Source organism: Sporosarcina sp. P7 (assembly GCF_002743425.1).
GTDB lineage: Bacteria > Bacillota > Bacilli > Bacillales_A > Planococcaceae > Sporosarcina.
In genome coordinates this window covers 1-115343 of the sequence record NZ_PDZF01000010.1, presented here as the reverse complement: position 1 = coordinate 115343, position 115343 = coordinate 1, and the positions used below count along the sequence as shown (strand labels likewise).

Sequence of the window (115343 nt, the reverse complement as noted above, 5' to 3'; positions counted from 1 at the left end):
CCTGTGAATCCAGCCCCACCTACGATGATAGTCAAACGGCTATCATCTTTAACTTCTTCAGTAGACCATGTAGCGAATTGATATTCCATGTGATCACGAATGTGACGAGCTGCATTCACATTGGCAATGGATAATGCGTACTTGTCCAAACCTGGGATTCCGAAAGTTTCTCCTTCGAAACCAAGACCAATTACTAAATAATCATATGTGTGAGAACCGAGGTTCGTTTTGACGTTTTTCGTTGCGACATCGATGCCCGTAACTTCAGCTTCGATGAACTTTACTTTATTGCTATTGATTACACTGGATATATCGTAGCGAACTTGTTCTGGAGTTAACGTTCCAGCTGCCGCTTCATGCAACCATGTAGATTCATAGTGATAGTCATTTTTGTTGATTAGAACGATATCTGCTTCATCTGCACCTAATGACTTTTGTAAATTCACAACAGTCATCAAACCGCCATAACCTGCACCCAATACTAAGATTGTTGGTCTTTTCACGTAAATCGAACCACCTTTTAGTTTCTTAAACGCCGAGTACGTGTAAAATCAATCTTACTTATTTTGCAGTGCCGGCATTTAGTTTGATATGAATAGAATCTTACTTTCATTTCCTATAGTAGACCTTTTGCGAACGTATTTCAACAGAATTATAATTGTGCAAATAATCAATTTAGACTAGTAATGTAGCGTCCTTATAATTCCCTCACATTCCGCTCGACTAATCACTTCTTCATTTACTCGCAATCTGCCGGAGCGCCAGCTTTGTTAGCTGTTCTAAATGAAGTACCACAACCACAATTTGCAATGGCATTCGGATTGTCGATGGTGAAGCCGCCACCCATTAAAGATTCTTTATAATCCACTTTTGTCCCTACAAGAATCGCTGCATCCTCTTCTTTAATAACTACAGGAATTCCATGTGCAGTATACGAAATATCATCCTCTTCTTTTTCCTGGGCAAAACCAAGACCGTATGTCAACCCGCTACAACCTCCGCCATTAACGGAAACGCGCAAGAAAGATCCTTCTTCTTCATTATGTGTCATCATTTTTTTTACGTGAAATGCCGCTGCTTCTGTTATCTCTACTGTGTTCGTCATGAATACCACTCACTTTCCACGTTTTCTTTTTATCATATCAATCTTTTTCCTCACAATGCAAACAAATAGCCCCCCACTAGGTCTATTATAATGTACAATAAGACTTAGGACAGAAAGGGATGATACTAGTGGAAATTAGCCCGTTTTATGAGAAAAAAATGCAGTGCTTACTGTGTAAAGAGCATTTCCCTACTACTAAAGTTCGTTCTCGCCAAGTACGAGTAGTTAATCATGATAGCGATTTTAGGCCTATTTACTTGGACAAGGAAGTTAATCCTATTTTTTATAATGTTGCCGTATGTCCGAATTGCGGTTTTGCATTTACTGATGATTTCGCTCCCTACTTTGCGCCCGGCACAAAAGAAATGATCGCTAAAAACATAACAGCTAAATGGCATAGCCGCTCTTTTGGTGGCGTACGGACGAAAGAGCAAGCAATTGAAGCCTATAAATTAGCATATTTAAATGCCAATTTTAAAAAAGAAAAGTATTTAACGATAGCAGGAATCATGTTACGTATCGCTTGGATTTATCGTAATGAGGGAAACCGTCAGAAAGAAATGCGTTATCTTGAAATATCTCGCGACCTCTACATAAAGGCATTTTCTGAAGGTGATTATATCGGAACACAAATGTCTGAAACCCGTGTGCAATATATCATTGCGGAATTATCTTGGCGCATTCATGATCGCGCAGAAGCCATACGAAACTTCTCACGTGTAATTGAAACGCAAAACAGATCAACCGAACCTACAATCATCAAAATGGCCAAAGATCGATGGCAAGAAATCCGTGATGAGGAAACCGCTCATAAAACCAGTTGAATAAGGAAAACCGTGCAAAGAAGGTTATACTTCATTTGCACGGCTTTTTTATTTAGTGAAATTAAAATACTTGTTCTACTTCTACTACACCTGGTACTTCTTCAAGTAATGCACGTTCAATGCCAGCTTTTAATGTAATCGTTGAACTAGGGCAAGTACCGCATGCTCCTAATAGGCGCAGCTTCACTATTCCTTCGTCAATATCCACTAGTTCGCAGTCCCCTCCGTCTCGCAAGAGGAATGGGCGCAATTTATCTAGCACTTCTTTTACCGGCTCATATAATTTAATATCTGTTGTCATTGTAAACACACTCTCCTTTCCTTATACTTATTATAAACTGCCCAGCAGAAAAAATCCAATAATGAATCGGAGGTTTGATTAATATGTCGCAATCCCCTGTAACAATTGAAGTATATGGAGCAGAAGTCATCTGTGCCAGTTGTGTAAATGCACCTTCTTCCAAAGATACGTATGAATGGCTTCAAGCAGCAATATCGAGAAAGTACCCTGAACAACCGTTTTCTATTACGTATATTGATATCGATCAAGAATTAACCGAATCACGACAGCGGGAAATCGTCGAAAAAATTCGTGATGATGAGTATTTTTATCCACTCGTCATGATTAATGATGAAATGATCGGAGAAGGCCATATTCAACTAAAGCCTGTTTTTAACGCATTAGAAGCACAAGGTTTTCAAGCCGAATAAATTGAGAAATTGATGGATTAATTGAGAACAATATATTCATTGAAGCGGTCGTTCTATGTGGAACTGACCGCTTCTTTGTATGCAATGAACGATAGGCAATATCATAACTAAAAAAAGCCACTTCATGGAAGTGACTTGCAGATTGTTGAATTTACCCGTTATGCCATTTGTACATCCATAGCAAGCCAGATTTCATTAAACGGGCGATTCTTCCTGTAACGGTACGATCCGCTAAGTACGCAAATCCTTGCTTCTTCCCTAACGAACCCATGAAACCTTTTAGTTTCAGCTCCGGCATTTCAAGCATTAGCGGCTCACCTTTCCAAGTGGAGCGTAATACTTGAACGATTTGCTCGCCTTGAACTTCTGCCAACTGAGCGCTTGGTGCATGTGGAAGCGCAGCGATGTCCCCGACAACGTAAATGTTTCGGTAACTTGGAACTTGGTGGTATTGATTGAGTACGATACGGCCTGAACGGTCTTTCTGAATGACTAAATCGTCCACAACCTTGCCTGGCTTAATACCAGCTGTCCAAACGACTGCATCTACATCGATTGTATCTTCATGATTATAGAGAGTATGTTCGCCTACTTTGGTAATGTTCGAATTCGCTACGACTTCTACATCGTTTTGATCAAACCAACCTTTTACGAAGTTACTCAATCGTTCAGGGAAGTCACGTAAAATACGCGGGCTCCGATCGAATAATTTAATCTTCAAATCCGGACGACTCTCACGTAACTCACTCGCTAATTCGATACCGCTAAGTCCCGCACCTACGATTCCCACTGTTGCGCCATCGCCTAGTCCGAGTAACGTCTGATACGTCCGGCGGGATTTCCCAATCGTTTGGATACTCAGCGTATGTTCAGCTGCTCCAGGTACGTTGTGGTAATTATCTTCACTACCTAGTCCGATGACCAATTCGTCGTATGCAAGTGCTTGTCCGTCTGCCAACAACACTTCTTTTTCTTCTGGCTTGATTTCTTGAATCTCGCCTTCTACCACTTTCAATTGGTCATGAACAGGGATCGCGACGCGCACATCGGCATCCGACACAGTTCCCGCTGCCAATGCATAAAATTCTGTTTTCAAACTATGAAATAAGGTTCTGTCGACAAGTGTAATTTCAATATCGCTTGGTAAATCTTTATTTAGTAAACGCAATAAAATTCTCATGTTACCATAGCCGGCACCTAGTAAAAGTAATTTTCTCATAATGTCCTCCTTCTATGTCCATTTTCTCGTGCATCTCATTTGCTAGTATAACAGTATGTGACAACTTTCACAATATGTCATGTTCATTGACGCTTTTGTAAAAAAAGAGTACCATTTCTAGTAGGCGAGGTGAGAAAGATGAATCCCATCGTGGAGTTTTGTATGAGTAATTTGGCTAACGGTGCCTACCCTGTATTCGAAACGTTGGAACGGGACCCAAACATTGACGTACTCGAATACGGCTGTTTGAGCTATTGTACGAAATGTAGCGACACATTGTACGCGATTGTTAATGGTGAACTTGTCGAAGCGGATACAGCGGATGAATTGACGAAGCAAATTTATCAGTTCATTGAAGAAAATCCACTTTTTTAATAAAATACCGTCAACAGGATGTCTTCTAGCGATTATGCTTCTAGAGACATCCTTTTTTGCTATAGTCCACTATCATTGTCCACTATTCCCTAATAGCTCCCCTGTTAAACAAAAAAGCTATCGCAAGAAGCCTGTGTGTAACGACTTCTTCGATAGCTTCTTATTACTTCAGCCATTCCGCAAGCGAATTCAGCATATAAGTAGGTTGTTGCGCTTTCTTTAGCACATCTTCTCTACGCGTGACTCCTGTCGCGACATACGCTGTATCTATACCATAGCGAATACCCGCCATGATATCCGTATCGTAATTATCGCCGATCAGGATCATGTCTTCCTTCTCGTACATTCCTTGCTGCCGGATGAACTCCAGCATATGCGGCTCTGGTTTTCCAACAATGAGTGGCTTTGTATCAGTCGCCGCCTCCATCAACTTAAGGAAAGAACCGTTAGCTGGTACTAGTCCTTTTTCAGTCGGGAATTTAATATCTTGATTGGTGCCTAAGAAATGAGCACCGTTACGTATCGCCAGACAAGCATTCGCGAGTTTGTCGTATGTAACCTGACGATCGAGTCCCATTACCACCACATCTGGATTCGTTGTGGTGATCGTAATATTTTCGAGTTCCAATGCCTCACGCAATCCTTCTTCACCAATCATCATGACATTTGCACCGTCATAATGCTGTTTGCAATAACGAGCCAGTGTGGTGGCTGAATTCATGATGAAATCAGTTTCTGTACTCACACCAAAACTTGCTAGTTTCTTCTGTTGCGCAGTACGTGTCAAGGCAGCGTTATTCGTAATGAAATATGTTCCCCTACCCTCAGCTTGGCACGCCGCAACGAAATCTACCGCTTCTTGGATAGGTTCACTACCACGATACATCGTGCCATCCAAATCGAAACAATACGCTTTATATTGCCTCATCATTCTGTCGGAAGAAACGCCGAGACTGGACCTAATTCATTCGTTAAGTAGTCTCGAACTTGTCCTGGGAATTGTTGTAGTTCTTTAAGCGTCTCGCAAATGGATTGTACTACTTTATCCGCATCGACTTCCACGAATTGGCGGACAATCATTGGGCGTAATGAAATGAATGCCTTTAATGGAGTGGCTTGCTCGGATAGGATCACTTTTTCATCTTCAAGAATATCGATTATATCGTCGTAACTTCCAGGGTCACGCATGATGAATCCGTCGATCATAGAATTACCTACGTCAATGATTCCTTCAATCAAACCGTGTGCAATTCGCTCTAAAGCCAGCTTATTTACATCGCTTTGTAGCCAGTTCGTTTCCTTTTTGAAAATATCGATCAACTGCTCCATATACACTAATGTTTTATTGATTTGGTTTTGATCTACAAAATACATACTGTTCTTCCTCCTCATATATCTCATACTTCTATCTTACCATATTTATTGCGAAACGAATGAAGGCTCCGAGCTAATTTGCCCGAAGCTTTCATTTTTATTAGTCTATTTTTGAAGTAGATGGCGTTTCAGAAAGTACTTCGTCCACCGCTTCCACTTCCGTTAGTTCCGCTTTTATTTTTCCAATCTTTTTCAAGATAAAATAAGCACAACCGAAATTACAGTATTCATAAATATAATCTTGGACAGTACTAATTTTCGTTTCATATGTGGATTTGGAATTACGGTCATCAAAAAAGCCTTTTAATCGTAATTGACCATATCCCCAGTCACCCAAGATAAAGTCATACTTTAACAGTACTTCGCTAAAGCGTTCGTTCAAGGCTTCTTCATCGAACCCATCGCGAAACTCTTCTGCAATTTCATATTGCATATTCTCTACAATAACCATTCTCTGCTTCACTTCCATTTAACTGCTCGCTTGTCCTTCAAGTTTCAGCAGTTCGTCACCTTGGCGCTGTTTTTCTCTGGCCGAAGCATTAACTTGCTCGTCTGCGTGGTAACTTGAACGCACAAGCGGCCCCGCCTCACAATGAGAAAATCCTTTAGTCATTGCGATTTTCCGCAACTCACCAAACTCGTCAGGCGAATAGTATTTTACGACTTTAGCGTGTTTTTTTGTTGGTTGCAAGTATTGACCAATTGTCATGATATCTACGTTGTGTGCACGCAGATCATCCATTGTCTCAATAATTTCTTCCATTGTTTCTCCGAGTCCTACCATTAGTGAAGACTTTGTCGGGATCTCGGGATACATGTTTTTGGCACGTTGAAGTAATTCAAGTGAACGATCATATGTTGCACGCGCACGAATTCTCGGTGTTAAACGACGTACTGTTTCAATATTATGATTGAGGATATCTGGTTTTGCATCCATCAAACGTTGCAAGTTCTCTATGTCTCCACCCATATCCGATGGCAATACTTCAATAGACGTAAATGGGTTCTTCCTGCGTATCGCACGAATGGTTTCCGCGAAAATCGCAGAGCCTCCATCTTTTAGATCATCGCGTGCTACGGCAGTGACAACGGCATGTTTTAAATTCATCAATTCAACTGATTCCGCTACGCGTTCCGGTTCAGCGGTGTCAAGTTCATTAGGTAAACCTGTTTTAACTGCACAGAAACGACATGCCCGTGTACACACAGCCCCTAAGATCATAAAGGTAGCTGTACGTCGCTCTCCCCAACACTCATGAATGTTCGGACAACGCGCTTCTTCACATACGGTATTCAAGTTTTTTTCGCGCATTAATTTCTTTAAACCTGTATAGTTCTCATTGGTGTTCAGCTTAATTTTCAGCCAATCCGGCTTTCTAACATGCTCAGATTTTCTTCCTGTTTCAGGTTTGCATGACAACGCTACCGACTCCATTCTGTTGATAGATTCTTCTCATGTCAATGTAACATAAATTCAGATAACCTTCAATTATAGATGACACACATTGCAAGCAATAAGGTAAGCGAGTAGAAATTTGGAATAGGATGACTGATTTTGGATTTCCGCTGTTGTGGTGGATGATTTCTAATACGCGTGGCTTTGACCCCTTACATTACTTAAGCATCCTCCTGCAGCGTCGATCAACGGTGCACCCGCCAACTTACAACAAAAAACACCTGCAACCATATTTCCGGTTACAGGTGTCCATCGTTTACTATTCGATTTTGAATTTCTTTCGAAACTTACTGAGGATCGTAGCGTAAAAGATGCTAATAAATAGACCGCCCCAGATGATTGTCACACCAAGTAGCATCATGAGAATTGCAGAGCCGCTCATTCCTGTATCCATTTATAGCCCCCCTTTATCTTCTTCATAATCTGTTGTAATTCGTGTGTTGTCTTTCCACTTTAATGACGTGAAAACGATCGACATCACAAATGCGCCAATTGCTACCGGCCAGCCAATCGTCCATAAGAACGATGTAGGGTATCCTTCATAGTTTTCTGCGATGTTATCTTTGATGAGGAAGAATAACATCGTACCCAATACTACTGGTGTGATGAATGATAATGATACTTTCCACCACCAGCCAAGACGAATATCTGATACTGCGTTAGCATGCTGTTCGAACAGACCAAGTTTTCTGAACACCCAAGCCAGTAAGACCACTTCAATTAGACCGATGACTGCGATACCAAATTGGTTGATAAAGTAATCCGCTACGTCTAAGAAGTATAAACCACCGTTCGTTGCATACAGCAGGGAGATGACGGCTGATAATCCGACACCGATCGTCACCGAACGACGTCTTGAAATATTGAATTTATCTGCCATACCTGCGATGTACGTTTCACAAATCGAGATGAGTGAGGTGATCCCGGCAAGTGTCAGCGACAGGAAGAAGAATGCACCGAACAGGCCATTTAATCCTGGCATTTGATTAATAATTTCAGGGAATACGACGAACGCAAGCCCTACACCTGCCGTGGCTACGTCTGCTACGTCTACTCCTTGATTCGTTGCCATGAATCCTAGTACCGCGAATACTCCGATACCTGCCAGTAACTCGACAGAAGAGTTTGCAAAACCTGTAATAAAGGCGTTATTTGTAATATCGGATTTCTTTGGTAAATAACTAGAATACGTGATCATAATGGCAAATGCGATCGATAAACTGAAGAAGATATGTCCATACGCTGCAACCCATACACGAGGGTTCAGTAACTTATCGACATCTGGTTTAAAGAACGCATCCAGTCCAACCATAGCTCCATCAAGTGTGATGGCACGGATGACGACAAATAAGAAGAGTAAGAAAAGAACAGGAATAAATATCCGATTCGCCAATTCAATCCCTTTCTTGACACCACCCATTAGGATGATGTAACAAATCACCCAGACAAGTAGTAAGGGTAATACTACACCTCCAACGAGTCCTCCGACTTCTCCAGGTTTATCCGCTAAACTCAGAACATCTCCGAAGAAGAATGCTTCTGGATCCTTCCCCCACGATAAACTAAATGAGTAGACGGTATATTTCATAGCCCATGCAATGATTACGGCATAATAGGTAGAAATAACGAAGGATACAAAGATCCCCCACCAGCCTAGAAACTCGGCTTTTTTTCCATTCAATCGGAAGAATGAAAGGGGGGCTGATCCACGATATTTATGTCCAATCGTGAATTCCAAAATCAGGATCGGAATACCTGCTGTTAAAAGGGCAAATAAGTACGGGATAAAAAATGCGCCGCCGCCATTTTCATAGGCGACATAAGGAAAGCGCCAAATGTTTCCGAGTCCTACAGCCGAACCCACTGCAGCCAGTATAAAACCAGCTCTCGTTCCCCACTGTGAACGATTTTCCATACAACTTCACCTCTTTTTTGTTATTTTACAAAACTTTTACCATTTGATTTATTCTGACAACTCTAGTTCTGTATATTTAGTATAAACAGCCTAATTAGAGATGTCAAAACAAATTTAGACTAAGAATGAAGTAATTATCACTCTTAGTCTAAATGGTAAACTATGCTATTTGTTCTGGGTGTTTCTTACCTTTGGCACTCAAATACGCGAATAATACTATTAGAGTAATAATAACAGCTGCTAAACCGATCCACACAGAACCCGTCAGCCCGAGCACAACATACCCGATTGCTGCTACAGCAGCTGCGACAAGCGCGTAAGGTAATTGTGTGGACACGTGATCCATATGGTTACAACCTGCTCCAGTAGAAGAAAGAATAGTCGTATCGGAAATCGGTGAACAGTGATCTCCAAATACTGCGCCAGCAAGTACTGCCGCCAATGCCGGTAATAATAATTCAGGTGCTGCATTGACCATAATGGTACCCGCAATTGGCATTAAGATACCGAAAGAACCCCATGAGGTACCTGTCGAGAATGCCATTAATCCCGCTAATATAAAGATCAAAACCGGAAGGAACGTGACTGGAATATTTAATTGCTCTACCATGGTAGATAGGAATAGACCTGTATCTAAGGAAGCGATTAGCTCAGTCAATCCCCAAGCGAAAATTAAGATGAGAATGGCAGGCATCATCGCTTTCACTCCGCTAATCAATGCACGCCACATCCATGATACACTTGCTGTTTCGTTCTTTTTCATTTGCAGAATATATAACAACATAGCTAGCAAAGTAGCCGTAACACCACCAATTACCAAAGAGAACGGTACATCAGTGTTTTCAAATATTGCCCAGATATCGAAAACGCCCGCTTCTTTATAGCCAGTAACAATCATCATGCCGAGCGTTACCACAATCAACGTCACGATCGGTGCAACCAAATCGCGAACTTTGCCGTGCGTATGCTCAGGGAATTCTTCCTTTAGCTGACCTGGAATTTCTTTACCTTGATCATAAAGTTCGCCTTCATTCATGGCACGGTCTTCATGTTTCTTCATTTCAAAGAAGTCATTATTCGTCCAAGCAAAGAAGAAGACCATGGACAATGTCGCAATGACATAGAAGTTCATCGGCGCCATCAAAATAAATGCCGTTAATGGCGAATAGCTCACCGCTGCTGTCGTACCTAAAATAAGTGCAAGTTGTCCAATCAAGAATGCGCCCCAACTCGAGATGGGTGACACGACACAAATAGGTGCTGACGTTGAGTCAATGAAGTATGCCAATTTCGCACGAGAGATTTTGTGCTGATCTGTAATGGGTCTTGCAATCTGTCCAACTGCCAAGGCATTGAAGTAGTCATCTACAAAAATTGCAATCCCTAGCCCCATCGTCAACAGCTTCGCGCCACGTTTTGTACGGATGCGTTTAACTGCCCAGCGTGCAAATGCGGCGCTCCCTCCGGATAAACTGACGAATGCCGTAATGACACCTAGTAATAATAGAAATAACATAATAAATATATTATATGTATTGAGCCCGCCATCCCAAAACGAAACTGTCATGGCCCTCCATACACCTTTTAATGTCTCAAACGGAGCAAAGTTCGCTAAAAGTAAAGCCGCTGTAACAATTCCCGCTCCTAATGATAATAATACTCTCCTCGTCGCCAACACCATCACGATGGCGATAATAGGAGGCAAAATAGAGACCCATGTTCCGATCATTGTAATTCCCCTCTTTCTAGTTGCTAGATGATATCGAAATGCAGAAGATCTATCGAAGAGTGGAAAGCAAATACTATCCTGTAATTCCTTAATTTACCGATAAAAAAGCCAACCCCACAGGCAATAGCATACGTGTAGGAGTCGGCCAGTCAATTGATCAAGCAATACATTCATAAATCGCAGTACAATTGGCAACTGTAGCTCTCCATACATTTATCGCTGTATGACAGTGTCATTCCTCTTTGAAATGACCCCAACTTGAGAAGTTGACCCTTCTCAAACTTCGGCATTGTCTCCTTTCGCTCGCGGTCATAGATGTCACTCTCTCGCCAGGTACTTATAAACAATGCAGCCTCTACGTAAGTCTCGATATTCTTCTGTTCTTAGTGTAGCAATAATTGACTTTGTTCACAATAGCCTTTTACTCCGTCTTCTCTAGCGGAACTTCGATTTGTGCTGGCGTTTGCTCTCCTTTTGAATAAATTTGTGGTACCTTTCCTCTGATCAAGCCAATTGCAATCGGTATTTTCTGCTCCACTACACTTCTGCTAGTTGCTAGCGGAACGATAATCTGCACATTGACTTGCAACATCAGATACACTTCCACATAGGCATTATTAATACCAAATTCACGAATATCGGTTTCTACTGTTGCATGTACATCTCCAATGACGTGGAAGCGGATTGGGATTTTCGGCCCCAAGTTACCGAGCAACGGGATATTCGCTGCTTGCCCAATCGGAACGAAAAATACAATACCTTGTTCTTTTTCCATACGATCAGGATTGTACTCGAGATCTCCGAGTGGCGGTAGCATATCGAGATCTCCGCCTTCTGCACGCTCCAGATGATTTTCAACAAGCTGATGAATTTCTGACATGACCTGGCTGATAATTTCAGCGTTAAACTTCGTTGTCACCGTATCTGTTGTATCATCGGGAACATTTTCTATAATTTCATTGACATCGTAAACACTGGTGGATCGATTGTTTATCGCTTGACTGATCACGTAACTGGCTATTTTCTGCGTTTGCACTTCGGCATATTGTGTATAGATTGGCGTTAGCTGTTTATTGACCGTATAGAAAAATATCGCCACTCCCACCATGATGGTTGGGATGACAAAGCGCAGAATAGTTTTTCCATAGTTAAACTTCTTTGGTCGTTTTTGATTCGTATAAAACCGCATGAAAACGCCTCCTACTTCACATTATGCGAAATAGGAGGCGGACATAACTAACGCTCATTGAAATATTTCCTTCCATACCAACCGAGGATATCGCGAAGCATTTCCGGCATGATATATTCTTTCTTCGCTTCTTTTAATATCGGATAGAAAAAGCCAAACGTGAACATATCAAGTGTTGCCAACGTGTACATTTTACCGGGTTCTACCAAACGGTTGCCTGCAAATAATTGTCCGTCCGTGTTACGGTATAAGTGTTCATGTATCATACTACCCATCAGCGTCCCACGAAATCCTAAACCTTTTATCGGAAGTTCCGTCCACTTCGGATCAAGTGATTGCTCATAGACTGTCAGCAAATCCATGCCATCTAAATGAATTAGGCAAGGATTGATAGGGTGTGGCAATAAAGAGTGCAAATCCCCTTTTGTCACCCAGCCTTTATCTAAACTACCAAGGAAAATACCCGCGTTGAAAAGCGCACAGTCGGCATCAAGATACGTAAGTAACGCGCGACCAAACAGCGAGGATAATGGACTGTCTCCTGTAAGACGCTGTGATAATGGAGATGGATTATAAAACACGGGCACTTCTAGTGTCTCTTCCCCTTTAGCAAATAAGCTATTCACCTGTTCCATATCCTCTTCTGACATTTCCATCATCTGTGTTGGAAAAACCTCTGCTTTCATATGAACGACTTGACCTGTCATACGGTCTATATCGATCTGGACGTGACCGACATACTGACCGAATTTTTCCGCAGCCGCAAGTAGCGTGTCGTCAATCCATTCACCATTTTGTAATAAATGGTGTGTGTGCGCTCCTAAAATCACATCGATCTCCGGGCATTGCACAGCTAAAATACGATCTTCATTGATTCCTAAATGTGAGAGACACACGATGACATCGCATTGAGGACGCAAGTTGCGGGCCATTTCCCGCAACGCCGCGTGCGGTTCGCTTACGCACCAGCCTAGTTGTTCATAAAAATCATAGTATGGCGCTGTGGCACCGATGACACCGACGCGCACACCTTCCGTGGTCTCCAATATTGTGGACGTCTTCGCCCAGTATGGTAGCTTACCACCCTGTTCAGTCAAGTTGCAGAGCACTACATCAAAGTGCGCATCTTCATATAATCTATTTAACGCTTCCTTTGACATGGTGATTCCTTCATTATTGCCAATCGTTACCGCGTCGTATCCTGCTTTGTTTAATAATTCAATATTCCCTTTCCCTTCTGTTCCTTCGGTAAACGGATGAGACCGATCAATATGGTCTCCAATATCAAATAGAAAACAATGCTCCCCATTCTCTTCAGCTTGTTGCTTCCGCTTAGTAAGAAAGTGATGAATTTGCGGCCAATTCTCGAAATGACTATGGACGTCATTCGTATGATAAATATGGATCGTTGCTACCGTCTCCTTCATATGTGTCAACCCCAAATCCCCTCATAGATGGAACGAAGTCCAAAGACGAGTAAAATGATGCGTATGACTAAAACCAATGTATCTGATTTCATTTTGCTGTTTAAATAGGCGCCGAGCATGCCACCAAAATAGGCGCCCGGCACGACAGGTATCGTATACAGCCATGGCACATGACCGAGTGAAATATGAGATACCGAGTTAACGATTGCTGATAAAAACACCATAAGCATAGATGTCGCAACAGCGACGTGTGGCGGGAACAAGAATAGTAAAATCATTGCCGGCACAATCATCGTACCGCCACCTATTCCGAATAAGCCCGACGTAAATCCAATGAACAATGCCAATAAGATGGCAAACCAAATTGGGTAGCCATAGATATGTGTTTTACCTTGCGGATCAGTAAACTTAATCTTTTTTCCATTGTCTACAAACCATCTAATCGGTTTCAAATATTTTCTCGTTAATAACAGTGTAGATAAAATGATGAGCAATATGCCAAAATATAAATTAAATGAGGACAAACTTACGCTTTTATTGACTAGCGCTCCAAGAATGATACCCGGTATACTCGCGGCGAAAAATAACCATGCACTGCGATAATCAATCGTCTTTACTTTCATATAAGACAGTGTCGATCCAAGTCCATTCGCAATCATCATGATGACCGATAAGCCCACTACACTTTGCGGTGTAATATCAGGAATCATTCCTAAATTTAATCCGACAAACAATGTGACAGGAACCAAGATGGTTCCTCCACCGAGGCCCGCAATCGAACCGATAATACCGGATGCTAAACCTATTAACGCGAGTACTACAAATTCCATCAGTGATCCCCCTCAAATAAATTCAGTTGCTTGGTGAGAGGCTGACCGTATTCTATGTTAAGTAATCGTGCAAATTGTTTGGCGTTCTTCGCTGCATGCTGGCCGGAGTTATTATTAAAGATGACAAATACGTCTTCAGTCTGCTTCTGAAGATGTTTCACGATGTCACGCATACTCTCTAACTCTTTTTCATTATAATCATAAAGATAGCGGACTTTACGCCATGCTTTACTATCTCCCGTAGTATTTACCCACCCTTTATCATTGCGACCGTGAAGACGTAACAAAACTTTCGGATCCGTTGCAACTGGGACTAGCGGCACACTTCCGTCCCCTACTTGCGGCTCATCACAAACGACATGGATGATGTTCAAGTCTTTCAGAAAGTCGAGTGTTTTCTCTCGATAAGCTGGAGAATACCACGTTTGATTGCGAAACTCTACAGCGATTGGCAACGGCTGTAATTGTTCATGCACATAGCGAATGCGATCCACATTTTCCTTCTTACAATCGAACCAAGGTGGAAACTGTACCAGTACCATCGCAAGCTTCCCCGCTTCAACAAATGACGTCAGGGACAGCTTAAACAGCGAGAACATCTCCTCTTCAGATTCATATGGTAACTTTCCACGCTGATGACCTGTAATACCCTGATACGCCTTCACGACAAATTGAAAATTAGCGGGCGTTTCCTCTGTCCATTTATCCATAACTTTTTTCGATTGTATAGCATAAAACGTCGAATCCAGCTCAACGATTGGAAAGTGTTTACTATAATCTAGTAGTTTTTTATTCGCGACTGTATTCTCATTGTATAGACTTGGATGGTCTCCCCACCCTGTCAGACCAACATGTATCATGGAAAGCCCTCCTCTTATGATCTTTAGCTTAGTGTATCATATCTCATGTATTTTCGGAAAAATCATACTTCCTGATTTGGTAGTATGATTTTCTATAATTCGCCTAGTCAACCGATTTTATTTTCACGCAAAAAAGCGTCCCGAGATAGGATCTCCGAGACACTTCTTTAATAATTAATCTTGCCACGCGCTCATTCCCCCGCGTACATTCGTTACATTCACGAATCCCGCTTTTTTCAGTTGGCTTGCTGCATTGGCACTGCGCATGCCGCTTTGACAGATGACGATGACTTCTTGATCTTTCTTCAATGTTCCCATCTGTTTTGAAAGCAAATTCAAAGGAATATTTTTAAATTTCTTTATATGGCGTCCTGAATATTCAGCTGGTGTCCGCACATCGATACATTGGACGTTTTGATCGTTCACTCTATCTTTTAATTGTGCAGTCGAGATTGAACGCACACCTTTTGCAGGCTTCATACGCCAAACTACGAAGCCGACGAGGAGTGCTATGATGATCCATTCCATAATTAATGCCTCCTATTAGTGAGTCCATTCGATGATGACGAGAATGACTCCCATCACCGCAAATGCTATATGGCCAATACAAAAGCGCGGAAATACGTTCTTTTCCATTTCTTGGGCCGATTGGATTGTGCAGTTTCGATTGAACAAAAAACGTTTATATTTATTCATGCGTCTAGTGCAGCGTGAATACTTGCTGGATCAAAGCCGATAATCCATTTTCCATTCAACTGTGTTTGTGGAACGCCCATCTGTCCGGTTAGTTCCACCAGACGCTCTCCTTCTGCAGGATTTGTAGAGACATTGATTGTCTCATAAGGCACATGGATTTCATCCAGATAATTCGTCATCATCGTACAATAAGGACAAGTAGATGATACATATACGGTTGCTTTTTCAGACATGTAAAAAACTCCTTTTCATTTGTATGTACATCCATTGTATACCCCATTAGGTATGTAATCAATCTATTGATTCGTATATATGATGGGATCTTTCTTTAGTGCAAAGCATGCTAGTATATAGAGGTAACCAAATGAATAAGAAAGGATGGAGGAACATGAGCGACGTACTTTTACAACAAATTTTAAGTGAAATGAAAGGCATTAAAACTGACATCTCTGGGATTAAGTCAGATGTTAGTACACTTAAATCAGACGTTAGTGCACTAAAATTACATGTCGAAGTTCTAAATACAGACATGTCAGAAGTGAAAAAAGAACAGCAATTGACAAATAAACGGTTGTCTTCTATTGAAACTAAACAGGATACAATTTACATCAACTATGTTTCTTTAACTGAAATACAATCTAAAACCCTCTCCTTACTCGAACAACTCCAAACAGATGTAGAATTCACCTATCAAAAGACCGCAATGAATGATTTAAAAATTAACCGTATTGAAACAAACTCCACTCACAAACACTAAGCAGGCAAATAAAAAACAAGCGTGTCTGGATGGACATACTTGTTTTTATCATGATTCTTTTCTTTATTATGTGCTCGCCGTGTTCACTTTATCTCCTACCAACTTATCCTTTGCCTCTTGGTACTGCTGTGCTAATTGTGCGACGTACTCTTTCGTAGGTTGAACTTTATCGATGATGCCAATTCCTTGACCACAGCCCCAAATATCTTTCCAAGCTTTTTGACCTGCATCACCACCGAAATTCATTTTACTTGGATCACTTTCCGGTAAGTTATCAGGATCTAAACCCGAAGCTCTGATGGACGTAGCTAAATAATTCCCGTGTACTCCTGTGAAGTAATTACTGTATACGATATCATCCGAAGTGGCGTCTATGATGGCTTGTTTATACTCTTCAATGGCTCTCGCTTCTTCAGTAGCGATGAATGGCGATCCGATATAGGCAAAGTCGGCCCCCATGGCTTCGGCTGCCAATACGCTTCTGCCGGTTGCGATAGATCCACCAAGTGCCAGTGGTCCATCAAACCATTCCCGGATTTCTTGAATGAGTGCGAACGGGCTTTTCGGACCCGCGTGCCCTCCCGCTCCTGCAGCCACCGCAATTAAACCATCTGCACCTTTTTCAATTGCTTTCTTCGCGAACGTATTATTGATCACATCATGCAATACAATTCCGCCGTAACTGTGTGCAGCCTCATAGACATCTTCTCTGGCGCCTAGCGATGTAATAATGATCGGAACTTTATACTTTACACACAGCTCCATATCTTCTTGCAATCTTTCATTGGATCGGTGGACGATTTGGTTGATCGCAAATGGCGCGGCTGGTTTATTGGGATTTTTCGCATTATAGTCGGCTAATTCTTCTGTAATCTCGATCAACCACTCTTCCAATTGTGCAACGGGCCTTGCATTTAGAGAAGGCATAGAACCGATTACTCCTGCTTTGCATTGCTCAATCACAGTCTTAGGATTACTAATAATGAACATCGGGGCTGCGATCACTGGAAGACTCATACTCTTTTTCCATTCTACTAAACTCATTAGAAACACTCTCCTTTTATCGTAAGCGCTTTCAAAACGTATAAATGTATTCCTGTAACGAACATACACTAAGACGTTTCAAAAACTTTACATTTTCGATACATGTATATACATGTATTTTACTGGATTTTTTCGAGTTGTCAATCAATTTATGAATGGAGATTCATTTTTATGTTACTTAACTTTTGAATTCATCAATCACTTTCTGTAATGCCTTCAACTTCTTCAGTAAGTCCATGTATTCTGCTTTGCCAATAGATCCTTCAATTTGTTCCTGTACTTGTGTCCAAAGCGGTGTAGCCTCATTTAATTTGTCGTACCCTAATTCTGTGATCGTGACCACTTTGGTTCGCGTGTCCTGTTTCGCTCTCTTGATCTGTACATATCCGGAATCATTTAGAATGTTCAAGTTACGCGTAACGGTCGTTTGATCCAGCAACATCATCTCACCTAATTTACTAATCGAAATATCCGGCGATGTATAAATATTGCCGAGCATATAATATTGGGTGATTTTTAATCCAGTACGTTTCAAGAGATGATTGTATAGTTGTGTAAGTGATCCGGATACCGTACGGAGATTCGCACTGGCACACACGTCAATAATATAATTTGCTTGCTCTTGATCCAATTTTTTTCTCATGATGTCCACTCTTTCCTTAAAATGATAATCGTACTGTTACAGCCGCTTCGACAATTCATTCTATTGTACATGTACGGGCACAAATTTTAAAGCTGGATTTCCCGCTACACTTAGTAGTATGCTTCTATTACATGTATATACATGTAATAGAAGCATATCAGTGAAATGGAGGTAGAGAAAAGGATGAAAGAACTTAATTTATTGGATAGTATTGATCTGGAACAGACATTGATAGGTGCTTTAGGAATTACCTTTACACAACTCGATCCTGACAAAGTCGTCTGTGAAATGCCGGTTGGACCGAAAACTGTTCAGCCTATGGGGTTGTTACATGGAGGCGCTTCAGTAGCACTCGCTGAAACTGCGGCTAGCATTGCAGCCGCTTTAAACCTAAATCCCGAGACGCATTATCCAGTAGGACTAGAAATCAATGCGAATCATATACGAGGTAAAAAAGATGGAGTAGTCACCGCTACTGCCGTTCCATTCCATAAAGGGCGCACATCGATGGTCTGGGATATCCAAATCACGGATGAGGTAGGTAAATTAATAAGTGTTTCGAGATGCACGATTGCGGTTGTGGAGAAAAAAGTTCGCTAAATACAAAAAACGTGCCGACCATCCGAATTGAATCGGCATGAAATCGGCACGTTGCTTTATTCAACTGTTAGGAATATCGCATAAACGCTGGTATTTCAACGCTTATCCAATACTACCTTCCATCTCGAACTTGATCAAACGGTTCATCTCTACCGCATATTCCATCGGTAGTTCTTTTGTAAATGGTTCGATGAAGCCCATAACGATCATTTCTGTTGCTTCCAATTCAGGAATACCGCGGCTCATCAAATAGAAGAGCTGCTCTTCAGAAACTTTTGAAACTTTTGCTTCGTGTTCCAATGAAATATTGTTATTCAAGATTTCATTGTATGGAATCGTATCTGAAGTAGATAGTTTATCCATGATCAACGTATCACACTCAATGTTGGCACGAGCTCCGTCCGCATTGCGTCCGAAGTGGACAACTCCGCGATACGTTACTTTTCCGCCGTGTTGAGAGATAGATTTTGAAACAATAGTAGAAGACGTGTTAGGTGCCAAGTGCATCATTTTCGCGCCGGCATCCTGGTGCTGTCCTTTACCTGCTAATGCGATAGATAGTGTCAAACCGCGTGAGCCTTCACCTTTTAGGATGACTGCAGGGTATTTCATCGTCAATTTAGAACCAATGTTGCCATCAATCCATTCCATTGTCGCATTCTCTTCACATACTGCACGCTTCGTTACCAAGTTGTAGACGTTGTTCGCCCAGTTTTGGATCGTTGTGTAACGGCAATATGCATCTTTTTTGATGATGATTTCAACAACCGCACTGTGTAGTGAGTTTGTTGTATAAACAGGTGCTGTACAACCTTCTACGTAGTGAACGCTTGCGCCTTCGTCTACGATGATCATCGTACGCTCGAACTGTCCCATGTTTTCCGAGTTAATACGGAAATAAGCTTGTAGCGGTGTTTCTACTTTCACGCCAGGTGGTACATAGATGAATGATCCACCAGACCATACAGCAGAGTTTAACGCTGAGAATTTATTGTCTGAGTTCGGAATAACCGTACCCCAATATTGTTTGAACAACTCTTCATTTTCACGAAGTGCAGAATCCGTGTCTTTAAAGACAATTCCTAGATCTGTTAGTTCTTCTTTCATATTGTGGTAAACAACTTCAGACTCATACTGTGCAGAGACACCTGCCAAGTATTTTTGTTCTGCTTCAGGAATACCTAGTTTATCAAACGTACGCTTGATTTCCTCAGGTACTTCATCCCAAGAAGTTTCCGCACCTTCAGATGGTTTTACGTAGTACGTGATTTCATCGAACTTCAATGAATTCAAGTCTCCGCCCCATTGTGGCATTGGCTTATTGTAGAAAATCTCAAGAGATTTCAAACGGTAATCCAACATCCACTGTGGTTCTTCTTTCATTGACGAAATTTCTTCCACTATCTCACGTGTCAATCCACGCTCTGAACGGAACACAGAAACGTCTTTGTCATGGAAACCGTATTTGTAATCGCCGATTTCCGGCATTTGTTTTGCCATTATTATTCCTCCGTTCCATAATTGCTCGTACTATGGCCAAGGTCATTGCGACTCGCCAGAGACTCCCTCTTCCATCGCCTTCCAGCTCAATGTTGCACATTTAATGCGGGCAGGGAATTGCGCGACACCCGATAATGCTTCTAGGTCGTCGAGATCAATCGACTCGTCCAACTCTTTGCCTAACATCATATCTGAAAAAGTATGTGCTAACTTAACTGCTTCTTCAGTCGTTTTACCTTTGATCATCTGTGTCATCATAGAAGCGGATGCCATCGAAATGGAACATCCTTCTCCTTCAAACTTGACGTCTTTGACGATATCGTCTTCCACGTTCATTGTTAAACGGATGACGTCACCACAAGTCGGATTATTCATGTCAATTGTGACATTGCCGTTCTCTAGAACGCCTTTGTTTTTCGGGTGTTTATAATGCTCCATGATTACAGATCGATAAAGTTGATCTAGTTTATTAGTAGACATCGTTAAAATACTCCTTTGTTGTGCGAAGTCCTTCCACGAGGCGATCTACGTCATCAGTGGTGTTATAAAGATAGAAGCTGGCACGCGCTGTTGAAGAAACATCCAACCATTTCATCAATGGTTGTGCACAGTGATGACCTGCACGAACAGCTATACCATTCATATCGAGTACAGTTGCGACATCATGAGGATGGACGTCATCCAAGTTGAATGTGACCAATCCTGCACGCTGATCGGGATCTCTTGGTCCATAAATAGTCAAGCCGTCGATTTCAGACATTTTATCCATAGCATAACCAGCTAGTTCGTGTTCATGCTGTTCGATAGCGTCCAAACCGATTTCTTCCAAGAAGTCGATAGCTGCACCGAGTCCAATAGCTCCTGCAATAATAGGCGTACCACCTTCAAACTTCCAAGGTAATTCTTTCCACGTAGATTCGTATAGTCCGACAAAATCAATCATCTCGCCGCCGAATTCGATGGGTTCCATATTATTGAGTAAATCCTTTTTACCGTAGAGGACACCGATGCCGGTAGGTCCACACATTTTGTGTCCGGAAAATGCAAGGAAGTCGCAATCTAGTTTCTGTACATCAATTTTAACATGTGGAGCTGCTTGCGCAGCATCCACACACATCACCGCACCGTGTTGATGGGCAATTTTCGTGATTTCTTCAATCGGATTCATCGTGCCGAGAACGTTGGAAACATACATGATGGAAACAATTTTCGTTTTATCTGTAATGGTTTCCCGTACTTTATCAAGTGATAACGTACCGTCTTCTTCTAAATCAATATATTTTAACACTGCGCCAGTTTCTTTGGCGAGCTGCTGCCACGGAATGATATTGGAGTGGTGCTCCATATGTGTAATGACGATTTCGTCACCTTCCGAGACATTGGCACGGCCATAGCTTTGCGCAACTGTGTTAATCGCTGTTGTTGTACCGCGCATAAAGATGACTTCTTGCGTGGATTTAGCATTAATGAATTTACGGACTTTCTCACGAGCGCCTTCATAACCATCTGTCGCGCGATTTCCAAGTGTATGCACTCCACGGTGAACATTGGAGTTATCGAAGCGATAATAGCGATCCAGTGCCTCAATTACTTGCACAGGCTTTTGTGAAGTCGCAGCGCTATCCAAGTAAACAAGTGGATGTCCATTGATTTCTTGGTCTAATATAGGGAAATGATTGCGGATGTCTTTGCTGAGCATTAGCGCACTTTCCTTTCAATAACCTCCGTCAATTGTTTTCTAACTCCCGCGATCGGCAATTTGCTAACAACTGGAGCTAAGAAACCATGAATGATGAGGCGTTCTGCTTCTTCTTGTGTAATACCACGGCTCATTAGATAGAACATTTGCAGTGGGTCCACGCGTCCTACTGAAGCGGCGTGACCTGCTGTTACATCATTTTCATCGATAAGCAAAATCGGGTTCGCGTCTCCACGTCCTCTTTCACCTAACATAAGAATACGGGACTCTTGCACCGCGTTCGAGCGAGTTGCGCCTTTAGCGATACGTCCAATTCCGTTAAAGATAGCGGATGAGTTTTCTTTCATTACACCGTGCTTCAAGATGAAAGCATCTGTATCAAGTCCCCAGTGTACGATTTCAGATGTGAAGTTTTGTTTCTGGCTACCGCGTCCAACTACAACGGATTTCATATCACTAGATGAGCCGTCACCGACTAGATGCGTGATGTTTTCAGAAATCGTATTGCCGTCGTTCATTAATCCAAGTGCCCACTCAATGCGTGCACGTGGTCCAGTAACACCGCGACGGTTGACATACGTTGTCATACCTTCCGCTAATACGTCGACTGATCCGTAGACAATTTTCGCATTAGCCATAGCAAATACTTCCGCTACAATGTTCGCTTGTGTTGCCGCATGCTCCATAGTAGAAAGATAGCTTTCTACATAGGTTACTTGACTGTTTTCTTCTGCAACGATGACTACGTGGTTGAACAGTGAGGCTTCTTCGTTATCGTGAATGAAGAGTACTTGCAGTGGATCTTCGATTACTACGTTTTTAGGTACGTAGACAAATACTCCACCGTTGATCAATGCCGCGTGAAGAGCCGTTAACTTATGCTCATCCACTTTGACACCGTCAGTCATCAAGTATTTCTGTAACAACTCACTGTGTTCGCGTGAAGCCGTAAAGATATCCGTCATAATAACGCCTTGTGATTTCAAATCTTCAGACAGTGAAAGATATGCAGGTGTGTTATTGTGTTGCACGTAAATATTTTGTTGTTGTTCGTCATCGATCAATGCTTTCGCTTCAGTTGGTAATTCTTCCAACCCCGCGAAGATCGAGCTCTCAACTGTATGTGAAGGGAATTCCGTGAAATTCCAATTGGTAATTTTAGTTTTATCTGGTTTTGGCATTTCGAGCACTTCAGCTTTCGCTAGAGCGTTCGAACGAAAATCTGCCATCCAAGCAGCTTCCTCCACTTTTGCGGAATAAGAGCGGACGTCTTGTTCGGTCAATGCCAATGTTGTTTCAACCGTCATTTTGAGTCGTCCCCTTTCTTATGCTTCTTGTCCAACAGTTTCGTCTTCGATACCTAGTTCTTCTTTGATCCAGTCGTATCCTTCAACTTCAAGTTTCTTAGCTAGTTCTGAACCACCCGTTTTAACGATTTTACCTTGCATAATGATATGCACTTTATCTGGCTCGATGTAATCCAACAAACGTTGGTAGTGAGTGATAATTAAGCAACCGAAACCTTCGCCGCGCATTTGGTTGATTCCGTTAGAAACAATTTTCAATGCGTCGATATCCAGACCTGAGTCAATCTCGTCAAGTACTGCGAACTTTGGCTTCAACATCATAAGTTGGAGAATTTCATTACGCTTTTTCTCTCCACCTGAGAAACCTTCATTCAAATAACGAGTGGCCATATCTTCTTCCATTTCAAGAACTTCCATCTTGCTATCCATTTCACGAATAAATTTCATCAAAGAAACCTCATCGCCTTCTTCACGACGTGCGTTCACTCCAGAACGGAGGAAATCTGCGTTCGTTACGCCAGTGATTTCACTTGGATATTGCATAGCTAGGAATAGACCGGCTCTCGCACGCTCATCTACTTCCATTGCTAATACGTCTTCTCCATCGAGCATAATGGATCCGGAAGTAACTTCATATTTCGGGTGACCCATGATTGCTGATGCAAGCGTGGATTTCCCCGTACCATTTGGACCCATGATTGCATGGATCTCATTTGTATTTATTGTTAAGGTAACACCTTTTAAGATTTCTTTGTCCTCAATTCGGACATGAAGATCTTTAATTTCCAAAATTGCCATTCCAATACCTCCAGTATGATCGCGTTGAATGGTTATGATCCATTCTCTATTTAGTATCATTCTAATCTTAACCCATATTCGAGTGGGTTGCAAATCTTTAAGAAACATTACACATATTGGCTAATTTCATTGCAACTACGCGGATGGCTATATTTTTCACGATATGTATTTTTCATTTGACAACTAGTGAATGAGAATCAACCAGTCCTTAGTACATAAGAATTAGATAGAAAAAAAGCCGGTCAAGTAACCGACTTTTCTACTACTCTATACTTTTTTAGTGAAACGGTCGACGATCATCGCAAGCGCACCGTCACCTGTAACATTCGTTGCTGTTCCGAAACTATCTTGCGCTAAATAGAGCGCAATCATCAATGCTACCATGCCATCACTGAAACCAAGCATAGTCGTTAAAAGTCCAGTTGCCGCGACAACTGCGCCACCCGGTACTCCTGGAGCGGCGATCATCGTAACACCTAACATAAAGATAAATTGTAAATACGAACCAAAACTTACATCAAAACCGTTCATCAGCATAACACCAATCGAACATGAAACAATCGTAATCGTACTACCTGACAAGTGGATAGTTGCGAATAATGGAACCGCGAAGTCCGTTACACGCTCCGAAGCACCCGTCTTTTTTGCCTGACGCAGCGTAACCGGAATCGTTGCAGCAGAAGACTGCGTTCCGATCGCTGTCAAATACGCTGGTAGCATCGTTTTCATTAACACGAACGGATTCCGTTTGTTTAACGTACCCGCCACTGTGTACTGGAATGTCAGCATGGTCAAATGAAGAATAATAATCATAACGAAAACAAATACAAAGACTGAAAGTACATTTGCCACTTCACCTGTATACGTCATATTCAGGAAAATCCCGAAAATATGGAAAGGTAATAATGGAATGATGACGACAGATATGACTTTATCGATAATCAAATTAAATTCATCGAAGAACGACATCATCGTCTTCCCTTTAATCGCCGCCATTCCAATGCCAAGCACGAATGCCAATAGCAAAGCAGTCATGATCCCCATCATCGGATCCATTTCCATTTCGAAGAACGCTACTCCGGCTTCACGTGCGCCTTCTGCAACGTCCGTCTTCGTCGCCGGCTGAATAAAGTTCGGCAAAATATTTATTGCTACAACATACGCAAGCAATCCCGCAATTACCGTAGATCCATACGCAAATGCAGCAGACATGCCAAGTAATTTTCCCGAACCTGCGCCAAGCTTTGCAATACTTGGTGCGATAAACGCAATGATAATCAGCGGAACGATAAAGTTCAAGAATCCACCGAATAACATATTAAAAGTAGCTGCTAAACGAACGAACCAATGCGCAAATCCTTCATGGATCAACGGCAATACTAAACCCAGTCCGATCGCCAGCCCAATGGCGATGAGAATTCGCCAAATGAGCCCTAATTTAAACTTCACAATACGTCCTCCTCAAATACACATATGTATTACTCAAACAAAATCAACTTTATCACAAGTCGATTGAATAAAGAAGATTTTATTTAGATTTATGTGATGTTTTTCTTGTGGGTTGTTAGGAAGTGGATTTGGTGGTGTAGTTTGGAAGTTTAGTCAGGCGGATTGTGAGAACACGAAAGCACATTGAGCGGGTCACGCGCCACATAGAGCGGATAGACCAATACATTGAGCGAGTCTCCGCCAACATGTAACCACCACTCCAACACACCCACCAAGCATACAATTAAAAAAGCCGGCAGCTGCGATAGCTACCGGCGTTCATTGTATTATTTTACAGGAACAACTGATCCAGACCACTCATTCAAAATGAAATCTTGAATTTGCTCTGAAGTCAATACTTCTACCAATGCTTTGATAGCATCGCTGTCTTCGTTGCCGCTCTTCACAGCAATTACGTTAACATATGGAGACTCTTTGTCTTCCAATGCGATCGCATCTTCCATTGGATTCAACCCCGCATCGATAGCGAAGTTGGAGTTGATTAATAATGCGTCGCCTTCATCGTTATTATACAACTGAGGCATTAACGCTGCTTCGTAGTTCGCATCAAACTCCAAGTTCTTTGGATTTTCTACGATATCGCCTACTTCAGCTTTTACTTTTTCCACGTCATCCGCTAGCTTGATCAATCCTTTTTCTTCAAGCATAGAAAGTACTCGACCGTGATCCGCAACAGAGTTACTGATTAAGATCGTCGCTCCGTCGGGAAGTTCTTCCAACGACTTATATTTCTTAGAATATACACCGATCGGCTCGATGTGAATAGCGCCTGCATTGACGAAGTCATAACCGAAATCGGCAATTTGGCTCTCAAGATAAGGGATGTGTTGGAAATAGTTCGCATCTAGTGTACCTTCGTCCAAATCTTTGTTTGGCAGTACATAATCTGTGTAAGTCTCAATTGTTAAATCATAGCCTTTTTCAGCTAATAACGGCTTAGCTTCTTCCAAAATTATTGCGTGTGGTGTGTTAGATGCACCGACTACCAAAGACGTTTTCTCGCCTTTCCCTGCTTCATCTACATCTGGTGCTGCATTATCTTTGTTACCTTCGTCTTTCGATCCGCAAGCTGCCAATGCAAGCACTAGTACTGCTGCGAATAGACCGAATAAAAATTTCTTCATATCCACATTTCTCCCTTTCTACTATAGAATATTTCTATGGTTAACAGGTTTCCCTGAAAATCCTATTATCGCTTGTCCAAACGTTTTGTAATGAAATCACCAATAAATTGAATGATAAATACGATAATCAATACTAGAATTGTTGCCATTAACGTGACATCTTCGCGACTCCGCTGGAACCCTTCCAAATACGCGAGCGTACCTAGACCGCCTGCACCGATCACACCTGCCATCGCGGTATATCCGACGAGCGCAATCGAAGTTACCGTAATTCCGGAGACTAGTGCTGGCATGGATTCTGGTAACAAAACTTTGAAAATGATTGTGGACGTTTTAGCCCCCATGGAACGCGCTGCTTCGATAACCCCTTTATCGATTTCCTGCAATGCAATCAACACCATTCGGCCATAAAAGGGAGCGGCACCGATAATTAATGCGGGTAATGCGGCATTCGGTCCACGCATACTGTCGAATAATAATTTTGTAAAAGGAATCAATAAAATAATCAAAATGATAAACGGAATCGATCGGAAAATATTCACGAAGGCGCCTGTAAAGACATTGGTGATTTTATTCGCCCATAACTGCCCTGGACTTGTTAAAAACAACAACAAACCAAGTGCGATACCCAAGACAAATGTAAAGAACGTGGAGTAAGCCGACATATAAAGTGTCTCACCCGTTGCTTCCCACATTTTATCCCAATTCACGTTTGGGAACCATTGCTCAATCATGGATCAGCACCTCCGTCTTCACTTCATTGGCATCCAGGAAAGCAATCGCTTCCTCTATAACCGCCACGTCCCCTACTAGTTGCAAGACGAGTGTTCCGTATGCGCCGTCACGTGTTGTCGAAATATTTCCTTGCACGATGTTGACATCGATTGGGAATTTACGGATCAATTCAGCAAGTAGCGGCTGCTCTGTACGGTCGCCAATGAAAGCTAGCTTGATCAATTTGCCGTGCGGCGATTCCTGCTGTAAATGTGCCATCGCTGCGTCCGTATCTGCACTATCAGTCACTTGCGAAATAAAGCGCTTTGTAATATCCGCTTGTGGGGATTGGAAGACATCTAGTACATTGCCCATTTCCACGACTTTCCCCGCTTCCATGACCGCCACGCGATGACAGATCTTCCGGATGACGTGCATTTCATGCGTAATCAACACAATCGTTAGTCCAAGACGCTCATTAATATCTGTTAGTAAATCAAGAATCGCATTCGTCGTCTCTGGATCTAGTGCGGACGTCGCTTCATCACAGAGTAGGACTTCAGGATCATTCGCAAGCGCGCGCGCAATGCCGACACGTTGCTTCTGACCACCTGATAATTGCGATGGATACGCCTGTTCTCGACCTGTCAATCCAACGAGATCGATCAATTCCTTCACTTTTTGCTTACGTGCCGATTTCTTTACGCCAGCAATTTCGAGAGGAAACATGATATTCTCTTCTACTGTTCTAGACCACAGTAAGTTAAAATGCTGGAAGATCATGCTAATTTTCTGACGTGCATTCCGAAGGCCAGCACCTTGTAATGAAGTCATTTCTTGTCCGTGAATCATGATACTGCCGGACGTAGGCGTTTCAAGACCGTTCAATAGTCGAATTAATGTACTTTTTCCTGCCCCACTGTACCCGATGACGCCGAAAATTTCTCCCTCTTTGATGGCCAGTGTCACGTCATCTACCGCGGCAATTTCTGAACGGTTCAATTGGAACTTTTTATGAACGTTTGTTAGTTGAATCATTTTCCGCACCACCTTATTAAGTCTTTTAAATCTGTTTTTTAGAATACTACAAGCACTAGGCTCTCGAGACGTTTCAGACGTACCAAAAAGCCAAAAAGCGCCTTTGTGTTACGTCCTCCAACGCCTGTCGAGCCTACACGGCGCTTTCCGCATTAGTTTAAAAAAAGCCTTCCTGCAGATAAGCAGAAAGGCCGAACGTATGTAGTTATGTACGTTACCATTTCTCTCATCTACCAAAGCATTACGCATTGAGTGATTTGGCACCATTTCACATATGTGACGGTTGCCGGGCTTCATAGGGCACTTCCCTCCACCGCTCTTTATAAGAGTTACGTATTCAATTGATTAACTACTTATACCATACTTTTATTTCGATTGTCAACTGAGCTTCTCTAGTAGATACGGGACGGATTGAAAGGCGTAAATCTTTTCTACAGGCTGTCCTTTGCGCTGAATGAGTAAACAAGGAACACTTTCCACCTCATATTCAGTTGCGATTTCCTGGACATAATTCAAGTCTGCCTTTCCAATTGGAAGTTGCGGGCGCATTGTCTCGATCACCGTCAGCATTTTTGAAGCGACTGCACACGTTCCACACATTGGTGTATATAAATAAAAAGCGGCTACCTGCTCTGCCGCCTGTGTGCGTTGCCAGTCTTCAATTGTCCAATGATTCATGTGGTCCACCTGCCAAATACTTGGAATGTACTTTAAAATTAGCAGCAGCTAAAATGCTTGCCAATAGCTTAACGGGAGTCGTTTCCACTTGACGGTAGAGACGATCCGTGTATAAATGTCTCGCTTCTGGATACAGTTGTTTGAACAGCTTACGAATGGACTCACCGGAGGCGTCCGCATCCATAAAGACGAACAGATCTTGCTGCTCGTACGGTTCAAGCAGTTCTTCAATGTGATACGCACTAATCGTGCCATTCGTACAAAGAATCTCTACAGGCTCTGCAAGGATCGGTACTAGCCGCTTACGATCCGAACCGCCTTCTACAATGAGAACTTTCGGGTCCATCCTGTTTCCTCCTAGCGTGTAAAAAAGCGCTGAGACGTTCCAGCGCTTGTTCTTTTGGAATATTATTCAGCTGTCATTTCTTCGTACTGCTCAGCTGTCATTAACTCATCCAGTTCAGCTTTGTTATCGATTTCAACTACTACCATCCATGCGTCTTCATATGGAGATTCGTTAACCAATTCAGGGCTATCTTCGAGGTTTTCGTTCACTTCTACAACCTTACCAGTTAATGGAGCGTACAATTCAGAAACCGTCTTCACTGATTCAACGCTTCCGAAAGGCTCGTCCGATTTCAATTGATCGCCAACCTGTGGCAATTCAACAAATACGATATCCCCTAGTTCAGACTGTGCGAAATGTGTGATGCCGATACGGTATTTACCGTCTTCTTCTTTTACCCACTCATGCTCTTCTGAATAACGCAAATCTTTTGGTGTGCTCATGTCGTTACCTCCAAAAATATAATAGTTTAACTTCCTTTAGTTTGCCATAGTTCCCCTGTAAAGACAAGAACCTAGATCACTTCTTCCATGTTTCCGTGAACGTGGTTTCATTAAATCCAACGGTCACTTTTTGGTCGTCGGAAACGATTGGGCGTTTGATAAGCATTCCGTCTGAAGCGAGGAGCGCGATCTTTTCATCATCCGTCATAGTTGGCAGTTTGTCTTTCAAATTGAGCTCACGATATTTCATGCCGCTCGTGTTGAAGAACTTTTTCATTTCAAGTCCGGAATTCGCGATCATGTTGCGCAGTTCGTCTTCGCTTGGAGGTTGTTCGGCGATGTTCTTTTCTTCGAATGAAATCCCCACGTCCGTAAGCCATTTCTTCGCTTTGCGGCACGTGGTACATTTTGGATAGCCGTAGTATGTCATAGTCATAATAATCAATCCCTCCTTTTTTTCAGTATAGCAAATAAAGGGGAATGGATGCGAACTTAGCGGCGTTTGATTGCTGATGTGTTCGTGCGTAAAAAGACTGGCAATGTGTTGGGGTTAGGGATTGGCACTTCGGAGGGGACGCGTGTCTTATGGGGCCGCGGTGAGCCAACCAGTCGCAAGCTCCCTTGGTTGTCTCACCTGATCGGCCTGATCCTCCCAGAGTCGCCCCTCCTACGCGCCAATCCCTTGCAATGTGAGCAGGTGATACTTTTTGTTGTGCATTGAAGTCAGTGTTGTAATTGATGTTGAATTTCTGCACTTGAACTTAAATAAGTCAAGACACAATAATTCACATACTAGCTCCCGTAAGTGATCTAAGTACCTCACCTACCCACGTAGGATGGAAGCGGAAGTTGGGGCGACTCCTGGAGGATCAGCGAGAGCCGTAGCAAAGGACGGCTTTTGCGAGTAAATGCGAAGCGTTAGGAGCATGTGCTTTCATAGACTGCCTTGAGTAAATCACGCCCACAGGAAAGCATCCCCAACTGGAGCTTCCATCCCCTCACAGTTCAACTATGCCATTTGTGAAAGGGATAATTATCAGGACTATCAATTGCTTAAGTATGTTCATGACAAATAAAGGTAAATTGAGTATTCTGGTCTTTATAAGGTTCTAAAAGAAGTATTGGGAACGCCGATGAATCATAAGAAAATTTTTCGCGGAGGATTTAAAAAGATGACTCCGGAAAAATACCGAAATCATCTAATTACAGCGTAAGGCTAATCCCGTCTTTTTTAAACTAACCTTTAAATAGTGTACAGTTTATATACAAGATTAGCACGAATTCTTTATTTAAAAAAGTTCACTAGCAAACTTATTGATCGTTTGCAGCGTTATCCATATCATCAATACGTGTAATAACTTCAACGATGGCTTTAGAAAGATTCATCACTGTAAATAGTCTTGTATCGTTTAAAAACTGTCCCTTTGGTAACGGATCGATATAATTGACAATACCTTTAAAATTATAATCACCGACCTCAGGTAAAATCGTTTTAAGCGCTTTTCCAGGAATTAGTGGCCCCTCTTCAAAAATCACATATCCAACTTGCTCTCTAGTTCCCAAACTAGCGTCAATACTGAATATGAGAGGATTCTTAAATCGTCTATTTATTTTTTTTAGCGTTTCTTTTAAATTAAACGCATGCACTGGTTCTTCTAATGTTCCGTAAACTAGATAAGTAATATTACTTTCATTGAGCATGGATCCAACCAAGGGGCCTAACGAATCACCGATATATCGATCTGAACCGATACATAAAAAAATGACATCTCTTCCCGCATTTCCTGGATGTTTAATAATATTTCTCAACTCGGATGTAAGTAATTCAATTTCTAGAATTCTATTTTTTCCTCTTGAATTAAATTTATAAGGTTGAAGATTTCGAACTTCATTTTCTTTAAAACTGTAATAACTACCCATTTCGACACTCCTTTTTCGAAAATAATGAATAGCAGTGCCGTTATTTAATAAAATAAAGCACTAAATCCATAATGAATCCAAGCATCCGCTTATGCAGACGCTTGAGAATGCCTCCTCTTTTTGATATTCCAGTAATTTAAAAGCTTGAAGAAAGGCGGGAGAATTACACAAACTGAAATGACACGGAGTACTTGTACCGCGACGACAAGTGTAGAGTCTGCTCCCAGAACAACGGCGGTAGTGGTCATTTCAGCGATACCACCTGGTGCAAAAGCCAAAACAGAAGTTGTAAATGACAATTCAGTGATTCTTGCCGTGATAACGGAACAGAAGAACATGGAAACAATAAGGAATATAGTACTTAAAAATGAAATGGCTAATGTTTTCTTTAATCCTTTAAACATTTCTTTTTGAAAACGAGATCCGATACTCGCGCCAATTACTACTTGGGATAGGATAATTAGTTCAGGAGGCCACCAAGCAACTAGCTGATAACCAATCACCACTGAACTGGAAGACTTGACGATGGCGATAGCGACCATACTCCCAAGCAACCAGGGTGCCGGAAATTTTAATAATACACCTAAAAAGTAGCCAAGACATGCAATTCCAAGAAAAAGGGCGGTTGTCAATAGATGTTCTCCTTGAAATGTATTAGAAGCTAAATCAGTATGACCAGTTGCCTCTATAGGATGGATCACCCAAAATGATAAACATAATGGAATGAACAGAACGACTAAAAAGATCCGAATCGTTTGTGCAATACTAACAACACCTGTATTAGCACCGAGCTCTTCTGCAATTCCTGGAATTGTGGAAAGTCCTCCCGGAGCCGTGGAAAAAAAGCTTGTCAACATATCCAAATCGCTAAATTTCCATACGATCAGTCCCGATACTAAAGAGAATATAATAGAAAGTAATAGCATGATCGTAATAGTCAACCAGTTCTCCAGAAAAATGTAATAAACAGAGTCATTCACTTTTTGCCCAAGTTCAATACCTAATATACATTGACCAATGGCCATCCAATATTTTGGAATACCTTTTTGATTGAATGACACTTTCAGGATCTTGGGTTTGAATATAAACAGTAAAGTAGCAGTTAGGAGGGTCCCAATCATCCAACCGACAGGTAAACCTGTGAAAGAAAGGAGAAATCCTCCCGTTCCACTAATGACAACGCATAGAGCTGTTTCCGTGAATTCATTTCTCTTGGACATCAAAACTCCCTCTTTCGCTGCCGATCAATAGATAGTTCAATGTTCAAACAATTCGCTCCTTAAACCATTATACTACAATAAAAGAAGTAAAAAATATTGAATTTTTCTATGTAAGCATAAGTATAATTGATTACCTTTTAATGTATATATTTAAAGCCGTATTTTGCTATATAAAACCAATGACATTGTTCCGGAGTCATCTCTTTTAATCCTACTGTCTACGTATGTAGTTATGAATGTCCGTTACCAAAACCTTCTCTGGCTCCTATTATTTAAATTGTCCATTCAATACATTACATAACGTAGAATCTCTTGAATAGTCTTAGCCCTGTGTCTATACGGATTCTATCTTTGAATTTTACCAATGAAATTGTATGTACCTACTAATCTACGTTGGCATTCATTAAAGATTTTTTACTTATTTACTACATTCCTTTCCAGATAATTATTTTCAAGATATATAGACCGAACTAGATAAAAACCCCAAATGGAGTCACTTTTTAAAGTGCCTATCATTTGGGGGTCAGTTCAATCCTAGGTTAGAAAGGCTTCTCTTTAATGTAAGTCAAATTACATTTGTTACAAACGCAACAATGATAATAACAGAGGAGCAGAGAAGAACCCACTTAAACGCAAAACGCTGGAAAGTCCCAATATCTGTTTTAACCATTCCTACTAGTAAAAGAGTGGAGGCAACGAGTGGACTTAAGAAGTGTATAGGCTGTCCTAATACCGATGCTCTCGCAATTTCTAAGGCGCTTACGCCATACGCTGCTCCCGCTTCAGCCAAGATAGGCAATACACCAAAATAATACGCATCATTCGATAATACAAACGTAAACGGCATACTGGTGATAGCCACGACTAATGGATAAAACGAGCCTAAAGATTCTGGAATGATGGAAATCAATGAGGTAGCAATCGCATCCACCATATTTGTGCCAGAAAAAATCCCCGCAAATATACCAGCTGCAAACACTAACGAGACTACTGTTATTGCATTACCTGCATGCGAACTAATGCGTTCCTTTTGCTGTTCTAAATTCGGATAATTAATCATGGAAGCGATTACAAATCCGATTAAAAACAGAACCGGGACAGGCATGATACCCGTAACTAAAATTCCCATGATTACAACGACTAAAATCAGGTTAAACATTCTAAGTTTCGGTCGTTTGATATCTTCTTCCAATGCGACACTCGCAGCTACACCACTCATCGCTAGTGCATCATCTGGAATTTCTTTAAGAACAATAACGCCTAATCTTACACGTTCCTTCATTCCAAGTATGTATGCAATAGAAAGTATAGAAGCCATTCCTGCTAACATAGTTGGGATGAGAGGAAGAAAGAATTCATTTGCATCAAGACCCAGTGCTGCGATTGCTCTAGTGGCGGGTCCACCCCAAGGGGTCATTCCACTCATAATACTTACGGCTAGCATTGAAATTGTCGCCAAAATGAGGGGATTCATTCCAATTCTTAGATAGAGTGCTAACATAGCCGAAATGGTAATCATGTGCGTCGTAGTTCCATCTCCATCTAATGCCACAATCATCGCAATGATAGCAGTCCCCAATGCGATTTTAACTGGATCCCCTTTTACAATTTTCATCATTTTGTTAATAAGAGGATCAAATAAACCTGCGTCAATCAAGATACCAAAAAACAGAATGGCAAACAGCAGTAACGCCGCAGAAGGTGCAACAACTTTCATACCATCTAGCATCATGTCTCCAAGTTCTAAACCGAATCCACCAATTAGTGCGAACACAATTGGAACGACAACAAGCGCTGTAACCGGTGATAGACGTCTCGACATGATTAAATATGTGAATACGACTACCATAGATATACCTAAGAATGTAAGAATAATAAAAACCCCCTTTTGAGAATCCGCTTACAAAAAAGAAATAGCAAAACATATTTTTCATTTCTACTTTCTTTTTTCTAAGTGGAAACTCTATTTTTTATACACTCTCAGAATATTATACGTATTCAAATAAGTAAAATAGATTTTTTTGCATTCACTCACAAAAGAATACTTATAATCCTTTGAATAAAAGAAAACATCAAAAAGAACGAGGACATACTACTTCCTCGTTCTTCCATTGGTTTTTCTATAGATTGTGATTCTCATTTAAAAAGTCCACAAATCTTTTAACAGTGGCAAGTTGGAGGGAATCCTCGTTGTACATTAACCACGTTTTTCTAAAAACAGGTTCTCCATTTTTATAGGACAATCCTTGAGTAAATAGATTATCTGATGGCTGGAGGCAAATCTCTGGTAAAATGGCAACCCCTAAATCATTCTTAACCATTTCCTTACTCGTTTCTTGTCGATCTGTATCCATTATAACCAATGGCGGTTCTGTAAACCGGTCATGCCACCAATCATTGATTAAATTTTTTAAAGAGCTATCCGTTTTATAATTGATAAAAGGTAAATCCGGTAAATCATCCATATCAATTTCCTTTTTAGAGATTATACATAGTCTTTCTTTATGTAATAATGTCTTCATTCCATGCCAATCATAGTTCCCACGCAATATCCCTAGTTGCACACTAGACGAATCCAAGAGCTTCATAATATCAGTGCTCCAGCCTGTATTTATACTAAATTGCACATTAGGATACTTTGTTGAGAACTTTTTCAATATTTTCGGTAACCGGTATTGAGCAAAGTTACTCGAGACACCTAACCTCAAAGTCCCTCTTACTTCATCTTGCATATTGAGCATATAATCTTTCGTATTCTGTAACTTAACAATCATTTCTTCAGCATATTTCGCTAAATGTATCCCTTCTGTTGTAAACTCAATACCGCCCTTTATTTTAAAATATAAACTGGTTCCAAAACTCTTTTCCAAGTTTTTCAACCGATAGGTCAACGCTGGTTGCGAAATATATAACCTTTCTGCGGCCCTCGTAATATTTTTCTCCTCATATAATATACGGATTGCATCCCAGTCTTTTTCATCCATTTACAGCACTCCAATCAATTGATTATAATTTTTTTTTTGGTTTTGAGTCAAAAAATATCTATTTTACTTATCTCCATCTCTATCTTAAGCTATTTTTAGAAGCTTCGAAACAATAAGTTATTGAGAGGTGGTTATTTTGATGAGAGTGCCTGTTGTTATTATGCGCGGTGGAACAAGTAAAGGTGTTTTTTTGGATTATAAGGACATGCCGAACGAATTTCGTCTTTGGGATGACTTTTTATTAGATATTATGGGTAGTCCCGATCAAAGACAAATTGACGGAATAGGCGGCGCAAATTCATTGACGAGTAAAGCTGCAATCATTAAAAAGTCAGATTTAAAAGAAATTGATGTCGAATATACATTTGCCCAAATCAGCATTGAAAATCAGATGGTAGACTTTAAAGGTAACTGTGGAAATATATCTTCTGCTGTAGGGCCTTATGCTATCCAGCAGGGGCTAGTACCCGCTGTAGAGCCAATTACCACTGTAAAAATATTGAATACAAACACGCAAAAGGTAATTATTGCTGAAGTTGAAGTTGAAAATGGTCGGGTCAAAACGGATGGTTTGTGTTCAATTCCTGGTGTTCCTGGGACCGGTTCTCCCATTTATCTTTCCTTTACAAATGGCGAAGGTGCAGTGACAGGAAAATTATTTCCGACTGGGAATCCTACTGACCGGATTCAAACATCTAAAGGTGGCATGAATATCTCCATTATAGATGTTGCTAATCCATTAGTATTTGTGAATGCCCATGATGTCGGATTAAATGGAACTGAATTACCACATAAGTTTACAACGGAAAAGATGGATGAGTTAGAGGAAATTAGATCAATTGCAGCTGAAATGTGTGGATTTTGTACAAAAGAGGAAGCCACGGTGAAATCCCCTGCCGTTCCAAAAATGACCGTCATTTCTTCACCAATGACATATACAGATGTAAATGGAATAGAAAGAAAGGCCGCCAATATGAATTGTACAATTCGGATGATGTCTATGCAAAAACCCCATCAAGCGCTTGCTATTACCGGGGCTATTTGTACAACTGCTGGGGCCTTTTTAAATGATACAATCTTGGCAGATGTGATTACCGTCGAAAATGATATCATTCGATTAGGACATCCAGCAGGAATTATGGAAACAAAAGTCGAGCTAATTGCCGGACATATAAATGCAATAAAGGTAGTCCGTACTGCACGGATGATTTTCGAAGGGTATGTCTATACAAAGAAAGAATATGATTTTTCAATTGCATAATATATAAAGTCCATTTGAAGAATAACATTTCATAAAGATTACTGTTCTAAGTGAATCAGATGCAAGACGTTATTAACAGATGTTTGCTCGCCCCTAAATAGAATGTCGAAAAAAGTGTAGGAGGTGATGAACTACGCACAATAACAATGACAGAGGTTTACAATGATGTTGAGGCTTTTATTGACACGACAGAATGAAAATGCATTGGTGAATGAAGTACAAGAAGAAATTAAGCTTGCATATCGTCTTGCTTAAATAAACAGGAGGCAGCATATATGTGGAATATTACCCTATATGGAGATGTTGATATTAAAATGTTTGAATTCAAAACGGAAAAAGAAGCAAAAGATGTTTATAAAAACTTGAGTGGTAACAAATATCTTTCATATATTGTTTAAATATATTTAATGCTTACCATAGATGGAAATGAGTTTCAGTAGATTTATCGTTTAGGGCAAACGCTATCAGAGTGGATGAACTGTTGTGATGCAAAATCGGCAATTTTTCTCTCGGCCGGAAAATAGATCCTTCTGTAATGTTTTTGCATATGAAAATCTCCTAGACAAATGGATTTATTACGAATGTTTCTCAGTACATCACGGTTCCAAGTGATGTACTTTTTCGTTTAATAAATGGGATTTCAATTGAAGCTATTTAACTAGTTGCCGTTCACTCCGCTCCCCTAAACTTTACCTACCAAACCAAAAAACGCCCCACATAGGAGGCGTTCCGTCTAAACTATACTCAAACGATATACTTCTCTGCTTCGATCAACTTCTCTGCCGCTTCACGCTTCTTCGCAATCAAATTATACGGAGTATTACGAGTCAACTTGCGCAAAGCCGAAATCATCATACGCTGGTTGTCGCCGTCGACCGCTGCTAGCAACGTCTCTTTTGCTGCCGCTTCGATACGTCCGAACGCTTCCTGACAGAAAATCTGTGTATATAGAAGCTTTTGGTTCTCTTTCTCTTCACCATTCTTATTGATAGCCTTCTCCGTACGAAGCACTGCAGACTCCATACCGAATAAATCATTTGCAATATCTGCGATGTTCACAAGAATCTCTTGCTCCTGATCGAGCTTCGCCCCGTAGCGCTGTGCTGCAAGTCCCGCAACCAAGATACCGATCTTCTTCGCGTTCTTCACAAGCACCTTCTCTTGAGCCAATGCTTCGTCGCCCACTTCCTCCGGCATCAGCATTAACAACTCTTCTTGCAATGCTTGTGCTTGTTGAAGCAACGGCAATTCGCCTTTCATTGCTTTCTTCAAGAACGTGCCTGGAACGATCATACGGTTGATTTCATTCGTTCCTTCAAAGATACGGTTAATGCGGGAGTCACGGTAGATCCGCTCTACTTCATACTCCGCCATGAAACCGTAACCGCCGTGAATTTGAACGGCTTCGTCAGAGATATAGTCCAAAACTTCTGAACCTACCACTTTATTGATAGAACATTCAATTGCGTATTCAGCAATGGAAGCCGCCACTTTTGCGCCATCTTTTTGCTCTTCAGGAGTCATCGCCGCGTTCCGCTCTTCGAAGTAGCCAACCGTACGATAGATCAAACTTTCTGTCGCGTACAACTTAGAAGCCATTGTACCGAACTTTTCTTTCGTTAAGTTGAATGAAGAAATCGGTGTGTCAAACTGTTTACGCTGATTCGCATATTTGATAGCCAATTCCAGTGCACGTTTGGATCCGCCGATTGTACCTACTCCAAGCTTGTAACGGCCGATGTTCAAAATGTTGAACGCGATCACGTGGCCGCGACCAATTTCACCTAATAAGTTTTCAACAGGTACTTCCGCGTCTTCTAAGATCAATGTACGTGTAGAAGAGGATTTGATCCCCATTTTCTTCTCTTCTGGTCCTACGGAAACGCCTGGGTACTCTTTTTCCACAATAAATGCTGTGAATTTGTCGCCATCTACTTTTGCGTATACTACGAAGACATCGGCAAATGCAGAGTTCGTGATCCACTGCTTTTCACCGTTTAGTACATAGTGTGTACCCGCAGCGTTTAATTTAGCAGTAGTCTTCGCGCCTAGTGCGTCCGACCCTGAGCTCGGCTCTGTCAATGCATAAGCCGAAATTTTTGCTCCACTTGCAGAGTTCGGCAAGTACTTCATTTTTTGCTCATGGTTACCGAATAACACGATCGGCAATGTACCGATTCCTACGTGTGCACCGTGGGTAATCGAAAAGCCGCCTGCTACGGATAGTCTCTCCGCGATCAATGCCGATGAAATCTTGTCCAGCGCGAGACCTTCATACTCTTCCGGAATATCCGCTGCTAGAAGTCCTAGATCTCCAGCTTTCTTCAGCAACGTTACGGAGTTTTCAAACTCGTGGTTCTCTAGCTTTTCAATTAACGGCATTACGTCGTTTTTTACGTACTCTTCCGTTGTTTTGGCAATCATCTTTTGCTCATCTGTAAAATCCTCCGGTGTGAAAACGCGACTAGCGTCCATGTCCTCAGTTAAAAATGCTCCACCTTTTACGAATTCTGTCATAGTAGTTCCCTCCATAGCTTTAGTCATATAATTTCCCCCAATTTGTCTGTCAGTTTATTTTTATAAAACTTCGTACACTCCAGCTGCTCCCATTCCGCCACCGATACACATCGTGACGACACCGTACTTTTTGCCTTGGCGTTTCAATTCATTAATTAATTTCAAAGTCAAAATCGTTCCTGTTGCACCTAGTGGGTGACCTGACGAAATCGCTCCACCATTGACGTTCACTTTATCCGTATCCAATCCAAGTTCGCGAATCACAGCGAGTGACTGAGATGCGAATGCTTCATTGAGCTCAAAAAGGTCGATGTCTTCAATAGATAGACCGGCTAGTTTCAACGCTTTCGGCACAGCTACTATCGGTCCAATCCCCATCACTTCTGGTGGAACGCCGCCTACTGCGAATGAAAGAAATTTTGCTAACGGCTGTAGTCCACGCTCTTCAGCCACTTCTCTATCCATTAATAAAACCATTCCCGCCCCGTCAGAAGTTTGTGAAGCGTTACCTGCCGTTACGGAACCTTGCGCTGCGAATGCCGGACGTAATTTTCCGAGTATTTCAGTCGTTGTCCCTTGACGTACACCTTCATCCATTTCGAATAAAATGGTTTTTTCCTGATACTTGCCGTCCGCGTCGACAAAACGTTTCGTTACTTCAACGGGTACAATCTCATCGACAAATTTGTCTTCTTTGATTGCGGCTTCCGTACGTTTATGTGATTCAACTGCGAACGCATCCTGATCTTCACGGGAAATCCCGTATTTCTGCGCCACTTGCTCCGCTGTATGCCCCATTCCCATATAGTATTCCGGTGCGTCTTCCGCCAGTTTATAGTTCGGACGAATCGTATTGCCCATCATCGGGACCATGCTCATCGATTCTACGCCACCTGCTAACACTGCTTCGGAGTGACCCAGCATGATGCGTTCTGCCGCATACGCGATTGACTGCAAACCGGATGAACAAAAACGGTTGACTGTTACAGCTGGTGTCGTGTCGGGTAAACCTGCCAACGCACCGATATTACGCGCGACATTCATTCCTTGCTCTGCTTCTGGCATCGCACAACCGATGATTAAATCGTCGATTGGTCCATCATAATTCCCTGCACGCTTCAATGTTTCCTTTATAGTCAACGCCCCAAGATCATCCGGACGGACAGTTGCCAACGAACCTTTTCCTGCTTTTCCAATCGGTGTTCGAGCACCGGCTACAATTACTGCTTCGCGCATTCTGTTTCCTCCTTTAGCTATCCTCATCAGTTACGTAACGGTTTCCCCTTGACCAGCATATGCTGCATACGCTGCTGTGATTTCGGTTCTGCCACTAAACTTAAAAATGCTTCGCGTTCCAAATCAAGTAAGTACTGCTCATCGACACGTGTACCATACGGAATTTTTCCGCCTGACAGTACGTAAGCGAGTTTCTTCGCAATCTTTAAATCATGTTCGCTAATGAATCCAGAAATGAACATCCCTTCAGCTGCTAGCAATAATGTCGCATAGCCTGAGTCACCTGTTACAGGAACTTTCGCTCTCTTCGGCGCTACATAGCCCGCTTCATATAATGACAAAGCGGCCTGCTTCGCGTCGTAGATCAGATGATCCGGATTGACACTTATGCCGTCTGCAAAGTCGAGGAAGTTGTTCTCTCTTGCCTCTTCAGCAGAGGTCGACGTTTTCGCCATCGCAATGGATTCAAATACTTTATTCGCAATATATTGATAATCAATAGGTACACCGTTCGGTAAACCTTTTAAGTGCTTCTGATACAAGTTGACGTTTCCGCCACCACCTGGAATCAAGCCTACCCCTACTTCAACCAGTCCCATATACGTTTCCATTGACGCCTGAATATGTGCAGCTGGAAGACAAACTTCTGCCCCGCCACCTAGCGTCATTTGAAATGGTGCCGCGACAACCGGTTTCCCGCTATATTTGATCTTCAACATGGCATTTTGGAATGAACGGATAATAAAGTCGAGTTCAAAGATATTATCATCTTGTGCTTCCATTAAAATCATGCCAAGGTTTGCACCGACACAGAAGTTTTTCCCTTGATTGCCGATTACAAGCCCTTTGAAATTCCGCTCCACTTCGTCTACAGCGAAGTGGATCATCTGAATAATGTCCAAGCCAATCGCATTCGATGGTGAATGGAATTCAAGTAATGCGATGCCGTCTCCAAGGTCGATCAAGCTTGCGCCAGAATTTTTCTTGATGACACCGTGTTTTTTCTTATACTGCTTCAAGTTAATCGCTTTCTCATTCACTTGTACCATCTGATAGTCCGTGCCATCGAAGTAGTACGTATCGCCATTCTCTTCTTTATAAAAAGTTTCATAGCCTTTATCGAGCAATGACTGTACGAGTGTAGGAATTTCCTTTCCTTCTTCTTTCAGCATGTCTACAGACTTCTTCACGCCGATCGCGTCCCAAATTTCAAATGGCCCTTGCGTCCAGCCGAAGCCCCATTTCATTGCGTTGTCGATCGAAACGATATCGTCTGCAATTTCGCCATGAAGTTGTGCAGCATATAGCATCGTCGGTGTTAACGTATTCCACAAAATCTCGCCTGCACGATCTTTTGCATACAGTAACGTCTTGACTTTATTAGCTAGTCCTTTTTGCTGTTTCGCCATTTCTATTGAAGGCGCTTTCATTTTCTGTGTAGGAACATATTCAAATGTCTTCATATCCAATTCCATAATGTCTCGGCCTTTTTTTACATAGAAGCCTTGTTTTGCTTTCGCACCGATCCAACCATTATCGATCATTTTCGTTACGACATCAGGTAGTTCAAATATTTTTTGCTCTTCACCCGTCGTTTGATCGTAGACGTTTTTCGCAACGTGCATATACGTATCCAGTCCCACAACATCTAATGTGCGGAATGTGGCGGATGTCGGACGGCCGATCAATGTACCTGTAATCGAATCGATTTCTCCGATTGTATAACCGCGTTCTAGCATTTCATGCACTGTCACTTGTAAACCATACGTACCAATTCGGTTAGCAATAAAATTTGGAGTATCTTTTGCGATCACGACTCCCTTACCTAAACGATCCTCACCGAACACTGTCATGAACTCTACAACTTCAGGCGATGTTGCTTGTGTAGGAATAATCTCAAGTAATTTTAAGTATCTTGGAGGATTGAAGAAGTGCGTTCCTAGAAAGTGCTTCTGAAAATCTTCCGAACGTCCTTCTGTCATCGCTTCAATACTGATACCTGATGTATTGGATGAAATGATGGTGCCTGGTTTTCGCACATTTTCAATCTTTTCATATAAATTCTTTTTAATATCCAAGTTTTCTACAACGACTTCAATGATCCAATCTACGTCTTTTAATTGATCCAAATGGTCCTCGAAGTTTCCGGGTGTAAGTAATGACAAGCTCTTTTTCGTTGTGAGAGGAGCCGGTTTTTGTTTTTGTAACTTCTCCAACGCTGTAGCCGCGAATTTATTGCGGAATTGCGGATTATCATATGTTAAGCCTTTTGCCTCGTCATCTGCACCTAATTTCGGTGGTACGATATCTAGTAATAGTACGGGAATGCCTATATTCGCCAAGTGTGCTGCGATACCAGAACCCATAACTCCAGATCCTAAAACTGCCGCTTTTCTAATTTGATAAGTCACGTGCAATCCTCCCCTTATGTTTCTTGAATGAACGCTCATTCATTTATTGTGTAAAAAAAATACGCGTTGCCTATAATTGCTAGTATAAATCATTTGAAATTATTTCGCAATATTTATTTTGTATTTTATCAGACTTTTTAAAATAAGCAATTTAATACCAAACCTTCTCTATTCATTGTACACTATTTACTGAATGGAGGCGATTTTGATGAAAGAAATTAAAACAGCTACGGAGTTTGAAGAAATCATTGCGAGTGACCAACCAGTACTCGTGAAGTTTGAAGCAGACTGGTGCCCAGACTGTAAGCGTATGGATATGTTCATTGATCCAATCGTTGAAAAATACGATACATACACATGGTATGAAGCGGATCGCGACGTTATTCCTGAAATTGCTGAAAAGTATGAAGTAATGGGAATCCCAAGTTTGTTAGTCTTCCAAAATGGCGAGAAGCATGCACATCTACATAGTGCGTTTGCGAAGTCACCTGAACAAGTTACGGAGTTTTTAGACGAAGTGAAGATTTGAAGATGATAGGTGAAAATGCTGAGAGCCAATAGGTTCTCAGCATTTGCTTTATAGAGCGGTTGTGGTCTTCTTGTATGAGCGAGTACGCAACAACTATGAGCGCCACACATCCCCCCCTTCACAAACAACAACTTTCCGTAGAAAGAAGGAGTTCTTCATGTCCAAATACATAGAAGTAAAAGGCAAATCCCAATATGACAACGACATTGGACCAAGCTACCGTCCGTCGGCTTGTGGACCTGTTACAGCGTATGTTTTGTTGCGTCATTTCTTTCCCTCTGGACCAATTCCTTCTATTAATGAGCTATATCGAACATTAGGTAGTACGAAGATTGGTTTGCCTACTTGGCGCTTTGTTCGTCAGCTGAACCGATTGCTCGGCTCGCAATGGCATGTGAAAGTTTGTCATGTGCAGCAGGCGATTGAACAGATCGATGAAGACCGTCCCGTTGCGGTAAAATTTGATAAGTGGTTCAAGTTCAAATGGTGTAGTCGTTTTTCATTTGATTATCATTGGGTCGTGATGGTCGGGTATGAATATGTAGAGAATCAACTGCATGTACTCGTTCATGACCACGGTGGCAGAAAGCGCGCGAGTCGTGTACGCTCCATTCCCTATGAACCGAATAAAAAGATTTTGACGTTTGTTAAGATCGAACCGTTAAAACGGTGAATCAGGTAATCCTTGTTTAGCAATCATGGAATATCCTAGTTCGTCCATCACGTTAGCTGTTTCTGCAGTGAACTCGGGAATGATCAATTCTTCTAAAGGATCATCGAGTTTGATTTCACAATGAATGGTTGCAAGCTCCTTCGAAATCATGAGCATTTCCTCTTCTGCATTTAGCTTCTTCTGGACACCGGCTGTTAATCTTTCTCTTGCCGCGAGCACACCATCGACCGAACCATACTCCTGTATGAGCTTCAATGCCGTCTTTGGCCCAATCCCCTTCACTCCAGGGTAGCCGTCACTAGAATCCCCAGTAAATGCTTTCATGTCAATGAATTGCTTAGGAGTAATTCCATACTCTTCTATAAAACGAGCTTCCGTGTATTCATCATACTGCGTGAAGCCTTTTTTCGTCAGCGCAATCGACACATTCGGCTGGAGTAACTGTAGTAAATCTTTGTCTCCCGACACTACTGTCAATTTCGCTTCTTCTTTCCACGTTTCAATCAGCGAACCAATCAGATCATCCGCTTCCATATTCTTGATTCCATAACTCTTCCACCCTAGTGTTTCCGACACTTCCCTTGCCATATCGAACTGGGGAATTAATTCCGGTGCAGGTGCGGGGCGATGCGCTTTATAGTCTGCGAATAATTCATTACGGAATGTTTTGGATCCCATATCCCAACACACCGCCAAATGTGTCGGCTGGAAAATCGAAATGGCACTCATCGTATGTCGTGCAAATCCTTGCACGCCATTCGTTGGTACATCCGATGCATTGCGGAAAAACTGTCCGCTATGTGCCGTCGCAAAAAATGAACGGAATAACAATGCCATTCCATCCACTACTAAAATATGCGATTTATTTTCATTCATTCTATTCCACTTCCTTTGTCTTTAGTTTAGCACAGCTGTCGAACGAAGAGATAATAAGGTCAAATAACCAACAGACTGCATATGATAAAACGAATAGAAAAGGAGGCGTAAAAAGTTGAATCCACAAGATGAATTTATGAGGTATCCGCAATATACAGATCCATATTGGCAAGGTGCTGATCCGCAAGGCTTCTCCACAGCACAATCGTTTTCTTCATGGCAACCTTGGTTCCCAGGTATGCAATGGTTTCCGAGTATGCCCGGCTTCCCTGGATCACCGAGCTTTCCACAGCAACCGAATTTCCCTGGACAGCAACCAGGTCGGCCAGGGAATCCGGGATCGCCAAATCAAGGTGGTCAGGCGGTAGCCCCTACTTCCCCGCCACCAAATCAAATACCGAGCTATCCAGAATTTCAGATGTTCGCGGTAGACCCAGGTGCCATCGCAGGTTGTTTGTATCGCTTTACGTATGTATGGACTTCACGACGTAATGGATTCTGGTTTTATCCGACATTTGTCGGTCGACAATCTGTCGCAGGGTTTCAGTGGAATTCACGCAGATTCCGCTGGGAGTATATAGGCATTGATTTGCAACGTATTGATCAGTTTCGTTGTGTGTGAAATTAGTCTAAATGAAGGAGTGATCGTTTGAATCAGCAGGATGAAGGCATGTGGTATCCGAAGCTACCTGACGGATACCCAGGTCAGCAGAATGAAGCACACCATCAACAGTATCACCCACAATATGGCCAACAACAACAACAACAACAGGGGTGGCCAAGTGGATATCCAGGATACCCGCCACCCAATCAACAAAATCCGCAATGGCCGCCTGGTTATCCAGGGTATCCACAGCAACATCAGCCCGGTTATCCAAATTATCCTCATCAACCCGCCTATCCGGGGCACTCGGGGTACCCTGGCCAGCATGGATATCCAGGACATCATCAACAGCATGACAACCACGGTCATCACCAAGACCCCCATCACCATGGACAGCCAGGAGGTCATCCACAGCAAAGTGCACCGACTTCCGCTCCTCCAAATCAAATACCGAGCTATCCCGACGCTCAACTACGCGCAGTTGATCCGGGCGGCATAGCAGGCTGCTTGTACCGTTATACGTATGTATGGACTTCGCGAAACAAAGGGTTCTGGTACTACCCGACATTCGTTGGCAGAACTTCAATTGCTGGGTATCGATGGGATCCACGACGGTACCGCTGGGAATATTATGGGTTAGACTTGCAAAAAATCGATTCATTCAGATGTATGTGAATTGAAATGTAGCGATTAGAAATTGTTCTAAGAGAAGCCTGACGATTTGTCAGGTTTCTCTTATTTTTTATCGAGCTCCATACTTTTCTTTATACTTTACGATCTGAATAACAGCTTTTTGTAAAGCCGTATTCACAACTAAAAACCTAGTCACAAGACTAGGTTTTTGTCAGCGCCTTTTCATACTGCGAAGTACCTTCTTCGTCTCTTGATCTACACGCGTCGACTCTATGATTTTCTGTAACGCTTTATTATACGTAAATACATCCAATGAATTTTTCCCAGCCAAATAATGTAGTGTGGGGTCAGGCAACTTTACAAAATAACTAGACAACGCCCAAGCAACTGCCATTTTGACATAATATCCTTCATGGTGCACACGATCTAGCAAGCCGAGTACTCTGTCGATATAGTCGGGGTCAATATAATAAACGAGCGACATGACAATACCGAAGCGAAGTTCATATTCTTTCTCCGAAACTACATATGGTTGGAGGAATGACCAAACACGTTCCTTATGTTGTTTGGTCATTTTCAACCCCGAACAAAAACTATCGCAAACGGACCAGTTATCTATTTTCGGAACAAATTTTGCTACGTACGTCAAAAGCTCTTCGACATCTGCTTTTACGTAACCAATAACTAAGCCTTGTAACATCACTTCTTCAAAATACTCATCATTGGCTGTCTGTAGATACGTCCGCCAATCATCTTTTGCAATCCCTTTTGCAAGTTTACGAAGTGCTGGCATTCGCACGCCAAGAATATTTTCATTCGTCGGTATGAGTGTGGATGAAAACTTCTGATAGTCAGTATCTATTTGTTCAAACAGTTGTTTTCTAATTATATTGTGCATATAAGTTCACCTGTTAGTTTGTATTTATTTTTTCGGTTCAATAGTAGGTAATTTTTTATCAACTAGCTTAGGAGAAAGTGGTGTGATGGTGCAAAAACAATTGATATTGACTATAATACAGCTTTTCGTCTTCCGAAGGGAGTAAAATTCTTCGCAAATGTCTACTGGGTTGCCTTCCATATCGACTGGCTCCAGTAAAGTTAAGGTTGCACAGCATGTGTCTATATCGAATTTTTCCAATCTGAAATAAGGGGTCTTTATACATTTATAATGGGCGCTAAATGGTGTGTGTAATTCGCAGTCGTGAAGTGTAAAGGGTATCGTATCGAAGACAGGAAACGAACAGACGTATTGAAATCCTTGACAGAATGTAGCCATCAACTCTTGTTCTTTTAGTAATCTTTTCATCGCAATACAAATTGCACTTGGGTTATTCATTTTTTCACCTACCCTTCCTATACGTTTCTACTATATATATGACAAAGCCCTAAGAAAGGTTAGGTGCGGACAGACATCAATGGATAATGCTTGGAATAAACATCAGGTCGATTTATGTTGATTGGCAACATACACGGCATAAGGAACAAGGTTTTTCGCTATAGTAAATGCGAGTTCCTCATTTCCTGGTCTCCAATTCACTTCGAATATCCAAAGCTTATTATTTTCGTCGACACCTATATCAATTCCGAGCTCATCAAATTCTATGTCGTAAGTACTTTCGAATTCATTGGTGAAACGGTCAGCAAACTTCTCTAAAGTCTGTCTCATATTCCTTCGTTCATCGCCAAATTCCCTTTCTAAAAACGATCGAAACGTCCCCATACTGCCTCCACGAGCAAGATTACTCGTCACTCTATCCATCGTACCGATCCGGGGGTAAATGATCGAAATCATCCATTTTCCTTCCCCATCTTTCTGAACATGTAGTCTGAAATCATAGGGATTCCCGTCTTTCGTTCGGCAGGATATATACGGCTGGACCAAGTAAGCTTGCTCACGGAGTAAGTCTTGAATACTGGAAAGTAGTTGTTCGCGATTTTGGGTCGTCTGTTCCGTATCAATTATCGTATGGAAACGCTCTCCATCTTGCTCGATGAACCAAATCCCCCTTCCTTGACTGCCGGATACTGGTTTCATAATCACTTTTTTATATTTCTTCATAGTGTCTAACACATCTTCAGGTTGATCAATCCGTATCGACGGGATTAAATAATCTACAAATTCGGGCATTTTACTGATCCTTCTATAGACACTCATTTTATTGCCGACAGAGTGTGAAGTGAAAGGAACAATCTTACTTAATTTAGTGTAGACATCAATGTCCTCATCGGTCTTCATGCCGCAAGCATTGTATATGACATCGGGAAACTTCATGTCTTGTTCTATCCACTGACCTTCTTCATATACATAACCCGAGATTACGTTCGCTTCAAAATTAACGCCTTGTGGCGAAAAGTAGTAAAAATCCACTCCTTCCATTTTAGCAACGGCTGCCCAGGCAAAGGCTTTATCTACTTTGCTCGGGTGTTTCCTTGAATGCAACATCCCCACTGTAACCATCTGCTCTCACTCCTCATTAGATTCTATATAAAACTTGATATTCTTTGCGGCATGCATGGCATTTCGTTTCGCTTTTGATGCGGTATCACCAGAAGCTATGACATAGCCATACCGACTGCCCATTGATATCGGCGGTGTCATGAATGTACCTTTACGTGGTTTCACGTAGACCTCCCGCACGCCTTCACGCTTCATTGCATAATTTTTCCCTGTCACTTTCAACAGCGTGCCATACGTGTTCACGGTAATATAATGCGTATAGATATGATGTTCGTGTCTTCTTTTCAAATTGATTTCTTCACCCATAAAGAGCTTTAACGTCTCTTCCATCAAATTAATACCAAAGGCCTCTTCGATCATGCGATTCATGGCGCCACCCGATATTCGTGGATTCAACTCAATCAACTTCCAGGTATCCCTGACATATCGTAACTCGAGATGACAGGCGACATTTTTTGCTCCGAGGTCGTTACAAATCGATTCCACTGCGCTAACAAGCTTGGCATATAGCTTGCTCTCTAGTGATAGCTGAATATCATAACCGGTAATGATGAACTTCAAGTCTTTTTGGATATCCTGTTTAATTACCGCAACTAGATGGAGCTCTCCTTCCACTACCACAAGTTCAACCAAATACTGTGGGCCGTCCAAATACTCTTCAATGACAATCTGCTGAGATGGATAGTTTTTCAACATACTTTTCATGACACGCGTCATTTCTCTTCGATCTTCTACGAGGTACACATCTCTTGACGCCTTTGACAGTGGCGATTTGATGATAAGGGGAAATGTCTCTTGCTCGCTGATGAACTGCTTCAAATCTGTCGTTGGCTCAAAAACCATAAATTTGGGTGTCACTTCGTTTTGAGCCAATGCTGTTCTAGTTAACACTTTATCCTCCATTTTCAAATAGGCATCAGCAGAAATTCCTGCTTGGCAAAATTCATTTGCGAGATGCGCGGTCATCGATACAAATGGATCTACAAAACTAAAAATCCCTTTCAGCTTTAATCCCAACTTCTGTATTGCATAAATATGTTCTCGGATTGCTTCTTCCGTTATGCGATCAATATGAATCATTTGCGTAACTTCCGGAAACTCCTCTCTTTGATCGATAAATCTCGCATTCTCGGTTAACAACACCGTGGCGTAGCCTAACCTTTCTGCCGCCTTTATAGCTTCTCTGCTCGAACCACTCTTCGTGGTTTCCACAAACAAAATCGTATTCATTTCACACACTCCTTAGCCAAAGCCTGTTCATCATTTGTATGTGTTAATAAGAATACAAACAAAACAGTCAGTTATTTTTGCGTTCCTTTATTCATATGAAAGGTTACTGCTAGTCAGATAGGCCTTCGAACATGCGTGAATATAGTTTTTATGCTTATGAAACATTGAATAAAAATAGCAAAATGAGTGAACTATCGTTGAATTATTCAGATTAATAAGTATAATAGTATAATGTCCGATACACTAGTTATAAAATTCCAATCAGTAGAACTACTTTCACCATCACTAATTCACCTTTAAGGAGAGAACAACTATGACAATGACTACTGAAAAAATCGTCCAGGCTTTACAAGACGTATTAACCGAACAACAAGTGACCATCAACGAAACCGTGCGTGAACTCCACGGAAAAGACGAATCCTACCATACGATGAAATTACCTGATATTGTCGTGTTCCCTTCTTGCACTGACGATGTAGTTAAAATTATGCGCGTATCGAAAGAGTGTAACGTAGCGGTCATACCATTCGGACTCGGCTCGAGCCTAGAAGGTAGTGTTATTCCCGATAATGGGGGCATCACAATAGATTTTTCAAACATGAACGCGATTCTAGACGTACGCGCGGAAGATTTCCTCGTTACGGTCCAACCAGGCGTCACACGTACTCAATTAAATAAAGAACTGAAGAAACATGGATTGTTTTTCTCTGTCGATCCAGGGGCAGACGCGACACTTGGCGGCATGGCGGCAACGAATGCTAGCGGCACGACTTCCGTCAAATACGGCGTCATGCGCGATCAAGTACGTGACCTCGAAGTGGTCTTAGCAGATGGCACGGTCATCCATACCGGTAATAAAGCGGCTAAATCTGCATCTGGACTTCATTTAAACGGATTATTTGTTGGCTCAGAAGGAACACTCGGTTGCTTCACTGAGCTGACACTACGCGTATATGGTATTCCTGAATTCATAACAGCCGCCCGTGCCTCGTTCCCTACCGTACATGACGCAGTTGAGGCAGTCGTTTCTATCTTGCAAGCAGGCATTCCGATTGCACGGGTAGAATTGGTGGATGAGCCTTCTATTAAACAAGCGAATATCTTCAGTGAAACGCATTATCAAGAAAAGCCCACATTGTTCCTGGAATTCCATGGCAATGAAGCGGGGTTACAACAAGATGTCGAATTTACAAAAGAAATTGTTGCAGATCATCAGTGCACAACTATCGAATTTGAAACCGACAATGCAGAACGCAATCGACTATGGGAAGCTCGTCACAATCTGGCCTATGCCTATATTCATGGAAATCCCGGCAAAAAACTCATGGTCACAGACGTCTGCCTACCGATTTCCGAACTGGCGGACGCGGTCAATCATGCACGTGAAGTAGTCGAGTCACTTGAAATGCCAGGGGGAATCGTTGGCCACGTAGGCGATGGCAACTTCCACGTATTGCTGATGATGGATATGAATGATCCAGCGGAACTAGCGAAAGCCGACGAACTAAACGAAAAAATCGTTCGCTATGCACTGGAACGTGGCGGTACATGTACCGGAGAGCACGGCGTCGGAATCGGCAAACAGAAATACCAGCAACAAGAACATGGCGCTGCACTTCTTGTCATGCAGAAAATCAAACGAGCTCTCGACCCGGATCACTTACTCAATCCAAATAAAATTTTTCACCTTGATTCCGAGGTGACGAAACGATGAAAGCACTCGAAACAATCGGCTCTATCGCCGGAAAGTACTTTGCATTTTGGGTCATCCTGGTCGCTGTGATCGCGTTCCTGTTTCCAAATCCTTTCCTCGGATTGGGTGCATATATCACGATTTTACTCGGTGTTGTCATGTTCGGAATGGGACTGACGTTACGTGCAGTGGACTTCAAAATCATTTTGACCAATCCACTACCTGTAATCATTGGCGTAGCCGCTCAATTTGTTGTGATGCCACTCGCTGCTTTCGGTCTTGCTTATTTATTGAAGCTACCTCCTGAACTAGCAGCTGGTCTTGTATTGCTAGGATCTGTTCCAGGGGGCACTGCTTCAAACGTCATGGTCTATCTAGCGAAAGGAAATCTTGCATTATCTGTTGCGATGACATCCCTTTCCACTCTATTGGCACCACTTGTCACGCCGCTATTATTACTAGTGTTAGCCGGTCAATGGCTACCCGTAGATGCGTTGTCGATGTTTAAGTCAATCGTCCAAGTCATCATCATTCCCATTGTGCTAGGACTACTCATTCAACGATTTTTCCCGCAAGCGGTTGCGAAAAGTGTATCGGTCGTACCGATCATTTCAGTTGTTGCGATCCTGATCATTGTCGCTGCAGTTACTTCCGCCAACACAGGCAATGTCGCAAGCTCAGGTCTAATCGTATTCATCGCCGTATTCTTGCATAACGGGATCGGATTACTTCTCGGTTATTTGATTGCACTTGGTCTCGGATTGAACGAAAACGACAGACGGGCAATTTCACTCGAAGTCGGCATGCAAAACTCGGGACTTGGCGTTGCACTCGCAACTGCGCACTTCGGTCCACTTGCCGCACTTCCAAGTGTTTGGGGTGCGATCTGGCATAATATCTCTGGTCCCATTCTTGCGACGATTTGGTCGAAGAAGCCGACGAAGGATAGTGAAGAACAGAAAGTCTTGCCTCAAACAAACGTACAGGTTTAAAGAAACTACGCCATGCCTCGATTCCCATGTCGATGTATGGCGTTTTTTATCTATAAAAGTAGAGAAAAATAATATATTATTACAATTTACAAATTTCATTGTTTACTATTCTACTAGTGTGCTATCGTTAGTTTTAGAGACTGACAAGAAATAGTCATTATAGATATGGAGAGATTTTTGTGAACAGAAAATGGCTTGTTGCATCACTAGGTTTTATTTGGATTATAGGTGGTCTAATTTTATGGAACGATTGGAATAATAGAGAATTTGCATTATCGACTAAAACGGATGTGCAAACACCACAGAATGCGGCCAAAGATACGTCTGAAAAATTGACTGAAGTAGAATCAGATCAAAAACTAGAAGAAACGATTATTCATACGGCGACAATCGGTATGGTTGGCGATGTATTATTACATAATCCAATTTATACATATCCTAACTTCGATTTTGCATTCGAAGCGGTAAAAGAGAAGATGGCTAGTATTGACTTTCTCTTGGCCAATCAGGAATCTATGCCTGGCGGTGTCGAACTTGGTTTATCTACCTATCCAAAATTCAACAGTCCAAAACATATACTCCCCGCTTTACAAGATGTTGGTGTTGATATGGTTTCATTCGCCAACAATCACACATTCGACAAAGGGGAAAATGGTGTGCGCAAGGCGATTGAACATGCGCAACAATATGGCATGCAGTATGTAGGGGCTTATGAATCTTTTAAAGACCGCAAAACAGAACGGATTGTCGAAGTTAACGGTATCAAAATCGGTGTACTCGCTTATACGTACGGTACAAATGTAAAGCTAGACTTGCAAGACAAAGAGTACTTGGTCAACTATATTGATCGTGAACGAATGGAAAATGAAATTCAGCAAATGAAGCCAAAGGTAGACGTGACGATCGTATCCTTACATTGGGGTCCCGAGTATCAACTCGAAACGTCCGAAGATCAAGCGGAACTTGCACAATTCGTTTCGGATGCGGGTGCTGATGTACTATTCGGACATCACCCACATGTTTTACAACGCTATGGAGAAGTAGGAAATACTAAAGTATTCTTCTCGCTCGGCAATTTCTATTCTGCCCAACCGTTCGATTATACAAACTTCGGTGGAATCGCGAGACTGTCTGTAACGAAAGAACAAACGGGTGATCAAAAGACTGTAACTATCGAAGATCCACGCTTCTTCCCGACTGGCGTCATTAAAGATCAAGAGAAGCGCTTTAAAGTCGTTCCTCTTAATAAAGCCAATACAACCATTCATTACACGGAAGAATGGGTAGAAAACCATGTCGGTGTACCGAAATGGTAAGTAGATAAAACAAATAACGCCTTTCTAATCAAGTGATTAGAAAGGCGTTATTTTTGACGTATTTCTTTATTTCCCTAACACGGTCTTTACATCCTCTATCAACAATTCATTCTCCGTCGCTGTTAGGCCATCATATCTTTTCACAATTTCACCGTCAGGATTAACTAAATAAAAATAATAGCTATGCGCACGTTGGTCTAAAGCTCCACTTTCCAATATAGAAAGGAAGGTATTTCTTGATAATTCCTGAATCGTTTCAAAATCATAACCTGTCAAAAAACTCATCGTACGGAGATCTGCTCCAAAATCTGCAGCATAGTTCCTTAATACTTCGGGTGTATCATTTTCAGGATCTATACCGAATGAGATAATACGAGGTTCCAAACCCTCTTCCTTTAATCTCTCTTGAACACCGACCATATTAGCGGTCGTTCTTGGGCATACGGTGATGCAGTTGGTATAGGAGAAATAAGCAATCCACCAGTCGCCTTTTAAATCCTTCAAGCCAAGCGGTTGGTCGTCCTGTGTAGTAAATTCAAAGTCTGGCATAGTTTCGGACATATTCGTTTCGATCTTCTTATTGCAGCCACTTAACATAAGAATGGTTGTACATAGAAGAATAGCCATTTTTACTTTCATTAAGATCCTCCTTCGTTTCGTATGACGCAATACATAAAGTGATTTTCCCACAACTAACTCCTGTATATTATTGCTCGTTTTTTAGTACATCATTTATTCCAACCTAACGTACTTGAATAGTTTTACTTGATAACATACAAAGCGACACTGTATTACAGTCTACTACTTCTTCACTTACAAAATCAAAAAACTCAATAAAAATATGTTAAATGATTATGATGTTGTCTAAATATGATAAATAAGGGAAGGATAAAACAGTAGAGTTTATGCAAAAATCCCGGTATTCAGTTTACTGATCAATGAAATTTTTATGTATAAGGAGGAGTTTGGATGGCCGATCAACAACCACCCAAAGACGTAAATGGCAAACCGCAACACGAACAAGATAGTAGCCGGAGAAATTTCCTGAAAAATACTGGACTCGTAGCTGGTGGACTCGTCGGTGGATCACTTTTCGGAGGTCTAATCTCAGGCGGTTTGGATAAGAAAAATGATCAACATAACAAAACAGCTGTAAACGAAAGCAATAAAGGTGTCGAAGTAACGCAAGCCCGTCAGTTTTTCACACGTCATCAAGATTTCAAAGTATTACATGCAGCAACAGAACAGATTTTACCTGAAGACGAACTCGGTCCAGGCGCCATTAAACTAGGTGTGCCTTATTATATCGACAAACAACTAGCAGGCCGCTGGGGTGTCAATGCATACGATTACCGACATGCTCCATACGCGATTGACTTGAAGGAAGCCGATCAAACTGCAGGGCCAGGCGGAGAACAGTCGATTTTGGATCGTGGCATGATCTTCTTGCTAGGATTACGTAAAATGGACGAAGAAAGTCAAAAGCGTTTCGGAGTCACATTTGATCAAGCAACTGAAGAGCAACAAATAGAAATCATGACGGACGTCGAAGCAAACAAAGTGAAGATGAAAGGTGTTAAAGCTTCTGAGTTTTTCATTCTGTTAAAACAAGCAACATTAGAAGGCGCTTACTGCGATCCATTATACGGTGGCAATCTCAATATGGAGGGCTGGAAAATGAAAGAGTTTCCGGGCGCAGTGGCTTCCTACTCCAACTATATTGAATCAGATGAATTTGTAAAGCTAGATCCCGTCAGTCTGAGAGATTACCAAGGTCACTAAAAATAGAAACCGTGAGGAGGATATGCAATGGTTAAAAAACTTGAAAAAGTAGATGCAGTCATCGTAGGTTCAGGTTGGGTCGGAGGAATCGCGGCTGCTGAACTTACGAAAGCTGGATATAATGTGGTCATATTGGAACGAGGTAAAAATAAAAAGCATGAAGACTATATTGGCACGAAAGACGAACTGCGCTATTCTAAACGGTATGATCTCATGCAAGAATTGAATAAGGACACGATTACTTCTCGTAACTCCATGAGCAAAGAAGCAATACCGGTTCGGAATAATATGAATGCACGTCTTGGAAACCATACGGGAGGCGCAGGTGTACATTGGAACGGGATAGCTTTCCGCTGGTTGCCATATGATTTCGAAATTTACAGTAAGACTGTAGAGCGCTATGGTAAAGATAAAATCCCTAAAGAATCGACAATTCAGGATTGGGGGATTACATATGATGAGCTCGAGCCATATTATGATCAATATGAAAAAACAGCTGCCATCTCAGGCGAAGAAAACCCAATTGGTCCTCCACGTTCCGATAAGTACCCCAATCCGCCAATGAAGGAAACGCCGAATATTCGTCTGTTCACCAAAGCAACGAAAGCGCTCGGTTACCACCCTTATCGTATTCCGTCTGCGAATGCTTCAAAAACGTACACCAATCCGGACGGTGAAACCATCAACGGGTGCGTATACTGTGCATTTTGTGAAGAGTATGGTTGTGACTTTGGAGCGAAAGCGGATCCGATCGGTACGGTACTCAAGACGGCACATAAAACAGGTAAGATGGAAATCCGTAATGACGCATTCGTGAATCGAGTAAGCCACGATGGAAAGAAAGCGAACGGATTAATCTATACCGATACAACGACTGGAGAAGAATTCGAACAACTAGCAGATATCGTAGTACTTGCAGGTTTCGTCTTTACGAACACGAAATTGTTGTTACACTCTAAAATTGGACAGCCATACGACCCGAAAACAGGACAAGGCATCATCGGCAAGAACTTCACAGGTCACTTCAACAACTTGTCAACGTATATTGGCGCTCGCGGATTCTTTGAAGACAAGAAGTTCAATAACTTCATGGGTGCTGGTGGTATGGGTGCGACGATCGATGACTTCAGTGGGGACAATGAAGATCACACGAACCTAGACTTCTTGCATGGCTATGAAGTGCACTACAGTCAACTTGGTTCACGTCCTATTGCCAATAACGCAGTTCCATATGATACACCTGGTTGGGGTAAAGAATTTAAAAAGAATTCAATAAAATATTATAATCGTAACCTATTCATCACACCACAAAGTGGCTTCTTGCCGAACAAGAATACGTATATGGATCTGGACCCAACATATAAAGATGCACTCGGCAATCCACTTCTTCGTGTCACCGTTGAATATGCAAAACAAGACATCGCACGTGCGAAAGCAGGCGTCGCACGTTGTGAAGAGATCATGAAAGAAATGGGTGCAGACAAAATGAACGTCGACGTGGTGAAAGACGATACGGTATTTGACCATAAATTCTATACGGATCACTTCTTCGGTGGTGCCATCATGGGAGCTTCTCCTGAAAACTCCGCAGTCAACACCTACTCACAAATGTGGGATATGGAAAACCTATTCGTCGTAGGCGGGTCCTCATTCCCACATAACAGTAATTACAACCCGACCGTTACGATTGGTGCATTCGCTTATCGCGCAGCGGAAGGCATGATTAAGTACTTAAAAGAAGGCGGCAATATCGCTGCTAAACCACTTGAAAAGAACGCTTGAGTTCTGAGTGAATAAAAACGCCATCACCTAATCTGAATTGACAAGGTGATGGCGTTTTTTGTATATACATATCTTATATCTCTATGAAATCATTTAATATGCAATATAACTTCTTCCTTCAAACTTGAAAGGATCGGTGAACGTTCAACCGCAATAGCCGCGATCTCTGCTAGTTGTCCTTTATTCGTAGTAGACTCAGCAGATAAAACGATCATCGGTTTCATAATACCGCTATTGCCGCTTTGAATTCCTAGAAATGGGGCTTTATCGCATACGCCAGTGAAAACGATCTCTGCTCTATCCACCGTCACACCCTGATTATAGGCTTCTAAATGAAATGTAACACCAAAACTAGTAGTTGCCGCGGCGATTAATAGTTCAATCGGCATGACTTGTTTTTCTCCTGGCTTCGCAATACCTTTCAGATCAATCTCTTGTAGATCTTTCGTTTCGAGCGACATCATTTCCCCTACTACATAATGGCACGTTCCTTTCCATTCACTAATCGCAAGTGACGGATCTGCCTCTATTAATTTCTTCATTTCATTCATAATTTTTGTTGTGCTCATATTGATTGCCTCCAAATTATACTTCTTGTATCCATTATACATCCACTACCTAAATTTGCTAATGGGGAGCATCCCCCCTTTTTTCAAATACTTTATCGAGCAACCTTTTTCTATTTCCAACGTTATCTATACTACTCACCTACTGAAGGGGTGCTCTATATGTGGAAGAAGAAAATTATTTGGGTTGTCTTTGCCACTTTGTTTTTACTAGTATGTAATACGTTTTTTCTTCATCGCGCAACTGAAGACCCTTTGCTTGCTAAAAGAATTGAAGAATTAGCAAGGAACGGTGTAACCGAAATCTCCTTAACGTCTCTAACCGATTTCGAGTGGAACAAGGCGATGGTTTACGGTCCCTATACTTCGAAAGAAATGATTGAAGGCTCACTGAATAGTAAATTAAAAGGGAGTACGCAAGGAATTGAATATAGAGATGATCTGTTTTTACTCGTATTCGCAAAAGATCACTACGTGGTCAAAACGGTAGAGCTATCTAGAAGAAGTGTTGATTACTCGAAAAATGATCAACTGCTCACCACTGCGGATGATGTTTTAATGATTCATTAATGCCGCTGCGTCTAATTCTGTTTGAACCATGAATCTAAGCGGATTATTAAGTGTCATAGGTAACGCCTCCTTTGCACACTATATAGAGTCAGAAAGAGAAAAGAATACAGGGTGTGGAAATATTTTTTCCACACGCACTTTATCTATTTTGTAGTTTGCTTAAGTGCTTAGGTTATTGCTGGTAACAAAACGCTCGATTGGAATGGAGCAAAACACTCGGCTGAGTAGACTATTTTTATCACCTCGTCGTACCTACATGAAAGACAATCAAAACTCCTACCCTTTGAAGCTATCTCAAGTGAAGGCAAGGCACTTGCCACATTCCATTTTTTCATCAATAAAAAACAACAGACAAGTTTTATTAAAAACCTGTCTGCCGTTTGAGATTTTCTTTATGTTTTCAGAACTTATTTCTGGAACATACTTTCAATCAAATCTTCCATATCTTCCGCGGCGTGCTGTTCCTTCGACTGTAGGACATCGAGCTCCCCGCTCTCCATCGCTTCCACGCTAAACTTCTCCGTCTTCTCTTCTACACAATCGACGAATACGGTATAGGCTTCTTTCAGTTCATTGCCTTCCGTTTCAAAGGCATTCGGAACTTCCAAAGCATTCATGTCAGCGAGGATCTGCTTGAACTCTTCTACTTTCACTAACCATTGTTCTTTCATCGCTGGTATATCCAACTCTTGTTTTAAAATGAATTGTTCGGAAATGCCTTCGTACTCTTCTGACGCTATGATTAAGCGTTCATGTAATCCAATGATTTTCTGTAAGTACTCTTTTCTACTGAGTGCCATAGTATCATCTCCTAATATGAGTTTATACGTTTAGTATTTCATCATACATCTCCTCATGCAAAGAGGAAAGTCTAGGCACTTCTTTGTTAACTTTTAAATTGAAATTCTTGCCTTTTTGATCAAACAGAACGAGTTCCGTATCCGTAACATCCAGTATGTATAAACACCAGACCGGCTCTATATAGCGAGCGGTTGGTTGACGGCTTATGCAAAACAGTTGCCGGTCTGATGTCTTTTCTATTTCTTACTCCCATAATGCTTCCCATTTTCTTAACTAGTAAAAACCAGGCTGGCTCTATAAGCGAGCGGTTGGTTGACGGCTTGTGCTAAACAAATGCCAACCTGGTTTGCGTGAAAGACGTATGCATCACCTCCTTTACAGAGTGCTGTACATTATTTTTCCACTATCCATTGACCGGAGCTTGTATCCCTTCCCATAGTGAACACTTGCTCCACGACGCCTTCACGACCATATTGATAACGAATTTCTACTTTATCATCGGCAATCGGAATCGCTCGACGATACGCCGCCTCAAGGAATAGCTCTCCAATTCGACTCGTTTGTGCGAAGAACTCGGATTCAGGCAGTTTATCCAATCCTGTTAGCTGGTCATATAAATATAAATCAAAGTACTGCTCAGCTGTATAGTCGCTCTTGAGTTGGTCAGTCAGATAATCTATATAGATAGATTCAGTTTTTTCTTCGGTTGCCACGCCAATTAGTTCACCATAAATTTTGTGTACAGGCGTGATCGTCGCTCCTTGCACAGTGTCTTTTGCCGGGAAATGGTTCAATAACAGGTATTCCCTAGCGTTTAACAGCTGATCATAACCGCCAGCAATGGTGATATTTTGTTTCTTATACCGATCCATCAATTCGGAGGATAACTCGTGACCGTTGACGTGCAGCTTGCCATTTTGCAGCACAACTCGGTCTCCAGGAACCGCTACGACTTCATAATAGACACCTGTATACGTAGGCAAGTGACTATTCGTATTCGTAAATGTGCGTACCACATCCCCGAGTTCATAGACCGAAGCATCATACAGATCTGCCTTACGTTCTATAACGGGATGATACGTATCCGGACTCCACTGTAATGAAAAGGATTCGTCATCGACATATAATAGACCGTCCACTTTCTTTACTACAGGTAATGAAGAAAATTCTTCGTAATCAATAGCAGATAGCTGATCTTTCTTTTGTAAAGCAGAAATGATAGCCATATCATCAAGTGGATCATACGGCGTTCCTGGACCTTGATCAGAAGAGAATTGATTATCTGAAACTAGGTTAAACACTAACAACAAAGCCACTACCGGTAGTGCCGCCGTGACCAGCAGCGCTTGCCAAGAAAATCGCCTGCTTTGCGAAGGTTGAAGCGTTTCATGTACCCGTTGTTTGATTCGTCGTTCCTGTTCCGTTGTATCTCCCATCATGTGGTCCAGTTTTTGTTTGAAATCATTCATTGGTTTCTACCTCCTCTTCCGCAAAAAAATCCTTGAGTTGCAACTTGGCTCTTCGTAACCGAGTCTTGACAGTATTTTCATTGAGTCCAAGAAATTCTGCGATCTCCGCAATCGATTGTTCGTCATAATAATATAAAAGTAATGGCTCGCGGTATTTCAAAGGCAGCTGGAATAAATGCTTTTCAAGTGAAGCTAGCTGCTCTTTCTCCAGTAATTGTTGTTCCGAGCTTTTGGAAGATACAAAAATTGTCTCGAACACTACCTCTTTCTTATGCTTCCAGGAGCGCAAATAATCCTTTGCACGATTAGCGGTCATTTTAGTTAAGTACGTTTTAATAGACGCTTCATTTCGGAACTGGTCACTCTTCTGGAAATACGTCACGAATACTTCTTGCACGACGTCTTCCGCAGTTGACCAGTTTTTCACGTATAAATAAGCGATACGTACTAAATAACGCGAATGTTCATTCATGATTTGATCCATTTCATTCATCTGGCTAGTCACTCTCTTCTATGGCCATCTCATGTCTCCGTCAACATATGTTGCAAAATCCTTAAATGACCTTTTTTCTGTCATGCCAAAGCGGTTCACTTCGTAATTGGATTGATCCCTGTTGGCATAACCTTCGACTGTTGTATAGCCGATCAGTAATCCTACATCTTTCGCCGCCGCGATGAACTCTTCATTGTATTGTCCATATGGGTAGGCGATGGAAACGGCTGAAGGCACGTGTTGTAAATTCTTCTGTAAGTCTTCCATGATTTCTTGTTCTGTATGTTCGAATACTAAGCCTACTCCACTTTCTCTACCTAGTTCATGCAATGCACATGTATGGGCTTCGAACTGAAATACATCTTTCATTTCGATAAGGTCTTCCACAGTCAAATACTTCAGAAGTCCCCCACCGTCAAATGGTGGACCGTCTTTATCTCGATCCATACGAGATGAAATAATATGCTGAGACGAAGTAAAGCCATATTGTTTCAAGATAGGATAGGCATATTCTTTGGATGACAATAAACCATCATCAAATGTAATAATTAATGCTTTCTCCGGCACAATGAGTCGGCCTTCCAAGTAATCATACAGCTGTTGTGAAGTCAATGTCGTAAATTGCTCATCTGCCAAATACGCCATCTGCTTTTTAAAGTTCTCGAGTGAAACGGTACTAATCTCCGTTTTCATCTGTTTACGGGGTAGCACTTGATGATACAGCAGTACTGGTAAACCTTCATCCATTTCTACTGAAGGCTTATGGATATACCCAGCCCGTTCACCTATTTTGATAACATACCAGTCCTTTTCTTCCTCTATGACAGGATAGCGATAGCCTTTTCTTAATTGAATGAGAACAGTGCTTTCAAGATTCGCTTCTGTATATACGGCTGTTTGTTGGGCTGTTTTTACAGCACCCAGTTGTTCTGTATGTAAAGGTGTTTTCATCACGTTCTTTTCTACTTTTGCCTGACCTTTACGAATGAAAGCCGGCATCTTGCCTACTCGAATTTCGTAATACTCTTCATCTTCTCCTATGAGTGCAACCGCTTGATTGGCTTGCAGTTCACCAATTCGGATAAGGTTCTCTTGCTTCATAAAAATCGGTTGATTGTTTGTCAGCGTCAATACTTGATCAAATTCTTTTTCGGTAATGAACGGTTTACTTTGTATCGTTTCCGCAAAAGCTGTCGCTGGTTGCTCATGGAACAATGGCACTTCATTCAAATTCCACTTGGCTTCATTTCCCATTATAAATAGGAGTAAGCTCGCAAGTAACAGCAGACAACTATATATTTTCTTCATGTGAATCCCCCTATTATCATTTGCGCACCCTATAGACGGAGGATTCCTTAAAAAGTTTCAAATTTTTTCAGAAAGATTTTTGCAGGTACTCTTTGTTGTTCAGAATCCGATGTGACTCTTCTAGTTCTTCATCATAAAAAGCACTCCTTCGCTCGTAGTAGAACGAAAGAATGCCGCCACTTGGTTCATTCACTTTACGACCTTTTCCCCTAGCTTATCCCAGTAATCATCCCGGAGCTGTACTTTCAAGATCTTTCCTGACGCCGTTTTTGGAAGCTCCTCCACAAACGTCACACCTGTCACCGCTTTAAAATGGGCTAGCTTCAATCTCGTGAAGTCTATAAGATCTTGCGCGGTCGCTTCGGAACCACGTCGCAATACGATATAAGCATGTGGTGTCTCTCCCCACTTCTCATGCTGCACAGCAATTACCGCAGCGTCTAAAACAGCAGGATGGTCATAGAGCACACCTTCGATTTCTATGGAAGAAATATTTTCACCGCCACTAATGACAATGTCTTTCTTTCGGTCCACGATATTGACATAGCCGTGTTCATCCATCGTCCCCATATCCCCCGTCATCATATAGCCGTTACGTAACACTTCATCAGTCGCCTCTTTATTCTTCCAATACCCTTTCATGACTCCATGACTACGGACCGCAATTTCACCTACTTGCTGACCGTCTTGCACCACGTCTTCTCCGTAGTCGTCAAGTAAACGAACGTCCACACCGATCATCGAATAGCCCGCTTTTGCTTTTAACTGAAGCTGCTCCTCATCCGACAAATGTTGAACCGTCGAGCGAATCGTAGAAAACAAACTTAACGGTGACGTTTCCGTCATGCCGTACACTTGAATAAACTCCCATCCAAGTTCTTTTTCGACTCGTGAGATGAACGACGGTGGCGGAGCAGAGCCCGCAACAATCACTCGAATCTTATGAGTGAACGTCGGCTTATGTTCTTCGCAATACTGGAAGATTAAATTCAATACAGCCGGTGCCATATGCAAGATCGTCACATTGTGTTTTTCAATCGCTTCGATAATAGTCTGTGGTGACGTTTTACGTAAGCATACTTGAGAAGCGCCGTTCGCTGTATAATAAAATGGTGACCCCCAGCCGTTCACATGGAACATCGGTAGCACGTGAAGGAGAACATCATGATCGGTCACACGCAAATGATGCATTGCACTCATGGCATGCAAATAATTATTCCGATGCGTTAGCATAACGCCTTTTGGATTACCTGTCGTGCCACTCGTATAAAGTAAACTACACACATCCCCTTCTTGCACATCTGCGCGGTCAAATGATTCTGGAGAGAATGATTCGAGCCACATATCGTAATCAACTGCTTGCAAATCATCAGCTTTATGGTGAATAATAATCTTTTCTATCGTATCGAGCGAGTGCTCAATCGGTTTAATGAGATGATATAAATCCTGGTCTACAAATAATAACTTCGATTCACTATGATTTAAGATGAATACATAATCCTCAGGCTTTAATCGTGTATTCAACGGCACCATGACGCCGCCTACTTGATAGAGTCCATAAAATCCTTCAAGCATTTCAATAGAATTGCCACATAAATACGCCACGTGATGTCCTTTTTCAATACCCACGTCACGTAACCCGCGTGATAACTGATTCACCCGGCCGTTTAACTGTGCGTATGTAAAAGAGCGTCCTTCTTCCCCAAAAATCGCTTCCTTATTTCCATACAACGTCACTGCCCGATCTAGAAATTGCGTCAAAACCAATGGAACATGCATCTGCATACCTCCTCATTCTGCTCTACCACAATTGTATAGTAAACGTTTCCATTTTACTATATTTTCTAACAGTTCAAAATAAAAGCTTAGTGGAAATAGACTTCTTCCTTCGCATTGACGTTTCTATTGAAGAAATGAACTGTTCTATGTATCGTGTAAATCCGTATTCTCGACTCCCCCAACTAGTAACCTTCACTCTACTATTTGAGATGACAGACTATCATCAGCTCATCGATCAACATGTTTTTTTCTTCAAAGCATTTCCCTCGATTTTTCTCCAAATGTAACATCATTTCCACTTGTTCTCATACACTATAATGAGGTGAAAACTATGGCGAGAGTCAAATACCGTGATTCAGATGTCGCATTAATGGCTAGAATGATGAGAGCCGAAGCCGAAGCGGAAGGAAATCAAGGAATGCTCTATGTCGGAAATGTCATTGTCAATCGTGCAGTAGCCGACTGCTTGGACTTCAATGATGTGCGGTCCATATACGATGTAATCTTCCAAATACAAGGTAATAATTATTCATTCGAAGCCGTACAAAAAGGAAACTTGTTTTATCAACGTGCAAGAGAATCTGAAAAAAGATTAGCTGAACGAACTTTAACTAACTGGCGACAACATCCCGCTCAATATGCGCTATGGTACTTTAATCCATATGCTCCCTGCCCCCCTACTTGGTACGGGCAACCGTTTACCGGCCAGTATAAAAATCATTGTTTCTATGAGCCGCAAGCTGGTACGTGCGAAAGTGTGTATATAGGATAAAGCAGGTACCAAATACTAGACCCAATTGAACATTTTGGCCGATGATGATAAACTAGTCCTATAAACGCAATCAAACGTAAAGAGTAACCACCTTCCACTGGGTCAGCGTAGAAGGTGGTTACTTTTCTATTTATACTTTTAAATAACTTTCAAACAGGGGGGACGATCCGTGCAAATTATTACTTCACACGTCAATACAGACTTCGACGCGCTCGCATCGATGATTGCAGCAAAAAAATTGTATCCCGACGCACAGCTAATTATTTCCGATAAGCTAGAAAGCCGCGTTCAACGTTTCTTAAATATGTACCGTGATGTCTTCGACTTGGTGCCGAGCGCTCGGGTAGACTGGGAACAAGTAACGGAAATGATTATCGTCGACGTCGCATCTTTGTCTAGAATAGGCAAACTTCCTGACGATTTCGATGCATCGAAACGGAAAATCATCGTCTACGACCATCACCAAAAAGGTGAAAACGACGTGCAGTATGATGAAGGCATCGTGGAATTAACTGGCGCTGCCGTCACTCTACTTATTGAAGAAATACGCAAACAAAATATAGCTATTTCTAGTTTTGAAGCTTCATTATTCGGACTAGGCCTGTATACAGATACAGGGAAATTTACATATGCAAACACTACCGTCCGGGACATGAAGGCAGCTACCTATTTACTCGAGCAAGGAATGAGCCTTGAAATGGTCAGTAGTTTTGCAGAAGAAACATTAACATCCGAACAGCAAGATTTATTGAATCAGCTACTTACACATACAGAAATTCATGAAGTCGACGGTCTGGAGATTGCCGTAAGCACGCATGAATTGGATAGTTTCGTTAACGGCCTAGCCTTAATTACAACGAAAGTATTAAGCGTTAAAGGAACGGATGCGGTGATTACGGTAGTTAAAATGAAAAACACCGTGTGCGTCGTGGGCCGTGCGAATTCAGAACGAATCACGTTACTACCCATTCTAAAAAAGCTTGGGGGCGGCGGACACGAACACGCAGGTTCCGCTACGGTGAAAAAAGGAAATAAGGAAGCAATTCTCGAAGACATCCTTAGCAGCATGGAAACGATACTACGCCCGGCGGTTACCGCAAAAGAGTTGATGACTTCTCCCGTTAAAACATTAACTCCCGATACGACGATTGAAGAAGCTGGCCGTCGTATGTATCGCTACGGACACTCCGGCTACCCTATCGTTGAAAATGGAAAACTAGTCGGTCTCATTACTAGACGCGATCTCGATAAAGCGAATCACCATGGACTTGGTCATGCGCCTGTCAAAGCGTATATGACGACTAAACTCTACACAATCGGACCGGATGCTTCACTCGAAGAAATTCAGGAACTCGTCATTACACACAACATTGGCCGGTTGCCCGTCATCGAGAATGGAGAAATCGTTGGGATTGTGACTCGATCTAATATTATCCAAGTGCTGTACAGTGATATGACGGCAGATAAAAAAGCAACCAGCACTCTCTCTTCTAATGAGCTGATTGAAAAAATGAAAAAGCAATTATCCGAAGAGGCTTTACAGCAGTTGAAAGAAATCGGAGAAACAGCCAGTCACATCGACATGCCTGTTTATTTAATCGGTGGGATTGTACGAGATATTTTATTGGACAAGCCAAATTACGACATCGATATCGTGGCGGAAGGTAATGGAATTGAACTGTCCAACAGATTGATGGAAACGTATGGCGGTGACGTCATGGAACATGAAAGCTTTGGCACGGCGACATGGAATACGCCATCCGGTTTATCGATTGATATCGTGTCGTCTCGACTCGAATATTACGAACAGCCTGCTGCTTTACCCGAGATTGAGACGTCTGTTCTTGGCGATGATTTGCAGCGACGTGATTTCACGATCAATGCCATGGCCATTCGCCTAAACGCTGAATCATTTGGTGAATTGATTGATCCATTTGGCGGACAGAACGATCTACGCGAGAAGAAAATCAAAATCCTGCATAATATGAGTTTTGTTGAAGACCCTACCCGCATTTTCCGAGCGGTTCGCTTTGAACAACGTTTCGAATTTTCGATGGACGAACAGACAGAAAAACTGGCACTCGAGTCGATCGACAAAGTAATCCACTTGTCACCACAACGCATTAACGAAGAGATGATCCGTTTATTTACGGAAGGTAAGCCGCAAGAAGTCATTCGACGCCTGTTCAACTTGAATGTTTGGCAACAATTCGGTGTAAACGAAAAACAGCTGGATGCTTCAGTCGTTACAGCTGAAAGTTTAGAACAACTTTACAACGAACAAGTACGAAAGATTTCCAATTTGAAGATCAGTGAAAAACCTAGTTGGTTCAATTACTTTTTACTACCATTCTATTGTAATAATAGTTTGTATGCCGCAGAGAAATTCACGTTGCGGAAAAACAGGAAAAAGCTATTGGAAGAAGTCATGGAATTACAACGACATGAACAATGGAAAGAATCCACACAAACTGGAGACTACCATCTGTTTTTGCATAACTTCTCCGATGAAGCCATCTTGTTTATTCTAGTAGCTGATCATGTGCCTTATCAGGAATCTGTCATTGCGTATTTATATAATCGCAACACACTTCAAATTTATTTGAACGGTGGCGATTTAGTAAAAGCGGGACTCAAGCCAGGTCCAACATTCTCTAAGATTTTACTACAGTTGGAAGTGAGTCAGCTAAATGGAGAAGTTTCATCGAAAGAAGAAGCCGATCAGTGGTTAGAAGAGTATTTGTGTACGTTGTAACGAATAAACGCAAAACACCTGGCATGCTAGAGTGACTCTCTAACTTGCCAGGTGTTTTCCTTTACTAAGGAATTCTCTTACTTCGAACCCGCTCTAAATCCAGATTTATCATAACCGTATTTATCATAACCACGTTTATCGTAGCCGAGTTTATTAAAGCCTTTTCGGTCATAGCGGTCCGCATCATAGCCCGACTTATCATACCCCTGATCATCCCGGTCCGTTCCATTTCGATGGAGTCCTTGAGGAGTGAAGCCATTGCAGTCGAATCCTTTTGTATCATATTTCGTACCATTGGCATGTTTGCCATCCCGATTGAAACCATATCGATCATAACCGAATCGGTTGTAGCCTTCTTTATTAAAACCGTTCTTATCATAACCTTGTAGATTAAAACCTTTTTTATCATACCCTTGTCGATTTCGACCATTCTTCCCGAAACCTTCTCGATCGACGCCTGCTTTATTAAAACCATCACGATTATAGCCTTCACGATCCATACCATGTTTATTGAAACCTTGGGCATCATAGCCTTCCGAATCATAGCCAAGCGAATTCAAGCCCGATGTATCGTATCCTGCCCGGTCAAAACCGTCACGATTGTAACCGTGCTGATCATAACCTTCTTCATCATACGTCTTTTCACTAATATGTGCGCCGTCGCGTGTAAAGCCTTCACGGTTGTATCCTCTTTTATTGAAACCTTGTGCATCAAAGCCTGCTTGATCAAAGCCGTGATCATCAAACGGACTGTTATTTAAATGAACGCCTTGAAAATCAAAGCCTTTGCCGTCATACATCGTACCGTTCATATGCTTGCGATCACGATTGAAACCTCTTTTGTCATAGCCGAATTTATTATAGCCTTGGCGATTAAAACCGTTCTTATCGTAGCCTAACTTATTAAATCCATCCGTTCCATACCCTTGGGCACTCACACCGTATTTATTGAAGCCGTATTTATCATACCCTTGCTTATTAAAACCCGCACGGTTGAAGCCATGGACGTCGTAACCGTCTCTGTTATAGCCATTCTTGTGAAAGCCCTGTCGATTGAAACCATCCACTTTATAGCCTTCTTTGTCATACCCTTGGACGTTATAACCGCTTTTATTATACCCGTCTGCGTCATAACCATAACGGTCATAACCCGTTCGATCAAAGCCCGCTTTATTATAACCCGTTGCCCTAAACCCTTCTTTGTCATACCCTTGATTATTATAGCCGTTTTTGTCAAAGCCCTGTGCATCAAAGCCATACTTATCAAAACCACTGGCATTAAATCCTTGTTCATTAAACCCATGACGATCAAAACCAAACTTATTAAAGCCGCGTCTGTCAAAACCTTCACTATTATAAATTGTCGTATCTCGTTCTATGTTTTTATCTCTTAACGGATCCCCATAATTCATGTCGTACCTCCGCACACTATGTTATCGAATTCACACTCTCTATGCATCATACTACAAAAAGAGGGTAAACTCACCAAGTTTTGCAAGGCGATCGGTGAAGTATGGTGATTTAACCGAAACTAGAGCGTTTAGATCTATTCCTTAAACATATGCTTCTTATGCCATTTTAAATACGGCTTGTTCTTCTCCGTTCGGTTCACTCTCATCTTGCTATGCAATCCATACGTCTCGTAATCCCCTTCAGGAATTCTAGATGAAATATGAATCTTGCCTGTTCCGTCAAACGCAATGAAGCCGTTATGATAGAGAGCATCATGATTGCGACAGAGAAGAATGCCGTTGTTCGGATCGATGCGCTCGTTATTCGTGCAATCTTTCCATGGTTTAGCATAGCTAGCTTGCAATAATTCCGGTAGCTTGATATCGCATAGAGCGCACTGATCATTCCATAGTTGCATAAGTTCATGGCGGAATCGCTGATGGCCCAGTCGCACTTTCGTTTTCGTTTCCGATTCGGTTTCAGCAAGTACCGGAATGAGAAAATCATGCTCCGTCTTCTGAACGGTCCCCATGACGAACTCCAATTGTTCTTCATCGATTTCGTAAATATTTAAATCCGCAATCAACTCAACCAATTTACAAGTCAGTTCTTCATTGCACGGATAAAGATAGCCTTGATTTCCATTGCCGTTCTCTTGAAATGCAGAATACTTAATCGGCAATAGTGGTAAAAGTTCATGGAAACAATCCGCAATCGTCAATGGTTTATCGAGTTCGTGATACTCCACTTCCACTAAGTACCCTTTGGCGTCTTCACTGTCTGCCAAGGGAATCGCAGACGGCTTTCGCTCCTCGCGGTAACTTGACTTCGCTACACTTATTGCGACAATATCCCCTTTTACATAATGAAAGATACGATCTCCTTCACGCACTTCTTTCATCCGTTCCCAAAAATGATGAACATTGCCTATACTGTCTTGCTGCAATGACCAAAGCACACCTAATTCTTTCTCTTCATCGTATGTACGTCCTTGCATAACGATATAACTTTGCATCGTGCTTCACTCCTTTATGCGCTACGTTGTTTCCTTAAGTATAAGTCTTTACTGAATGACTAGGAAATTATTGCTTTAGCACAGTGTTCAACCATCGCTGCTTCTTTACGATAACATAATGAAATTAAAATACCCTACTAGCACAAAGTACTGGTAGGGTATCTACTCTATAAAGTCTTTACATTACGGTTTGCCATTTCAGTTCGATTTTCGAGTCTCTTTTTTCATCTGAATACTCAACCTAATCAACGCCTCGCGATCAATCATCCGGACATCATTATGCTTGGCCAACATGAGTGCCTGTTTAGTGTAGGTACTATTCGTAATCACCCATGCCGCATTGGCTTTGTAAAATTTAACAGCGGGCAGAACTTCTTGCACAGCTTTCACACCCACTGACCTTTTATAACGCTTCGCTTGGACAACAATGACTTCTTTTTCCTTTTTCAATAGTAAATCGGCACCGTAATCTCCAGTTGTAGGAGTATACGTTACATCGTATCCAAAACCTGAAAACAGTGTACCGACATATTCTTCAAATTGTCTACCTGTCATGTTATCTATTTCTTCAATACTTGAGACATTCATACGTTTCTTGCGACAAGTAGTGCGCCATACTCCGAAAGCTAGTAAGACTACGAAACCCACTCCGACCGCCATTCCTACACCTTTTAAGGATTCCGTCATAAACCAGCCAATAACTCCAGAAACTAAAATAATGAAAGCAGTCACTTCATTCGCGAGTTTTTGCTCTTTCTTTGTTCGATTATTCACTTTCATAAGCGCACCTTTCTTACATAAAGAAATTAATATATCCATTTCACAAATTGATGTTTTTATAATGGCAATATATCCACTCACTATCATTACTTTATTTTCCAGAAAAACAGTCCGCAATAAAACTACTATACTATGACTTTTGACTGGCCGCACGTGTTTTTCCCTACTATTCATACAAATAAAGAATTAGAAAATACCTCAGAGAATCTACTGGTCGATTCTCTGAGGCATTTTCTTATATAAGAAACAATGTGTTCGTTATTTTAGCGTTTGATTGTCTGCTGTATCATACGTATAGTGAATCTCTGCATAGTGAAAAATACCAGGTAGTGGAATAACTCGAAATTGTGTGAGTACCTGGTGCTTTATTGCATTGTTAATTAATCTTCAATTGAAAAAGTCGTATTGCTAGGGAATGTTTTTATTAACGTATCGTGGTTTTGGAAATTTTTATCATTCGTTAAAATAAGTAGCGATTCACCATCATGTCCTATACAAAATAAACTTTGGTTTTCAATTATCTCAAAATCCATTGTACCGTTTTTAAACAAATCAGGTCTATATACATTTTCATTTGTAATCCACATAACTAATTTACCTGAAGTAGTGTCTGCCAGGTTCATTTTGTAAATCTATTTGAGCTTGAGTGCCTGCAACACTGGAATTATCAACCCTCACTTTATTATCGTGAGAAAAACCACCATTCGCATACCTTTTGTAACTACTTGTAGTTGCCACCGTAGCAGTATGAGATTGCCATCCTGTAGTTATACTATCTGTAAAAGCTAATGCGGGCTTCTGGGTAAAGGCCCATGCTGTTCTATTTAAGTATTCATACTAAGAAATAAATCAGCATTACTTAAAGATATTCGAATAGAAAGTGAACTGTCTAAGTTAAGTTATAAGCTCCATTTGCCTTTTTAGATTGAATTATATAATATGTCTCGAATTCATCTTTATATTGACCAACATTAAATTCGCTTGGGTCTATTAATCCTTCTAAATAATTAGGATTACATATATCCCATGTTAAACCATTTATTTTTAATGGAAAATTATCACTGTTAGGATTCTTAGTATGGATATAAACTGCATCTTGTTCAGTTTCCTTATCAGCTAACTCAATCCAGGATTGATATGGCTGGGCAAATAGCTCAAGTTTGTCTATTATATCTTCATATAAAGATATATAAGCTTTTATATGTTCTCTTCTTATCCTCAAGCTATTATTTCCTAGTCCAGAAAAATCGAGATGGGTATGCCATAAATCAAACCAACCTTCTTGTCCAAAATCTAAATCATATTGCTCCAACATTGACTCTCGTAACAAGTTACGGAAGTATCGCTTTTTTCCTCGGAATTTCTTCAAGATAACTATCCCTCCCTATATGCTTAATCAATTCAACATTTTTATTTTACTTTAAAACCTCTTTGTTTTAAAAAGTCTTTAATTTCTTTAGGTGGCGATGTTGATTCTCCCTTATGATGTGCGCTACCATCTTTATTTACAGATCCTTTTTTTCCACCCTTTTTCCAATGGGCATGTAATTTCCCATGGTGCTCTTCAACTCTAACATTCCAACCCTTAATATCTTTACTAACAAAATACCAGTTTTTGTATTTATTTTTCGCCCATGGAATACCGTACTTCGCTATTAGCCAGGCGCTACCTACTACCGCTATAAAGATTCCTGCAGATACCCATCCTATACCTGGTATAGCTAACCCACTACCTAAGACAGCGGCTGCAGATTTTCCGTCTGAATCGATCATCATCACCGGGTTGTTATCTGCATAATTATACCCATTCATCGTGATAGGATTCATTGTATCTCCACGTACAGGGTCAAGTGATAAGAATACCCCTGTATCTGGATTATAATAACGCGCCATTAGGTAATACAATTTTGTTTCTTCATCATAACGATATCCTGCATAGCGATAAGGGTTTTCAGAAGCCCTCGGGCCAGATTGAGTTAAAATATTCCCCCACGCATCGTATGTGTAAGTCGCTACTCTTTCACCTGATTCGTTCACAAGCGCGTGGACATCACCACGGTAGTTTGTTAGATAATAATACGTTTCACCTTGGTAAGTCATTGTCAATGGATAACCGTTATCATCGTATGTGTATGCCTTTGTGATATTGCCACTTGCAGTTTCTTCAAATAATACTTGATTGGATGTTCCGTTATAACGGTAATATGTTTCGCCATTAGACGTATTTGAATACACGCGTCTACCTTGATCATCGTAGCGGTACTCCGCAATATTATTGCCTCCACTAGTCGCTACTTTCGTTAGTTGGTCAAAGGCGTTCCATTCGTAGCGGAATTTACCATCATTACGGAGGTTGCCATTTGCATCTACTTCAAATGCTTGACCATTCACGCTCTTTAATTGATTTGCCTTATTGAACGAATAGTTTACAGTTGTTGGTAATCCGTTGTTTAACATTATTTTAGCGTTTGATTGTCTGCTGTATTATACGTATAGTAAATTTCTGCATCGTAAAAAACACCAGGTACTGGAACAACTCGAAATTGTGTGAGTACCTGGCACTTTTTTTGTTGATCTAATGTCTCTTCAAGATGTTCAAATTATTTTTGGTGGATTTCCACTATCTTTATCAATAATTATGCGTCTAAAAACCTAATTTACTTTTCTTTTTTAATGACAGTTTGGTTTTCGTTTGCCCTTCATTGGAAGGACTTCTTAATTGAACACACCTGGCTTAAACAGTTAATACAGCGTGCTTACACTGCAAGATATGGGCTTTTCATTTCGTCCAATGATCACATCTGGTGTCCAATCTTGACGAACTTTTTCATTGATATAGTCAATTTCAGAAGAAGGTAATTCAATGTGGTGGCGTCCACAATTTGATTTATTCTCTTGATATCGAAGGTAAATTTCAAGTGCAGTAAAGCCTTTTTTAAGCTGTTTAATAACTCGATAAATCACTTCGTGACCACGCTTTATTTCTAGCAATTGTTCGTCCAGAATGACCAAAAAAATGATATTCTTCTGTGAAAACCTGCTCTGTTTTAGTAAGATGGGTGTAGGACATGTATTTTTTGGTGTCTCGCTTAATTATAAAATCGGCGAAGATAAAAAGCGTTTTTCTTGTGTATTTAAAAAACTTTCCCACAATTCATCAAAATTTGTTAAGTCGCGTGATTCATTATTTATTATGAAATACGTTGGAGCATTAATATAATTTTCACCAAAGAGATCTTCAAGAACAACTGGTCTATCGAAATCCTCCCATATTACAGACACCTTTTCATATGAATCGTGCAGTAAATAAGGTACTTCCGCATGTAAGATAGTGTATTGTTCTTTATGTTTGAATAGCCAGCTTAGTATAAGATACAACCACTTTTCTTTAATGTAATTTATATCTTGTACTGGTTCTTGTTCTGCTAATTCTACTAAATATGGTTCTACTAATGATACTTCATGTTTAAACAAGCTTCCTAAGTCTAATAATGAAGTTGAAATCTTTTCTTCTTGAGAAATGAGTTTAACAGCTTTTTCGATTGCCGCATCAGGTTTAATAAATCCGCACTTGGTCCCAAAATATAATTCTTTCCAAGATAAATCAGTTTTACTAATTACAAATTCATAAGGTACAACAATTAATAATGAATTTTCTACAATGTTATTTGTTTGATTTTCTCCTGACATTTATTAAAGTTTACCTCCTTTCCCTGCAAGATGGACTGGACAATGGCATTCAGATCCACCCGGTCGGTCTTTGTATAATTCAGCATCTTTTACCGTTCCTCGGCAGTTGTCGCTGCGTTAATGACCCGGACCAGATACCCATAATCATGGCATATACTCACCAGTGATAATATCTAAAGAAAAAATGGATACACCAGATACATACCGATAAGAATGAAAAGTAAGAAACCGAGCATTAGTAAGGTAAATTTAATAGCTTCTCCATTCTTAAATTTAATTAGTGCAACACAAAGAAATAATATTACCAATATGTGCACTTCTAAATAGATTATCTGCAATGCTGGGTTAATGAGTGTACTAATTAAACTACTAATAAAAAGAAAAAATATAAATTTCTTTTTTAAAATTAAATTTCCACCTGATCTTTTAAATATTGATAATAATAACTCTATTAACAGCACTAATGCAATTCCAACCAGGATGAATTGTTGCCATACTACCATTATTACATCTCTTTTCTATTTTCTTTTACTAAAATTAATATATTCAACGTTTACTTTTGGTCCCCAGTAGATGTATTTTTTAGCTTTGATAGTATACGATTTAAAGAAATATTTTTTTAAGCCCCAAACTACTATAGTGCCAACTGAGGAATTAAAAGCTCCTAACAATGTATTTACAATTACACTTGCCACTGTCGTAGCCAGCGCCACTTTCAAACCCAATCTACTAAAATACTTTTTCAACTCTACTCCAAGAACGATTTTCTTACCGTTCAATAATTTATGAACCTGTACTTTCTTTCCTTGTTTAATTAGGTTATTTATTGCATATAGACCAGGTATTGAGACTATTAGAGCATTAATTGCCCCTATTAATACAGAAGTTCGTATACTAAATTCTCCATCCGGATCCACATTCATCACCGGATTACTATCCCCATAATTATACCCATTCATCGTGATAGGGTTCATTATATCCCCACGTACGGGATCAAGTGATAGGAATACCCCTGTATCTGGATTATAATAACGAGCCATTAGATAGTATAACTTCGTATCTTCATCATAACGGTAACCTGCGTAACGATATGGGTTGATTGTTGCGATTTCACTACCACTTTGCGTTAAAATATTCCCCCACGCATCGTATGTGTAAGTTGCGACTCTTTCTCCTGATTTGTTCACAAGCGCGAGGACATCTCCACGGTAGTTTGTGAGGTAATAATAGGTTGCACCCTGGTAGGTCATTGTCAATGGGTTGCCGTTATCGTCGTATGTGAAGGATTTTGTAATGTTGCCACTTGCATCTTCTTCAAATAATACTTGGTTGGATGTTCCGTTATAACGGTAATATGTTTCGCCACTAGACGTATTTGAAAACACCCGTCTACCTTGGTCATCGTAGCGGTACTCCGCAATAAGATTGCCTCCAGTAGTCAATACTTTCGTCAATTGATCAAAGGTGTTCCACTCATAACGAAATTTACCGTCATTGATGAGGTTGCCATTTGCATCTAATTCATATTCTTGACCATTCACTCTCTTTAATTGATTTGTCTTATTGAACGAATAGTTTACCGTTGTTGGTAATCCGTTTTTTATTATTTTTTTGGAAGTTCGGTTGCCCGCTGCGTCATACGTATAGTAAATCTCCGCATCAGAGTATATTTCACTTTCAAGTTGGTTTAGGGCATCATACGTGTAAGCTACATTGCTATTCCCACTACTAATGGAGGTTATATTATGATTTGCATCATAACCATAAGTAAATGTTTTCCATAGTGAATTGTTGGTAGAGAACGATTCTTGACTTAGTCGTGTTTCATTTTTATAGTCTTTTGTAATAATAGCAGCATCGTCTTTATAATTTACATTCTTTACCAAGCCATTATTATTATACGTAAAGCCGACTTGGGTTTCACCATTCAACTTCAGGGCTGTCATGTTTTGAGCATTATCAACCTGACGTTCAATTGCAGTGCTGCCATACATAATCTTAGCGATAGATTCATTGCCATAATACGTATAATGAATGGCATTTGTAGATTGTTCATTAAATTTAATTGTTTGAAGCAAATCGTTGTCGTAGAATTGATAGCGAACAGATGATTGTGATGTTTTATCTTCCACAACGGTATCTGTGCCTTCCATTCTTGTTTTGAACTTCTCAACATCGTTTACGGATACTGTGGAAAGGTTATTAACGTCATCCGTACCGTATTGGATTGTCTGCTTATCTGCTTTTTTAATCTCCGTTAAATCACCATTTGCATTATAGACATAGGTTGTTACTTTGCCTTCTGCATTCATCTCCGAGGTGATTTGATTTTGCCCATTATAGCTGTAGTTTGTATGATAGCCTAGTGGATTTTTTACATTTACTAGATTTCCATTTCTATCATACAAATAGTTAGTAGTTTGATTGTTTGCTGTTAAAGCAGTTAATTCATTTTTTAAATTATAATTAAAATTTGTGAATTTCGATTTTCCATCCATTGATCGAACAACATTGCCATTAATATCTGTTTCCGTTTTCGTTATGATGTTAAATGCATCTTTATGTGTCGTCGTTTTTCTAATTGGTGATCCAGTATAATCCGTTGTATAGGTCTCTTCCACGCCATCTGAGGTGATCATTTTGATTAACTCACCATTTGAGTCATACCGATACGTCGTTGTAAAAGATAAGCCTTCTTTAGAAGGTATTTTGCTTTCTAGTAAATTTCCATTTACATTATCATACTTATACGTTGAAACCGCACCTGTGGAATCCGTATAGGACTCAATATTTCGATAAGTGGTATAGGTATTAGTTTGTACGTTATTTTCTGCATCTGTGGTAGTTAATAAATTCCCGTTTGAATCATAAGTATTCTTTATAGTTGAGGCTTGCCCATCTACAGATGTTGTCTCTTCAAGAATTTGATAATTATGATTAAATTTATAGGAAATATCTTCTCCTGAAGAGAGCAATGCACGATTAATCACATAATTATCATCGACAGAATAACGTGTTACTTCTCCTTCGGGATTTGTTACTGTCGCCATTGCATTGACACGATCTAAAGTATACACGGTTTTCGAAGCTGTTCCACTGACGGACGGCTCTGTGACACTTTCTAAATCTGCATTAATCGTATATGCGAAACTCATCCGATTGCCATTAGCATCGACCACTGCTGAAATCCGGTTATTTGTGTATTCAAACTGTGTTATTGCTCTAGTTTCAGACGTTTTTTTGACACTGACAGAATTTAAATACCCACTTGTTGTATACCCATAATTAATTTCTTGATCGTTATATTTCGCTTGGCTAATGAGACCTGAACTATTGTAACTAAATGTTAGTTTCTTACCAAGCTCATTTCCTAAACCAGTATAGATAGCTAATAACCGATTGTTTCCGTCATAATCATAATTTATCGTATTGCTATTTCGATCTTCTTGTTTTGTAATATACGCTACCTGCACATCTGTATCCTTTGTAGATTCACGGACGATAAATGTTGTTTTATAGCCATAAGGATCTGTCATTACATAAGTACTATCGTTTACTTTTTTTAATTTTTCAAAATTACCAGTAGGTGCATGATATCCACCATATTTTGCATCATATGAAAACACGTGGATAGTACCATCAGCATCTTTATATTGCAACTTACTGTTGTCACCACCGGTATTAATGAAGATTTTTTCATCTCCTGTAAATGTCCATCCGTAACCAAATGCTGATTTTTCATAGTCTTTACTATTGTAAGTCCGGGTAAAATCGAAACCAAAGCCCGCATAGCCTATTATCGAGAGGTCTGAATATTGTAGGATATTGTTTAGCGTCGTTAAGTTTACATAATTTGTACCATCCACTAATTCATGTGAAGCATAGTCCCAATAATCTTCCACCCCTAAACGAGCTGTTGTTTTATAAGTGATGACAAGCTGGGGCTTATATTGATCGGGTACTTCTTGCTCGCTACTTGCAAACTTTTTATAGATTTTTGTATTTTCGTTTGTGCTCTTTAATAAAAACCCATGATTGGTAGTTGAATCTGTTAGCCATGTTTGTACCACACTGATGGGAACATGCCAGTTGATTAAAGCGTCATTAAGAATAGGTGGTGAAGTGAGTCCTGAAACAGTCGATAACTTAGTACCCGCATAGTCCCCCCCTGCCGTAACCCATCTTGTAAACGGAGTACTCTCACTATATGTCCAAGATGCTTCGTTTTCTTCCCACGCTTTCGTGATTTTCTGCAAATTGATATCAATTGGAGATGCACTATTAGTAGAAGTAAACCATAAGTTTAAATCGGCCGATACAATAGTTGTAGCTGATGGAATAGCGGATAAATCGAATTTTAATAAGCTTCGAACGATATTCCCATCTTTCGCCGTTCCAATTCCTAATTCGTTATCATTACCACCAGTTTGAGTTGGGAACGCGCTTCGAATTGTTGTATCAACTGTACTTGCTTCGCCTTGCAAACGAATAATTGTTGGGTCAATTGTAATTGGATATTGACGTTTTTCATCATTTATCCATGTTGCATCAGGAATTAAATCGATGAATAGTTGTCCATCTTCAACTCGTGATTGTAATTTTATGTTATATGATTTGGCTTCCTCTGGAATTGAAGATATAAATTCGTTATGGATAAAGCCTTCCGGAATATACGAATCATACATATAGGGTGCTTCAATTATATACTTCTTCTCCTGTGTCGCTGGGTCTATTAAATAAATGGCTTGCTCAATCTGTTGCACCTCTAGTCCGTTCAGAGAGACTTGATAGGTAAATACCTCAGGCATACCCTGTTCAGGTTTTTCCGAATAAATAATATCTTCTTTTACACGGTCTGCCCCCACTGTATACACAACATCTGCATTGTCTAATACATTTGCATAAGTAATTGTATTTTCATTTATTGAACCCGTAACTTTATTTATAAACGCTTGAATATTATTTTTCTTGTTATCATCTTTTGTTCCAACTAACCCCAAATTAATTTCAATATTTTCATTGATGATTGAAAATATTGCATTACTTTCCGATATCGTCTCATCAAACTCTACCGTAAATTCATTTGCTGTATTTTGTATTTTATTATTCTTTTTCTCTATTAATTTGTTATCAATTTCTTTCCATTCTCCATTATCATCCTTAAAATGAATGGGCTGTTGTGAAATCTCAGTTGAATAAGTATTATCAAAATTATCAAATGTTTTCGACGTTGCAGTACGCTTTTTTATTACTTCAATTGGTTCTTTTTTAACAATATTCCTTTCATTTATTTTTTCTGCACTTGCAACAAAATTTCCGAATGGAATAAGTGAAAATACTAATGAGAAAATAATCACATATACCAACGTATTCTTAATAAAATTCCTAGCCATGTTAATTCTCCTATACTATTTTTATAGCATCATTTGATACCAAGAAATAGTATATATGAATTCAGGAGTAAAGAAATGCGTCAAAGTAACTTAATGGACGGCCATTTATATATATTTAACTAATAACAATTTCATACTAAGGTGCAGGAAATATAGTTTGTTATTTATTTTTCGTTGTAGGCATTTTATACTCCTAAACCCTTTCGTTTCCAAGAAAATCTGTCACTTTAAGAGATATTTTGTGTTTATTATTAAGCGTTATGTTGCACAACCGAATGTAACACCTACCTCACAGCTTGTATAAGTACTTTCATTGTTTAGAAAACGCGTACTTAAAATGCAAAAAAGCACTTCAAATATATACCTCAAAATGAACCTTAACATCGCGCCTATCCTCAGCTAGTCGCAACTGCTCATCAGCCACTTTCTGCTCCGGCATTTTCCATTAACACCATCCCCGCAGTCCGAGCGTTTCTATCTTATACTGATCTATTTAATGCATATTTTTTCGTCCAGCCGCAAACATCCCATCTTCCCCTTTGACTTCTTTCATTTTCGAATGAAAACAATGAATATATAACACCGTACGTTGCCTTGACGACTTTCTGAACGAATATTGATTGTCCAATTCATTCACCAATCATTTGAACCACAACAGCTCTTCATGCAACTAAGCCCCTTCTATATGCAGGTCACTGTAAAAGCTATTGTTCGATTTTCATGAGCGTGATACGATTCAGCCATGAAGACTAACTAGAGGTGATGACCGTCCGGCTGAAAATTGAAGAATCCAATGAATTTCAGGAGATTGAAATCACTATTAAATGTCCTGAAGTGGATGAACGCTTATCCCGGCTTATCCAGCAGATCAACCAAATGATGTATAGCTTTACAGTTACAAAAGATGACGCTGTGCATTCGATACAATCCAGTGATGTTTTATATATCGAAACAGTGGATAATGCATGCTTTTTATACACACTGGGAGACGTCTATGAAAGCGAACTGAAGCTTTATGAATTTGAGAATCAATTGAAAAACACGCGATTTCTACGAGTCAGCAAACATATGATGGTCAATACATCCAAAATAGAAAATGTGCGTGCGTTATTGAATGGGCGATTTAAAGCCACCTTAGAAAACGGTGAAATGGTCATCGTGAATCGACACTACGCAAAAATATTTCGAAAGCATTTCCTAGGATGAGGTGATCCAGTTGAAAAATCTTTTACTTTATATAAGCGGGGCTTGCTTCGCATTTACATTCAGCACGATCGTCTACTCTTTATTTAGGTTACTTGGGATCTTCCCTCCACTGACAGAAAAGATGACTCTTTCCATACTACTCATTTCCATCGTCATTACGGTTCTCATTTGGCTATCGCATCTATTGCCACTAGAGAATCCAGTGTGGGTATATGCAGTAGAAGCTAGCTGTGTCATGACAGTGATGATCGTAGCGAGTGCATTTTTCAACTTATATCCTTTCGGGCTGTATAACGTAGTGATGGCCGTACTGGTGGGGCTTATTGCGTATGGATCTGTTATTTCACTGATTTATTTACACAATAAAGCAGACGAGATGAAAATAAATCATATGATCTTGCAGAGGAGGAAACGGGATGGAGACGATCATTGAAGTGGAGAATGTCAGTAAATCTTTCGGTCACGTGAAAGCAGTTGACGAGTTGAATTTCTACGTGACAAAAGGCAGTCTATTCTCATTTCTCGGAACGAACGGTGCCGGTAAATCTACCGTGATTTCTATTATTTTAACCGTGCTCCAACCGGACAGCGGCTCCGTAACGGTCAACGGATTGACGGTTGGCAAAGAGAATGAATTAATTCGAAAAGAAATCGGAGTCGTATTCCAAGAAAGCTTGTTAGATCCGCTATTGTCTGTGCAAGAGAACTTGGCCATTCGTGCACAATTATATGGAATGGCGAAGCAAGAAATACTAGCGGCCATACAGCGATGCGCTGAAATTGTAGATATTCATTCCATCTTGAAACGACGATACGGCAAATTATCTGGTGGCCAGAAGCGAAGAGTCGATATCGCACGTGCCCTTCTCCATCAACCCAAAATTTTGCTGCTCGATGAACCGACAACAGGACTCGATCCACAAAGTCGTCAGCAAATCTGGAAAATGATCGGACACTTACAAAAAGAACATGGCATGACCGTTTTTCTGACGACACATTATATAGAAGAGGCTGCGAATTCGGATTTCGTTATAGTGATAAAAGAAGGACGGATTATCGCCAAAGGAACTCCAATAGATTTAAAACAGCAATACTCTGCTGATCGCTTATTTATTACGACAACCGATCACACAGCACTGCGTACGCAGTTTCTACATGATCATGTGCTATTTCAAGAAGAAACTGGCGGGTACACGATCGATTTACCGAATACGCTAGCAGCCATTCCTATACTACATAAATACCAATCGCTTATTTCGTCTTTTGAAGTACGAAAATCTAGCTTGGATGATGTCTTTATCCGTATTCATGATCGAGAGGGTGTGTAGACGATGCTAGTTTTCGCCAAAAGAAATTTACTACTCTATTTTCGAGATAAGTCTGCAGTATTCTTCTCATTGCTAGCTGTGTTCATCTTGATTGCACTCTATGTATTCTTTCTTGGTGATTTGATCGCGGATGGAGTGCCGGACTTTCCAGCGAAGCATTGGCTCTTGCTGTCTTGGATTATCGCCGGGGTCGTCACGGTTACGAGTGTAACGACCACATTAGGCGCATTCAGTGTGATGGTAAACGACCAAGCAACCAATGCCTATAAAGATTTCCGTGTCACGCCAATTAAACAATCCGTATTACTCGGTGGCTATATCATTAGCTCACTCTCCATAGGATTCCTGATGTGCATTATGACTCTTCTTGTAGCAAATGCTATGCTTTTTGCCACTGGGGAGCCGGTACTTTCATTTACACAAATCATTCAATCAGTAAGCGTCATATTTCTAGCCGTTTTGACTGCTGGTTCCATGATCTCTCTACTCGTCATATTCTTTAAAACCTCCAATGCGTTCGCCGCGGCTAGCACAGTAATCGGTACATTGATCGGTTTTCTAACAGGCATCTACATTCCAATCGGCACCTTACCTGCCTACTTACAAAATATGATACACCTTTTCCCCATATCCCATATCGCTGCTTTGCTTCGTCAAATTCTCATGGACGCTCCTATGGCTGAAGCCTTCGCTCAAGCACCCATTGAGATGAAAGAAAGCTTTCAGTTGAATATGGGCGTGTTTTTCAAAGTAAATGGATGGCAAATCTCTCCATTAGTCAGTGTCGTGTATCTCCTACTAACCACCATCATTTTCTTTATACTTTCGGCTAGTGTGATGAAGTATAGTAGAAGATAGGTATTCAAACATTAAATGGTACCAGGTCCCCAAACAACTCGGAATGTTTATGCTATGATACGCATAACCAATATCACTCTAGTAAAAGAGGTGAATGAATGGATTTCATTGCTTGGACGATTATTGCTTGTGAAATAGGTTTTTGGGTCGTTATTCTTGCTGGTCTCATTACACGATATGTATTTAATAAAAAACGGCTCGGCTTATTTTTTCTAGCGTTAACACCAGTCATCGATTTACTATTGCTAGTCGTCACGGCGACTGATCTTTATAACGGCGCTATTGCCACTCAAGTTCATGCCATTGCGGCGATTTATCTCGGGGTATCGATTGCATTCGGAAAAAGTATGATTCGCTGGGCGGATGAATGTTTTCTTTACTACGTCAAGAAGCAAGGCACAAAACCTGCGAAGAAAACAGGATATGCGCATGCACGCCATTCCGTGAAAGGTGCGTTGCAACATGTACTAGCGTTTATCATCGGTGGCGGATTCTTGTTTGCAATGATTTACCTAATTGGAAATGCCAACAAAACGGAAGCATTATCTCAAATGTTGAAGCTTTGGATGCTCATTGTAGGCCTTGATATCGTGATCTCACTCTCCTACTTCATTTGGCCACGGGCTGAAAAACTTCATCGGCATAGGTAACATGCTGTTCTTATGGAGATACGGGTTCGGTACATGGAAGTTTTTTTAAAATGCATGGCATCTAGGGACTCAATTCGTACATGAGTGGGTGTCCCTATTTTTGTTTTTGAATTAACGTTACAGTCAACTATCCATAGTAAATCGCCTTATGATAGGCAGACGAGTTTTCAACAGCGCATAAATTTATGTACTCCTGCTAATTATGTTGTCAAATGCATGTTCATTGATGAATGGAATGGTTTCCTAGAAAAGAGGATGCAAATTATAAAGAATCTTAATTTGAGGATTTTCCAACTAATATACGAGGGGGATGTATATGACAAAGCAAAAAAGTGTTAAAGGATTATTAATTTATCTTTTAGTTAGTATCATTGCAATGTTTCTCCTTTATCTAATTGGACTATCGATATTATTGACAAATCCGACCGAATTAAAGCAATTGAGTGAAATGATGGGGATTTCGGGACCACCTGAAATTTTAGCCTTACTCGCCATAATCCCTAATTTCATCATAATAATAGTAGTTCTTGTAATTGGATTTTTCACAGCTCATAAAGTTGGTTTGAAATCTGTAGTTATTCACCCTAACGCTAGAGTAAAGTCAAAGTCAGATTGGATAAATGGTATTAAACTAGCTATAATACTAGGGTCGATTGCAGCTGTCGTTGTGATTGGATTCGATTATCTTTTTCAACCGTTCTTACCAGATAGCTTAATCGAAACATTACAACCGTATACTGCATTACACTTTATATCGGCTTTACTCTACGGAGGGGTTGTTGAGGAACTAATAATGCGTTTCGGTGTAATGAGCTTGTTGGTTTTTATTTTTTGGAAATTATTTAATCGAAAATCGAAAAAAACTACTAATTGGATCTTTATCCTTGCCATATTCATTAGCGCATTAATATTTGCATTAGGTCACTATAGCGCAACCTCACATATGACAGAAATGACCGCATTCATTTGGTTCCGAATGATTCTACTAAATGGTATAGGTGGCTTATTCTTTGGTTGGATTTATTGGAAGCACAATCTAGAGCTTGCAATGCTTGGACATATGTTTGCACATATTGTTATGAATTTAATAATGTTAGTTATCTCATTTTCATAATAAGACGAGAAATGACACGACATTAAAATAAAAGCCTACACCTCGTTTCTCTATTTTGTAAGTAGAGGGTCAAGGGTTAGGCTTTTTAATATTATTTTTGTATATAGAATGTTTTAGTGCTTACGCTTTACTTCGATTCTATAGCCATCAGGGTCAGTCACAAAGAAGTAAGAAGGTGTTCCACCTGCAAGTCCTTTCAATTCACCTGTTTCATAAGAAGAAGCTTTACAAATTTCATGCATTTTTTCTAGATCATTTACTGTTACGCCTAAATGACTAAAACCATTTCCTATAACATATGGTTCTGCATCATAATTATACGTAAGTTCTATCTGTACGGAAGAACCTGGTGAATTTAGGTAGATTAAATCAAATTTATGCTCAGGGAATTCTCTGCGACTGGCTACTTCAAAATCAAAAAGCTCCGTATAAAAATCTAAAGTAGCATCAATGTCTCTAACACGTAAACAAATTTCAACAAGCACTTGGTTCATTACTATCATCCTCCATCATTTTATTGAACTCATTTTAACATAGATACTATATTACTACACTTGATACGATACATCATTCGGCAAAAAGCAACCCCGTAATGGTTCTAGAAGTCATCACGGGCGTTACGCAATTCGATAAAGTCCTCCAAGGTGTCCACTTGCAGAAAGACGTTAATTTCCTTCTCCTTGCCGATCGTTGACGGGAGCGTTGGCTGTCCTTTCGCACGCAATTCCTGGACTTCTTCCAATGATTTGGAGATTTTTTTATTATCGGGATGCATTTCGTATGCAAAACGTAAATTAGTTTCGGTATACTCGTGACCGGGATAAACATGTACATCATCATCCAAGCGCTTAAATTTCTGCAAAGTTTCATATTGAGCTTCGTAATCGCCGGTGAAAACCCGACCGCATCCTGCTGAAAACAAGGCATCCCCGCAAAAGAGATGATTTCCCATTAAAAAACTGATATGGCCATGCGTATGACCTCCTGATTCGTAGACTTGGAAAGTTTGGCTCAACAAATTAAAGGAGTCCCCTTCCTTTACAACACTATTCACCAAGTCTTTCGTTTCTTTCGGTCCATAAACAACACTTTCCGGATGACTCTCTAGAATCTCCCGTACCCCGCCGGTATGATCATCATGCATATGAGTTAAAAGAATGGCCGCCAAACGAAGCTGCTTTTCTTCAAGGTAATCAAGGACACCTTTCGCTTCTCCTGGATCCACCACAACTACCTCTGTTTCTTCTTGAATACACCATATATAATTATCAGAAAAGGCTTTAATTGGATGAATAATCACTTTATGAATCCTCCCCTTTTTAACTAGTTAATTTGCGGTTTAAAGACTTTTTCCCCTTCCACCGACATGTTTTATTTTATCCCGTTATCATAACATAGAGATTATTAATATACATGAAGGAGACAATCTCCTCTGTCTGTAATTCAATCCTTAATTCTGTAATTTCGAAAAAAAGTTTTGTTAATCATTATGCGAAGAGAGCCAAAACAAACGGCTCTCTTCGCATAATCTACTTCAATTATTTTTCTGATAGTACTGCCGTTGCAACTCTCGCACTTGCTCCGCATACTCTTTTATCGGCCCAACTACTTCTACAGCAGGCACCATTTCTTGAATTGGATAACTGTTCACAGGAGCAGGCGTCGTGATACCCATTTCTTTCTTCCACTGCGTTAACTGTTTCGATGAACTAGCATACACAATCCGTCCCAAACCGACTAACCCATGGGCTGATGCACACATCGGGCAATGTTCACCTGACGTAAACACTGTCGCTTTCGCTCTGTCATCTGCGTCCATATGATCTGCAGCCCAACGTGCTAAAGCGAATTCCGGATGTTGCGTTGGATCGCCACCACTTGTACGATTATGGTCTTCAGCTAACACTTCACCACTCGCTGAAACCAACACCGAACCAAATGGCTGATCACCTTTACGTAGCGCAATATCTGCTAATTCGACAGATCGTTGTAAGTGCTTCATTTCACTTTCTTGTAACATGAATGAATCCCTCCTTATTCTTTACTTCCCTTTATAGCACTTCTTTTAACATACATACACCATTATGTTTCCGATTCTACCATCTACTTCTCTACTAGGTACCAATAATCATATCCTACTTTCTTAGTTTAGATAGAAGGTAGACGGGTACAAATAAGCACAACGCAAAGAGGATGTGATGGTATGAAAGCAGTAACATTTCAAGGAAAGAAGTCCATGGTCACTAAAGAAGTCAAAGCTCCAAGTATCCAAGAAAATAGTGATGTAATCGTACGCATTACGACGAGTGGTATTTGTGGATCAGATTTGCATTTATACCATGGCGGAATTGTGCCTGAGCAAGATTATGTAGTAGGCCATGAGCCAATGGGAATTGTCGATGAGGTAGGTTCTGAAGTGAAAACATTGAAGAAAGGCGACCGGGTCGTCATTCCGTTTAATATAGGGTGCGGTGAATGTTTCTTCTGCCAACACGAAATGGAAAGTCAGTGTGATGAATCCAATCCACATGGAGAAGTTGGAGGACTTTTCGGATTTGCAGAGCCAAATGGAAACTACCCAGGGGGCCAAGCCGAATATTTACGTGTTCCATACGCAGACTTCACCTCATTTAAGGTTCCAGAAGACAGTGAGCTAGATGACGAGCATCTCGCCTTACTGTCTGATGTTATTCCTACAGCTTATTGGAGTGTCCTTCATAGCGGATTGAAAAAAGGCGATACCGCAATTATTTTAGGCTCCGGTCCTATTGGATTAATGGCGCAAAAATTTGCCTGGATGCAAGGCGCAAAACGAGTTATTTCAGTAGACCATGTGGATTATCGTTTGAAGCATGCGGAAAAGACTAATAAAGTAGAAACCTATAATTTCAAAGATCATGACGATATCGGTAAATTATTGCATGAAGAAACGAAAGGCGGCGCAGACGTCGTCATTGATTGCGTAGGTATGGATGGAACGGTGCAACCAGGTGAAACATTTGGATCAAGTGGGGATAACCAATTCGGAACAATTAGCCCGATTATCACGGCTTCACAAGTGGTACGGAAGTTCGGGACAGTGCAATTAACGGGTGTTTATGCGACAGATGCCAACAACTTCCCTTTGGGTGATTTCTTCACACACAACATTTCCTTGAAAATGGGACAAGCACCTGTCATTCACTTAATGCCAGAACTATTTAAAAGAATTGAAGCAAATGAATTTGATCCGACAGATATTATTACACACAAAGTAAAATTAGAAGACGCAGCAGACGCTTATTCCATTTTTGATAAGAAAGAAGACGGTTGTATTAAAGTACTTATCCAACCGTAAAACATAAAAACGCGATGGTTTGTTCATCGCGTTTTTTGTGCAAACTATGAAATGCTATTCTCACAACACTAGTGAATTATATACTGTACAATGAAAGTATGATGTTCATTACTAGCTTTATCTACTGTTTTACAGAGAATATTTCTTCCTCTCCTGCTCTTTCAGTAAATAACGCTGTATTTTTCCACTTTGAGTTTTGGGTAATTCATCTACAAACTCGATTTCCTTTGGATATTGATGTTTGGATAACTTCTCTTTCACAAAGGAGATGAGTTCTTCTTTAAGTTCGTCAGTAGATGCGAAGCTTTTATTGAGGACAATAAATGCTTTAACAGTTTCGCCTTTCGTTACATCTGGCTTGCCAATTGCCGCCGTCTCCAAAACCGCAGGATGCTCCATTAGACAGGATTCAACTTCAGTGGGCCCTATTCGGTAACCAGCGCTTGAGATAACATCGTCTGCACGACCTTGAAACCAAAGATATCCATCTATATCCTCTGAAGCAAGATCTCCGGATAAAAACCAACTACCACGCATCTTTTCAGCTAATTTTTCATCCGCGTTCCAATAACCTCCAAACGCTGTATTACCATCTGATGTGTCTACAGCAATTTGACCTACTTCTCCTTTAGTTACGGGGTCTCCATATTCATCAATCAAGCCAATAGTATAGCCAGGTAGTGGAAGACCCATTGACCCTGGTTTTACTTTCATGGTCGAAATATGGTAGTTGTTCACAATCATGCCCATTTCTGTTGCGCCATAATGGTCATAGATTGGTCTCCCTAAATTTTTTTCAAAAAACCTCACTACTTCAGTATTCAAAGGTTCTCCTGCACTACTCATTTTCTTTATTTTGAGATCATATTTTTTAATTATTTCTGACCCCAATGCCATCATCATGCGGAATGCTGTCGGTGCATAAGCAAAACTAGTCACTTGATATTCACTTAAAAGCTTATATATCTTTTCAGGATCAAACGGACCTTTGTAGAAAACAATTTTAGCTCCCTGACTTAACGGACCTATAGTTGAAGCGATTAATCCGTACGCCCAACCCAAATCAGCCCCACCGTAAAACACATCTTCTTCTTCCAAATTCAAAGCGAATTTCCAGTATGGATGAAGACTGTATACCACTTTATGTTTTGTAATAGCCCCTTTTGGCATGCCAGTCGTTCCTGAAGTATATTGAATGATTGCAGGGGAATTTCCCAACGTTCGTTCCATTGTGAATTCACTGGAAAAAGAGTTTACAAATTCCCAGAAACTTTTGCCATCGTTTGTTTGACCATCAGTGAGGAGTAAATCAATTGATAGTTCTTTACCTTCCAGTTTAGTTGACTGTTCACTGTTTGTCAGAAGTAAACGCACACCTGCATCTTTCAACCGATAGACGAGGGCATCTGGACCGAAGGCTGTGAATAGTGGAACAAAAATAGCACCTACTTTAAAAGTTGCTAAAATCGTTACAAGCAATTCCATATCTTTTCCGAGCAACCCTGCTACACGATCACCTCTTGTGACCCCCATTGACTGAAGCGCGTTAGCCATTTTATCGGATTTCTCTTTCATTTGACAATACGTCCATGTTTCTTTATTCCCCAGTTCATCTTCCCAATAAATTGCTACCCTTTTAGGATCTTTTGCCCAGCGATCGCATATTTCATTCGCAATATTCATCTCGCCATTTGGATCACCTTCATACTGCGCCTCTGCATCTTCCCATGAAAACATATGCATCATCTCTTCATAATTCATCCCTTATCTCTCCCATTAGGTAACCAGTTATTATTCGTTTTGATTAAATTTCAGGAAACGATTGAATATTATTAATATGAAACAGTTAGTCATATAATTGAAAATGCCACTCTCCTTCATTCAAAGCCCCATATTCTTCGCAATAATCACTTTCATAATTTCATTGGTCCCAGCATAAATCGAGCCGACCGCTACATCCCGGTACCTTCTGGCGATCTCGTATTCTTCCATATACCCGTAGCCGCCATGAAATTGCATACATTGTATCGCCACTTCTTGCGCCAAATCACTAGTCCACCATTTAGCCATCGATACTTCATCCACGACATGTTGTCCTTGCATATGCTCTGTAATTAATCGGTCAACAAATGTTTGGCCAATGGTTGCCTTCGTTTGCATCTCCGCCATTTTAAATTGCGTATTTTGGAAGTCGCCGATCCTCTTACCGAATGCCTGTCGCTCTTTGACATACGCCAAAGTGATATCAATCATTTGTTGCACGGAAGCTAAACTTTGAATGGAGCACATCAAGCGTTCTTGTTGCAATTTCTCCATCAAATAGTAGAATCCTTTGCCTTCCTCGCCAAGAAGATTTTCCGCAGGAACCGATACATCTTCAAAAATCAATTCACTCGTATCATTCGCATGCTGCCCTACTTTATTCAGTTTTTTCCCTTTTGTAAAACCGGGCATTCCTTCTTCCACTATGATCAAGCTAATGCCTTTATGAGCAGGCGATGCAGTAGGATCTGTTTTACAGACGACAATAACAAGATCGGCAGAATAGCCATTTGTTATGAAGGTCTTTTCCCCATTAATAATATAACGGTCTCCCTTTTTCACTGCAGTTGTCCGAACTGCTGCGAGGTCGGAACCTGTGCCTGGTTCCGTCATAGCAATTGCACTAATCATCTCTCCTGTCACGGCTTTCGTGAGCCAACGTTCTTTCTGTTCGTCCGAACCAAAGGATTGTATATAAGGAATAACGATATCATTATGAAGTCCAATTCCGCCGATTCCGCTTGCCACTTTTTCAAACTCTTCACTAATAACTACAGCATAGCCGAAATCAGCGCCTAAACCGCCATACTTTTCTTCAACTGAAGGTGCAATCAATCCTTGCGCCGCAGCTTTTCTCCAGAATGACCTAGGCACTTGCTTTTCTTTCTCCCACTCATTTATATAAGGAACGGCTTCCTTCTTTAAAAATTTCTGCACCGCTTTTCTGAGCTGTTCATGTTCTTCCGTCATAAATGGTCTCTTCATGCATCCGCCACTCCTTTACTTCCCATTAAGAAAGCATCTATTTTTATACGTGAGGATTAACAGGTCTATTGGAGACCAGTGCTTCACGAATACGATATTTCAACACTTTTCCTGAGGCATTTCTAGGTATTTCTTGCTCTTCGATAAATTCGACTGGTACTTTATAATCCGCTAGATGTTCTTTACAAAATGCTTTCAACTCTGCATAGTCAAGATTCTCGTCTTTCTTCGCTACAATAATCGCAACTACTTTCTCTCCCCAAACCGGATCCGGCAAGCCGACTACTGTCGCATCTAATAGCTTAGGATGCCTGTACAGCGCTTGTTCTACTTCTGTTGAGTAGACATTCTCTCCTCCAGAAATGATCATATCTTTCTTTCTGTCTACTAATGTAACGAAACCATCTTCGTCAATTGTCGCCAAATCCCCGGTATAGAGCCAACCGTTTCGTATAGCTTTCGCAGTTTCCTCCGGCTTATTATAATAGCCCTTCATGACCATCTCGCTTTGAATAATAAACTCACCTACTTCACCAGGGGAAATATCTTCTCCATGATCATTCACAACGCGTATTTCTGTATTCAGCGAAGCTTTCCCACCCGTGCCGATCTTGTCTTTATGATCTGCTGGCATGAGAAAAGCACCGCCTCCTGGTCCCCCTTCTGTCTGGCCACACATATTGTAAAACTGATCTGTACGGAAGAGTTTCATAATCTGTTCTAACAACGCGACAGGCATCGGTGCTGCGCCATACCCGCATCGCGTAACAGAAGAGAGATCATATTGCTGTTTGTCTGGAACTTGCAACAAGAAATTGTACATCGTCGGTACACCAAAGAACAAGCTAATTTTATATTGATCGATAGCCTGTAAGACTTTTTGAGGTTCGAAGTTTTGATGTACGACTTGCGTGCAACCTAAATAAATTCCTGGCACGAGAAATAAATTTAATTGTGCGGAATGAAACAACGGTGCCGCATGGAACAATACGTCTTCGGGATGTATTTTGAGGATTAAGGCGGTGTTAAAAGCTACGTGAAGTACGCGGTGATGATCAAATAACGCGCCTTTCGGATAGCCAGTAGTCCCCGATGTATATAATATTTCAGCATCATCCGCTTCATCGACAGAAATATCGGGATCATCCGTATTATCTTGTAGTAAATCTTCGTAAGTGATTTGGTTGCTTATAGCGGTAGCACCCGTCGTGACTTTTACATCTATCTTGCTATTACCCGCTGTTGCTTGATCAATCAACGAAGCATACTCTTCGTCAAACAACACGACACTTGTATCACTATCATCCAAAATATACGACACTTCAGTAGCTGTTAAGCGGAAATTTACCGGAACCGTAATGGCTCCTGCTTTCAAAATCGCATAGTAGACGATAATAAAGGTATCTGAGTTTTTCATCATGAGTGCTACTTTGTCACCTTTTTTCACACCATGTTGAATCAGTCCGTGTGATAGTTTATTCACCTCTTGATTCAACTCGCGATACGTAAATGTTCGATCTTCATAAATAATTGCTGTTTTTTCAGGTATTCTACGTGCGTTACGGGAAAGTGATAGGCCGATATCCATTAGAATTGTCCCCTTTCTCTCACTAAACTTATTGAAATACAGTTTCTATTTTCCTGACGCGATACATTCTCTTTCAATACCAGTTGCAACATCATACGGATCGAGTTCTTATTCATACTCACCGAGTACCGCAGCTGTATGCTCACCTAACAAAGGTGCTGCGCTTAGAATTTTGCCTGGTGTTCTCGACAACTTAATAGGCGTTGCGATATGCGTCACTGGCCCAATTTCCGGATGCTCCACTTCCTGAATCATCCCACGGGCCTTGACTTGTGGATCATCTAGTACTTCATCGAACGACAGAACAGGCGTTACACAAGCCGCCACCTGATCGAATATTTCCATCCATTGCGCGCTCGTCTTGTGCAATAAAATCTCTTGAATTTCTTCCTTCATCTGCAATTGAACGTCTACAGGATCATGCAATTTCGCTACAAAATCTTCTTTTCCAATGACTCTGCAAAACTCACTCCAAAACTTTAATTCAAATGCGCCAACAGCCAACCATTTATGGTCTTTCGTTTCGTACACAGCATAAGAAGCACGCTTGCCACTTAAATCTAATTCACCTCTTTGCGGCTGTTGTCCTGTTGCCAGAAAACTAGGAAAGACTGTTGGCATCCAAGAAAGCACGCCATCCATCATCGAAATATCGACCATTTGCCCTTTTCCGGTCTTCTGTCTTTCGAACAAGGCAAGCATAATCCCCATTGCTGCCGGGTAAGCACCCCCCCCAATATCTGCAATTTGCGTAGCAGGGATTTGCGGCGCGCCGTGTCGTTCACCCATCATATCCAGTAGTCCCGTATAACCAATGTAATTTAGATCATGACCGGGCAAGCTAGCGTATGGACCGTCTTGTCCGTAACCTGTGATTGCACAGTAGACAAGCCCTGGATTGATCTTGTTCAAAATTTCATAATCCAATCCGAGCCGCTTCATTACGCCCGGCCGAAATGATTCAATCACAACATCCGAGTCTTTCACCAGCTGCTTAAACCGTTGCTTGTCTTCCACATCTTTTAAATTTAGACAAATGCTCTTTTTGCCGCGGTTCAACGAATGGAAAAATGCACTATCTTTCCCTATCTTAGGCGATTCTGCCCGCGCATAGTCTCCGGTATGAGGCTCTTCAACTTTGATCACTTCTGCACCAAAATCTGCAAGAAGCATCGAACAGTAAGGACCCGGTAACAAGCGCGATAAATCCAGTACCCGAATAGAATCTAATGGCAATGAAATCTCTCCTCTTCACGTGTCTTCATTCATGATCAGCAATTAATCTAATCGTTCCAAAATCGTCGCATTTGCCATGCCGTGACCTTCACACATTGTCTGCAGTCCGTAACGGCCGCCTGTTCTTTCCAGTTCACTCATCATCGTAATCATCAAGCGTCCGCCACTTGCTCCGAGTGGGTGACCAAGAGCAATGGCCCCACCGTTAGGATTCAACTTCTTCGGATCTGCACCTGTTTCTTTCAACCAAGCAATCGTCACAACCGAAAATGCTTCATTGACTTCAAAAATATCTATATCATCAAGGGTTAGTCCTGCTTTGTCCAACGCTTTTTGTGTCGCTGGTATGGGCCCTGTCAGCATGAGAGTCGGATCGGAACCAACCACTACGCGGGTAAGTACTTTAAACCGTGGCTTCAAACCAAGTTCTTCAGCCTTTTCACGTGACATTAGCAAAATGGCATTTGCCCCGTCACTGATTTGACTGGAGTTTCCAGCCGTCACATCGCCATTTTTCCTAAAAGGAGTTTTCAACATACTCAACTTCTCCATCGTGGTATCTTCCCTTGGCCCTTCATCATCCTTCACTGTCATGTTCGTACCGTCAGGAAGTGTTACCTCAATCGGCATGATTTCTTTTTCAAACCTACCTTCCTTTCTAGCAGTTACCGCCTTCTCATTGCTTTCTAGCGAATAGCGATCCATTTCCTCTCTTGATATTTCCCATTGATCCGCAATTCTTTCCGCTGACTCACCTTGGTGGACCATTTCATATTTCGATGTGAGTTCTTCACTAAACATCACATCTAGTCGGCTGCTCCCCATCGGCACTCGCGACATGCTCTCGACACCTCCTGCAACGACAACGTCCATATCTCCACTAATAATAGCCTGCGCTGCAAAATGCAGGGCTTGCTGGCTAGATCCACATTGTCTATCCACGGTCGTCCCCGGTACTTCGATCGGATATCCTGCCTGCAAAGCTGCGACTCTCGCGATGTCAAAAGATTGTTCCCCTACTTGCGATACGCATCCGAAGATGACATCCTCTACTAGCCCCGCATCAATTCCCGCTCGTTTGATAACTTCCGCCAGCGGCTTGGCTGCTAAATCTTCCGCCCGTATCGCACTCAATACACCATTCCGTTTTCCTACCGGTGTTCTGACCCATTCCACAATTACAGCTTCTCTCATATAAACCCTTCTTTCTTATTTTCATTTGTAAGCCCTTACATTCAATCGATAGTTATTTCCAGCCTTTATTTAGGCTGCATACGGACTGCTCCATCCAGACGTATGACTTCCCCGTTCAACATCGTATTTTCGCAAATGCTTGTAACCAATTGCGCGTATTCCTCAGGGTAGCCGAGCCGCGAAGGGAAAGGCACCATCGCGCCGAGAGATTCCTTAGCCTTCTCTGGCAATGAAGCAAACATCGGAGTTTCAAACAAGCCCGGTGCGATGGTCATCACGCGAATGCCTTCAGAAGCCAAATCTCTCGCAATTGGCAACGTCATACTCACGATACCGCCTTTTGATGCGGCATACGCCACTTGACCAATCTGTCCGTCAAACGCCGCAACAGATGCCGTATTCACAATGATGCCTTTTTCGCCTTTATCATTCGGTTCATTTTTCGTCATATGCTCGACAGCGAGACGAATCGTATTAAACGTCCCGATCAGATTGATCTGAATGACCTTGCTGAAGTTTTCCAGGTCATGCGCACCTTTTCTGCCGCTGTATGTTTTTTCCGCCACACCAATGCCCGCACAATTAACAACTGTATTGATTTTGCCAAAAGTGCTCACCGCATGATCTAAAGCTATCTGAACACTTTCCGTGCTCGTAACATCCGTCTTGACGAATGATGCAGAATCTCCAAGCTCCTTTACCAATTCATTCCCACGATCTACTTGCAAATCCAAAATCGTTACCCGTCCTCCCGCTGCTATAATCTCTCTTGCCGTAGCTTCTCCGAGTCCTGAAGCGCCTCCTGTAATAACAGCTGATACGTGATTCATTTTCATAATTGCTCCGCTCCCTTTCTTATCAAAATAATATATAGTCCTACAATAGGATTTTTAATAAATAATCCGCAATGGAATTAGCCAACTCTTGTATAGTTTTACTACCTTTTGGAGAATACCAAATTACGGCATTGTTCATGGCGCCTAGAATAATATAATTCACAATCTTAATATCTACTTGTACAAAACTTCCGTCCTGAATGCCTTGTTGAATCAGTTGATTCATACAATCACTGTATTGATTTCTAAGGTGTAAGATTTCTTGTAAATGCGCCCCTTCAAACACTTGATCTGGTTTAGCACCTAGTAAGAAATCCGTTCTTTCTGTAATGACATATTCCATGTGGACGATCATAGCCTTCCGCAGCTTCGCCACAGATGAGAGTTCTTCCGCCAACACATTTTGGAGTTGCTCCATGCTTTGTTCCAGAAGTATTTTATGACTTTCATACACAAGTGATTCTTTATCTTTAAAATAATAGTAAACAGAACCCTTTGTCATGAGTAACTTCGCTGCAATATCTTCCATCGTAGTGGCATGATATCCCTTCTCCGCAATTACACTCATTGCGGATTCTCGGATCTCTTCCTTTTTCTTTTCAACTTTCTTCTCTCGTAATGACATGGCGTTCTCACTTCCTTCATTCGCAAGCTTCTATTTATATACTTAGTATGAATCTTCAGACTTTGAATGTCAAGTCAAATTTTAACGGTAGGGTATTTTCCCGTGGGTACTAGGTTCCGATACTATTCTGAATTGTTTCCAAGTTGTATCGGGACCTGGTACCTCATTATTTATCAGAGTAGTCAACTAACGTAGTTTTTCATTGTGATAGTTGTGATAAGATGTCTATAGATACATCTTTCCCCAATAAAGTGAGCTAGTAGATTGGTATATAGTGTAGTGAATTTTTATAAGTAATGAAGGAAGCAGAACATTCAAATGGTGGAATGAGACACGATTTATTAATGGAGTAGGATAGAAAAAAGTGAATGAAAGAGGTGGGCATGATGCAAGGATACATTGCCGTTACAACGATTACCCTATTAATCATATTGGTGATCATTAGGTCAATTCAATTAAAAAAATTTGGTATTAACGTATTTAAATTTGGCAAAATGGATAAAAATGATTTCATCATACCACCCTTTGCGTTGCTCTTATTCTATGTAATCATTTCAAACGTCTTCCATTTACCAACGCTAGGAACAAAGCTATTTACCAATGAATTCATCGGCTGGATAGGCGTGGTCTTATGCTTCGGCGGGCTTTTGCTATTCGTTTATAGCTTAATTTCATTTGGAAAAAGCTTTAGAGTAGGCATTGATGAAGAAAATCCAGGTTCTTTGATTACTACTGGCGCTTTTTCCATCAGTCGAAATCCAATATATACTGCTTTTGGGATGGTCTTATTGGGTGAGTTCCTCATTTATCCCAATTGGATCGTATTAGTGTATTTGATCTTAGGTTTTTGGTTATTTAATCGACAAGTACGACTCGAAGAACAATCCTTAGTAAAAATCTACGGAGAAGCGTATACAAAGTATTGCCAAAATGTTCGTCGATACATATAACTGGTACCACGAAAAGGGCGTGCAAAATGAATCAATTTCAAAAATGTACGGTATATATTTCAATTGTCGCAATTGCTTTCTTCTTAGCATTGTCCTTACTAACGCAGCATTGGGGTTTCTTTTTATGGAGTGTATTACCTGTTTTTATCGTATTGATGACTGCGTTTTCCAAAAAAACGACAAAAGAGGTAATGGGAAATGAATGGTATATTCTGTCATCGTGTGCACTTTCTAAAAATGCCGTTACTGGCCTGAATTGGAGCTTATTCATATGAAAAATGTCAAACTTATTTTCAAATCAGTTGCCTTAGCAATGGGTGTCAGTACACTAGTTTTAAGTATTTTAGGTGATTTATCTGTAGACATTGCCATCACACTATTGTCTATTGGTGTTGCTTGCTTAGCAATTGTGCAACTACAAGACAAAGAAAAGTAGGATACCAGGTCCCAATACTAAGTGGTTAACTTACTATTGCAATGTAGATCAGAAAATAAACAATTTTTATTTACACAAAAACACGATGAATAATTCATCGTGTGGATGTGAACTCAAAGTCCCATATTTTTGGCGATACATTTTAATTACCAGGTTCTGATACAATTCTAAATTGTTCTGGAATTGTATGTGGACTTGGTACCTTTACTAAACAGCCGTATCCGTTCCCCTATTTCATCGCGTACACGCTGAAATTCCGCCCAAATTTCTTCTTCCGTTCCAATTGCTTTTGCCGGATCATCAAAACCCCAGTGTTCACGAAGGATCGAAGGTGGAGTAACAGGGCATTTGTCGGCTGCGTCTCCACAAAGCGTTACTACTAGATCAGCATGGTGAAGAATTTCGGAATCTATTACATCGGACGTTTGCTTAGAGATATCTATCCCTATCTCTTTCATCGCACGTATTGCTTGTGGATTGACCCCATGTGCTTCGATGCCAGCACTTTGGATATTCCATTACTCGCCGAGAATTTCTCTCCCCCAGCCTTCTGCCATCTGACTGCGGCATGAGTTTCCTGTACAAAGAAAGTATAATGTTTTTTTCATCTTGTATTCTCCTTTTTTATTTCATTTAAATAATCAATAACCACAGGTATAATCCGATCAATGTAATAAACAGTGTAGGAATCGTTAAAATGACCCCTATTTTAAAATAGGTTCCCCAGCTAATTTTGACACCTTTCTGTGAAAGTACATGCAGCCACAGTAAAGTTGCCAATGATCCAATGGGCGTGATTTTAGGTCCAAGATCAGATCCAATGACATTTGCATAGATCAGTGCTTCCCGAATTGTGCCTGTAGTGTTTGTATCTGCAATGGCAAGCGCATCAATCATGACCGTCGGCATATTATTCATAATTGATGATAAAAAAGCAGCTATGAAGCCCATGGAAATAGTAGCAACAAACAATCCCTGATCCGCTGCCATTTGAATAACATCTGCCAATACACTTGTCAAGCCCGCATTCTTTAATCCATACACGACTACATACATACCTATTGAGAAAAATACAATTGCCCAAGGAGCTCCTTTCAACACTTGTTTTGTTTGCACAGCGGTACTTCTATTTGCCATAACTAAGAAAAATATCGCTACGATACCAGCAATGATGGAGACAGGTATATGTAAATACTCACTCGCAAAATAACCGGTCACCAATATGCTCAGTATTATCCATGATAGCCTAAACATTTTGACATCCTTTATCGCTTCTTTAGGCTCTTTTAAATCCAATACATTATAGCGACCGGGAATACTTTTACGGAAGAATATATACAGGACGGTGATACTCGCAACCAAAGCAAACAAGTTAGGGACAATCATCCTAGATGCATATTCAACGAAACCGATCCCAAAAAAGTCTGCTGAAACAATATTGACCAAATTACTCACAACGAAAGGCAATGATGTTGTATCCGCAATGAATCCACTAGCAATAATAAATGGAAAGATCATCTTTTCACTGAACTTCAAGTTTCTCACCATTGCAAGCACGATAGGTGTCAGAATCAACGCTGCTCCATCATTTGCAAATAATGCAGCCACAACAGCGCCAAGTACACTTACATAAATAAACATCCGTATTCCGCTGCCTTTGGCAAAACGCGCCATATGTAAAGCTGCCCATTCAAAAAATCCTATTTCATCCAGTATGAGTGAAATAATGATGATAGCAATGAATGCCAACGTAGCATTCCATACAATACCTGTAACATCTATTACATCTTGAACATCCACAACGCCAAATAATAAAGCGAATAAAGCGCCGATGCAAGCTGTCCATCCAATTGACAGATTTTTCGGTTGCCAAATCACAAAGATTAACGTGATAACGAATATGGCAATCGCAATCATGGTTGTAGCCATTCCTATGTCCTCCCTAGTTGCATGAAATTCGTAAACCTTGTTTCTTCAATTCATGAATGGATTCATCTTGTTCCGGCAATTGGTCGAGTATACTTTTAATCAGCATGTATTCCTCATGTTCACAATTGATTGAGTAAAAAATCCATTGACCTCTTCGTTCCTCTTTTACTAGTTCAATATCTCTCAACTTACGTAAATGTTGGCTGATGGCGGGCTGGCTCATCTTAAAAATTTCTACGAATTCGCACACACAACATTCATGTGATGAAAGTAGTTTCATCATCGTTAATCTCGTTTTATCACTTAATAACTTTAAAATCTGCGAGGCTCGTTGTATGTCAACCGTCTCTTTTACATTCATAATATATGCTCCTTTCCAAAAGTAGTATATAATAATATACTTATATACACAATAGCATTAACTCTATTTGTTTTATACATTATCTTCCTGATCATGATTTTACTCACAGATCCTTCCACTTATATAGCAGGAACGATTTCTAGAATTATTGCATGTTGGAATAGTTACGGCGCCACGTCCATTTCATTCAACTTCACTGACTGCTTTTTGGACAAGCAAAAAAACATTACAATTTAAATGACTCCAAGATAAAAAACCTAGATGCAAATTCAATCAAAAAACCCGGATAAAAATCCGGGTTATTTTTTATCATCAACGAACCGACCATGATCCGGCACTGCCAATTCTTCAAAGTCAGCCGCCAGCCTATTCAATCCTTCTATAAGTTCCGTACCCAACACCGGGCTGCCATGTCCGGTACCAGCGACTACGGGTCTGAGATTGGCCAACGTTTGTACCGATGCCTTCGACGCTTTCCAATCCGTCGTCAAATAAACGGGAGGACCATGGATTTCTTGCTTCTGTGTCAGCACTTTATAGAGCGAATCTTGCTGCACCGTCACAAACGCATCACCTGCCAGTAGCAAACGGTCTTGCTCTCGGAATAATGAAATATGACCTGGTGCATGTCCCGGTGTATGAATCCACCGCCAGCCCGATAACATCGGTATAGTACCGTCTTCCGGCAGCGAATGAAGATATTCGGAAATATCGATGGCTTCGACAGGAAAAGTACCGGACATTTTCGCAACTGCACCACCTTCTACCGAGCTATCAGGCTTAGGATAGTCTTTCTCTCCACTCAGAAATGGCATTTCTAAAGGATGGGCGTAAACCGGCACGGGCTGCTTCTCCAAGATATCGATAATGCCACCGATATGGTCGAAATGACCGTGCGTCAGAATAATTTCTTTCAACTTACAATCCTTGCCGAACAACTCTTCCGCCTTCTCGAGTATGGTACCACCCGAAGCCGGCATTCCGGCGTCAATCAGAATCCATTCATTCGGATTTGCTTGATTCCGTATGAAAAAAACATTGACGATTTGCACCGTATAGCAGTAAATCCCCTCAGCAATCTCTTCCACATCTCCGCTATTGAACGAGGTAACCGGTAGTATTCTGTCTGTCGACGAACTCCTTTTCATTAGTAAACCCTCCTTGAAATGATGACACTTATCTACTAGCATTCCCAGTTTTGAGAGATGTAATCCTCTTTTGTGGTGCCAGGTCCCAACACAGTTTAGATCAAACTAAAACCCACTAGAACTGGCTAGTGGGTTTTCTATAATTATTGATAACTAGTAAACTTTAATTACTTAAAATTCTCATAAAACGATTCCGGCACTACTTGCAAATCAATTCCCCAGAATAGAGGTAATAGGAAGTAGGCAGCCAATACAATCAGTATGAGTACAAACACATTAATGATAAATCCGACTCGTACCATTTCTCTCAAGCGGAGCTTATTCGTTGCGAAAATGATAGCGTTAGGAGGTGTGCCGACCGGTAACATGAAAGCACAGTTTGCAGCCATTGCAGCGGGTACCATCAAAGCAAATGGATGGATATGCATGGATAGTGCAAGCGCTGCCAATACAGGAAGAATCATGGTTGCTGTTGCCGTATTCGATGTGAACTCCGTCAATGCTAGTACGAGTAAAGAAGAGGCAGCAATTATAGCGAACATATGGAATCCTTCCAAAGCTGTCAATTGCGAACCAATCCATTCAGAAAGTCCCGTTTCTCGAAAACCCGCTGCAATGGCAAGTCCTCCTCCAAATAATAGCAAAACTCCCCATGGAATTTCTTTTGAATCTTCCCATGCTAGAATGCGTTTGCCGATTTTCTTGGAAGTAGGAATAGCAAACAGCAATGCCGCTGCCACTACCGCTATCATGCCGTCTTTTAAACCTGGGAGGATGTTTATCCAAAGAAATTCACGCGTAATCCACATAAACGCTGCAAAAGCGAAGACTGCACTCACCGCTTTTTCTTCGAATGATGTTTTCCCTAAAGCTTTTCGTTCTTCGGTGATCACTTCTTTTCCGCCTGGAAGACCTTTGATATTCATCTTAAACGCAAAGCGTCCAAGATAAATCCACGTAGAAAACAACAGCACTATGACAATTGGTACTGCGACGAGCATCCAGCCCGCAAAGGAAATCTCGACATCGAATAATTCTTTAACTTGTGCCGCTAGAATAATATTGGGCGGTGTCCCTATAAGCGTACCGAGCCCACCAATCGTTCCTGCATAACCAATTCCGAAAATAAGTGCTTTTTCAAACTTCGGCAATTCCTTTTCTTCCGGAGTGCCTTTTAACGCAGCAGCTACCTGGGCTGTAATCGCCAATCCCATAGGAATCATCATCATGACCGCAGCAGTATTTGAAACCCACATAGACAGGAATGCTGTAGCCGTCATGAAGCCGAGCAAGATACGTTGAGTCCCTGTACCGATGAATGCAATAATGGCCAGTGCCAGCCGTTTATGCAAGTTCCATTTCTCCATCGCTGTAGCAATGAAAAACCCGCCTAAAAACAAGTAAATAATATCATTTCCGTAGGAAGATGTAACTACATCGGCTTCCATAGCCCCTGTCACCGGTAATAGAAAAATGGGAAGCAGCGATGTGACTGGAATAGGAATCGCTTCCGTAATCCACCATGTCGCTACCCACAGCGTTACAGCCAGTACCGATTTGGCTTCCGAATTCATCCCTTCAGGAGATAAAAAGAACATCATGATGATAAATAAAAGCGGACCCAGAATTAGACCTACCAATTGGACGGTAGAATAGGAAGAACTTTTACCCGAGTTCTGATTAGGGGGTTGAGGTGAAATCTGTTCCTCTTTTGCAGTTACATGATGATTTGCTGCCGTTAGTTTTTTCTTATAAGAAAAGAAATTAAGTAAATCTTTTGCCTGGTCATGTGAACGCCATAATTTCTGCCAGGTATTTGATGCCATATCCTTCATTGTCATCCCTCCGAAAACGCTTTCTTATTTGTTTAACTATAAGAGGGACTATTCAGATTTTATATATTACGTAATCAAACAAATACTTTTGTAACTAAAATAAGCAACTCAAGCAGTTGCGAATTTCTGTCACCAAACTGCCTGAATGCTTATTCGTACAACCTGTATATTACTTATTTAGCAACGACTGAAGGATATCTACTTTTTCAGGCAACAGTTGGTAATTTGTTAAAGGACGTCCTGTTGACTGATACACTATATCGCTATCGATAAGTTTATGGTCAACGAGATAATGTAAATACTTTCGTGTGGATACACTTGACACTCCAACGTCTTCTGCAAGTTCTGCTGTAGAAAATATAGTTCCTTGCCTTTCGATGATCTGCTCAGCAATACGTGTGAATGTCGTTTTCGTCAGACCTTTTGGCAATTCCAATGTGTTACTAGTTTTTCTATCCACGGTATGTAGTAAATGATCAATTTCATCCTGGCTGATTTTTTCATGCTGATTCATCAAATGAAGTTGCTTTTTAAATTGCAATAAAGCATTTTGAAAGCGTTCAAAAGTAAATGGTTTTATAAGGTAATCAACAGCCCCATATCGAAGCGCTTGTTGCACAGACTCTTTATCATTGGCAGCTGTAATTAGAATAACATCTAGTGAGTCGCCCTCTTTTCGAAGCTCCTTTAATAGATCAAGTCCAGTCGGTCCTTTCATATAGACATCGAGTAAAATGAGATCCACTTTTGACAACTCAAGAAATTTCCGAGCTTCTGCTACATTTTTTGCAAAACCGGCAACCGAGAAACCTGGAATACTTTCCAAATAAATTCCATTGAATTTCGCAACCATTGGATCATCTTCAATGATTAATACTTGAATCATAATGCTTCACCTTTGTATGGAACACTTACACTAAATTGTGTCCCTTTTCCTTTCGTAGAAGATACAGACCAAATACCACCCAATTCATCCAATGCGATTTTAGCCAGGTACAGCCCATAACCGCGGCCTTCACCTTTTGAAGACATTCCCTGTTCAAATACTTCTTCGATATTCTCTACAAGGATTCCAGGTCCATTATCGTGTACGCTGAATTCTAATCGAGACTCTTCATAATTAAGTGTCACTTGTAACTCCCCATCGGCTTGATCACTCACTGCATCACAAGCATTATCTAGTAAGTTTCCTAGTATCGTGATGATCTTATCCATATGCTCAACCTTTTTTAAAGGAGGTAGCGGATGATCCCCATTGAATTTAATTTTTATCCCCGATTCGCGTAATTCTCTTAACTTCCCCATTAAATAGCCCGCAATGACAGGATCTTTGACTAGTCTTGAAACAAGGCCTGTTTCTGTTTGGTAAGCATCTGAAATATAGGCGGTATACTCTTTTAACTCATCATAAGATTTCGTGTGAACCATCGCCATGATGATATGCAGTTTATTCATAAACTCATGCGTCTGGTACCTCAGCGTTTCAGCGTATACCCTAGCCCCGGATAGCTGTTCCACTAGCGAAGTTAATTCGGATTTATCGCGGAATATAGCAAGTGCTCCGACTACGTGATGGTTAGAAATGACAGGTACTTGGGTGACGACGACATCCAGTCCATTTAATTTATACTCTTGGTCATACTGAGGTTTCTTATGTTCAAGCATCTGCTGAAGCGGTAGCGAAGGAACAAAAGATTGAATAGGCTTTCCAATAGGATTTCCTTCCATGCCCGCATTCCGAAAAAGCGTGATGGCTGCTTGATTCGCTAAGACAATTTCTGCCTTGTCATTAATGGCAACAATACCATCGCTGACCGCTTCAAGCATCGACTCCCTCTCGCGAAGTTGTTGAGCGATTTCCCTCGGTTCAAGTCCAAATAAAGTACGCTTCACTTTTCTTGCCAATAAAACGGCACCAAATAAGCCAATCAGTAAACCAAAGCCAATCCCGATAAAGCTCGCATTAATACTAGCTAAAACACTAGTACGAACATTATCCATCATAATACCAACGGCAACCACACCAATAATTTGACCTTCGGACGTGATCGGTACAAACGCTCTCATTGACTTACCCAATGTTCCTGTAGCCATGGACGTGTACTGCTCTCCCTTAAATGCCTTGTCTTCGTCACCGCCTACAAAATATTGGCCGATGCGCTCAGTTACTGGATGGGATTGGCGGATACGTTCATTATTGATTACTACGATATATTCAACTTGTGTGTCGTTTTGTACAGATTTAGTGAACGCCTGGATATCTTCAATTGGTCCTTTTCCTGTCAAGCCATCAATCACCGACTGTGCATGACTGATAGTAATTGCTATATTCATCGCTTTTTCCGATTGAGATTTCCTAGCTTGATCGGCTGCATTGCTACCAATTAAATAACCGGCTACTGAAAGAGAAACTAGAACAACCAAACACACCAAAGCCGTCAACCATACTTGCATACTAATGGGTTTTTTATTTTGTTTTTTCATTTTTTCACCTATGTATTATTCAAATTAAGTTCAACTATAGTAATCATATAGCAAAAAGAGAAGCGTGTGTAGCGCTTCTCTTAAGTAATCAATAAAACTATTCTGAATTGTTCTCAAGTTGTGTCGGGACCTGGTACCTCAAAATTCCCGATTCCACAAAGGCAAAAACCATTTAACTCCGCGCCGGTTAACAGGAAGAATCTTCATATCGGCAAGTAGATGGCTAATATAACCGGCAAGCCCTGCAGCGAGTAAGCCGTCAATCGGCCACTGCGCATATAAATGCTTCAATATATACGCATAGAAAACAATGCCAAGTATAGAATGCGTATAGGATCTATGCGGTAAGAACGAGGCAATGAGTATATAGCCGCCAGCGAGTAAAATGCCTAGCGACTGGTCAAGGACAAAACCGAGAAGCATGACAAGAATACCGGTAATGGTGAGCATTCGGCGCTGTGTGATGAGACGCGACACAATCAGCAACAGAAGTCCGATGCCTCCATACACATAAATTTCTTGACTCAGTCCTTCTGTAAATACCTGATAAATGAGAGTCAGCAAAATGACGATGCCAGCAGTCTCCATGAGCCATTTGCTTACTTTCTTACTAAGTGTGATACTGTTGCTCGCGAGCCCGTTCGTGTCGAGATCCGGAACTACTCCAGATATTCCGCCAACCACCGCGCCTATCAAAGCATTTTGGATATCCGGCTGCACAGCGTATCCCGCAATGGCGCCGACAGCTGTGCCGATAACTAAATGTGAAGTGCCTTTCATATGTAAACCTCTCTAGCTGTATAGTGTACGGTCGAATTCAGAACGTATATTCGTTCCGTCTTTTCTAGTATAACGATTGATAGCTTAAATGGGAAATATTTCTTGACAACAGACATAATGTAGCACTTGGTTCCTGAGTTATCTGATAGCAAGTTTCCCAACGCAAAAAAGACAGGAGCCATACTAAATCGAGGTGGAAATTAAAAAGGCACCCAGTCCTGACACAACTTCATCTCCATTCAAAACTGTCGATGATGAGTGTGAGGATTAGGTACCTTCATTTGTTTTTCTGTCGCGTTCTAGACTACAGACTCGGAATGGTGTGAACCAAACTCCAAGAATCCGTATCCATCAATTCATCCATTTTCACTTCAACGTCTCCGCCTAAATAAAGCGTATCGCCTTGTGTAGCGATAACCATTGCCTGTAGAGGTGGAACACTGTCGTGACATTGGTATATATCGCCTATTTTAGGTATATGCGCTTCAGGTGTCTGGATTTCCAACTGTTGGTTTCCTTGTTCAGTTATATAATTGACATCTGGAATTTCCAGATCAATAATATTCGCGCCCTCTTGTAGCCCGGGGATCATCACCCAATACTCATTATGTTTAATTCCATTGGATTTATTACTGATAACGCCGTTTCGTTCAATAGAAGACACCATTTCAATCGCGTGTAGATAGTGATAATCTAATGAATCCGGCTGTGGATTGATGATTAAAATATAATCGCCTACTTTAGCCTTCTCGTCTTTATGCAATGTATAGCGTTTATGATTCACTACAAAACTGTCCATATGTTTTGGTTTATACAAATTAATTTCTCTAGCAGTTGCCAGCTGTTGTTCAAAATCTTCTAATCGGACTAAGTGAACCGACTGCTTAAAAAAAGCTTTCACTGAGTAGACTTGATGTAGCTTGTTTTGGTAATAAACAAATTGGCCTTTTCTAACATTTAAAAGATTCAATGGAATTCACACCTTATTAAGTATTTTCTGACGGCAACTATCTCTTCCTGCAGAATATAAACACATCATAACAACAATTACAGGTTTACGATATTAAATCGTTTCATTACTAACACATTTGTCCAATGATTATGTTGGCTGGATACAAAAAACTCCAAGCAATGAATGCTGAGAGTTTTCCATGTATGAATATGAAAATTACGTGCTAGGTGTTAGTACATTTCAACATAGTTCTCAAGCCATGCTAACACCTAATGTATCTTATTCATCTGCTTGTTTTTGCTTTTTTTCCAAATACGCTGTACGGATTTTTTCAAGTTGCTTCTTTTTATCAAATTGCACTGGCTTGTTCTTCTCATGATACTTTGCCACAGCCGCCTTACCTTTGCTATCCAATTGATACTTCCCCATCTTATTCACCTACTATTCTTGTCGTCTTTAAAGACCATCTATTCAATACCTATACGATACTTTAATTTACCAAAGTAGACCTTCTTGCTATATTAGTATACCCCAAATCTTACGTATATAACTAAAAAATCATGATTGTATATAAATGAAGAGTATGTGGTCTTGGCACCTACTTTACTACTGGCTCCATCACCGTCAACGTTCGGTTCACCGTATCCATTTGAACACTCGCCCCAATAGGAATCGTCGCTTTATAGTAGCTATGTGCGCTGGCCAAGTTCGTCAATAAAGGTTTGCCAAGTGGAACGAAAAATTCATTGATCAAATCTACGTAACTTTTCCCGTAGGCCGACTCACAGTTCGTACATTGTCCCATAATAATCCCTGCACAATCATCAAACTTCCCTGCCATCGCCAAGTGGTTTACGTAGCGATACACCGTATTAATCGGTTCATGTGTTTCTTCCAAAAGAAGAATTCTGCCTTCCGTATTGATTTCATAGGAGGTGCCTAACGTACCTACGAACGACGTGAGATTCCCCCCTACAATCGGTCCTGTAACGTTTCCTGGAACTAATCCAATCAGTGGAACTCCAGGTGGATTCATAATTTGCCAAGGTGCCCTGACATTTGATGTTGCTGTAAAGAATTGGTTGAAATTATACGGAGGTGTTCCTGAATTAAAGTCTAACAATAACAAACTTTGAAAACTGATGAGGTCGGCATATTCAAACAAGACATTTAATAAAACCGTGATGTCGCTGTATCCCGAAACAATTTTCGGGTTTTGTTTAATGACGTTAAAATCAAGGAATGGTAAGATACCTGCCACTCCAACACCACCGCGAGTAGGTAAAATCCATTTCACTTCCGGATTTTTAAACATCTTCATTAAATCCGAAGCCCTTTGCCGAGGAGTCGCCGCAAGAAACCCATTAGCGGAATACACATGATCACCCACCACGACTTTATATCCCATACTTTGCAACATCCGGATCCCTTCCGTAATGCGAGTGGCCGCGAGCGGACTTCCAAGCGTAACAATGCCTATCGTGTCGCCTCTTTTTAGTTGTTGCGGTTTTGTAGCCATGAACTAGTAGCTCCTCTCCCCTTATAAGTAGCACAAACTTTTACTTTTGTAATAGCATATGTTTGTGGAGCTTTTTTGGGGACAGAGCGGGTTGCGAACGGTACCAGGTCCCCACACAATTCTAGTTCAATTCTGAATCGTGTGGGGACCTGGTACCGAAACACAAAAACTCCGCCAGTTTGCATAAACCCGCGGAGTCTTTTAACTCAAGCATATGGATAGTTTTGCACACAAATATCTGTAAAATCAGTTACTTGCGATATCTAAACACCATGTGAAATTTTCCCAAGCCGAATACCAGCCCGTGAAAAGCTCGTGTGAATCATCCCAACGAACTTCAAATTTCCTCTGACCGTCTACCTCTACCAAATACAGCGCCAACGTAGGGTCTTCCTTAGCCACCGCTAACCTCATACCATCTTGCAGTTCTTCTTCAGTGAACGGTACATCTGACACCGATCGCAACTGTGCTTGCTCGAATACTTGCTTGTTACTGATTCTATACTTCATAAAAACCCTCCACGTAAACATTTATTCATTATGTACACCCGTACTTCTCCAGTAATTTATAAGAGTACAGAAGTATATTTTATACGTATTTACTAGCGAAATCAAAATTGAAGGACAAACGGCATAACAAAAAGTACCAGGTCCGCACACAACTTCAGTTCAATTCAGAATAGTTTTTGAGTTGTGTGGGGACCTGGTACCCTATAAATTCATTCCTCCTTGAACATACTTTACTAATATGTTAAGGTAATTTGGTGAGCGTTTTTCTGAATTCGTTAAGAGGCACCGGTCAGTGCTTAACTATCAATTTTGGAATCGTTTAAAAATAAGATTTTTCTTTCATTACATACAGGAGGTACTTATGCTGAAGTTTGAAAATGTTTCAAAAATGTACGATGGTGGATTTCAAGCTGTGAAATCTGTCAACTTCGAGATTGCTGAAGGCGAATTACTTGTTCTGATAGGACCTAGTGGATCAGGTAAGTCGACTACAATGAAAATGATTAACCGGATTATTCCACACACAAGTGGAAAAATTTCTATCAACGGCAAAGATATCAAATCTTACAACGCCGCTGAACTCCGCAGAAATATTGGTTATGTCATTCAGCAAATCGGCCTTTTTCCTCACTATACGATTGAAAAAAACATTTCTATTGTACCGCAACTTAAAAACTGGGATGAAAAAGAAATTAAAACACGTGTCCAAGAACTACTTGAATTAGTGGGACTGGATCCGGAAATTTATGCTACACGTTATCCGAAGGAATTATCAGGTGGACAACAACAACGTGTCGGAATTGCGAGAGCGCTTGCAGCAAATCCAGATATTATTTTAATGGATGAACCGTTCAGTGCACTGGATCCCCTTACACGTGAACAGTTGCAAGAAGAATTAATTAAGCTACACAAAAAGTTAAAGAAGACCATTGTCTTTGTTACACACGACATGGATGAAGCGTTAAAAATGGGCGACCGTATTGCCATTATGAAAGATGGCAATTTACTTCAGTTAGACACTCCAGAGAAATTACTACACGAACCCGCACACGGCTTTGTCGAAGAGTTTATGGGTAAGCATCGAATTATCCAAAATCCTGAATTGATGCCTGTTACTGAGATCATGGCAGAGAAGGTTGTCACGACCCGTTCTAGCATTTCTCCAGAACGAGCCATTTCACTTATACGTCAACGAAAAATAACGGATCTTCTCGTCGTAAATGATCATAAGAAGCTACTGGGTATTGTTTCTGCTTATGATTTGATTAAAAATGTGGACGGCATCCAAACCATTGATGAAGTGATGAAACCTGCAGTACCTTATTTAGTGGATACGGCGACGGCAAAAGATGCAATTATTATGATGGACACTTCACCGTTCGGCATGATCCCTATTGTCGATGAACATCATATACTTGTAGGACTCGTCAACCGCGGCTCCTTACTCTCTGCGATGTCTAGTCAATGGACAGATAAGGGGGACGATCTACATGAATAATTTAAATATATGGCAACAACTTGTAGAACAAACCAAATTGCGATGGCCGGAAGTGCTCGAAGCGACATCCGTCCATATTCAACTCGTATTTTTCTCGATGATCCTCGCAGTGCTCATTGCTGTAACGCTCGGAATTCTCATTACACGCGTACCTAGACTTAAAACTGGGGTACTTGGTGCGGCAGGTATTATGCAAACCATCCCTAGTTTAGCTGTACTTGGTTTTATGATTCCCATTTTCGGAATTGGTGTGAAAACCGCAATTGCTGCGTTATTCCTTTACTCGTTACTGCCTATTATGCGAAACACATACACAGGGATTAAAGACGTGGATCCCGCCACAATCGAAGCCGCGAGAGGTATGGGTATGACGAGCAGGCAAATTTTGTTTAAAGTTGAATTGCCTCTTGCAGTCCCTATTATTATGGCCGGCATTCGAACAGCTGCAGTGATTAACGTCGGTAACGCGACTCTCGCTGCATTCATCGGAGCAGGTGGACTCGGCGATTTCATTTTCCTCGGAATTACACGTGGAATAGACGGATTGATTTTACTTGGAGCCATTCCAGCGGCGATCCTTGCAATTGCCCTTGAAACGTTCTTTAGCGCGGTTGAACGTTGGACGACGCCGGAAGGATTGAAATAATGTTGAAAAACAAACTTACACTATTGCTCGTCACGATCTTACTGGCTAGCCTACTTTCAGGCTGTATATTCAATGAAAAAGATTCACTTAGACTCGGTTCTCGAAATAATACGGAAAGTATTATTTTGTCTAATATAATGGGACAGTTAATTGAGGATCGGTTAGGTCTAGATATTCTTTACAAAGAAAACTTGGGCGGCTCGTCTGTCGTCTGGAACGCCATGACAAATGACCATATAGATGTCATCCCTGACTATACGGGGACCATTGTGGTGACATATTATCACGAAGAACCTGGGACAGCCGAAGAAACATTAGCAGCGACCAAACGACTTGTCGCCGGTGACAATATCACCGCACTCGGTACGTTCGGATTCAATAATACGTATACACTGGCACTAGATGAGGCGAAAGCTGAAGAGTTAGGCCTTGTGACGTTTAGTGATTTCGCTAAAGTATCGAAGGACTTTACACTAGGCGCCGTGTTCGAATTTATTGACCGACCAGATGGATTACCTGGTTTCCAAACGGAATATGACATCGCGTTTAAAGATGTCAAAGGAATGGATCACGGCATGATGTATCGTGCGATTGGTGCAAATGAAGTAGATGTCATTAACTCCTACACGACGGATGGACAGCTGGCCATTGCGAATCTACGCGTCTTAGAAGATGACAAATCGTATTTCCCTCCCTATCATGCACTGCCGTTAGTACGAGATGAAACGCTCAAAGAATACCCCGAACTTGAAGAAGTACTCGGCCTTCTCGAAGGTAAAATCGATGAAAAAGCCATGCAAGTCATGAATGGAAAAGTCGACAATGACGGCATGATGGTTGAACTCGTCGCTAAGGAATTCTTGGTGGATAGTGGGTTAATTGAAGAAAAGTGAATGGAGACAGCGCACCCTCTTGTGTAGACGAGGGTGCGCTGTTTTTTGCTGGTACCAGGTACACACACAACTTTAGTTCAATTCAGAATAGTCTCCGAGTTGTGTCGGGACCTGGTACCAGCAAAAGGTCCCGACACAATCAGGAATTGTTCCGGGACCTCGTATAGTTACTTAGTTTTTTTCGCACGTTTCACCAATCCATATAGCTCTTTCCCCGAACTGTCCACACGTTGAATCAGTCCAATATCTTTCGCGTAGTATTCGAACACTGTTTTATTGTCCCATGGCATATAGTTCTCCATTACTAGCACGTCACGGTACTCTATTTTACGAACTGTTTTCACTGCATTCGTTTCTGTAATCCAAATATTCCCGTAGTTGACCGGTCCGATATCGTTTGCACTGTGGATCTGAGTGACAACAAAAGGAGACGGAATATATTGATCGTAGTGGAACCAGTCGTCGTAAGCTTCTGCGTAGGACCAAGAGTTTTGCATATAGCCTAAACGAGGAATCTTTTCATGTTTCGTCTCGTTGTGTATACGCCAATAAGCCATGCCGTTCTCTTCTTTTCTGTCATATTCATAGCGATAGTTGCTAGATCCGTCTGTGTAGTAATACGTATAATTCGGATCCGGCATAATATTCATCACCCTCGTTGTAAGGGCACGCGCAAGAAATGCTGAAAAATGAGAACGTGTAATGAGCTGATTCGGTTTGAATGTCCCGTTAGGATATCCAGTGGCGATATTGTTCGACGACACTCTCAAAATATCAATGTGAAACTCAGAATGGGGAGGGACATCGCTGTACCGTGGACTTTCTTCTCCCTGTTTATGCACCTTCAAATTAAATGCTTTACTCATCAACCTTGCCATAAATGCGCGAGAAATACTGGATTCCGGTTTGAAATTGACCGCATTTGAGAACAGTCCGGCATTATACGCAGCCGCTATTTCATTGTAATAGGGATGAGATTTTGGTACATCCTTATAGTTAGGATCCCGCAAATTCGTCCTCGGCAGATCCAGTGCCTGAACTAGCATTGCGGCAATATGCTTCTTTGCAATCGGTTCATTTGGCTTAAATTTCCCGTCCGGATAACCGCTTATAATGCCGCGGTCTGCCAAGTAATTCACTTCGACATACAGCGACGACGTATTCTTATGCATATCTTTAAAACTTGCAGCTTGTACATTCTGCATCGTCCCTGTTACAGCCATGAGAAAAACCACACACACCACAACCCATTTTTTCAACAATAGAAGGCCTCCGTAAATTCATATTTTTGCACACTATCTATATGTATGAATATCGCGAGGTTCATATGAAAAATACTAAAGGTACCAGGTCCAGACACAACTTCGGTTCAATTCTGAATTGTTTCCGATTTGTGTTAGGACCTGTAGTCGCCCCCCTTAAAATGGACACAGAAGATGTTATAGTTGTAGGAACATACTGTCACGGGAGGGGTTCATTTTGGAATTCATAAAAAAGGGCAGAAAGAGAATATTATCTTTTGAACAGAAATGC

Annotated in this window: 113 protein-coding genes, 2 pseudogenes and 2 riboswitches (1 of these 117 running past the window's edge); of the genes and pseudogenes, 32 read left to right on the top strand and 83 right to left on the bottom strand. The window is 41.0% G+C overall.

Going from position 1 to position 115343, the window contains the following annotated elements:
- Positions 1–503, bottom strand: the start of a protein-coding gene (locus CSV60_RS11155) for an NAD(P)/FAD-dependent oxidoreductase (RefSeq protein WP_099630807.1). Its footprint begins 712 nt before the window's first position; only the first 503 of its 1215 coding nucleotides appear in the window; its start codon is at positions 501–503; its stop codon lies beyond the left edge, outside the window.
- 236 nt (positions 504–739) lie between these two features.
- Entirely contained in the window at positions 740–1105 is a 366-nt protein-coding gene (locus CSV60_RS11150; protein WP_099630806.1) for a HesB/IscA family protein, read from the bottom strand.
- A gap of 119 nt (positions 1106–1224) precedes the next feature.
- Between CSV60_RS11150 and CSV60_RS11145 the strand changes: the two genes are divergently transcribed.
- Positions 1225–1929 (top strand): DUF2225 domain-containing protein, encoded by a 705-nt coding sequence (locus tag CSV60_RS11145; protein ID WP_199175273.1) that lies wholly within the window; start codon positions 1225–1227, stop codon positions 1927–1929.
- Between the two features lie 61 nt (positions 1930–1990).
- Here CSV60_RS11145 and CSV60_RS11140 read toward each other — a convergent pair whose 3' ends face one another.
- On the bottom strand, positions 1991–2230 hold the full coding sequence (locus CSV60_RS11140) for a NifU family protein (RefSeq protein ID WP_085131439.1): 240 nt from the start codon (positions 2228–2230) through the stop codon (positions 1991–1993).
- Positions 2231–2313: 83 nt separating this feature from the next.
- Between CSV60_RS11140 and CSV60_RS11135 the strand changes: the two genes are divergently transcribed.
- Positions 2314–2640: a YuzD family protein gene (locus CSV60_RS11135; RefSeq protein ID WP_099637055.1), complete on the top strand. Its 327-nt coding sequence runs from the start codon at positions 2314–2316 to the stop codon at positions 2638–2640.
- 151 nt (positions 2641–2791) lie between these two features.
- Here the strand turns inward: CSV60_RS11135 and CSV60_RS11130 are convergent, their stop codons facing one another.
- Positions 2792–3859, bottom strand: a complete 1068-nt coding sequence (locus CSV60_RS11130; protein WP_099637054.1) for an NAD(P)/FAD-dependent oxidoreductase — start codon at positions 3857–3859, stop codon at positions 2792–2794.
- A 138-nt stretch (positions 3860–3997) separates the two neighbouring features.
- Here CSV60_RS11130 and CSV60_RS11125 point away from each other — a divergent pair, with 138 nt between their 5' ends.
- Positions 3998–4234 (top strand): YuzB family protein, encoded by a 237-nt coding sequence (locus tag CSV60_RS11125; protein WP_085131442.1) that lies wholly within the window; start codon positions 3998–4000, stop codon positions 4232–4234.
- Between the two features lie 163 nt (positions 4235–4397).
- On the opposite strand, the gene CSV60_RS11120 is transcribed toward CSV60_RS11125, so the two are convergent.
- The 13 genes from CSV60_RS11120 to CSV60_RS11065 all read right to left on the bottom strand — a co-directional run bounded on the left by CSV60_RS11120 (position 4398) and on the right by CSV60_RS11065 (position 15943).
- Positions 4398–5165, bottom strand: a complete 768-nt coding sequence (locus tag CSV60_RS11120) for a TIGR01457 family HAD-type hydrolase (protein WP_233189605.1) — start codon at positions 5163–5165, stop codon at positions 4398–4400.
- On the bottom strand, positions 5162–5608 hold the full coding sequence (locus tag CSV60_RS11115) for a DUF86 domain-containing protein (RefSeq protein ID WP_099637053.1): 447 nt from the start codon (positions 5606–5608) through the stop codon (positions 5162–5164). Before CSV60_RS11115 ends, CSV60_RS11120 begins: the two co-directional genes overlap by 4 nt.
- Positions 5609–5708: 100 nt before the next feature.
- Positions 5709–6059, bottom strand: a complete 351-nt coding sequence (locus CSV60_RS11110; RefSeq protein ID WP_199175275.1) for a YutD family protein — start codon at positions 6057–6059, stop codon at positions 5709–5711.
- Between the two features lie 18 nt (positions 6060–6077).
- Entirely contained in the window at positions 6078–7043 is a 966-nt protein-coding gene (gene lipA / locus CSV60_RS11105) for a lipoyl synthase (protein WP_099637051.1), read from the bottom strand.
- A 280-nt stretch (positions 7044–7323) separates the two neighbouring features.
- Complete coding sequence (locus CSV60_RS15775) at positions 7324–7458, bottom strand: methionine/alanine import family NSS transporter small subunit (RefSeq protein ID WP_232319208.1); 135 nt, start codon at positions 7456–7458, stop codon at positions 7324–7326.
- Complete coding sequence (locus CSV60_RS11100) at positions 7459–8979, bottom strand: sodium-dependent transporter (RefSeq protein ID WP_099637050.1); 1521 nt, start codon at positions 8977–8979, stop codon at positions 7459–7461.
- 160 nt (positions 8980–9139) lie between these two features.
- Positions 9140–10708 carry a Na+/H+ antiporter NhaC family protein gene (locus tag CSV60_RS11095; protein ID WP_099637049.1) on the bottom strand — a complete coding sequence of 523 codons (1569 nt, stop codon included), beginning with the start codon at positions 10706–10708 and terminating at the stop codon, positions 9140–9142.
- Between the two features lie 190 nt (positions 10709–10898).
- Positions 10899–11074, bottom strand: a riboswitch (Lysine riboswitch).
- A gap of 55 nt (positions 11075–11129) precedes the next feature.
- A complete protein-coding gene (gene yunB, locus CSV60_RS11090; protein ID WP_099637048.1) occupies positions 11130–11897 on the bottom strand; it encodes a sporulation protein YunB in 768 nt (255 codons plus the stop codon).
- A 47-nt stretch (positions 11898–11944) separates the two neighbouring features.
- The gene (locus CSV60_RS11085; RefSeq protein WP_233189607.1) at positions 11945–13324 is read right to left on the bottom strand and encodes a bifunctional metallophosphatase/5'-nucleotidase; all 1380 of its coding nucleotides are present in this window, start codon (positions 13322–13324) and stop codon (positions 11945–11947) included.
- Positions 13325–13329: 5 nt separating this feature from the next.
- Entirely contained in the window at positions 13330–14154 is an 825-nt protein-coding gene (locus CSV60_RS11080) for a sulfite exporter TauE/SafE family protein (RefSeq protein WP_099637046.1), read from the bottom strand.
- Positions 14154–15014, bottom strand: coding sequence for a DUF72 domain-containing protein (locus CSV60_RS11075; RefSeq protein WP_099637045.1), 861 nt, complete (start codon positions 15012–15014; stop codon positions 14154–14156). The genes CSV60_RS11080 and CSV60_RS11075 overlap by 1 nt, the downstream gene beginning before the upstream one ends.
- A 174-nt stretch (positions 15015–15188) precedes the next feature.
- Positions 15189–15542: a rhodanese-like domain-containing protein gene (locus CSV60_RS11070; protein WP_099637044.1), complete on the bottom strand. Its 354-nt coding sequence runs from the start codon at positions 15540–15542 to the stop codon at positions 15189–15191.
- Positions 15543–15706: 164 nt separating this feature from the next.
- Positions 15707–15943: a glutaredoxin family protein gene (locus CSV60_RS11065; protein ID WP_099637043.1), complete on the bottom strand. Its 237-nt coding sequence runs from the start codon at positions 15941–15943 to the stop codon at positions 15707–15709.
- Positions 15944–16098: 155 nt separating this feature from the next.
- Here CSV60_RS11065 and CSV60_RS11060 point away from each other — a divergent pair, with 155 nt between their 5' ends.
- Entirely contained in the window at positions 16099–16467 is a 369-nt protein-coding gene (locus CSV60_RS11060) for a hypothetical protein (RefSeq protein ID WP_143565340.1), read from the top strand.
- A gap of 66 nt (positions 16468–16533) precedes the next feature.
- On the opposite strand, the gene CSV60_RS11055 is transcribed toward CSV60_RS11060, so the two are convergent.
- A complete protein-coding gene (locus tag CSV60_RS11055) occupies positions 16534–17511 on the bottom strand; it encodes an NAD(P)H-dependent flavin oxidoreductase (RefSeq protein WP_099637041.1) in 978 nt (325 codons plus the stop codon).
- Between the two features lie 178 nt (positions 17512–17689).
- Positions 17690–18154: a MarR family winged helix-turn-helix transcriptional regulator gene (locus tag CSV60_RS11050; RefSeq protein WP_099637040.1), complete on the bottom strand. Its 465-nt coding sequence runs from the start codon at positions 18152–18154 to the stop codon at positions 17690–17692.
- A 183-nt stretch (positions 18155–18337) separates the two neighbouring features.
- Between CSV60_RS11050 and CSV60_RS11045 the strand changes: the two genes are divergently transcribed.
- Positions 18338–18754 (top strand): PaaI family thioesterase, encoded by a 417-nt coding sequence (locus CSV60_RS11045; RefSeq protein WP_199175272.1) that lies wholly within the window; start codon positions 18338–18340, stop codon positions 18752–18754.
- Positions 18755–18856: 102 nt separating this feature from the next.
- On the opposite strand, the gene sufB is transcribed toward CSV60_RS11045, so the two are convergent.
- The 17 genes from sufB to CSV60_RS10960 form a co-directional block, all read right to left on the bottom strand.
- The gene (sufB, locus tag CSV60_RS11040; protein ID WP_099637039.1) at positions 18857–20254 is read right to left on the bottom strand and encodes a Fe-S cluster assembly protein SufB; all 1398 of its coding nucleotides are present in this window, start codon (positions 20252–20254) and stop codon (positions 18857–18859) included.
- 42 nt (positions 20255–20296) lie between these two features.
- Complete coding sequence (gene sufU, locus CSV60_RS11035) at positions 20297–20734, bottom strand: Fe-S cluster assembly sulfur transfer protein SufU (protein ID WP_099630789.1); 438 nt, start codon at positions 20732–20734, stop codon at positions 20297–20299.
- Positions 20724–21953 carry a cysteine desulfurase gene (locus CSV60_RS11030; RefSeq protein ID WP_099630788.1) on the bottom strand — a complete coding sequence of 410 codons (1230 nt, stop codon included), beginning with the start codon at positions 21951–21953 and terminating at the stop codon, positions 20724–20726. The genes sufU and CSV60_RS11030 overlap by 11 nt, the downstream gene beginning before the upstream one ends.
- Positions 21953–23260: a Fe-S cluster assembly protein SufD gene (gene sufD, locus CSV60_RS11025; protein ID WP_099637038.1), complete on the bottom strand. Its 1308-nt coding sequence runs from the start codon at positions 23258–23260 to the stop codon at positions 21953–21955. Before sufD ends, CSV60_RS11030 begins: the two co-directional genes overlap by 1 nt.
- 18 nt (positions 23261–23278) lie before the next feature.
- Entirely contained in the window at positions 23279–24058 is a 780-nt protein-coding gene (gene sufC, locus CSV60_RS11020; RefSeq protein ID WP_099637037.1) for a Fe-S cluster assembly ATPase SufC, read from the bottom strand.
- 267 nt (positions 24059–24325) lie between these two features.
- Complete coding sequence (locus CSV60_RS11015; RefSeq protein WP_099637036.1) at positions 24326–25507, bottom strand: dicarboxylate/amino acid:cation symporter; 1182 nt, start codon at positions 25505–25507, stop codon at positions 24326–24328.
- Between the two features lie 326 nt (positions 25508–25833).
- The gene (locus CSV60_RS11010) at positions 25834–26691 is read right to left on the bottom strand and encodes a MetQ/NlpA family ABC transporter substrate-binding protein (RefSeq protein WP_099637035.1); all 858 of its coding nucleotides are present in this window, start codon (positions 26689–26691) and stop codon (positions 25834–25836) included.
- Positions 26692–26756: 65 nt separating this feature from the next.
- Positions 26757–27425, bottom strand: coding sequence for a methionine ABC transporter permease (locus CSV60_RS11005; RefSeq protein ID WP_099630783.1), 669 nt, complete (start codon positions 27423–27425; stop codon positions 26757–26759).
- A complete protein-coding gene (locus CSV60_RS11000) occupies positions 27418–28443 on the bottom strand; it encodes a methionine ABC transporter ATP-binding protein (protein WP_099637034.1) in 1026 nt (341 codons plus the stop codon). The genes CSV60_RS11005 and CSV60_RS11000 overlap by 8 nt, the downstream gene beginning before the upstream one ends.
- A 223-nt stretch (positions 28444–28666) precedes the next feature.
- A riboswitch (SAM riboswitch) is annotated at positions 28667–28772 on the bottom strand.
- A 49-nt stretch (positions 28773–28821) separates the two neighbouring features.
- The gene (locus CSV60_RS10995) at positions 28822–29121 is read right to left on the bottom strand and encodes a thioredoxin family protein (protein ID WP_099637033.1); all 300 of its coding nucleotides are present in this window, start codon (positions 29119–29121) and stop codon (positions 28822–28824) included.
- Positions 29102–29467, bottom strand: a complete 366-nt coding sequence (locus CSV60_RS10990) for a toprim domain-containing protein (protein ID WP_099637032.1) — start codon at positions 29465–29467, stop codon at positions 29102–29104. The genes CSV60_RS10995 and CSV60_RS10990 overlap by 20 nt, the downstream gene beginning before the upstream one ends.
- A 62-nt stretch (positions 29468–29529) precedes the next feature.
- Entirely contained in the window at positions 29530–29910 is a 381-nt protein-coding gene (gene gcvH / locus CSV60_RS10985; RefSeq protein ID WP_085131467.1) for a glycine cleavage system protein GcvH, read from the bottom strand.
- Between the two features lie 76 nt (positions 29911–29986).
- Positions 29987–30346, bottom strand: a complete 360-nt coding sequence (locus tag CSV60_RS10980; RefSeq protein WP_099637031.1) for an arsenate reductase family protein — start codon at positions 30344–30346, stop codon at positions 29987–29989.
- Positions 30347–31221: 875 nt separating this feature from the next.
- On the bottom strand, positions 31222–31830 hold the full coding sequence (yyaC, locus tag CSV60_RS10975) for a spore protease YyaC (protein WP_099637030.1): 609 nt from the start codon (positions 31828–31830) through the stop codon (positions 31222–31224).
- Between the two features lie 89 nt (positions 31831–31919).
- Entirely contained in the window at positions 31920–33050 is a 1131-nt protein-coding gene (locus CSV60_RS10970; protein WP_099637029.1) for an AbrB family transcriptional regulator, read from the bottom strand.
- A gap of 565 nt (positions 33051–33615) precedes the next feature.
- Complete coding sequence (locus CSV60_RS10965) at positions 33616–34923, bottom strand: CitMHS family transporter (protein WP_099637028.1); 1308 nt, start codon at positions 34921–34923, stop codon at positions 33616–33618.
- A gap of 247 nt (positions 34924–35170) precedes the next feature.
- A complete protein-coding gene (locus CSV60_RS10960; protein ID WP_099637027.1) occupies positions 35171–36034 on the bottom strand; it encodes a LysR family transcriptional regulator in 864 nt (287 codons plus the stop codon).
- A gap of 136 nt (positions 36035–36170) precedes the next feature.
- Here CSV60_RS10960 and CSV60_RS10955 point away from each other — a divergent pair, with 136 nt between their 5' ends.
- Both CSV60_RS10955 and CSV60_RS16170 read left to right on the top strand, forming a co-directional pair.
- On the top strand, positions 36171–37295 hold the full coding sequence (locus CSV60_RS10955; RefSeq protein WP_099637026.1) for a 2-methylaconitate cis-trans isomerase PrpF family protein: 1125 nt from the start codon (positions 36171–36173) through the stop codon (positions 37293–37295).
- Between the two features lie 275 nt (positions 37296–37570).
- The gene (locus tag CSV60_RS16170) at positions 37571–37693 is read left to right on the top strand and encodes a hypothetical protein (RefSeq protein ID WP_255397327.1); all 123 of its coding nucleotides are present in this window, start codon (positions 37571–37573) and stop codon (positions 37691–37693) included.
- Positions 37694–38039: 346 nt separating this feature from the next.
- Here CSV60_RS16170 and CSV60_RS10950 read toward each other — a convergent pair whose 3' ends face one another.
- From CSV60_RS10950 to CSV60_RS10940, 3 genes are read right to left on the bottom strand one after another with little or no spacing between them, the layout of a single operon-like run.
- Positions 38040–39812, bottom strand: coding sequence for an acyl-CoA dehydrogenase family protein (locus CSV60_RS10950; protein WP_369823627.1), 1773 nt, complete (start codon positions 39810–39812; stop codon positions 38040–38042).
- 60 nt (positions 39813–39872) lie between these two features.
- Positions 39873–41048, bottom strand: a complete 1176-nt coding sequence (locus CSV60_RS10945) for an acetyl-CoA C-acetyltransferase (protein ID WP_099637025.1) — start codon at positions 41046–41048, stop codon at positions 39873–39875.
- Between the two features lie 26 nt (positions 41049–41074).
- A complete protein-coding gene (locus tag CSV60_RS10940) occupies positions 41075–43459 on the bottom strand; it encodes a 3-hydroxyacyl-CoA dehydrogenase/enoyl-CoA hydratase family protein (RefSeq protein WP_099637024.1) in 2385 nt (794 codons plus the stop codon).
- 208 nt (positions 43460–43667) lie between these two features.
- Here CSV60_RS10940 and CSV60_RS10935 point away from each other — a divergent pair, with 208 nt between their 5' ends.
- Together CSV60_RS10935 and CSV60_RS10930 are read left to right on the top strand one after the other, a co-directional pair.
- Positions 43668–43988: a thioredoxin family protein gene (locus CSV60_RS10935; protein ID WP_099630776.1), complete on the top strand. Its 321-nt coding sequence runs from the start codon at positions 43668–43670 to the stop codon at positions 43986–43988.
- Between the two features lie 157 nt (positions 43989–44145).
- Positions 44146–44661: a C39 family peptidase gene (locus CSV60_RS10930; RefSeq protein WP_099637023.1), complete on the top strand. Its 516-nt coding sequence runs from the start codon at positions 44146–44148 to the stop codon at positions 44659–44661.
- On the opposite strand, the gene CSV60_RS10925 is transcribed toward CSV60_RS10930, so the two are convergent.
- On the bottom strand, positions 44650–45537 hold the full coding sequence (locus tag CSV60_RS10925; RefSeq protein ID WP_099637022.1) for a 5'-3' exonuclease: 888 nt from the start codon (positions 45535–45537) through the stop codon (positions 44650–44652). The two genes, CSV60_RS10930 and CSV60_RS10925, sit on opposite strands and share 12 nt — an antisense overlap.
- A gap of 115 nt (positions 45538–45652) precedes the next feature.
- Between CSV60_RS10925 and CSV60_RS10920 the strand changes: the two genes are divergently transcribed.
- Both CSV60_RS10920 and CSV60_RS10915 read left to right on the top strand, forming a co-directional pair.
- Positions 45653–46159 (top strand): hypothetical protein, encoded by a 507-nt coding sequence (locus CSV60_RS10920; protein WP_199175271.1) that lies wholly within the window; start codon positions 45653–45655, stop codon positions 46157–46159.
- 27 nt (positions 46160–46186) lie between these two features.
- On the top strand, positions 46187–46816 hold the full coding sequence (locus CSV60_RS10915; RefSeq protein ID WP_099637021.1) for a hypothetical protein: 630 nt from the start codon (positions 46187–46189) through the stop codon (positions 46814–46816).
- 169 nt (positions 46817–46985) lie between these two features.
- Here CSV60_RS10915 and CSV60_RS10910 read toward each other — a convergent pair whose 3' ends face one another.
- The 4 genes from CSV60_RS10910 to CSV60_RS10895 all read right to left on the bottom strand — a co-directional run bounded on the left by CSV60_RS10910 (position 46986) and on the right by CSV60_RS10895 (position 50462).
- A complete protein-coding gene (locus CSV60_RS10910) occupies positions 46986–47672 on the bottom strand; it encodes a DNA alkylation repair protein (protein ID WP_099637020.1) in 687 nt (228 codons plus the stop codon).
- Between the two features lie 24 nt (positions 47673–47696).
- Entirely contained in the window at positions 47697–48110 is a 414-nt protein-coding gene (locus tag CSV60_RS10905) for a CotY/CotZ family spore coat protein (protein ID WP_099637019.1), read from the bottom strand.
- Positions 48111–48212: 102 nt separating this feature from the next.
- On the bottom strand, positions 48213–49232 hold the full coding sequence (locus tag CSV60_RS10900) for a YheC/YheD family endospore coat-associated protein (protein WP_099637018.1): 1020 nt from the start codon (positions 49230–49232) through the stop codon (positions 48213–48215).
- A 6-nt stretch (positions 49233–49238) separates the two neighbouring features.
- On the bottom strand, positions 49239–50462 hold the full coding sequence (locus CSV60_RS10895; protein WP_099637017.1) for an ATP-grasp domain-containing protein: 1224 nt from the start codon (positions 50460–50462) through the stop codon (positions 49239–49241).
- 313 nt (positions 50463–50775) lie between these two features.
- Here CSV60_RS10895 and CSV60_RS10890 point away from each other — a divergent pair, with 313 nt between their 5' ends.
- From CSV60_RS10890 to CSV60_RS10880, 3 genes are all read left to right on the top strand, one after another.
- On the top strand, positions 50776–52176 hold the full coding sequence (locus tag CSV60_RS10890; protein WP_099637016.1) for an FAD-binding oxidoreductase: 1401 nt from the start codon (positions 50776–50778) through the stop codon (positions 52174–52176).
- Positions 52173–53147 carry a bile acid:sodium symporter family protein gene (locus CSV60_RS10885; RefSeq protein WP_099637015.1) on the top strand — a complete coding sequence of 325 codons (975 nt, stop codon included), beginning with the start codon at positions 52173–52175 and terminating at the stop codon, positions 53145–53147. The genes CSV60_RS10890 and CSV60_RS10885 overlap by 4 nt, the downstream gene beginning before the upstream one ends.
- Positions 53148–53326: 179 nt before the next feature.
- Entirely contained in the window at positions 53327–54463 is a 1137-nt protein-coding gene (locus tag CSV60_RS10880; RefSeq protein ID WP_099637014.1) for a CapA family protein, read from the top strand.
- A gap of 66 nt (positions 54464–54529) precedes the next feature.
- On the opposite strand, the gene CSV60_RS10875 is transcribed toward CSV60_RS10880, so the two are convergent.
- Positions 54530–55102, bottom strand: a complete 573-nt coding sequence (locus CSV60_RS10875) for an SCO family protein (protein WP_099637013.1) — start codon at positions 55100–55102, stop codon at positions 54530–54532.
- A 330-nt stretch (positions 55103–55432) separates the two neighbouring features.
- On the opposite strand from CSV60_RS10875, the gene CSV60_RS10870 reads away from it, so the two are divergent.
- Together CSV60_RS10870 and CSV60_RS10865 are read left to right on the top strand one after the other, a co-directional pair.
- Positions 55433–56245 carry a gluconate 2-dehydrogenase subunit 3 family protein gene (locus tag CSV60_RS10870; RefSeq protein WP_099637012.1) on the top strand — a complete coding sequence of 271 codons (813 nt, stop codon included), beginning with the start codon at positions 55433–55435 and terminating at the stop codon, positions 56243–56245.
- Positions 56246–56272: 27 nt separating this feature from the next.
- A complete protein-coding gene (locus tag CSV60_RS10865; RefSeq protein ID WP_099637011.1) occupies positions 56273–58027 on the top strand; it encodes a GMC family oxidoreductase in 1755 nt (584 codons plus the stop codon).
- Positions 58028–58116: 89 nt separating this feature from the next.
- On the opposite strand, the gene CSV60_RS10860 is transcribed toward CSV60_RS10865, so the two are convergent.
- Positions 58117–58596: an OsmC family protein gene (locus CSV60_RS10860; protein ID WP_158231664.1), complete on the bottom strand. Its 480-nt coding sequence runs from the start codon at positions 58594–58596 to the stop codon at positions 58117–58119.
- A 159-nt stretch (positions 58597–58755) separates the two neighbouring features.
- Here CSV60_RS10860 and CSV60_RS10855 point away from each other — a divergent pair, with 159 nt between their 5' ends.
- The gene (locus tag CSV60_RS10855) at positions 58756–59163 is read left to right on the top strand and encodes a hypothetical protein (protein WP_099637009.1); all 408 of its coding nucleotides are present in this window, start codon (positions 58756–58758) and stop codon (positions 59161–59163) included.
- 407 nt (positions 59164–59570) lie between these two features.
- Here CSV60_RS10855 and CSV60_RS10850 read toward each other — a convergent pair whose 3' ends face one another.
- From CSV60_RS10850 to CSV60_RS10830, 5 genes are all read right to left on the bottom strand, one after another.
- The gene (locus tag CSV60_RS10850; RefSeq protein WP_099637008.1) at positions 59571–59963 is read right to left on the bottom strand and encodes a hypothetical protein; all 393 of its coding nucleotides are present in this window, start codon (positions 59961–59963) and stop codon (positions 59571–59573) included.
- Positions 59964–60356: 393 nt separating this feature from the next.
- Positions 60357–61433: a S26 family signal peptidase gene (locus CSV60_RS10845; RefSeq protein WP_099637007.1), complete on the bottom strand. Its 1077-nt coding sequence runs from the start codon at positions 61431–61433 to the stop codon at positions 60357–60359.
- Complete coding sequence (locus CSV60_RS10840; RefSeq protein ID WP_099637006.1) at positions 61426–61926, bottom strand: sigma-70 family RNA polymerase sigma factor; 501 nt, start codon at positions 61924–61926, stop codon at positions 61426–61428. Before CSV60_RS10840 ends, CSV60_RS10845 begins: the two co-directional genes overlap by 8 nt.
- An 18-nt stretch (positions 61927–61944) precedes the next feature.
- The gene (locus CSV60_RS10835) at positions 61945–63234 is read right to left on the bottom strand and encodes a polysaccharide deacetylase family protein (protein WP_099637005.1); all 1290 of its coding nucleotides are present in this window, start codon (positions 63232–63234) and stop codon (positions 61945–61947) included.
- 189 nt (positions 63235–63423) lie between these two features.
- Positions 63424–65013: a long-chain-fatty-acid--CoA ligase gene (locus CSV60_RS10830; protein ID WP_099637004.1), complete on the bottom strand. Its 1590-nt coding sequence runs from the start codon at positions 65011–65013 to the stop codon at positions 63424–63426.
- A gap of 331 nt (positions 65014–65344) precedes the next feature.
- On the opposite strand from CSV60_RS10830, the gene CSV60_RS10825 reads away from it, so the two are divergent.
- Positions 65345–65785 carry a cell wall hydrolase gene (locus CSV60_RS10825; protein ID WP_099637003.1) on the top strand — a complete coding sequence of 147 codons (441 nt, stop codon included), beginning with the start codon at positions 65345–65347 and terminating at the stop codon, positions 65783–65785.
- A 169-nt stretch (positions 65786–65954) separates the two neighbouring features.
- Entirely contained in the window at positions 65955–68540 is a 2586-nt protein-coding gene (locus CSV60_RS10820; protein WP_099637002.1) for a CBS domain-containing protein, read from the top strand.
- Positions 68541–68617: 77 nt separating this feature from the next.
- On the opposite strand, the gene CSV60_RS15990 is transcribed toward CSV60_RS10820, so the two are convergent.
- The 9 genes and pseudogenes from CSV60_RS15990 to CSV60_RS10765 form a co-directional block, all read right to left on the bottom strand.
- On the bottom strand, positions 68618–69952 hold the full coding sequence (locus tag CSV60_RS15990) for a hypothetical protein (protein WP_199175270.1): 1335 nt from the start codon (positions 69950–69952) through the stop codon (positions 68618–68620).
- Positions 69953–70086: 134 nt separating this feature from the next.
- The gene (locus CSV60_RS10805; RefSeq protein ID WP_099637001.1) at positions 70087–71007 is read right to left on the bottom strand and encodes an HNH endonuclease; all 921 of its coding nucleotides are present in this window, start codon (positions 71005–71007) and stop codon (positions 70087–70089) included.
- A 198-nt stretch (positions 71008–71205) separates the two neighbouring features.
- On the bottom strand, positions 71206–71781 hold the full coding sequence (locus CSV60_RS10800) for a restriction endonuclease (RefSeq protein WP_233189604.1): 576 nt from the start codon (positions 71779–71781) through the stop codon (positions 71206–71208).
- Between the two features lie 386 nt (positions 71782–72167).
- Positions 72168–72410, bottom strand: coding sequence for a hypothetical protein (locus CSV60_RS10795; RefSeq protein WP_143565339.1), 243 nt, complete (start codon positions 72408–72410; stop codon positions 72168–72170).
- Between the two features lie 266 nt (positions 72411–72676).
- On the bottom strand, positions 72677–73156 hold the full coding sequence (locus CSV60_RS10790; protein WP_099636999.1) for a hypothetical protein: 480 nt from the start codon (positions 73154–73156) through the stop codon (positions 72677–72679).
- A 41-nt stretch (positions 73157–73197) separates the two neighbouring features.
- The gene (locus CSV60_RS10785) at positions 73198–74244 is read right to left on the bottom strand and encodes an RHS repeat domain-containing protein (protein WP_099636998.1); all 1047 of its coding nucleotides are present in this window, start codon (positions 74242–74244) and stop codon (positions 73198–73200) included.
- 261 nt (positions 74245–74505) lie between these two features.
- Positions 74506–74857 (bottom strand): annotated as a pseudogene (locus CSV60_RS10780) (transposase); the annotation flags it as partial.
- 23 nt (positions 74858–74880) lie between these two features.
- Positions 74881–75477 (bottom strand): DUF2247 family protein, encoded by a 597-nt coding sequence (locus CSV60_RS10775; protein ID WP_099636997.1) that lies wholly within the window; start codon positions 75475–75477, stop codon positions 74881–74883.
- A gap of 518 nt (positions 75478–75995) precedes the next feature.
- On the bottom strand, positions 75996–80870 hold the full coding sequence (locus tag CSV60_RS10765) for a DNRLRE domain-containing protein (protein ID WP_099636995.1): 4875 nt from the start codon (positions 80868–80870) through the stop codon (positions 75996–75998).
- Positions 80871–81632: 762 nt separating this feature from the next.
- Between CSV60_RS10765 and CSV60_RS10760 the strand changes: the two genes are divergently transcribed.
- The 6 genes from CSV60_RS10760 (at position 81633) to CSV60_RS10735 (ending at position 86026) form a co-directional block, all read left to right on the top strand.
- Positions 81633–82076 carry a LytTR family DNA-binding domain-containing protein gene (locus CSV60_RS10760; RefSeq protein WP_099636994.1) on the top strand — a complete coding sequence of 148 codons (444 nt, stop codon included), beginning with the start codon at positions 81633–81635 and terminating at the stop codon, positions 82074–82076.
- Positions 82077–82086: 10 nt separating this feature from the next.
- Positions 82087–82509 (top strand): DUF3021 family protein, encoded by a 423-nt coding sequence (locus CSV60_RS10755; protein ID WP_099636993.1) that lies wholly within the window; start codon positions 82087–82089, stop codon positions 82507–82509.
- On the top strand, positions 82493–83404 hold the full coding sequence (locus CSV60_RS10750) for an ABC transporter ATP-binding protein (protein WP_099636992.1): 912 nt from the start codon (positions 82493–82495) through the stop codon (positions 83402–83404). The genes CSV60_RS10755 and CSV60_RS10750 overlap by 17 nt, the downstream gene beginning before the upstream one ends.
- A gap of 3 nt (positions 83405–83407) precedes the next feature.
- A complete protein-coding gene (locus CSV60_RS10745) occupies positions 83408–84262 on the top strand; it encodes an ABC transporter permease (RefSeq protein ID WP_099636991.1) in 855 nt (284 codons plus the stop codon).
- A gap of 98 nt (positions 84263–84360) precedes the next feature.
- On the top strand, positions 84361–84912 hold the full coding sequence (locus tag CSV60_RS10740; protein WP_099636990.1) for a hypothetical protein: 552 nt from the start codon (positions 84361–84363) through the stop codon (positions 84910–84912).
- A 316-nt stretch (positions 84913–85228) separates the two neighbouring features.
- Positions 85229–86026, top strand: a complete 798-nt coding sequence (locus CSV60_RS10735; RefSeq protein WP_158233173.1) for a CPBP family intramembrane glutamic endopeptidase — start codon at positions 85229–85231, stop codon at positions 86024–86026.
- A 113-nt stretch (positions 86027–86139) separates the two neighbouring features.
- On the opposite strand, the gene gloA is transcribed toward CSV60_RS10735, so the two are convergent.
- The 3 genes from gloA to CSV60_RS10720 form a co-directional block, all read right to left on the bottom strand.
- On the bottom strand, positions 86140–86520 hold the full coding sequence (gloA, locus tag CSV60_RS10730; protein WP_099630748.1) for a lactoylglutathione lyase: 381 nt from the start codon (positions 86518–86520) through the stop codon (positions 86140–86142).
- A gap of 104 nt (positions 86521–86624) precedes the next feature.
- Positions 86625–87326 (bottom strand): hydroxyacylglutathione hydrolase, encoded by a 702-nt coding sequence (gloB, locus tag CSV60_RS10725; protein WP_099636988.1) that lies wholly within the window; start codon positions 87324–87326, stop codon positions 86625–86627.
- Positions 87327–87560: 234 nt separating this feature from the next.
- Positions 87561–88046 (bottom strand): nucleoside deaminase, encoded by a 486-nt coding sequence (locus CSV60_RS10720; protein WP_099636987.1) that lies wholly within the window; start codon positions 88044–88046, stop codon positions 87561–87563.
- 183 nt (positions 88047–88229) lie between these two features.
- Between CSV60_RS10720 and CSV60_RS10715 the strand changes: the two genes are divergently transcribed.
- Positions 88230–89363 (top strand): alcohol dehydrogenase catalytic domain-containing protein, encoded by a 1134-nt coding sequence (locus CSV60_RS10715; protein WP_099636986.1) that lies wholly within the window; start codon positions 88230–88232, stop codon positions 89361–89363.
- Between the two features lie 129 nt (positions 89364–89492).
- Here CSV60_RS10715 and CSV60_RS10710 read toward each other — a convergent pair whose 3' ends face one another.
- From CSV60_RS10710 to CSV60_RS10680, 7 genes are all read right to left on the bottom strand, one after another.
- Positions 89493–91124, bottom strand: a complete 1632-nt coding sequence (locus CSV60_RS10710) for an acetate--CoA ligase (protein WP_099636985.1) — start codon at positions 91122–91124, stop codon at positions 89493–89495.
- 120 nt (positions 91125–91244) lie between these two features.
- Positions 91245–92390, bottom strand: coding sequence for an acyl-CoA dehydrogenase family protein (locus tag CSV60_RS10705; RefSeq protein ID WP_099636984.1), 1146 nt, complete (start codon positions 92388–92390; stop codon positions 91245–91247).
- A 43-nt stretch (positions 92391–92433) separates the two neighbouring features.
- Complete coding sequence (locus tag CSV60_RS10700) at positions 92434–93978, bottom strand: class I adenylate-forming enzyme family protein (RefSeq protein WP_099636983.1); 1545 nt, start codon at positions 93976–93978, stop codon at positions 92434–92436.
- A 108-nt stretch (positions 93979–94086) separates the two neighbouring features.
- Positions 94087–95214 (bottom strand): CaiB/BaiF CoA transferase family protein, encoded by a 1128-nt coding sequence (locus tag CSV60_RS10695; protein ID WP_199175269.1) that lies wholly within the window; start codon positions 95212–95214, stop codon positions 94087–94089.
- Between the two features lie 42 nt (positions 95215–95256).
- Positions 95257–96408, bottom strand: a complete 1152-nt coding sequence (locus tag CSV60_RS10690) for a thiolase family protein (protein ID WP_099636981.1) — start codon at positions 96406–96408, stop codon at positions 95257–95259.
- A 65-nt stretch (positions 96409–96473) separates the two neighbouring features.
- A complete protein-coding gene (locus CSV60_RS10685; protein ID WP_099636980.1) occupies positions 96474–97244 on the bottom strand; it encodes a 3-hydroxyacyl-CoA dehydrogenase in 771 nt (256 codons plus the stop codon).
- Positions 97245–97284: 40 nt separating this feature from the next.
- Positions 97285–97869: a TetR/AcrR family transcriptional regulator gene (locus tag CSV60_RS10680; RefSeq protein WP_099636979.1), complete on the bottom strand. Its 585-nt coding sequence runs from the start codon at positions 97867–97869 to the stop codon at positions 97285–97287.
- Positions 97870–98252: 383 nt separating this feature from the next.
- Here CSV60_RS10680 and CSV60_RS10675 point away from each other — a divergent pair, with 383 nt between their 5' ends.
- Genes CSV60_RS10675 through CSV60_RS15860 form a run of 3 tightly spaced genes read left to right on the top strand, consistent with a single transcriptional unit; the run spans position 98253 to position 99255 of the window.
- A complete protein-coding gene (locus tag CSV60_RS10675; protein ID WP_233189603.1) occupies positions 98253–98819 on the top strand; it encodes a methyltransferase family protein in 567 nt (188 codons plus the stop codon).
- A 26-nt stretch (positions 98820–98845) separates the two neighbouring features.
- Positions 98846–99094 (top strand): hypothetical protein, encoded by a 249-nt coding sequence (locus CSV60_RS10670; protein ID WP_099636977.1) that lies wholly within the window; start codon positions 98846–98848, stop codon positions 99092–99094.
- Positions 99091–99255, top strand: coding sequence for a hypothetical protein (locus tag CSV60_RS15860; RefSeq protein WP_158233172.1), 165 nt, complete (start codon positions 99091–99093; stop codon positions 99253–99255). The genes CSV60_RS10670 and CSV60_RS15860 overlap by 4 nt, the downstream gene beginning before the upstream one ends.
- 167 nt (positions 99256–99422) lie before the next feature.
- On the opposite strand, the pseudogene arsC reads toward CSV60_RS15860, so the two are convergent.
- The 12 genes and pseudogenes from arsC to CSV60_RS10610 form a co-directional block, all read right to left on the bottom strand.
- Positions 99423–99863: pseudogene (gene arsC / locus CSV60_RS10665) on the bottom strand (arsenate reductase (thioredoxin)).
- Positions 99864–99888: 25 nt separating this feature from the next.
- Positions 99889–101184 carry an arsenic transporter gene (locus tag CSV60_RS10660; protein WP_099630736.1) on the bottom strand — a complete coding sequence of 432 codons (1296 nt, stop codon included), beginning with the start codon at positions 101182–101184 and terminating at the stop codon, positions 99889–99891.
- Positions 101185–101197: 13 nt separating this feature from the next.
- Entirely contained in the window at positions 101198–101545 is a 348-nt protein-coding gene (locus CSV60_RS10655; RefSeq protein WP_099630735.1) for an ArsR/SmtB family transcription factor, read from the bottom strand.
- A gap of 299 nt (positions 101546–101844) precedes the next feature.
- Positions 101845–102693, bottom strand: a complete 849-nt coding sequence (locus tag CSV60_RS10650; RefSeq protein WP_099636976.1) for an MBL fold metallo-hydrolase — start codon at positions 102691–102693, stop codon at positions 101845–101847.
- A gap of 167 nt (positions 102694–102860) precedes the next feature.
- On the bottom strand, positions 102861–104528 hold the full coding sequence (locus CSV60_RS10645; protein WP_099636975.1) for an SLC13 family permease: 1668 nt from the start codon (positions 104526–104528) through the stop codon (positions 102861–102863).
- A 169-nt stretch (positions 104529–104697) separates the two neighbouring features.
- The gene (locus CSV60_RS10640) at positions 104698–105414 is read right to left on the bottom strand and encodes a response regulator (protein WP_099630732.1); all 717 of its coding nucleotides are present in this window, start codon (positions 105412–105414) and stop codon (positions 104698–104700) included.
- Positions 105411–107012, bottom strand: a complete 1602-nt coding sequence (gene dcuS, locus CSV60_RS10635) for a DcuS/MalK family sensor histidine kinase (protein ID WP_099636974.1) — start codon at positions 107010–107012, stop codon at positions 105411–105413. Before dcuS ends, CSV60_RS10640 begins: the two co-directional genes overlap by 4 nt.
- A 138-nt stretch (positions 107013–107150) precedes the next feature.
- Positions 107151–107792 carry a metal-dependent hydrolase gene (locus tag CSV60_RS10630; RefSeq protein WP_099636973.1) on the bottom strand — a complete coding sequence of 214 codons (642 nt, stop codon included), beginning with the start codon at positions 107790–107792 and terminating at the stop codon, positions 107151–107153.
- A 304-nt stretch (positions 107793–108096) separates the two neighbouring features.
- Positions 108097–108762 carry a hypothetical protein gene (locus CSV60_RS10625; RefSeq protein ID WP_099636972.1) on the bottom strand — a complete coding sequence of 222 codons (666 nt, stop codon included), beginning with the start codon at positions 108760–108762 and terminating at the stop codon, positions 108097–108099.
- Between the two features lie 261 nt (positions 108763–109023).
- Positions 109024–109173 (bottom strand): hypothetical protein, encoded by a 150-nt coding sequence (locus CSV60_RS15985; RefSeq protein WP_099636971.1) that lies wholly within the window; start codon positions 109171–109173, stop codon positions 109024–109026.
- 169 nt (positions 109174–109342) lie between these two features.
- Positions 109343–110263: a S66 peptidase family protein gene (locus CSV60_RS10615; protein WP_099636970.1), complete on the bottom strand. Its 921-nt coding sequence runs from the start codon at positions 110261–110263 to the stop codon at positions 109343–109345.
- A gap of 246 nt (positions 110264–110509) precedes the next feature.
- Complete coding sequence (locus CSV60_RS10610) at positions 110510–110773, bottom strand: hypothetical protein (RefSeq protein ID WP_099636969.1); 264 nt, start codon at positions 110771–110773, stop codon at positions 110510–110512.
- Positions 110774–111134: 361 nt separating this feature from the next.
- On the opposite strand from CSV60_RS10610, the gene CSV60_RS10605 reads away from it, so the two are divergent.
- From CSV60_RS10605 to CSV60_RS10595, 3 genes are read left to right on the top strand one after another with little or no spacing between them, the layout of a single operon-like run.
- Complete coding sequence (locus CSV60_RS10605) at positions 111135–112271, top strand: betaine/proline/choline family ABC transporter ATP-binding protein (RefSeq protein ID WP_099636968.1); 1137 nt, start codon at positions 111135–111137, stop codon at positions 112269–112271.
- Positions 112264–112917 (top strand): ABC transporter permease, encoded by a 654-nt coding sequence (locus CSV60_RS10600; RefSeq protein ID WP_099636967.1) that lies wholly within the window; start codon positions 112264–112266, stop codon positions 112915–112917. The genes CSV60_RS10605 and CSV60_RS10600 overlap by 8 nt, the downstream gene beginning before the upstream one ends.
- Positions 112917–113810 carry a glycine betaine ABC transporter substrate-binding protein gene (locus CSV60_RS10595; protein WP_099630723.1) on the top strand — a complete coding sequence of 298 codons (894 nt, stop codon included), beginning with the start codon at positions 112917–112919 and terminating at the stop codon, positions 113808–113810. Before CSV60_RS10600 ends, CSV60_RS10595 begins: the two co-directional genes overlap by 1 nt.
- A gap of 167 nt (positions 113811–113977) precedes the next feature.
- Here the strand turns inward: CSV60_RS10595 and CSV60_RS10590 are convergent, their stop codons facing one another.
- The gene (locus CSV60_RS10590) at positions 113978–115072 is read right to left on the bottom strand and encodes an S-layer homology domain-containing protein (protein WP_099636966.1); all 1095 of its coding nucleotides are present in this window, start codon (positions 115070–115072) and stop codon (positions 113978–113980) included.
- Positions 115073–115343: the final 271 nt, after the last annotated feature.

Coding starts and splice junctions, on each gene's coding strand:
- CSV60_RS11150 (WP_099630806.1), bottom strand. CDS start 1,105: ATGACGAACACAGTAGAGATAACAGAAGCAGCGGCATTTCACGTAAAA.
- CSV60_RS11145 (WP_199175273.1), top strand. CDS start 1,225: ATGATACTAGTGGAAATTAGCCCGTTTTATGAGAAAAAAATGCAGTGC.
- CSV60_RS11140 (WP_085131439.1), bottom strand. CDS start 2,230: ATGACAACAGATATTAAATTATATGAGCCGGTAAAAGAAGTGCTAGAT.
- CSV60_RS11135 (WP_099637055.1), top strand. CDS start 2,314: ATGTCGCAATCCCCTGTAACAATTGAAGTATATGGAGCAGAAGTCATC.
- CSV60_RS11130 (WP_099637054.1), bottom strand. CDS start 3,859: ATGAGAAAATTACTTTTACTAGGTGCCGGCTATGGTAACATGAGAATT.
- CSV60_RS11125 (WP_085131442.1), top strand. CDS start 3,998: ATGAATCCCATCGTGGAGTTTTGTATGAGTAATTTGGCTAACGGTGCC.
- CSV60_RS11120 (WP_233189605.1), bottom strand. CDS start 5,165: ATGATGAGGCAATATAAAGCGTATTGTTTCGATTTGGATGGCACGATG.
- CSV60_RS11115 (WP_099637053.1), bottom strand. CDS start 5,608: ATGTATTTTGTAGATCAAAACCAAATCAATAAAACATTAGTGTATATG.
- CSV60_RS11110 (WP_199175275.1), bottom strand. CDS start 6,059: ATGGTTATTGTAGAGAATATGCAATATGAAATTGCAGAAGAGTTTCGC.
- lipA (WP_099637051.1), bottom strand. CDS start 7,043: ATGGAGTCGGTAGCGTTGTCATGCAAACCTGAAACAGGAAGAAAATCT.
- CSV60_RS15775 (WP_232319208.1), bottom strand. CDS start 7,458: ATGGATACAGGAATGAGCGGCTCTGCAATTCTCATGATGCTACTTGGT.
- CSV60_RS11100 (WP_099637050.1), bottom strand. CDS start 8,979: ATGGAAAATCGTTCACAGTGGGGAACGAGAGCTGGTTTTATACTGGCT.
- CSV60_RS11095 (WP_099637049.1), bottom strand. CDS start 10,708: ATGATCGGAACATGGGTCTCTATTTTGCCTCCTATTATCGCCATCGTG.
- yunB (WP_099637048.1), bottom strand. CDS start 11,897: ATGCGGTTTTATACGAATCAAAAACGACCAAAGAAGTTTAACTATGGA.
- CSV60_RS11085 (WP_233189607.1), bottom strand. CDS start 13,324: ATGAAGGAGACGGTAGCAACGATCCATATTTATCATACGAATGACGTC.
- CSV60_RS11080 (WP_099637046.1), bottom strand. CDS start 14,154: ATGGAATTTGTAGTACTCGCGTTAATAGGTTTAGCATCCGGTATTATC.
- CSV60_RS11075 (WP_099637045.1), bottom strand. CDS start 15,014: ATGATACATGTTGGTCTGACAGGGTGGGGAGACCATCCAAGTCTATAC.
- CSV60_RS11070 (WP_099637044.1), bottom strand. CDS start 15,542: ATGGAATGGATCATCATAGCACTCCTCGTCGGCTTCGTAGTTTGGCGT.
- CSV60_RS11065 (WP_099637043.1), bottom strand. CDS start 15,943: ATGTCTGAAAAAGCAACCGTATATGTATCATCTACTTGTCCTTATTGT.
- CSV60_RS11060 (WP_143565340.1), top strand. CDS start 16,099: ATGAGCGACGTACTTTTACAACAAATTTTAAGTGAAATGAAAGGCATT.
- CSV60_RS11055 (WP_099637041.1), bottom strand. CDS start 17,511: ATGAGTTTAGTAGAATGGAAAAAGAGTATGAGTCTTCCAGTGATCGCA.
- CSV60_RS11050 (WP_099637040.1), bottom strand. CDS start 18,154: ATGAGAAAAAAATTGGATCAAGAGCAAGCAAATTATATTATTGACGTG.
- CSV60_RS11045 (WP_199175272.1), top strand. CDS start 18,338: ATGAAAGAACTTAATTTATTGGATAGTATTGATCTGGAACAGACATTG.
- sufB (WP_099637039.1), bottom strand. CDS start 20,254: ATGGCAAAACAAATGCCGGAAATCGGCGATTACAAATACGGTTTCCAT.
- sufU (WP_099630789.1), bottom strand. CDS start 20,734: ATGTCTACTAATAAACTAGATCAACTTTATCGATCTGTAATCATGGAG.
- CSV60_RS11030 (WP_099630788.1), bottom strand. CDS start 21,953: ATGCTCAGCAAAGACATCCGCAATCATTTCCCTATATTAGACCAAGAA.
- sufD (WP_099637038.1), bottom strand. CDS start 23,260: ATGACGGTTGAAACAACATTGGCATTGACCGAACAAGACGTCCGCTCT.
- sufC (WP_099637037.1), bottom strand. CDS start 24,058: ATGGCAATTTTGGAAATTAAAGATCTTCATGTCCGAATTGAGGACAAA.
- CSV60_RS11010 (WP_099637035.1), bottom strand. CDS start 26,691: ATGAAGAAATTTTTATTCGGTCTATTCGCAGCAGTACTAGTGCTTGCA.
- CSV60_RS11005 (WP_099630783.1), bottom strand. CDS start 27,425: ATGATTGAGCAATGGTTCCCAAACGTGAATTGGGATAAAATGTGGGAA.
- CSV60_RS11000 (WP_099637034.1), bottom strand. CDS start 28,443: ATGATTCAACTAACAAACGTTCATAAAAAGTTCCAATTGAACCGTTCA.
- CSV60_RS10995 (WP_099637033.1), bottom strand. CDS start 29,121: ATGAATCATTGGACAATTGAAGACTGGCAACGCACACAGGCGGCAGAG.
- CSV60_RS10990 (WP_099637032.1), bottom strand. CDS start 29,467: ATGGACCCGAAAGTTCTCATTGTAGAAGGCGGTTCGGATCGTAAGCGG.
- gcvH (WP_085131467.1), bottom strand. CDS start 29,910: ATGAGCACACCAAAAGATTTGCGTTATTCAGAAGAGCATGAGTGGGTA.
- CSV60_RS10980 (WP_099637031.1), bottom strand. CDS start 30,346: ATGACTATGACATACTACGGCTATCCAAAATGTACCACGTGCCGCAAA.
- yyaC (WP_099637030.1), bottom strand. CDS start 31,830: ATGGGTAGTTATTACAGTTTTAAAGAAAATGAAGTTCGAAATCTTCAA.
- CSV60_RS10970 (WP_099637029.1), bottom strand. CDS start 33,050: ATGTCCAAGAGAAATGAATTCACGGAAACAGCTCTATGCGTTGTCATT.
- CSV60_RS10960 (WP_099637027.1), bottom strand. CDS start 36,034: ATGGATGAAAAAGACTGGGATGCAATCCGTATATTATATGAGGAGAAA.
- CSV60_RS16170 (WP_255397327.1), top strand. CDS start 37,571: ATGTGGAATATTACCCTATATGGAGATGTTGATATTAAAATGTTTGAA.
- CSV60_RS10950 (WP_369823627.1), bottom strand. CDS start 39,812: ATGACAGAATTCGTAAAAGGTGGAGCATTTTTAACTGAGGACATGGAC.
- CSV60_RS10945 (WP_099637025.1), bottom strand. CDS start 41,048: ATGCGCGAAGCAGTAATTGTAGCCGGTGCTCGAACACCGATTGGAAAA.
- CSV60_RS10935 (WP_099630776.1), top strand. CDS start 43,668: ATGAAAGAAATTAAAACAGCTACGGAGTTTGAAGAAATCATTGCGAGT.
- CSV60_RS10930 (WP_099637023.1), top strand. CDS start 44,146: ATGTCCAAATACATAGAAGTAAAAGGCAAATCCCAATATGACAACGAC.
- CSV60_RS10925 (WP_099637022.1), bottom strand. CDS start 45,537: ATGAATGAAAATAAATCGCATATTTTAGTAGTGGATGGAATGGCATTG.
- CSV60_RS10910 (WP_099637020.1), bottom strand. CDS start 47,672: ATGCACAATATAATTAGAAAACAACTGTTTGAACAAATAGATACTGAC.
- CSV60_RS10905 (WP_099637019.1), bottom strand. CDS start 48,110: ATGAATAACCCAAGTGCAATTTGTATTGCGATGAAAAGATTACTAAAA.
- CSV60_RS10900 (WP_099637018.1), bottom strand. CDS start 49,232: ATGGTTACAGTGGGGATGTTGCATTCAAGGAAACACCCGAGCAAAGTA.
- CSV60_RS10895 (WP_099637017.1), bottom strand. CDS start 50,462: ATGAATACGATTTTGTTTGTGGAAACCACGAAGAGTGGTTCGAGCAGA.
- CSV60_RS10890 (WP_099637016.1), top strand. CDS start 50,776: ATGACAATGACTACTGAAAAAATCGTCCAGGCTTTACAAGACGTATTA.
- CSV60_RS10885 (WP_099637015.1), top strand. CDS start 52,173: ATGAAAGCACTCGAAACAATCGGCTCTATCGCCGGAAAGTACTTTGCA.
- CSV60_RS10875 (WP_099637013.1), bottom strand. CDS start 55,102: ATGAAAGTAAAAATGGCTATTCTTCTATGTACAACCATTCTTATGTTA.
- CSV60_RS10870 (WP_099637012.1), top strand. CDS start 55,433: ATGGCCGATCAACAACCACCCAAAGACGTAAATGGCAAACCGCAACAC.
- CSV60_RS10865 (WP_099637011.1), top strand. CDS start 56,273: ATGGTTAAAAAACTTGAAAAAGTAGATGCAGTCATCGTAGGTTCAGGT.
- CSV60_RS10860 (WP_158231664.1), bottom strand. CDS start 58,596: ATGAGCACAACAAAAATTATGAATGAAATGAAGAAATTAATAGAGGCA.
- CSV60_RS10855 (WP_099637009.1), top strand. CDS start 58,756: ATGTGGAAGAAGAAAATTATTTGGGTTGTCTTTGCCACTTTGTTTTTA.
- CSV60_RS10850 (WP_099637008.1), bottom strand. CDS start 59,963: ATGGCACTCAGTAGAAAAGAGTACTTACAGAAAATCATTGGATTACAT.
- CSV60_RS10845 (WP_099637007.1), bottom strand. CDS start 61,433: ATGAATGATTTCAAACAAAAACTGGACCACATGATGGGAGATACAACG.
- CSV60_RS10840 (WP_099637006.1), bottom strand. CDS start 61,926: ATGAATGAAATGGATCAAATCATGAATGAACATTCGCGTTATTTAGTA.
- CSV60_RS10835 (WP_099637005.1), bottom strand. CDS start 63,234: ATGAAGAAAATATATAGTTGTCTGCTGTTACTTGCGAGCTTACTCCTA.
- CSV60_RS10830 (WP_099637004.1), bottom strand. CDS start 65,013: ATGCATGTTCCATTGGTTTTGACGCAATTTCTAGATCGGGCAGTGACG.
- CSV60_RS10825 (WP_099637003.1), top strand. CDS start 65,345: ATGGCGAGAGTCAAATACCGTGATTCAGATGTCGCATTAATGGCTAGA.
- CSV60_RS15990 (WP_199175270.1), bottom strand. CDS start 69,952: ATGAATTATGGGGATCCGTTAAGAGATAAAAACATAGAACGAGATACG.
- CSV60_RS10805 (WP_099637001.1), bottom strand. CDS start 71,007: ATGCAAAGTTATATCGTTATGCAAGGACGTACATACGATGAAGAGAAA.
- CSV60_RS10795 (WP_143565339.1), bottom strand. CDS start 72,410: ATGAACCTGGCAGACACTACTTCAGGTAAATTAGTTATGTGGATTACA.
- CSV60_RS10785 (WP_099636998.1), bottom strand. CDS start 74,244: ATGTTAAACAACGGATTACCAACAACTGTAAACTATTCGTTCAATAAG.
- CSV60_RS10775 (WP_099636997.1), bottom strand. CDS start 75,477: ATGTCAGGAGAAAATCAAACAAATAACATTGTAGAAAATTCATTATTA.
- CSV60_RS10765 (WP_099636995.1), bottom strand. CDS start 80,870: ATGGCTAGGAATTTTATTAAGAATACGTTGGTATATGTGATTATTTTC.
- CSV60_RS10760 (WP_099636994.1), top strand. CDS start 81,633: ATGACCGTCCGGCTGAAAATTGAAGAATCCAATGAATTTCAGGAGATT.
- CSV60_RS10750 (WP_099636992.1), top strand. CDS start 82,493: ATGGAGACGATCATTGAAGTGGAGAATGTCAGTAAATCTTTCGGTCAC.
- CSV60_RS10745 (WP_099636991.1), top strand. CDS start 83,408: ATGCTAGTTTTCGCCAAAAGAAATTTACTACTCTATTTTCGAGATAAG.
- CSV60_RS10740 (WP_099636990.1), top strand. CDS start 84,361: ATGGATTTCATTGCTTGGACGATTATTGCTTGTGAAATAGGTTTTTGG.
- CSV60_RS10735 (WP_158233173.1), top strand. CDS start 85,229: ATGACAAAGCAAAAAAGTGTTAAAGGATTATTAATTTATCTTTTAGTT.
- gloA (WP_099630748.1), bottom strand. CDS start 86,520: ATGAACCAAGTGCTTGTTGAAATTTGTTTACGTGTTAGAGACATTGAT.
- CSV60_RS10720 (WP_099636987.1), bottom strand. CDS start 88,046: ATGTTACAAGAAAGTGAAATGAAGCACTTACAACGATCTGTCGAATTA.
- CSV60_RS10715 (WP_099636986.1), top strand. CDS start 88,230: ATGAAAGCAGTAACATTTCAAGGAAAGAAGTCCATGGTCACTAAAGAA.
- CSV60_RS10710 (WP_099636985.1), bottom strand. CDS start 91,124: ATGAATTATGAAGAGATGATGCATATGTTTTCATGGGAAGATGCAGAG.
- CSV60_RS10705 (WP_099636984.1), bottom strand. CDS start 92,390: ATGAAGAGACCATTTATGACGGAAGAACATGAACAGCTCAGAAAAGCG.
- CSV60_RS10700 (WP_099636983.1), bottom strand. CDS start 93,978: ATGGATATCGGCCTATCACTTTCCCGTAACGCACGTAGAATACCTGAA.
- CSV60_RS10690 (WP_099636981.1), bottom strand. CDS start 96,408: ATGAGAGAAGCTGTAATTGTGGAATGGGTCAGAACACCGGTAGGAAAA.
- CSV60_RS10685 (WP_099636980.1), bottom strand. CDS start 97,244: ATGAAAATGAATCACGTATCAGCTGTTATTACAGGAGGCGCTTCAGGA.
- CSV60_RS10680 (WP_099636979.1), bottom strand. CDS start 97,869: ATGTCATTACGAGAGAAGAAAGTTGAAAAGAAAAAGGAAGAGATCCGA.
- CSV60_RS10675 (WP_233189603.1), top strand. CDS start 98,253: ATGATGCAAGGATACATTGCCGTTACAACGATTACCCTATTAATCATA.
- CSV60_RS10670 (WP_099636977.1), top strand. CDS start 98,846: ATGAATCAATTTCAAAAATGTACGGTATATATTTCAATTGTCGCAATT.
- CSV60_RS15860 (WP_158233172.1), top strand. CDS start 99,091: ATGAAAAATGTCAAACTTATTTTCAAATCAGTTGCCTTAGCAATGGGT.
- CSV60_RS10660 (WP_099630736.1), bottom strand. CDS start 101,184: ATGGCTACAACCATGATTGCGATTGCCATATTCGTTATCACGTTAATC.
- CSV60_RS10655 (WP_099630735.1), bottom strand. CDS start 101,545: ATGAATGTAAAAGAGACGGTTGACATACAACGAGCCTCGCAGATTTTA.
- CSV60_RS10650 (WP_099636976.1), bottom strand. CDS start 102,693: ATGAAAAGGAGTTCGTCGACAGACAGAATACTACCGGTTACCTCGTTC.
- CSV60_RS10645 (WP_099636975.1), bottom strand. CDS start 104,528: ATGAAGGATATGGCATCAAATACCTGGCAGAAATTATGGCGTTCACAT.
- CSV60_RS10640 (WP_099630732.1), bottom strand. CDS start 105,414: ATGATTCAAGTATTAATCATTGAAGATGATCCAATGGTTGCGAAATTC.
- dcuS (WP_099636974.1), bottom strand. CDS start 107,012: ATGAAAAAACAAAATAAAAAACCCATTAGTATGCAAGTATGGTTGACG.
- CSV60_RS10630 (WP_099636973.1), bottom strand. CDS start 107,792: ATGAAAGGCACTTCACATTTAGTTATCGGCACAGCTGTCGGCGCCATT.
- CSV60_RS15985 (WP_099636971.1), bottom strand. CDS start 109,173: ATGGGGAAGTATCAATTGGATAGCAAAGGTAAGGCGGCTGTGGCAAAG.
- CSV60_RS10615 (WP_099636970.1), bottom strand. CDS start 110,263: ATGGCTACAAAACCGCAACAACTAAAAAGAGGCGACACGATAGGCATT.
- CSV60_RS10610 (WP_099636969.1), bottom strand. CDS start 110,773: ATGAAGTATAGAATCAGTAACAAGCAAGTATTCGAGCAAGCACAGTTG.
- CSV60_RS10605 (WP_099636968.1), top strand. CDS start 111,135: ATGCTGAAGTTTGAAAATGTTTCAAAAATGTACGATGGTGGATTTCAA.
- CSV60_RS10600 (WP_099636967.1), top strand. CDS start 112,264: ATGAATAATTTAAATATATGGCAACAACTTGTAGAACAAACCAAATTG.
- CSV60_RS10595 (WP_099630723.1), top strand. CDS start 112,917: ATGTTGAAAAACAAACTTACACTATTGCTCGTCACGATCTTACTGGCT.